Raw genomic sequence first — 106,494 nt, forward strand, 5'->3', positions numbered from 1 at the left:
AACGTTCAGCAGCTTCAGGACTGGCTTCGTCTGTTGTCAGCACCCATGTTGGAGCAAGACCATCCTTAACCATTTTGGCACCTACGGGAAGACGTAACTTGGAATCCACCACAATGCGCACTGGACTAATGCCTTCGACTTGCAAACGGGTAGTAAGTTCCGGATTATCGGCAATCACTGTGTCGACACCAACCATAATTCCCTGGTGACGATGACGAAGGGCATGCACAATCTCACGAGCAGGCTCGTTAGAGATCCACTTGCTGTCTCCGCTGCGAGTAGCAATTTTGCCATCCAAAGTAGTAGCCGTCTTCAGTGTCACAAAAGGTAGACCTGTTGTAATAAATTTAATGAATTTTTCATTCATGCGTCTTCCACGCTCACGCAGTACGCCAACTTCAACTTCAATGCCTTGTTGACGAAGCATGCTTATGCCCCTGCCGGATACTTGCGGATTTGGATCTTCACAACATACCACAACACGTTTCACCTTTTCATGAATCAGGCGTTCACTACAAGGTGGCGTCTTGCCATAATGACTACAAGGCTCAAGTGTAACGTATACCGTACTTCCTTCTGCATCACTGCCTGCCATGTTAAGTGCATGCACCTCTGCATGCCCGGTTCCACGTTTCAGATGGCTCCCCAGGCCTACAATACGACCCTCTTTCACAACTACACATCCAACGACCGGATTGATCCCCGTCTGTCCCTGTGCTCGTTCCGCCATATCCAATGCCAGTGCCATATAAAATTCATCATTGATCATTTCCAAATCCGTTCACCCCGCGGTTTAAAGTCTTGTTTATTAAAAAATCCCCGTCGAACAATCAGTTCGATGGGGATGATGAGAGACAAATGTCACCAGCAGGAGTGAAATGGATACAGCACGCCAACACTTTGCCCAAAACCTCATTTCGGGCAAGTGAAAATAGACACATACCTTAATGAACATCAATTACAGGTAAAGAGCTTTTATAGTGCGGCATATGTATGGAACTGTCCGGCGTAACCGGATCTTCCCTGCACAGTGCAAGACATTACAAATCGTGACTGTGCAGCAATACTCCTGCTGAATGCAAACCTGTTAGGTCTGCACCTCTCCTTCTCCCATCCAGACTATACTGTCGGTTCTGGAATTACACCAGATCAGCCATCTGCCAAGGGCAGACAGGTCACGGACTTTGCATGAAGTGCTGGACATGTGTCCTTACACTTCCTGCATCACCGCCGGTAGGGAATCGCACCCTGCCCTGAAGGATTGCTTTCGTTATTACTTGGATGTTAGCACTTTAATGCCAAAAAATCAATTGTTTTTTGTTCCTTTTTGTCACATACTAACTTTTAATAAGCTAAGAAACAACAAAAAACCGCTTCCTCTCAAGGAGGCACGGTTTTGGCTTGGAGGCCCATTTCATATCAATCGTATCATTCTACATATCAGGAAAACACCAGCTCGCCATATGCTTTAATTCTTTGGCATTATGAAAGGGAATACGGTCAGGTTCTTGCAGGGGCGAAGTCGGAAGCGGGAACTCTCTTGCCACCCTTCTGACCCAACTTGTGGAATCGATCGCAATAGCCGAGCATTTCCAGCGTCCATTCGCTCTAGGTCGAAACGTCCCATGCAAATCTGCTTTTCCCGGCATCTCTGGAAAGACTCCATCCAAATATTCAACGATGACACGCTTGTCTCTGACTTCATGACAATACACCGTCACCCATACACCTTCCCGGACCCGAACAGCATACACATCTCCAGACTGTACCTCCCCGGTACCTGCATCAGGAGATGCCTTTGGTACTTTTCCACGAACACTTCTCTTCTTCTCCAATGCCCCTAAGATCGTGTCCTTTACAGCTGGACTCTCATCAGGCTTATCCGCAAGAGATATATTATTTAGATCAAAATCATGAAATATCTTGTTCAGGTTGTTCTCATTAATTCCGACAGATGAGTCCCACCATGCCAGAGGGGCCTGAACTTCAACCCGAACATTGGGGCGTGCGTCACGTTGCATGTAAGAGGTGAATTCCGTTATCATTCCAGGATGTTCCGGCGTATCCAATATGCCAATCAGAGCTAACGTCTCAAGCAAATCACGGTACGCATATTCCTTCTGTGTAGGCAAAAGACGTTCCTTCTTGAGGGCTACTGCTGCCTTGCTGTAACGAGTTTTGGGAGGTAATTCGCGCAGCACCGTTAACACCGCACGGAATGTCCAGCGGTCGTAATCATTGGCTATTGGAAGTTCCTGCGCGGCAGCCAGCTCTCGAAGTGCCAACACATATCCAAAAGGATCACCATCCAATGGGGTTCCATTGGTCATCCGCCAATACCATTGCAGCGTCGTGTCGGTTGCTTGATCTACACTTAATCCGCAAATCTTGCAAGTGTTCGAAGATGGATATGACGTATGTTCATGGCTTGGCATACTGCTCGCAATAAGCTTGCCCGTAAGCAACGAGCGCCAGATCATGGGTGCGGACCACAAAGAGGATACAAAAGCCTGCGCTGCATCATTGATCGTCCATTGATTTGCAACTTTTTTCAGCTCAGCAATCGTTTCATCATGTTGTGGACGTACAAATCGATTCGGTTCATGCCCGGCTGCCTCAAGCGCTTCTCGATCCTTTACGGATAGACTATCCGGAACGAAATGCCGCGATGCCTGAAGTTCTTCATCCCACAACGTGCGCTCACTATAAATTTGTTTTAACAAAAATAGCTGAGTAACCATATCCAAGGTTTTATTCATCCTTTCTAATCAACGATTTCAAATATGTAAAAAAATAAAAAAAGTGCTTCTATAAAAGAAGCACTTCATGTTTGGATCCAGTTAAGGTGAAGGTATTAAGCTTCTACAACTTCAACAGTTTCCATTTTGTCTTTACCTTCTAAAGCGTCCACGAACTCCATACCTTTAGTTACTTTACCAAATACAGTATGTTGTCCATCCAAATGTGGTTGCGGTTGGTAGCAGATGTAGAACTGGCTTCCACCTGTGTTACGGCCAGCATGTGCCATAGCCAGTGTTCCGCGCTCATGTTTGTTCGGGTTAATTTCACAGTTGATTGTGTAACCTGGGCCACCTGCACCGCTTGGAACCGGACATGTTATACTCTGAAGGTGGTGTATTACCTAGCCTATTGGAGATGGAGTTGGACTGGTTATTAGCCACATAATTAGTGCTTGTATTTGGTTTTGCGAGCGGTATAAGTAGATCAATGGATATCTCATCCTTTTTGAAGGATAGATCACCTATTATAATAGAAAGCATCATTTTTTTCGAGTCAATGTCTTGTTGTTCATATTTCTCAACCCAGTTATCGAAGTCGATAAGAACTTGTTCGTACTGGCTTAACTTTAATTTTTCGTCATTAAGCTCATTTTCGAGAGATGTGATCAAAAGATTCTTTTCGGTGATTTTATTTTCTTGATCAACCAACATAGATTCGACAGTCTCAAAGCTCAATCTGCTTTGTCCAAGCTCTACCTTAACAATCAACCCCTTGATTGCCGATAATTCTTGATAGTCTGTCTGCATGTCCCTTTTAGTTTTTTCTAAGAGTATTGCTCTCTTTTTCACATTTTCTTCTTGAAACTTATTCATTTCTTCAATGAAATCGTCCTTTTTTGCTTCTTCGATAAACTGTTTAACCAAACGCTCAACTTCTGATTCATATTTCTTTGCTCCAAACATGATAGATTCGTGATTAACTTTATCCGCTGATGTCTTTCCTCGTTTACATGTGTATCTCTTAACGACAGATATCGTTTCAGATCCATCATTCTTTTTGTATTTTTTATAAGAGTAATCAGAAGATAGATTTCCTCCGCAATATCCACATTTTGCAACTCCACTTAGTAATAATTGAGACTTAGTAGGAATTTTAGATTCAGCATCGTTTGGCTTTCTATTGTTTCTACTATCTAACATCTTTCGTACTTGATTAAAATCAGACTTGGTGACAATTTCCCATTCTTCTCTATATGGTTGAAGTTTCATTTGATCCCAGTTTGCCGAACCACCTTCAGAATAAACTCCATACCTCTTATAACCAGTTACAATTGGATTACCTAATATTCTAGATATATAGTTGCTTTTCCATTCAGAACCTTTTCTTGTTTTATATCCGTTTTCGTTTAGCCATCCTGCTATTCTAATTGTGCCAAATCCTTTTGTAAGAGCTAAGTTGAAGACAATTTTGACTACGGTTGCTTCTTCTTTGTTGATTCGAACATCCTTAATATTCTTGTCTTTTTTTGGGTGTTTTACACCTGTGTCATATATTTCATATCCATAGGGTGCTGAGCCTCCTGTGTAGCCTCCCTCTTCATTTAACTGTGAAATAGCTTCGGTTACCCTTTGAGAAGTTTTAATACTTTCACCAGACGCTTGCCAAAAGGTTATGTAGTTTGTAAGACTATCAACGTGATTATCAAAAGTTCTTTGACCTTCCATAACTGACCAAACTTCAATACCTTGTTTAACAAACCACTCAACAATGAATGGAGTTTCCTCGTGTTTCCTTCCTAGGCGGTCATACATGAACACCAATACCACATCGAACTCTTTGTTGATTGCTGCTTTGCGCAATGATTCGATAGCGTCTCTGTCTTTAGCTGATTTTTTAAATCCTGAAACACCCATCTCTATCAATTCTCTTTCTAGCACCCAGTCAGATTTTCTACTAACAAACTCTCTACTTGCATTTCGTTGCATAGGAATGTCGTCGCCTGTTCCTTGTCTATCAGTTGATACACGATATAAGCCCCAAACTCTTTTCACTGGTGTATTTCCTCCCCTGTACGTAGAATAAATCATGTCCCTACTAATTATAGAGGACATGACTTATTGTTACAAGTTTCCTTTTACGAAAAAATTCTTTAAAGCTTCATTTGCAATTTCATGATCCCTTTCATCCCCAGAGATTCTAATATTCATCTTAAAACCTCTACTGTTCTTGTCAGTGAACAAGTGTTTAGAGCCATCTTCATTTTCTGTATAGTTATAGACATCACCGCAAAAGATAACTTTTTCAGTAGGACTGCTAGCTTTAGTTATTGCATTTTCCATATGTATTAATTGCCTCCACTATAAAATCTTTTAAGTGATAATGCCATCTTGTACGTGGCTTATATCCTTTAATCTCAATCCCTATTTCTGCACAGATGGCTAGTGAAATACTACTTTTATTTACTTTGTTTCTATATGTATGTTCCTTGATTTGATTCTGAGCTATGTTTTGATACTTCAAAAATTCTTCTATATGTATAAAGTACACCTTGTTCTCTGGTTCACGAAAATTCATAATGAAACCAGATATGACACCTTCATATGCATTTGCTTCAGCCAGTTTATCGATCTGATGTTGTTTGATTATACTTTCATCAAAACTAATGGACTTCAACTTTGTTGATTTAAGTTCTAAAGTAAAAAGATGATTCTCTGCAAACATCATGCAATCATAATCATTTCTCGTTATTCTGACTCTGTTGCGCAAATCTGGTGGTATAAATGTGTCTTTGATTCTGGTAAAGAATATTTTCTCTTTACCTTGTGCAGCAGATTTTTGAAAATCCTCTTCAAATATGCGTCCTTGATTTGTAGCCAATCAATCATTCCTCTCCCGCAATTAATCTCTTAGCTTCTACTGCTTTGAACAAACAATCATATGTATCATGAACACATGTTCCATAAACATCTAAGACTTCTTCGCCAACAATAATATCTTCCCTACAACCGTAACAGGTCGAATACTTCACCTCCTTTTCTTGTGGATTGGGAAAGTGTAAATGGTGATAATCGCTATTAAATCTATCCATTTGTTTTCTCAATTTTCTCATTCAACAATTGACTAAGGACTGTTCCTACAACCTCTGTATATTCATCCTCAGTCAACTTACGTCCAATAATCTTCTCAATTTTTGACTTGCTAAGTTTGTTCTCCATCTTTATTCCTCCTTAGACTTTTACTCTTTCCTGTGTCACTTTGATATTTCCACTTGAATCAATTTTGTTAATAAGCATTGTTGTATGCTTTACTGGAGAGTCTTTATATCTGTATGGTCTGAATTGGGAGCCTCTTCTATATCCATATAAAACAAGTTTATTGCCTCTTCCAAACCAAGTTTTTTCTACTATTTCCTTTGTTCCGTCTGGTTTGGGTTTAGATATTTGTTTGTTGTAGTGAGCAAATGCTCCATCATAATACTTAACAGTGACGACCCCATCTACTGTTAGTAAAGTAACTGTATTTTTATTCTTATCTTTATCAAGAACAGTTCCAGCAATCAAAGACAACTTATACTTAGGTCTTGCTCCATTTCTAAATTGCATCATTTCAGTAACAATCGGATCTTCTGGTAAACTGCTGTAATCAACAATTCCATATCTATCTTTATCAATATCTTTCAATTCATGTTCCGTGTAGTAGAACGATAGTGAATCCATTTCCCACTTGCTAATAGTACCTTCAGCATATGTATTCCATTCTTTTTCATACTGCTTAGTGTTGAATTGCTCTAACACCTCTTGAGTGGATAGCCATTCCTTAATACCTTCCATCTTCTTGTCATATTCTTTTTTAAAGCTTGACTCTCTTATTACTGGGAAGTTTTTGTGGTAATCAACTATACCCTCTCCTGAGAAGTGTTCATAGTAAAATGGAGTTGAAGTTTTATCGAGCGTATATAGTTTGTCTTTACCGTCTTTTTTGTGAATGTGTTTCATAACATACTTTCTAAAGTTGAAAAGTTTTGTGTAATTGCTCATTTCGATTGGTATGATCTTACTTTCAATAACTGCATTTAAATTCTGTAGATTCAATTTCGTTTTGGGTACATACAACTTAGCGATAAATTCAGTCATAATGTTAATTCGATTACCAAATTCTTCGAAGCATCCAGCCTTAATTAACTGCAATACTTGTGACTTCTTGATAATTGATGAATCATGCATTCTAACCAAGAAATCATCGAAATTAGTGTATGGTCGGTTTTTGATTATATTCTGAACCACATCATCACCAATTCCATTGATACCTTTTAATCCGAAAATAATTTGATTGTTTTGAATATCAGGTTCAAAACCGAACCCCGCTTTATTGATACTTGGGAGGCCGATCATTACACCGCGACTCTGCATATTACCTATTGCTGCTGCAATTTTGCCATAGTTAGTTGATTGAGCTTTGTGGTTTTCTTCTTCATCGCTGTCATCATCAATTGAAGCTGAGTTTACAGTCAAGCAAGCCGTTCTCCAATAGATAGGATCATAGTTTATGTTAAGGTTAGCTTCTTGTAGGGCAATAATTGAATACGCAAGTGTATGCAACACAGAGAACGAATATCCAAGCTGCCTTACTATCTGAACATTCCAAACATAATCTAGAATTTCTTGGCGATTGCCTAACTCCAATCCCTTTTGATAGAAGGTGTTTTTAATATCTTCTATTTCGTCCGCTTTCTTCTTCGCAATTACTTTTCTAAGTTTGTTGGCATCCTTGATTGAGAATCCTGCTACCTTTTTGTCCATTGATAGTAACATGATTGATTCCTGTGTATCAGCAACACCGTTCAGTTTAAGTAGATGGTTTTCCATTGTCTCAATTTCGGCTTGATTTAAGCCATTTTCATTAAGTTCCTCGTACCATTCGCCAATATTGTTTTTAAAACGGATAAAACTATCGATTGGTGTTTCTCTCCCATGTCCACCTCCCATAAGTCTCATAAGAGAGTTGGCTGAGGCTAATTCAATTAAATTGGTTGGCTTAGTTCTTTTAACGGTCTGAATTCCTATCTCTGTTGAAAATTGAAATAGGTCAGTAATGCTGTCTTGTCCTATTAGATCATATACTTCAGGACTCTCAATATCGATGTTTGTTGGATGCAGATACTTGTTATAGGTGGATCTCAAGTTTCCTTGCCACTCCATTAAATTATTCTCAAGTAGCTTATCCAATGAAACCCTGATTTTATCTAAACCTTCTATTGTAAGCAGATCGAATTTCATGTTAGAGACAGACTCGCAATCTTCAAGCGATAGCTGGGTAACATGAGTTCCGTTAGGAGCTGTCATCATTGCATTAGTTTTATAGTATTCTTCATTGAATACAATAACACCACTCGCATGGATACTTCTTTTATTAACTAATCCTTCAATCTTCATTGACACGTTAAGCCAATGTTCATGTTTGTTTATCTCGTTAATAAATTCTGTAACAGGCTTTCTTTCTTTTTCTTCATCACCATAAACACAATCATTCAAAGTCCAACTACTTCCACGTTCAAAAGGAATCAATCCTGAAACGTACATTGCTGTATCACTGTCGATTCCTAAGCCTCTAGCGGCAGTCTGAACTGCTGATTTGGATGCCTCAGTACCAAAAGTGCAGACTTGCAATACTCTGTCTTCACCGAAGTATTTTTTAAGTTGTTTAAAGATTTGATTACGTTTTGCTGCTTCTGTATCTATATCGATATCTGGAAATTCTGGTCGTTCCGAGGTCAAATGTCTCCAATGTGGCATCTCAATATCATATTCAAGAGGGTTAATTTGAGTAATCCCCAAAAGGAAGCAAATTAAGTATCCAGCAGCGGAACCACGAGCAGGGCCAACTAGACTATTTCCACATTCATCATCCCAAATAACGTTAACAATTTCTCGAACTGTTATGTAATAGCTTGCTACTGATTGATTAAGACTTTCTGAAATTCTCCAAAGTTCTCCAAGCTCAGTATCGATTCTGTTTGCTACTTCGTGTAACTTAGTTTTACTATATGTATTATATGGCAGGTGTTCATAAAATCCGTCTTCAATAAGTTTAACTATGTATTTATCTTGTGGGTTCGGTGCATGAGCCATTTTATTTATAAATTCGTACTTGTTGTAAATTGATTTAAATAGCCCTCTTAGTTCAAATTCAGGCAAATCAATCTTTGGAATAACTGTTGGTTTAAGTATGGTATATTCTTTGATTTTGTTGCCAATTTCCATTGTGTTATCTAGAGCCTTTTTAACAATATCGTGACTCAAGTAGCTCAAACGTTCATTTATTTCTTCGTGGTTCTGTACAAAGGTGGCTTCGTAAAAGGCATCAACTTCTCGCTCTCCGTCTTTTGAATTAAGGAATGCTTTATGGACGATTCGATCTTCTGGACGTAAGTAGTGGCTATCAGTTGTAACAATGTATTTAAGATCAAATTTTTCAGCTAATTTTAATAATTCTTTATTACAATAAATTTGCTCCTCACTATATGCTGGCTGGAGCTCAAGGTAGAAATCATTTTTTCCAAACACTCCAATACACCAGTCAGTAAACTCACATACTCTTTTATATGCTTCTTTTGCTTTACTTTCCTCTCCCTGCTCCAGATAATGCTTCATCTCTAGAAGACCGATACAGTGTGGGGAGCCCAAACATGCGCTTGAGGCAATTAAATGTCCGGGATCTTCATCTACTATTGATTTCAGAAAATCCTTAACTGTTGGAGTTCTTAACATTGGGCCTGTGAAGTATGACTGATTCCATGCAACAGAGCTCATATGTCGAATTTGTTCATGCCCAGTTTCATCTTTAGCCAACAAAAGAAAATGAGGAAACTTGGTGACTCCACCGGATTTATAGTTGTCTCTTACTTCCTCAAGACTGTCCACTAAATAAATTTCATTGCCTAGAATCAGTTTGAAATCTTTATCAATTTTACCTTCTTCTTTTAACTTTTCTGTGGCTTGGATCGCTTTAACGTGAGCTGAAATTGATTCGTGATCTGTGACAGCAACACCCTTATGTCCCATATCATGGGCTGTTTGTATCAATTCATCTACTCGATTGGTAGTATCTCGAAGCTTTAAATTCGAACCCCTATCGATATGATTGTGGAGTAGCATCGAATTACATTGGTTGCACAATTGGTTAAGCCACCTCCATTTTAATGAAATATTGATTTTATTTATTATTTATTAATGAAAAATTGAATTTAACCACCACCTTTAATGAAGTAATATCTATGTATAAGTAGGCCGAAGCCTACATTGAACCAAACAGCTCATCTAGTTTTTCTTCAAATGATTCCACGCTCTCTGGTTCCCTTGAATCGAGAGGAGTTTCAGTGTTATTAGAGAACTCATCGGAGTGTGAAGGATAAGAACTAATTAAATGTACTTGTTCTTCTCCTCCAAAAAATAATAGACGCAACGCCTTTCTAACAATGTCACTCTTATCTTCATGTGGAGGCAATCTCTTCCAAACTCTGATTAAATCTTCATCTTTGTTAGGTCTAAGTCTTGCTCTTGCTGCTATTTCCATGATTTCTTACCAATCTTCCCATAACCTCTTACTTGCGCAAGTTGATCCATTAGAATCTTATTGGGAAGATTAAGATGTTCGTATACGTATCTTGCTGCACCACCAGCAATTAAATAGATGTCGAATTCTATATTTAGACTTTCAATTTCATTTTTGATCTGTGATCCTAATGATTTAAATGCTCTGTGGATTAAAGGTGTGATATCATGCCCTTGATATTTACCTGTTATTACAAAAGGATCTAATTCATAAATTGCTGGAGTGTGTCCAGTCAGTTTTTGTATGTAACCTTGCAAAAGAATGTATGCTTTTTCTACTCCAACCAAAACGCTTTTGGACTCCTTCATTATGCTAGACTTACTGAACCCCAATAAATTTAAAGTGTAGAAGCCTAAATCAACAGTTAATATTTTTTGTTGAGCTGCTTTTACTTTCGTTATTTTCCCATCATCGTCAAGTAGAAAATCCATTGTGACTCCTAGACCTTGTGGGACAATCTTACATTCTTCTATGACAGGCTGAACTGAAATGTTATTTCCTCTACCTTTGCGAATTGTATATTCCCCTTGATCTGCCAAACCTAGAATTTTCTCTTTGAAAGGTTCTTTTTGTGTAAAGTAAAAGTTTATTGGTAATCCACTAACTAAATGCACTCTGTCTTTCTTAGCCAGATAGCCTAAGGTTGTCTTCATTACAACATCACTTGTTTCTGCTTCTGCTTTTTTATTATTAAGAGAGAAATATTTGATGTCGCTGTATTCCAATGCAACATTGCCTACAAAAAGTTCATCATTATATATAAAATGGTCTGACTTTATGTTCTGCTCAAACATGTCCTTCGCTTCACCTACTATGGTTGGTTGACGATAAAACTTCCCTCCTCTCTCTGCTTTAGTCCACTTAAACCCCAGATCTAAGTTCAATGTATTAAACAAAATGGTACAACCTCCTTAGAGATATGCTACAAATGTCCTAGAATGGCACACTTGAGTACATTCGTGTACATTTGTAGCCTCAAAATCTAAATTGATTATACCACTAAAATAATATAATGTACATATTTTTATTCTTATTTTTATGTCTCAGTAAAATTGATGTTTCATCAGGAATTTGCCTTCAAAAAAGGTTGATATCTCAAGGATAATTCAGTTAACCATTCTTCGTTATTACACTTTTCACTTCGAGTGACCAAAGCAAGATCGATCATCGAGGATAATTGTTCTCCAGTTAATTCAACATCATCAATTTCTACATCACAGTAAAATCTAACAATCTCATGGAACTTGCTTGGATTGGTAACAGCATTCAATTTGTTTTCTATGTATAATTCTAGATTAACTGTAGCTTCTGGATATTCTTTCTTTATCATGTTGACTGCCTCATGGTATGTAAACTTTCTCAGGCCGTCTCCGTCAAATTGAAAGTAGATAATGAAACTATTGAAGTGAAGTCTTCTTAATATATAGTCATACGTTACAGTGTTCTGATCGAAAATGTACTCCATGTTTAAAGTCTTATCTTTAAATGCTGGATAGAATACTCTCAAATGCTTATCAAATAGCTTAAACAAGTCCTTATCATTTAGTTTTATCATATGTATTTACCTTCCTATCAAAATGGATCATTCTCGTTTTGGTAATATTCTAATCCGTAATTAAGCTGCCACTCGGTCAATTTTACTATGTATTTGTCATACTTCTCCTTCTCAATCAAGCCATTTTCAAATCTCATATTTATTATTTTAGTGTAATTATGTATTTGAATAATGTAGCACCTCTGCTCCCTATTTTGAACGTAACTCCAATACCTGTTCTTTTCTAATCTTCAGCTCTTCTAAAATCAGCTCCTCGGGAATTAAATTGCCAAATCCCACAGTGTCTCTTGTAAATGGGCTATCTATACCTACATTGATCTGATTAACATGGCTTGATGGCCTACTATGAATATGTCCGTGAATCGAGTATGCATTAGGTGTCAACCCGATCTCAATCGGATAATGGAATAAGAATAGATGCTGCTTATCAATTTTTCTAACAATCATATTTTCAACTTCTTCAAAGCAATGAGCCATTTTCTTTATTGCATTAGCATTATCGTGATTACCAACTGTAAGATGGATCTTACCTTTTAGTCTAGGGATGATCATCTCCCATTTAGTGATTCCACCAAATACAAAGTCTCCGAGATGATAAACTGTATCATTACTGTTTACTATGTTATTCCATTGCTCAATTAAGTGCTCATCCATTTTTTCAATTGAATTGAACGGCCTGTTTTCATGTTGGATGATATTTTTATGTGAGTAATGAGTGTCTGATGTGTAGTATACTGACAATTTTACTAATCCTCCTTTACTTTTAGAGGTGTGTAACAATCTGAACAAATGATCCATGTGCATGTATCTAAACAATTTGAAAATTGATACCATTTACATGGTGCAAAGTACTCTTTGTTTGATGTATATTGTGGTACAGTGTTACAGTTCTTGCAAAACAGCGAATCGCTATTACTATGTATTCTTGCTGAAGGCTTGTGTCCTAGTATGCCTGAGTGCTTTTTCACCTTTTTCATTCATTGACTCCACATATTTTGCACAGATCGTAAATCAAATGAGCAGTGTAGCGTTTACCACCATCTTTTTCATACCTGCCTTCAAAGTCTAATTGAGCACTATTTAATTTTAAATAATCACACCACGTAGATGAGACACATCCAAATCCATGTGCATCATATTTATACCTTTCATCCTCACGAGTGTATGGGCAGTATCCTTTGTCATCATAACAGTACATTCCTTTGGGAATTACACTTTCGTCCATCTTGATTGCATCTTCCTTCCTTTCCTAGTTAAATGTATCTTTTACAAAGAATCATTCACTTCTTTTAGTTGATCAATCACATCACACATATACCAGTACAAGTCACTTATTTCTTCAGACTTGTAACCGTCAAGAAAGATCCAATAACATTCATTTTCATATGAAACATTAACAGCTCTAACGCTATAAATTTTATGCCATCCAAGATGCTTTTCTTTTAAATCACCAGTTTGTTCTATGTATTGTTTAAAAGCTTTATTAAATTGTTCGTAACAACTAATAACATCGTCAATCGTTTCAAATCCCATATACCCCTCCACTCCAATATGGTATTGATCTTTGTCGGAGTACCAAACCCTATCTTTCCAAACACTAAAATCATCGTTTTGATAATTGAAAACTTCTTTCGCCTGTCCTTTTTCTAGTGCTTCATCAAACTTACCCTGTTTATAAGCTTTATAGTAAAAGGCTTGTCTGATTGACTCCATTTCCTTGGAATAAAATAAATCTTTCAGTTGATGATTGCCCATTCCCATTTCCCCTTTAATATTTCAATTTCAAAACGTCAATTATTTCTTTTACTAGTTCATTCCTTTTATTTTGACTCACTTTTTTACTCTCCATCATCCAATTTCTTTTAACTTGAGAGCTATGATATCTACCTACTACTCTAATCCAATAGTTAAAGACGAGATGGTGTGAGTTAGGTATTTCAGAAAGCACATTGTTGGCAAATTGATTTATGAAGTTTGAATCGACATCTTCATCAAACATTACATAAAGTCGATCAATTTCCTTATGTCCAATACAGCAATACTTGGTTTTTAAATTTGCTCTAAAGTTAAGTAGATCGATTATTTCAAGCATTTCTTTGTCAATATCATTATAGGGTATGCTGTGTTCTGTGAATTTTTCTTCTAAGGTTTTCAAATTATAACCTCACAATTCTATGTAAAATATAAGTTTCATTTAAATCTATGTATTCTATGTATTATGCAAATGCTGGAGTTAATTTCTTCAAAACATTTTTATATTGAAAATGAGTTGTTTGTCTTGTTTGATTAATCTCTTTACCAATATCAGATATACCCATACCATCGAAGAAGTATTTTTGAGCAACCACACGTTCTTTTTCGTTAAGTTTGGTTTCCATAAGTCCAATAAGCTGATCATTAAATTCGTCCTCTTCGATCTGGCTAAACCTTGAAAACTCTTCGTTTGATAAAATATCGGCAATTGTCTTATCGCTTCCATCACCTGATTTTCCAATGGGTGTTTCAATGCTTACTGCTTGAAATGAACCACGACACTTCATGTGTTTATAGCGTTCTGCCTTCACAAACTCCATCCATACAATTCGACCAGCATACGAGACAAACTTAATCTTCTTTGTTAAATCATATGTATCAAACGCAACAATCAAACCGAACAATCCTAAACTTACCAAATCATCTAAGTCGTCCGTGTATCCAGCTTTCTTCCACTTGTTTGCCAGCTTTACTGCGATACGAATATTATTGTTGATTACCTTGTCTTTCAGCTCTTTACTATCTGTTTCTTTTGCAACCTTAATCATTTCTTCATTGTCAAAGTTAGGATCATATTGTTGTAGCATCATTTTAAAATTCATTTTCTCTACCTATTACATATGCAACTCTGGCACATGCCCTTATTTATGTATTTGTGTTGACGATAATTTTTGTTAAATATATAATATAGTTACAATAGACGAAGGTTTAACCGAGAGCAGTCATTACCTTAATTGGTGTGGCTGCTCTTTTTTTGTTGTAAAACAAGTGTTTCATTAAGACTGTTATGCCAGTGACAAACCATCAATCAGACAGTCGTACAGATCTTTCGGTCTTTCTACTTCGTCAAAATTCATTAAGTTAACTGCTCGAACAATCTCTTTCAAGTTCCGCAAGAGGAACTTATAGTCGCTTATATCTAGATTCTCTTCGTTACTTTCCCTCAGCTTACTGTCATCGATTACTGATCTATCTATGTATACCTTGTTGTTAATGTAGTCATGCACAGCTACAAATTCTTCTTCGATCTTTTCAATTGTATGGTTTAATACCTCAATTTGAGTTTGCTTTAGCACCATTACGTCACCTATAGAGAACACATTCCTGCTAAACCCTATCATTCGACTAATCATGTCCATTAACATTAGGGCTCGGCTCTCTTTTTTACTTAGCTCAGTATTTGAGATAGATGCTTTAATCAACGTGTTCTCAGTTAGTTCTGAGATATGTACAATGTTTTGATCCCTGCCCAATGTCTCTAATATTCCGCTTTCTATTTTGTTCCTCGATACAATCACTTTTAATTTGTAATGCTCTGCAATTTTAAATTTCTTCTCATGTTCGACAATTTGATCAAACGATAACCAAAATACTGGCTCAGAGCTAAAGTCGATCTGTTGTCCTTTTCTTTCTTCGATTCTATCCTCATCAATTTCGGGTTCACTTCGTCCACCAGATGATCCTTCACTTCCATACCAAGTAGAAATACCTTCTGCTTCTGGAGCTTTGTTATTAACCTCTTGAGTAAATTCAATCTCTTTATGATTTGATTCAGATTGTTTGGCTGCTTCTGATTTAATAAAAACCTCATATTGATTGACGCTTCTGATTTCTGGATTCTTTCTTTTAGCTAAAGCGATGCTATTAAGATATTTCGAATCATCTTTATTCTCAGTATCGAACACTAGAAATGACATCTCATTTTTCAATTTCCCCTTGTCTACATTCCATGAAATAGCATCGATATGTTTTTCAATGTGTCTCTGTTCCCCCTGTAGGAAACTGTTATTGGCAAGCTCTTTGGTATACCTCGATACTTCCTTTAAGAATTCAAAATACTTATCATCCCTAATGATATCTTTGCGATCTGGAGAGGTAAGATTAAGTGTCTTATCATTGATGTGCAGATCGCCTTTTACATAATAATAGCTATCAAGTTTAGTCACCAATCTACCCTTATAGAACACTTTTAGTTCTTGGCTGAATCCTGAGTTCAATGCAATCCAGCCTTGAATATTATCCGATTCAATCACACTAGAAAACACGCTGCCATCCGTATCTGTCAAATTCTTTTTTGGTTGAAGCTTATCGTCACAATAGATATCTAACTCGTGTATGTATTTACCTAGTAGCTCAATTCGTTCGCAAATTAGAGATGCTGATACTTCTGTAAAGTCAAAGTTATTCAGTATCAATTTGAAACCTTCATATGTATTGTCTGTCTCTGTTACTGCAATGTTTGTTTTGTTATTCTGAATCATCTCACCAACATTAAAGACAATATGTTTATTCCCCGTAAACACTTCGATGTTATCACTCACAGTAATGTTACTGAAAAACCCCATCCCAAACGGTGATTCTGATCTTTGGATATCTTCATCCCACTCTGACTCAGCGATTGAGAATAGAGCTTGTGGATTTAAAAGTGTCTGACCATTGTTTTCGATTGTTACTTTATTGTTGTAATAGTCTATCGTCACTCTAACCTCAGTAGCCTTGGCTCGTTGAGCATTCTGAACATCTTCATCAAGAAATGATAATTTGTCCTTGAAAGTGCTCTGTCGCAGCAGCTTTAATTGGTTAATCACGTTAACCTTTACTTGAACATTACTCAATTAATTGTCCTCCTTTTTGCGAGAAAACATATCAACTGCATCCATAACATCTAGTTCATATTTTTCATTTTTGTAAAGTTGAGCTACACCTTCATTCATTAAAATACTCTTTTTCCACATGAGCAGTTTAGCGTTGTCTTTTTGTAATCCCTTAATCATATTATCGTTGCTAATCATCTTACTCCTAATCGACTCGACAACTAAATCAACACTCTTTTTAGCGTTTCTATTGACCAGATACTTTTCACCCCGATACCCCCTAGGAATATGAAGTTTGTCTGTGTCATCATAGAGATAAAATTCTTCCCTTGTTACTTCTTTGGCATCATCTACCATCATTACAAAACTCATTCGATCCTCAATACCATTTACCAAATACCATTGTTCATTATTATCAAACTCCTTAGTAATGCTGTTACTCCAATAAGTATCGAAAGCCCACATGAGTCCATTCTCACTCATAACCGTATGTACAATTCCATGTCTACAACCTGCGTTGCTATTATCAATCCTATAAATTGCTCTTTCTTGGATCATTTTATCTCTCCTTATTTGACTGTAGGATTTAACACTGTCAACAAATCTTCAACCTTAACATGTGAATATCTGGCGACTTCATTTCTTGCTGCTCTCCAAGTGTCTTCGTCTATTTCTTTGTTTCTAAGCTCTGCAACTATCTTATTCATAAGACGTTTAGCATTTCTATTTATATCTATGTATTCAGCCGTACTTAGCGGTATCGCACTCTGAGTTTTCTCATCGTATCCAGAGCAGACACGTCTATCGTAAACTTCGGTCTGATAGTAATATTCAAGCCATCTGATGAATGCATATTCATATTTGTCTTGGCTTGGCGAAGTGATTATCCCATAATATTCACGATGAAAATCCACGGATTGACCTCCTTTCTGTGTAAAACAGGTAATTCATTTAGATTTTTGCAGTAGGCTATAAACATCCGACTCTATCCATTTATGTATTTTCAGTACTCTTTTAATTGAATAATGTTCGTTGTATTTCGCATACCAATCCTCAAATGTGAAACTATTTTTAGAACTGTTGCAGTTTGTACATGCTGGTACACAATTAGTGATATCGTTAACACCTTCATTTATGAAATGATCTTTACAAAAATCTTTGCGATGTTCTATAAATTGATCCTCCCATGTCTTACCACAGTAGGCGCATCTGAAGTTGAAATACCTACGACATTCCCACCATTCTTCTTCGGATATATCGTGCTTTTTAACTTCTCGGTTTTGATGGTATTGTAAAGACCTGTCTTTGTTTTTCTGATACCATTTTTTTCTCGTTCCTTTCTTCAGCGATCTTCGTTGTTGTTCCCTGTTTAATAATTTGGTCTCAGGTTTATCGACATATTTACTTCTAATTTCTTTTTTTCTTGCTGGATTATCCAATTGCCACTTGTAACTTCTGGCCTTAGTACATTCCTTACATTCTGGATAATGATAAATATAATTCCCCTTAGACACTGACGCTCTGTTTTGCGAATAAAATTCATCCAAGCTCTTTATATTGTTGCATCTGGTGCATTTTTTTGATTCTATTATTAACTCTCCCTTATTTCATCTTTCATGGCTTCCCATAGTGCATCAACTAATTCTTGTCCTTCGTAATGCCCATCAGTAAGAAAAGTACACACATTCCATTTCCCATCTATAATACTTTTGCCAATTGTTACTTCATCCAAATAGTCGATCATCTTACCAATATCCATCTTTCTATGGTGATAATTAGCCCAGTCTTTACGAGACACAATGTCGTTAAAGAAAGAGTAAAATCGTTCTTCTGTTATTTCTTTAGCTTGCTTTGGCGTTATATGATATTTCATCTTTGCCTCCATTTAGTTTCTGTCTCTGTAATCTTGAATACTTACTTCTCCACCAGCATAATTGTAATCTTTAAGGATCTGCTTAATACTGTTTAGAGCGTCATTGCACCCTTTCTCACTGGGATGTTGTGAAACATTATGCAAAATATTCGAAAGTTGATTCATTGTCATCTGTAGGTAGCTCATCTATTTTCTTCTCCCCAATCTTCTTCTGTTACTGCTCTTAAAGCATCTATCAGTATGTATTCTTGTTCTTTGTCAAGTTTCATTTTAACTGAAGTGGGATAGTCTTCTTCAAATTCATCAAATGGTTTATCGTAGAACTCCACACTCTCAATGTTCCACAATTTATCATCTGGAGTTGAATTCGATTTACGACAACTTCGATACACACTTAAATATAAATGATCGCTTAATTTAATCTCCAGTCGTCCACATGCACATCCACCCTCAGTATCAAAATTCAATGTCCTATCTTTAATGCTATTTATAATATTTCTGAAGTAATCTTCTTTAATTCTTAGCATTAGCCTTCCCCCAATTTATTTCTATTTAAAACTAGACTTTCACAGACAAATTGTTTACTTGTTCTTTAAACTCTAGGAGCTCTTCAAGACTCATCAGTTTTAATCTGGAACTTAAACTTTTTAACAATTCTTCTTTTTGTTTTGTTCTTTCTACTGTTAGCCAGTATTGACTTGCACTAAGATACGCCTTATAGAAGAACGGCATTTCTGAAGCAGTCAATGTTTTCCTATTAAGACGCAATAAATATTGTCCTTCTTTCTTCATTACATAGACACTTGTCTTATTGATCTTCTCAATAATGTATTCATCTACTCCGGGTTCTGTCTTATAAAAACTTGAACTATTGATCCACAGTGATTGTCCAGTCTCTAGCTCTGTTCTTGTCTGATTCATTATTTATCCTCCAGCAGTTCAGGATTATCTTTGATGTTTCCGATAACCTCATACTTGATTACAGATGGGTCACTCTCGCTTTTGAGCCAGCTAAGTGCATTCATTCCGCAATCTATCCATGGTTCCAAGTCAAATGCAGGATAGTCTCGCTTTCCTCCGTACTCAATCACTCCAATGTAGAAATCTTTATCTATGTAGTTTGTGTCAAAGGTGATTTTTATAATGCTGCCTTCGCACATTTTTTTACCATCACTGTCGTCAATTCCAATATAACGATTGGTTAAATCAAAAGTTCCACTTACAATCTCATTCAAAACTGTATACAGTGCTGATTGGCCTTCTAAGTCCAATTTATCTCGCTCACTAATAATCCAATTGACCAACTTGTCCGCATCGATCACTTTCATTTTTATATCTCCAGCCCCTTTTTAGATTTTAATTCGATTAAGTTTCTACACAATAGTCTTCATCAATATGTATAACATCACTCAATACATGATACTGTAAGGTTTCATAGTCAATGGTTTCACCATGATTAACCTTTAAATAGTCAATGATCACTTCATCATCTGATGGATTATTCGGTCTTTTAAATGTGACATCTATTTTAATTATTAGACCGACTTCGCGCTCAGTCTTTGTCTTGAAGCACACAAGATACTGATTCATCTATTACTCCTCCTTTAATTAGGCTTTCTTCGGCTTAATCTGATTGCATTATTACTTGGTTTAACAAACTCTCTCATACGCACCCTGCTGCCATCTTTGTCATATTCCCAACCATATTTACCAGTACCTTCGCATTCCGGGCAATCAAATGAGTTCCATGGATCAAAAGGATATCCATACTCCACACGGCGTTTTCCTTCGCACTCTTTGCAATCTGGAAGGTCAAATAAGAGTAGGTTTGGATCTATTTGCTCTATATCAACCACTAACCAATCGGAGTATTTCCGCATATACTTTTTAGTTTTTCGTGAAACTTTAGCTATAGGTTTAAAAGCATAGTTGAAGTGTTTCTGATTAATTCTCATGTTTTTCCTCTTTCTCTTATTTTCGTTTTCTCTTGCTTTGTAAATTATCAATTATTCTAATGGGTAAGCCAATCACTAGGAACGGTAAAATGAAGAAGATAAAGAAATATAAACTTACAAGCGGCATCATCCAAAAGTAGTGATACCATTTCGTATATGCCTTGATTTTAAACATGTCTTTGAATGGATCTATGAACATAGAATTATCACTCCTTACTTAAACTTATAATTGACTCATAACTCTATCCGTTCGTAACCTTCAATTCCACCGTCAACGTCATAATTCAATTTGATAGGATACTCATCATCAATCAGTTCCCGAATTGCACTACGTTCGTCATAAACGATTGCACACCCGATATCATCTGTGTAACAATCTGGCCCATATTCTTCACGAAGAAACTCTGTCTTACCCTCTTCAAAATCACAAGCAATTGCAAAATTATTCATGTTTATTCTCTCCTTTTTGCATAACTGGATTATAGTCATCTCGTCCCACAGCCTCACGCAGTACGTTGTAAATCTGTGAAGCAACAACCATATTTGATGTGTTATGCATCAATTCGTTGAGGTAGTTTGACATTGTGTCTTTGCTACGTTGTGCTTCTTCAAACTCATTGCGGAGTCGAACAATTTCAATTACAAGTTTTTGATTTTCCTCAAACCCTTCTGTGGCCCATGTGTCCAAGTCTTGATTCTGCCTTTCAAGTTGTTCATTTTCTTTAAGTAGCCATCTGATATATTCAGGAGCTTTGGCGATGAAATGTGCATCATTATCATGATTGGGATTATTAAATACTTCTGGAGTATGTGCCTGAGTAATTGCGATTTGTCGATAGTTTCCTTTTAGTACATGACCATCTTTCCACTGGACGAATGTTCCGTCTGTATCCCATTCATGTTCTATACTCGCTGCCGCCAACACTTGCTTAATCTCTTCTTGCTTGCTCATAGCATTTTTCCTCCTTTATTTTTCCGATAAAATTAGATTTTCTTGGACTTATTTTTTAAACTAATTACAGCTTCCCATTCACCCTTACGTTCAGATTCAGTCATTCCACAATTGTTCACTGAAGCAAAGTGTGAACCAATCCATTTCACATTTAACATGTCTGAGGAATAACGTTTACCAGAGTTTGATATCACTGTGAATCCATGTGCACTGTACTGAGCTGCTTGTAGTAAATTCATATTTTCACCTCTAGTAATTTCCTGTAGCTATGGCATAGGCTACACTTCTCTTTAATACTTGAACATCCTTGATTATGTTTTCTTCATGAAGGATCTCGTTTTGTAATTCTTTAATTCTTTTTGCACACATCTCTTTTACATTCTCAGAACGTGTAATGAGTTGTTTGTATTTAAGTGCGGCAATCTCAGCTTCATTTTTAGCTTTGGAATATTTAATCTTCTTACGTTTTGCCAGTTCTGTTCTATGTATTTTTCTGAACTCTTTTTTGTATAACTCTTCAACTCTGTCACGAAACGTAATCTTCTTATGTTCTTTTTCAATATCTCTTTCGATTGGATACACTGTAGTAATTTTCACAGGATCTAATCCAATATGGATAGCAACTGTATGATTGAAAACGTACATGTGCGAATCAACTCCAAATTGATCTGGTACAATTCCAATGTATTCAGAGCTTTTCAGTAGTGATCTGACATAATCAGTAGCCATCTTTTTGTTTTTTGCTGTATTCAGGGAATCTTTCCTGCATTCTTTCGAAGCCGTGAGTAGAGAGTTCAATAGTTTTAGGATATTCCATGTTAATCATCTCCTTTTTGTGTTGGTAGTTCATTGTTATGTGCAGTATATATTTTGATGAAAGACGGCTTTCACTTAAACAATAGCCTTTCCAGCTTTCCAATCATAAGCGTTCTTAACCGATTTCCTAACATCAACGCATTTACTCAAGTTCTTGTACATGTCCACTACAACGTTACCTTTAAGAATGAAACAGTTGTGATAGTACTGAACGTGTCTTTCATTTTCAGTTCTCTTGATCGTTTGACCTAAAGCAATACTTCTTTCGATTTTGTACTCCACTTCACCAAATGATTCGCATTTCATAAAGCTCAGAGGGTAAAGCTCTGAATATTTATCGATAACAACACTTTTGATTTTCATATGTATTTTACCTCTTATTATTTTATTTTTGATACTTTTCATCTATGTATGTGTAACAGTATTCTTGTTCTTCATCATATCTACCTAACTCATAGCACATTTTCTTGTGCGCTTCTCTGATTCCCTCAAACGCTCTACTCCAAAACAGATATTGAATCAATTTGTTGATCATATGTATTTACTATCCTCCCATCGACATCAATAAGATTGTTATGTAGTTATAAATTGAATGACTCACTATTGTTACTAATATATTTTCACTTTTCTTGTAATGCCACGACCATACAAGTCCCAGCCAAATGTACCCTAAAACTAATGAAAAATTAAAGTGAGGAATTGCGAAAACCAATGAGCTAACTAAAGCTGCAACTATGAATCCAAGTTTTTTATCTAACCATCCAAACATAAATTTTCTACATATTAGTTCCTCTATTAAAGGACTAAACAATATGCTGTAGATGTAAACAATTGGCAAACTGATGATTGTTGTAGTGGTATCATTTGAACTTGTTAATGACGTTATAACGTTAAAACCTATAAATGATAATGCTGTAGCATAGAAAATATGCCTCCAAAAATTCAACGTAACAATATCTTTAATCTTCTCATGCGTGACCCAATGTTTGTGATTTCTGATAATTACAACTAGTAACACTGTTGGCAGTAGCAGCAATACTTTCATTTATACTGATCAATTCTCCTCTCATATCCCATCTCCTTAAATAAAAAAAGTACAGGCTCTTTAACCTGTACTTATCTTATCACACATTATTTTATTTGTACATATATCTATTCTTATTATTTCGAATATATTTAACTTTTATTTTGTAACATCTTTCGCCTTCATTAGTTTCAATTAGTCGCTCTTCAGCAACATTCCATTCATTCTCATCATAAGTTGGGAAATATACGTCCCCCTCGAATTCAGATTGAATCTCATTTATGTACATATCTTCAACATGAGAAATAAACTGTTCGTAGACTGAGGAGCCGCCTATAGCGAATGAGTCTACAATGGATTCATTTGCTATCTTAATCACTTCGTCAATATTATTAACAACAATACAATCTTCAGCTTGATAATTCTCTTTGGTGGTCAAAATGATATTTGTCCGTCTAGGAAGCGCCCTACCTATTGATTCATAAGTCTTTCTTCCCATGATTACATTTTTACCAACTGTCATATCTTTGAAGTACTTCAAATCCCAAGGTATAAGCCAAGGTAACTTACCATCATTCCCAATCAGACCATTCTTATCGGTTGCAACAATTATCGAAAGTTTACTCATACTGCAATTGGAGCTTTAATGCCCGGATGATGCTGATAGTTCTCAAATTCGAAATCTTCAAACTTATAATCAAAAATAGAATCCGGCTTACGCTTGATTACCAGCTTAGGTAAAGCATAAGGTTCACGCTCCATCTGAGTTTTAACCTGATCAACATGGTTAGAGTAGATGTGAACATCCCCTCCAGACCAGATGAAATCACCTACCTCAAGATCACATTGCTGGGCGATCATATGAGTCAAGAGCGCATAACTCGCGATGTTAAACGGCAATCCGAGGAACGTATCCACGGAACGCATCGTAAGCATACATGATAATTTACCCTCTGCAACGTAAAACTGAAATGCAAAATGACAAGGTGGAAGCTTCATATTGTTGATCTCAGCCACATTCCATGCGCTGACAAGGTGACGCCGTGAATCCGGATTATTTTTGATCGAATCAATGACTGCGGCGATCTGATCAATTTTCTCTCCATTAGGTACTTCCCATGTGCGCCATTGCGATCCATATACTGGGCCAAGATCACCGTTCTCATCAACCCAATCATCCCAGATCTTCACACCGTTTTCCTTCAGATAAGCGATATTTGTATCACCGCTCAAGAACCACAACAGTTCATGAATAACCGATTTAAGATGAATTCGTTTGGTTGTTACCAGCGGAAATCCTTCGGAGAGATCATAACGGAGTTGTCTGCCAAATACAGATTGTGTTCCTGTTCCTGTGCGGTCTCCTTTATGTACGCCGCTGTTCAGAATATCCTGCAATAAATCGATATAGTTTTTCACTTAAGATGCACACCCTTCGCAAGCAATATAATTGTCACCGACTTTCTTGCTGATTGCGATAACTTTGCCCAACTTGATATCTGACTCATCTGTAAACTCCAGATCTGCAATACGAGCAACGATAAGTTCAGCAGCTTCCTCCTTACTTGTAGCCTCTTGGCTGAACTCTGAACTTGACTTGTCGGACAAAACCTCATATGCAAACGTGTATCTCATCATTGTAAATTCTCCTTATATTTTTTTATGTTGTCTTTTGCTGTTTCTCCTAATGTTCAAATGAAAAGGCAGTGGATTAACCACCGCCCATATGTATTAGTTAAATCGCAGTGTTCCCAAATCAATTTGACGCTTGATTTCTTTCTCAATCTTTGGTTCTGGGGCTTCCCATCCATCAGGCTTAATTACTTTACCAACTGTATTATAGTGTGGCTTTCCATCTGGGAACAGCTTTTGCATGTTGGCACAATGTACAATGTTAAAAATCTCATCAGGAATAACCGATGCTTCTACAAGTCCACCTTCGGCAAAGTATTTGATGTCAATCAGAGCATCAACTTGTCCAATTAGTCGATCTTCGGGAAATGGTTTGGTTAGTTGCTTATCGTATGTATCATAAATTGAACTGATTAGATTATTTGTGAATTCACGAAATTTATCTTTGTCTCCATCAGAAGATGCATAGAGTAACTCAACCACTTCTTCCATGATAAAATTGGCTCTATTTGTAACCAACTTATCATCTAATGCTGTAGGTGTTTCTGGTGCTGGACAGTTAAATGCTTTTTGAAACTCTCGTACTTTCATGAAATCAGTTTTAATATTAATTGAATTTTGCATTATTATGTATCTATCTCCCTTTTACAAATCATCAAATCCGTTATCATCGCCAACCTTACCATAGTTACGAGATTTTGCTTCAAAGAAATCAGTTTTTGTTGAGTTTAAAGCTTCATCTGAAAATGGCTTAATCCATGGCATACAATTCACATCTACACCTTCATATGCTTTTTCCATGCCCATCAAGGTAAGTCTTTTATTTGCTGTGTATTTGATGTAGTCGCTTAGTTCATTTAGATCGATACTTTCAATCTCCTTGAGTGTGTAGTACCCCCAATTAGCCTCAAGTTGAACAGCCTTATCAATTGTTTTATAGATATATTCAATATTGTCTGGTGTGTTAAGCTCAGGAAAGTCGATCAGTAACTGTTTAAACACCTCTGCGAAAAAGTAACAGTGTTGATTTTCATCTCGCATAATATAGGATATCATTTGAGATGTTGCCATCATTTTTTGGTCACGAGCCAGATTATAGAAAAATGCAAACGTTGTATAGAAGAAAATACCTTCAAGAATCAAATCTGCCACCATTGATTTAAAGAACGTTTGTGGATTAGGGTCGTCACGGAACTCCTGATAAATGTCTGAGATGAATTGGTTCCGCTCTAGCAACACAGGATCGTGTTTCCAGTACTCAAAGATTTCTTTCTGTTCTTGATCAGATACAATTGAGGAAAGTACATAGGAATAAGACTGGTTATGTACTACTTCTTGCTGTCCAATGATTGCAGAGATTGCTTCCAACGATGAGTCTGTAAAATACCTTTTAACATCGCCAACAAACATTGTTTGCATCGAGTCCAATACCGCAAGCAGCGAAATGTTAATTTTAAATGTATCCTGTTCCACTTTACTAAGTTGAGCAAACTGTGAAGCGTCTTTAGACATAGGAATTTCATCTGCAATCCAATGATTAAGCAGCAAAACTTTGTAAAGTTTATACATGTGAGGCATTCGGATATCGTTCCAGTTAAGGATACCCGAATTCTCCCCCTCAATAATTCGCGTAGATTTGTTTGGTGCTTCCGTGTTGAAGATTTTCTGAATTTTCAATTACGTATTCTCCTTATATTTAACTAACGCATGACTCGAAGCCTTAAACTGTTAAAGCTCTACTTCTAACATAATAGGTAGTTTTCATACCAGTCCTCCATGCATGAAGATGAAGCTCTAAGAAATCAGTTGCTTTGATATCTGGTCGAACATAAAAGTTGAAGCTTTGCCCCTGATCGACGTGACGTTGACGGGCAGCCGCCATATTAACAGAAGCATGTTGATCCACCGTGAACGCCGTTTGGTAATAAGGGCTTGTTCTTTCGGACAGATCTGGAGCTGGATTTGCGATTTTATATGTGGTCTTTTCTTCATATGAAATTAATTCATATAGTGGATCAATCGATGCGGTTGAGCCAGCAATAATTGATGTAGATCCATTTGGGGCAATGGCAAACAACCAAGCATTGCGGATGCCGTTATGCTGTACTTCAGATTGCAGTTCTTTCCACTGTTCAGTAGTTACATATTGCCCTTCACGATCACCTGACACATAGTCTCGCTTAACAAAGTACTCTCCTGTGTCCCAATCAGAGCCTTTAAATTTTGGATAGCGTCCTTTTTCTTTGGACAGATCCATACTTGCTTTAACAAGTAGATAGTTAATCTTTTCATACAGATTATCGTTATACATTACAGCTTCTTCAGACTCCCAATGAATGCCTTCGAGAGCAAGCAGGTGGTGAAGTCCAAACGTTCCTAATCCAACAGCTCTATACTGTGCATTCGTGTATTGGGCTTGCAGTACATCAATATTGTTAATGTCAATCACATTATCCAACATTCGAGTTTGAATTGGGACAAGTCGCTCAAGAACATTATCTGGTACTGCTGTAGACAAGTTAATGGAGTTGAGATTGCATACTACAAAGTCGCCGGGAATTTTTGAAATAATGATACGAGTTTGACCATCTTTAGTTACTAACTCTTCTTTTTCAACTACAGTAGGAGATTGATTCTGCATAATCTCTGTGCAAAGATTTGAGGAAAATATCATTCCATGTACACCGTTAGTGTTTGCACGATTCACTGTATCACGATAGAACATATACGGTGTTCCAGTCTCTAATTGAGATTTCATCACACGCTTCATAATATCAATTGCCTGAACAGTGATCCGCTGTAGCAGAGGATGATTTACTGCTTCTTCATATTTTTCTCTGAAGGTTCCTTTGCCCATTTCCTCGTCATAGAAGTCTTCCAATCCAAGTGGTCGCCCATCACTATCTTTCCATCCCATAATAGACCTTACTTCGTGTGGACAGAACAAGCTCCATTCTCCTCGACTCTCAACTCTTTCCATGAATAAGTCGGGAAGGCAGATACCATGGAAGATATCGTGCGCTCTCATTCGCTCATCACCATTGTTGAGTTTCAGATCAAGAAAGGCTAGAATATCACGATGGAATACATCTAAATACACCGCAATCGCACCTTTGCGTGTACCGAGTTGATCTACACTAACCGCTGTATTATTCAACTGGCGAATCCAAGGAACTACTCCCGAGCTCGTATTTTTGTGTCCACGAATATCAGAGCCCCTTGCTCTAACTTTGCCAAGATAGACTCCGATTCCTCCACCTGTTTTACTTAGTCGTGCTACATCAGTATTTGAATCAAAAATGCCTTCCAGCGAGTCATCTACAGTGTCAATGAAGCAGCTAGACAATTGACCAGCAACTTTTTTACCAGCATTGGACATTGTTGGTGTAGCAGCAGTCATATACAGGTTACTCATTGCCCAGTAGGATTCTTTGACTAAATCCATACGTTTATCTTCAGGTTCTTGATGCATTAAATACATTGCAATAACCATATATCTTTGTTGTGGTAGCTCCATTAGCTTTCCATCAAAGTCATGAGTAAGATATCGCTCCGTTAGTGTTAGCAATCCAATATAATCGAACAACAGATCATGCTCTGGGTTAATGTACTCTCCCAACTCTTCAATCTGTTCCTTTGTGTAACAGGATAAAAGCTCTTCTCTGAAGATTCCTTTCTCGACCAATGACTGAATCAGAGGATAAAATGAACCGTATGGCTCATCAACATATGACTTATATTTTCGATTGTTTGCGGCCTTTTTATAGAGTTTAGTCAGCAGTCCTCTTGCAGCAACAAACTTCCAGTTAGGCTCCTCTTTTGTAATTAAGTCGAGCGCAGTCATTGAAAATGCTTCACTAATCTCTTCTGCTGTTACCTCGTCACGTCTTAGTTTACTACTAACACCTTTGATCAACTTTACCTTGTCTAATTCAAAACCACTTAAAACTCTATCTGCATATGTATTAATTCTATTTTCATCAAAAGCTAGTTGCCTGTTATTCGGTTTGTTTACTAATCGGGGCATTAAAATCCTCACTTTCGAATGTCTATATCTGTTTAAAAGAATTATTTCATTAAATCATATGTATTATTTATGTGTACATCTCTTCAACTTCTACAACCATAATTCTGTCTCCAATGTTCAAAACATGATTTTGTTTAAAGAATCTAGTCATTGCGTATTCAACTGCAACCTGTTTCATCACATGAGTTGTAACTGGACTATCTCCTGCCATTTCATAACAATCTTCCTCGTCTACATGCACGCAAAATTCTAAATCTTCATACTGCTCTCCAAAGTCGTGTTGCAAATATACATTATACTGCACTATCATCACCTCCTTGAGTTAATCGTCCCAGAACTCAATCAACTCTATAATGAAATTTACCAATAATTAAACTGTATCTACCGAGATAGATATTGACGTACGACTCTCTTTCATTGTCGCCCCATTCATCATTGGTGTTAAAATTCATACCAATAAGAAAGGTTCCTCTGTCGTAGCAATGTTTCTCAAATCGCCATCCATATTTAGAATACATTTTTCACCTTCTATGTATTGTAGTCACTTACTATCTCTGGTGTGGAATACTACTCGACTAAACTCATTCCAAGCATTACTCCACACCTCTTCACCATACTTATCAAACTCATCGAATTGCTTTCTTCCTATTTTCTTTTTCATTGTCTTGCTAACATAAGTATCTTCATGTAATAAGCGTTCATTATCTGTGCCAATGTCATCTTTAAAACATTCGATCAGCACTCTAGACAAACTAAGTGTTGCTTCGTTTAGTTGAATTGCTTCTCCACTCCTTACTATTCTCTTTCATTTTTTGCATTGCCAAGAAAGTCTTTACTTCAAAGAATTCTTTTACTGACTGATCGATGTCATCAGCCTTTTGAGCGAGATGTTGTCGATCAATAGCCATATTCAAAGCCTCCAAACTTTTGTATAACGTATCTAGTGACTTTTGAAGCCGAGTATTTCTATTCATCTTCAACACCTCTTCTTTGTTGTTTGTATTATCAGTTTAATCCAATATACTAATTAAGTCAATATGTATTTTTATTCTTAATTGTAAATCAGTCTCGTGGTGGTAAGTTGAATTTAATAATACCAAACAATGTATCGTTTGCGCTCCCGGTAAAGTTATCCAATACGTGCTCATTCACTTTGTCTGTGTGTTCAATAATTAGTACATTGTACTTCTGATCGTAGTGCATACCGCCCATCCTAAATACGACTGGAATGCTTAAGGAAGAAGCTGCTGTTGTAATCGCCTGAACCAATTCTGATTCATGCTTTTCTCTGATAGTATTGTATGTACCGTTCGGCATAGTAATGGTATAAGGAGTACCGTCCACACTAAATGTAAATGTATTGTTGCTTGCTGTGATAGTAACTGGATTATGGATATCTACAGATCCCCATGCTTGCTGTCCGTATGTAGCTATAATGTTCATCTCCTCGTTTATTGTATATTATTTATTTCTTAATCAAAGGTACAATTTACTAAGAAACTTTTATGTATTTTTGATAATCAAATGAAAGCCAAGAATAAATACAGCCTAATTTATATTCTGAGAAAAATTCTTGCTTTGTGTACCACTCCAACATATCATGCTTCCATTTTCTAGAATTACAACTTGTACACGATGGAACACAATTGCTGAGATCGTTAGCACCGTTATCATCAACATGATCTCTTGAAAAGTCTTTACTAAAATTATGGTGCTGATCTTCAATACTCATACTACAATAAGCACAGCAATACCCGAAATGAATTTTACATGCAGTCCACTCTTCTTCAGAAATAGTATGGTTCTTACGCTCTGCTCTTTCATTGTGGTAACCTTTTAGCGATTCTTTGTGATTATTGCACCATTTTCTGTATTTCCCACTATCACGATATTCCTTGTCTAAGCGATTCTTCGTTTTATTTCCTTTTTCTGAGGCCCGGTATTTCTTAATATGTAGTTTATGTTTATTTAGATTATCATTCCTCCATTTAGTAGTTCTTGATTTAGTACAAGTTTTACACTCTGGATAAAGCCCATTTATCTTGTTTGACTTATTCTCATAAAAATTTTCTCTATTCATTTCAAACCAACAAAAACACTTTGAACATTTTTTATAGGCGACTTGACCTCTATGTTCATGGAAATCTTCATATTTTCTATTAATTTAAGCTTGCTCCTTTCTTGAGTTGTGAGCATTTCAAAGAGTTAATCCACAAGTCCAATACAAACTAAGTATTTGTATTGCAAATCAACAATCAGAGAAATTTCTTCTTTTGAAATATGAGTTATTTCTTTTTTCATGAGCTCCCTCCAAATGAAATGAGCTTCTTCTTCTGTATTGATAGAATGAGGCTGCTCTTCAAGTGCTCTAGGCATATAAATAATATCTCTATCTTTGATGTGTTCAGATACATGTTTCCTATAGGTGCAAGTGTACATGATGCCATCAAGTCCAAAATCAACGTCATGAACTTCGTAAAACCCTTTACTTGCTATTCTATCATCAATAATGATGACAGAATCATGATTGCGTTCAATGATGTCCCATACTTCAGATTCCTCAAATTTTTTCAATTCCAATAAAATCAACCCACTCTCTTTGAAATGTGCATCTCATAGTCTTATCGGTTTCCCCATACATCTAGTACATATCCATTCATATGAAGGTCAATGATTATGTCTTCTCCAAAGTTTCTAAGTATTAATGGAACTGTTTCATACTCAGGATAGTCATTTTGCATTTGCATATAATATCTATGTCCTTTAAGTAATCTCTCACGATCTTTATCTTCTGGATTTGGGCTATATAAATATCCGTTCAATGCCTGAAAAGTATGTATGTCTACAACATATTTACCATCTTTATTCTTGTTGAATGGATTTTTCAAATTATTATTCTCCTATAGTTGATATCGTTTAACTGTTTCTTTAACATGCGTGACTTCAAATGTGTCAAATCCTGCGCGCCTTACTTGTTCCGCAATGATATCTGGAGAAGGTAATTCCTCATGTTGTGTCACGATTGTATCTGCCTCTTCTCCATTCAAAGCAACATCTTCGGCGTTCATCATTTCAAGAAGCAGATATTCGTAAGTTTCTTCGTCAAAGAGTCTCATATAAATTCCTCCTATTCGTTACGAGCTATTCCAGCATTAGCCCAGAATACAGCCTGTTCAAGATTTGTCATTGCCAAGGATTTCTCACGACTATTTGGGACTGATTCTTCTAGCATATATGCCAGTTCCTTTGCTGTCTTGCGAATCTGCTCATACTTTTGAGGCTGGCCCTCTTTTGGTGAATGGTAGGAAAAGTTATTTTCATTTTGTTTATTCATGTATGTATCTCCCTTATAATTAGTGTTATGAGTTTAGACTGCTTCCCCTAAGTCTTCGAGTTCTTTTTTAATCGCATCCAGATCTTCTTCTGTCTCTTCGATTCGACGTTCATATGACCTGATAGTGTCCTCTAGATCATAGTATCGATCCCATAATTCATCAATTTTGATTTCTTCTTCTGTCATATTTACATCCTCCAATATTCTTGATAAAATCTCACTTTTATCAGCCTTCTTTGTTAACTTCAACACTGATAGATAATTGACTTGCAACAATATCAGCCAAATTGTCAGTCAATACTTTAGACACTCGCTGTTTGAACGCATCTCTTGACCAATAATCGCTTCTAAATGAGCCGTAAAGTTCTTGTTTAACAACATCTTCAATCGTTCGTTCAATATAAGCAATCTTGTTTACTTTGCTAATCTCTGTTTGGACAGTTTCTTTTATGATTTGCAGAATATCATCTTTAGTGATTCCTAATTCATTATGCATGTAGTTCTTTACAGCATTGTATTCTGCTCTAAACTCTTTTGGTGGTTTACTGGGAATAGTTTGATTTCTTCTGTTTACTGAGCTTTCATTCACTTTGGCTGCCTCCTACTCTACGGGTTCCAATGAAACGAGCATCCCAATAGTCATTGTTTAGCGTTGACTCCTTCATTCCTTCATTAGTAAAATGAACAAATTTCGAATCAGCATTTGCTATTGCAACTCGTTTCTCTGTTTCGTTCATTTCAAAATATAGCAAATCCCCGGCTTGAATCTCATTTTCTTTAATTGATTCTCCAAATTCCCATAATTGATCAATATCCAAGTCTACGCCTAGAAAACTTCTATACATGCCTTGTACCAATTCATTGTTTGTTTGCTTTCCTTCACGAACAAACTTATCAAATGTTGTTATCATATGTATTCTCCTTTTATGATCAAATATATCTTTCACTTAAAATACTAAAATGTAAGTCATGTAGCCAAAATATGCAGTCCACACAATGGCCTTTAACACGCTGCTAAACGTCACACTTTTACTGCTTTGAAGTTTCGCTTTCTCAATAACAATTTCTGAATCGGTCATATCTTTAACTTTTTTCTTAAGTGATGCTTGAATCCATGTAAAGATGAAGAACAGGATAGCAAGCAGTGTTGGAACCTTAACTGGATCAGATTCAATAGCAACAACCAAATAAATCACTTCAACAATAGTCAACAATAAAGCCATAATTAGCGGCAAGCAGCCATCCTTCATAAAGCCATCAATCGCTTTACTCTTATATTCACTGTCTGCTCTTTTCCCTTCTACTTCTGAAATTTCAAGTAGTTTTAGCTTCTTACCCGTCTCTGAGAACAGTGGGCCTTTAAAGATCATATACAGATTTAAAGCAAAGAATAAAATTGACAGAAAAATCATCATAAATCTAAATCACTCCTAATATTTTTATGGATGAATCCAAGCACAAATCTCATCTTCACGAAGTAGTTCACAAAGTTGATTTAGATTGCACTTATGTTTAACTGCATCCCACATAGAACCCTTATATCCAAACTCTTTCTCGCAAAATTCTACTGCTTCGCCTACTTCAGTAAAAGTCTTCTCTTCGTTCTCCAAATCAATAATCAACATTTTTAAATTCTCCTCTATGTACGTTTGCTAATTTCTAACTGATCGTGAATGATATCTAGTGCTTCTTGTAACCCAAGAATTTCACCTTCGTATGCCACCGGATCTGATTCTTTGTAATAGTTAAGTGAAATATCAATCTCTTCGACGATCTTTTCAATCAATTCATCCATATATGTATCTCCTCTCCGACTAAAACCCTATGTAGACTGTACTGGCTGTACCTCAATAATGTCCCTAGCCTTCAGTTGATCATAATCACACAAGTTATCTTTAATCCAATCTACAAATGTACTGTCTACTTGTTTAAACTCTACAATCCTCAATTCAATATAATCATCTTCGTCAATAACTCTGAGAGTTTCTCCGCTACTACACATTTCCTCATATACTTCTTGAGGATTGTAATTTCGTACGAATTCGATTGCAGCGTAATCGCCACCGCAAACATACAAGTAAACACTCTTTTCGTTCTTATCATTCAAATAATTTGGCATATTATCTCTCCTCTACTTTTTGATAGTGCTATCACATACAAACTTCTCACACGCTTCATCTTGCATCTCAACCCAATAATCATATGTTTTTACCATGCACATTCCTTCGCCTTCTAAATATCCATGTGTTTGATTATCTTTATAGTTGATGCAAAATTCACATTTTGATCCATAATCTCTACACCACTTACACTTGCATTCTTTCAATTCTAAAACCTCCAATATCTCTGTGAAACCACTATTTCACTAAAACAATAATTTGTATTTTGTATTTACTTTTCATCCTCTGTGAAAAATTAATAATTTGTTATTATTAGGTGATCATACATCTTTTTACTTGTCGAATTATGACGGTAATTAATCCGGTATCTATCTACAATTCTATTGTTGAATAATTTCTCTAGATAGTCATTTGATTTTACTACAAGCATCACCTTACAATTCGTGTAATTCATAAAGTAAACTATGTATTTGTAAATATCGTCAAATTTTTGGTCTGCCGTATACATTGCATCACAATCAAGATAAGGGGGGTCTAAAAACACAAATGTTTCTTTGTTGAATTGAACCTTATCAAATATTATCTTAAAATCCTCATTGTAAATCTCTGTTGTTTCAAGAACTTTTTCGCAATCTTCTGCTATGGTTTGAAAGCTATTGTTTTTATACGATCCATATGTGTTATTGAATTTTCCAGAAGAATTAACTCTCCACTTCCCACTAAAACATGTTTTATTAATATAGTAGAAAATAGCAGCTTGCTCAATGTTATTCTTGTAATCGCCATTATTTAATTTGTTTACAATCATACTGTAAAACTCTCTTGTATTTACGTAAGAATTTAATATTTGAAGTAGTTCATGTTTTTTGGTTGCAAGTACATTGTAGAAATTAATCAGGTCTTCATTTATGTCATTTATTATCGCTTTTTCAGGCATGAGATTCCAAAAAAGTGCACCACCCCCTACGAATGGTTCAACATATGTCTCAAATTGTGGAATGTATTTCTCAAAGTATTTTATCTCGGTTCTCTTACCACCAACCCATTTAATAGGACTCTTCAAAAAAACACCCTCTTTTATATATATTCAGAAACAATGAAATTAATCTGATTAAGTTGCTCAAGTATTTGTCTTTTATTAATTCTTGACTTTTTCACTTCAGAAGAAATCTTCAATAATTCTTCACGCATTTCAATAAAAGCTCCTCTACTATCTTCTAGACTGGACTCGTAACTTAATAGGTCACTTTCTAACTTCATTTTGTTGTACTCTGATTTTCCGATTAGCTCACTAATTATTGATGACATGTCGGTTCCCATATGGTCTTTAACCAAGCCAATTAATTCTTCATCATCTTTAATTATCTCAATTTCCCCGGTTGATAAATTGATAATTCTCATTTCTCGCCCTCTATTTACGATTTTGATGAAACAGTTCATTTATAAAGACATTTATTCTACAAGTTAATTGTCCTAATCCGTCTTTTCATTAATCTATCCCTCAAATCATAAAACTTGTTCATCCTATCAAACTCTTTATGTCTCTCAATAAATCTAACTATGTATTCCGGTTTCTCGTAAACTGCTGGCCTACTAAATACGACTCTACCAAAAAGAAACTCTTGTGTTTCATTGTCCATTTTATTCACCTATCTATGTATTAAAAAGTTGTACATCCTTTACGATATCTCTTACCCCGATATTTAAATCGAGCAATAAATGTACGAACTAGAATCAATCCCTCATTCACACGCTCAATCACAATTACACCTTTTTCAGTCATCCATCTAAGCTTTCCTTGAACATTTGGAATGGAGGATATCATCTTAATGAGATATCCCACTCCAACATTACTTTGTTCACAGCGTACTCTCGCATGTTCCGAGATTTTGATTCTTACTTTATTATTGATCATATGTATATTACCGTTTAATAGATTTGCGTTGAGTACGTTGTTTCTTAAATTTAGTCAACACAGATCCTTCCTTCCGACCATTTTCTGCTGGCTTAACATATTGAAAAGTGAGGCCCTTTTTAGTTGCCTGTTGTTTGGCTGCATTAACTGCACCAAGATAATCAGTTGGCAAATTATCGATCACCACGTTTTGATTGTTGCTGTTAGTTGCGATTCCGTAAAATTTCATATGTATATTTCTCCATTCGTATATGTATTATTTTATTGTTTAGTAATTTCTCTGTAATCCTCGATGAACAGTTGACACGTTTTGATGACTTTCTTCCTTGGTCGATACTGAGTCCAGATGTTCATATTCAATGAACCTACAGCTTCAACTTCTGTGAATACTGGCACACTGTTGTAATACTCTTCGTCTGTTTTAAACTTCATCAATTGTAATTTTCCACAATCAATCTTTACTGTGTTATTGGTCTTACCCATCAATTTCTTGTCTGAGATGAACAAGTCTTTGATTAAGAATGTTCCGGGCTTAAAGTTATTGCCTGAGTACCGATAAAACTCTGTAATATAGTTGATTAGATTTTCATTAACGCTATCAGCACTAAATTCTAAATCGTAATAAATAGTGTCATCAGGTACAAAATCTCGAAGTTTGGAGTTGAGTTCAAGTCGAAGCAATTCAAGATGAGTTATTGATACACCCACACCACCTGCGCCATCATGTCCTGCGGCATAAATCACATTCTCACAAGTCTTCAATAATTCCAGCATCGAAAAATCTTCTAATCCCCTGAAGCTTCCCGAATATGTATCTTCGTCATCTCCAAAACCTAACACAATTGCTGGTCTATTATACTTCTTCGAAATCTCTTGTGCCACTAGGCCATTTAATCCTCTTCCAACAGTGGGATCAAAAACTATAATCACCTTGTCGGTCTCACAAAGCCCTGTCTTCATTGCTTCAGTGGCTTCTGATTGAACAAGTTTACGATGTTCATTTAGTTTGATTAGTTCTTTGACGTATCCCTTAGTTTCTGGTACAGCTTTATCACACATCAGAAAGTCTATTCCCAATTTTATATTATCAGCTCTTGTTGCTGCGGTTACTGCTGGACTAGCACCATACAAGAAGTCTGTTGAGGTAAGATTCTTCAAGTCTGAATTCATTGCTTCAAACAATAACTTCATACCTTCATGTCGTAAACCTTTCAGTGACACTTTTGCAAAATATCTATTCTCCATTTCCTTCATGCACATAACATCTGCCATTAAAGCGAATCCCGGCAGATCACTCAACTCAAGCGAGTATCGAGTATCCATATAATCATCTATTACTTGGCACACCTTATATACCAGCAACCCACCCGAAGCATTCTTATTTGGATACTCGCAATCTGGCTGTTGAGGATTCACTAAGATACAATAAGGATTTTCTACATCAACTGAGTGATGGTCAATAACAAGACAATCAATTCCTTTTTCAGTCAGAACTTTTAATGGTTTTACATCGTTACTACTACTGTCTACTGCTATGTATAAGTCTGTATCATCTTCTATCTGGTCAATAATTAGCCCCGAACCGTGTCCTCGACTTCTTTCCACATACTTAATCTCAACGTTATCTGTAAACTTCATTAAGATTTTATATAGTATTACTGTCGAAGAAATTCCATCAAAATCCACGTCTGCATAAATCACAATCTTTTCATCGTTCTCAATTGCTTTAACAATCCGTTCAACTAATTTATCAATATTTTTCAGCAGATATGGACTGTGCACTACATTAGAAAGTGGGTTAAGGAACTCGTCAATGTTCTCAATCCCGTTTATCTTTGCTAACTTTGAATATGTATTGTCGTATGATTCAAACGGAATTTTTGGTTGCTTTTGTTCCCATGCTATGGCAAAATCACACCTTTCAACAATTTATTGAATTACTATTTTGAATTTTTCAGGTAATGTAATATTCTCATTATCATTCATCCAGTTATTCGTTAACCACTTGTCTACCAATCCTGTTTGTTTGTTGATGATTTTGATATATACTTTTCTCAAATCAATCACTCCTCAGAAATTAGTTAATCAGCAGTTCCAAAACCCTTGTGTTTACTGGCTTTTTTGATCTGTATTTCTTGATGAAAGAGCAGTTTCATTTAAACCTTTTATTGATGTACTTGAAAGCAATCATCCATAATAGAAAAGTGGTTGCACCATACATTGCTGATAATTCAAAAGCATGTGAAGGATAAGATTCAAGTACAGGTTTGGCAAGACGATTCATTGCAACCAACCCAACAAAAAGGGCATAACTAGCAATAATATTTTTCAATTAAATTTCTCCTTTAGTAGAGCTTATAGTTTTCTGTTTCATGTCTGTATCCATATTTCTTAAATACATCCGATACAACGTCTGCTGCTTGCAACCTTAGCTCCAGCAACTCTATTCCTGTCCCACACTTTATGTGAGCATCTTTTCTTTTCTTGAATTCTTCTAGTTGTCGCTCGTATTTCTTAATTTTCTTATCGATCCCTTCATTGACCTGTTTCATTCTGAAGGTATAGATAAGTGTATCTTTCGCACATAGGTACAACTTTCTTGAAATACTTTTATCCTTCTTCATGTAAAACTGAATAATCCATTTATATGTAGCTTCTTTAGCTGCCCTCATACCTTCAAGTTTACTATTTACTTCACTTGCTTCATTGTTGAGTCGATTTAAAGTATTATCATAGTCTTCTTGCAACTGCTGAATGCTACGATAACTTCGTTGACCATAAAACTTCTCATATGGATTAAAATGTACAAGTTGAACATCGTCCATCATTACGCAATATAGTGAAGATGATGAGGCAGTTTTTACAGTTACATTCTTGTCGTTTAATTCTTGTTTGAAAAATGAATCCATTAACGTACCTATGTATTCTGTAAAATCATGTGCATCCATCTTTCTCTGTCCATCTTCGTAGACGCTCATGATCTTGAAAAGTGAATCCTTTCTGCTGATAACTTCAGAAGCTTTCTCAAAAAACAACTGAGGATTGTTGGCTGCTTGTTCTAACAATGTTCTTTGTCTTCGAAGTCTCTCTTGTTCAATGTCTATTCGTTCAATAAAATTTTGATGAGTTCTAACCATTATTCATGCCACACAGAATCTACATCTGTCCAAAACTCTTCTCCGTTTTCATCAACATATACTCGTAAGCAATCAGCTTTTACTTCTAACACCTTTGCACTTAACCCTTCATTGTACTCGTTGTCACTTCGACTGATCTCTACATATGTATCTTTTAGATAAGAGTAATCTTTACCCTTGTATTCATAGTTATTCATTCTTATATCTCCCCTTCAAATATTTTAGTAAAATTATATTTTTATCATTTTTTAATGCACATTTGTTTTGTGTTATTGATACCACTTTCTACTTTGGTTATCCACATGCCTCCTTCATCTTCACATTCCTCGCTTACCTTTGTTGCTAAAATTGAGTATGTGAGAATAAGAGTGACAATACCTGCAATTAATGATATGTTAATCAACTTTTTGAGCATGATCTCTCCCCATCTTTGAACGTCCAAATGAAACTCTTCCTTTACAGGAACAGGAGCAACAAGCAAAGTCATATTATTCACTTGTCACTCCCCAACCCTCAATGGTTATTTATCTAATTGACCAAGCATTGCTTGTAGCTCTTCAACGGACTTGTTTTCCAATTCTTGATTTTGTTTAGTGAACAAGATTTCTTGGATCTTCTGTTTTTGTTCTTTTTGAGCTTTTGCCTTTAATTGCGCTTCTTTCTCTGCAAGTTTAGTTGAAACAATATACTTTACTAGTTCAATTTTTACGTCAAGTTCTTTATCCTCTTTAGTTTTAGTGTTTAATAAGCTTTCTTCCTTTACTTGTTTAAGTTGAGAATTAAGTGTTTTGAAAATTGAATCTAGGTTTTCAACACTCAAATCCCACAGATCCTCTGTACTTATCAAACCTTTAAACGCGAATCGAATCTTAGTTTTTGTTGCAATTTCAAAAATGTTTTCTGTTGTCATAGTTAATCTCTCCTTAATATTGGTTATTAAAATTTCACTTTAAGAATTCTCTCAGTTTGTCCCTTTACTTTAACCAGTAGATCATTGCGTCTAGTCGAACTGAATCCAATCCCCGACAACTGATCCTCCACAGATTTAATAGATAACTTACTTCCCAGTGCCTCAAGAACTCTTCTGTGCTGCATCAATTCCTCTACCAAGAATTCATTATAAAATCCAGATGGTGACTCTGTATTAGTGCAGTCCTTTAGGAAAAACATATAATGCTTATGTCCAATTCCTTGTTGTTGATTCCAGTAGTTAGGTGAATATGAGACAACACTTACTGGAACAAATTGATTAGTCTTTACTCCCCATACATCCTTAGATGATGCACTTGAAGGCAATTTTTCCTTAAGAGTAAACCCTGTGTCTCGACTAAAATTAACTTCTGCTACTTCAACTTTCTCACCGTTTCTCAATTCTTGATTGTAGTCGAAGGAATAAATTTGTCCATCAAATTCAATCTCTGCTTTGAAACCTGTCTTCCCTCCGCGATGTGAAAAGTTATGAACTAAGAATTTATATGTTCCTTCTTGCATCCTGTCTTTATTTGTCCAAGTAATATTCTCAACTGCTGGAACACCCCTACGCGGATTGATAATGTCAACATCTAGCTGTCCCGTAGTATATCTATTATTCTTTTCGCCATAATAAAGTAGATTACCATCAGGCTCATAACAATGAGCGTCCAAATCATTTTCGTCATATTGTTCGTCATTCCATTGAATAGAAAATCTGAGTACACCTTCTACATTGCCACCTGCTGATTTTACTCGTTCCTTCAGTGCGCTATCGGTAATATTACCAGAATAGGCCCAACTAAAAGCATTGTCCCATTTAAACATTGACTCTGCGCTGCTGTCTTCGGGACCAATAAGTGATACCATATTTCCAGAATGCTTATTTTCCAGAAACACTTCCATCTCACTAGTTGTGGGAAGGATATGCTCGATAAAACTATCAATGGAAATTTCTTCTACTCGTGAAAAGCTCTTAGGATTAATACCAATATCTTTTGACATCTTATCGAAAACATTGGCAGCGCCCTGAATACGATTCGCTGAGTCTTTGTTAGAGAAAAGGATGTTGTTCACTGTAATATCATCTAAAGTTGCGTGTCTGCGACCCAATGAATTTAAGTATCCAAGCTGTTCAATGGTTTTACGAGCATCATCAAGCATTCTTTGAGTGAAAATCGGCTTGCTCCGCTTGTAGTTTTGAGGTGCTACAATCACTTCATATTTTTTTACAGCCGTGTCCAAATCCAAGCCTTCACTAACATTGATGAGTAGAGTACCAATACTGTGGTTCCTGATGCGCCCGATAGCACCACCAACTTTAACGGATTGTTCCCATGCATAATTATTTTTTTCCTGATTGGAGCTTAGTAAGTCATATACCTTTTTGTGCTTTAGGAATTCAGTTAGTACTCCTTTCCACTCCTCACCCTTATACAAGGAATTCTGAGAAATGAGCTCTAAAACTGTAAGTAAACTGTCTGCACTGATTTCTTCAAGGGATCGTTTAAATACATTGCGTGTATCTCTGTATACTCCTTTAATCTCTGCTTCTGATTTGCTACTACGATCAAAGAATTCTTCTGGCAATTCCATGTATAGGTGATCCCATTCAATGATCTTTGTATTTGTTTTTTCAAAATTCTTATCTGTGCCGATTTTCTTAAACTTGGTTACATATACATCAGAAACATCATGAGACCTAATCAAGGTTGAAAGTGCGTTAAGTACTGGTTGGAACTTTGTTTCGTTGGTCTCAAAATCCCAAATAGTAGTGACCTGATTGTCTTTAATAAACACTGCGTTTCCAATATTTTTGATAAACTGTCTACAGCAACTACAATCGTATTCTCTTCGTTCACGGAAAATTTCATTTGTTCCTTTTGGGAAACTGTCAAGATATAGATTCCAGAGTTCGTCTTTGTCCACATCCACCTCAAACAATTTGGTGGCATCTTGAGACAGCTTGTTGAAATTTTGCTGAAGCAGCACCTTTAACTCTTTAGTTTGCATATATGTAAAACTCCTTTTATAAGTTTTTTAATTTCTATGTAACTATTTGCTTTGTTTATGAAATTCAAATATCATTAAGAATTAAACTTCTGTTTCAACCTCTCATACTCTTCTCTATCTCTCTTTTCTTGCTTATCTCGCCATTCAGCTCTTTTTCTTTCTTCTTCTTCTTTCTTCTGCTTGTTATATTCTTCAATATCAAACCCAGCATATTCAGCAAGACTATTCCGAATGTATCGATTATCCTCTTTTTTGATATATTCCAGCACTATGTGCTCCGGGTAGACTCGAACATTCCCTTCTTCTCCAAACTCATCAATCTCTCTGTCAATCACAATCACTTCGTTGTTGGTAGTGGCAATTGTGATGGCTTTAGCAAACTGCGCTGCGTGTACAAAAGAAACTGTTTTACCTACCAAGTCTTCATAGTGAGTTAAGATTTTCAATTTTCATTCCCCTATTCTTTATGAAATCCAACTTTCACTCAAAGTTTGCGCATAGAACTCGGCGTTCTTCTCGGTTTAAAACAGCAACCTTAGCTTTATTGTTATTAAGCATAGAAATTACACCGACAGCCGCTACAAATTTTGCACTATTATAAACTTTCCCTCGATCTTTTCTTATTTTATAGATATTGTCGTCTACTTTAGAAAACACAACGTCTGCCTCATGCATGGCTTTAATTGGCGAATAGCTTTTCACTTTGTAACCACCTTATTATTTTGTGTGTTTTGCACCTTGTAAAATTCCTTTTTGCAGCAGATCCAAAATGAAAAGTTCTCATTTCCATTATCGTCTAATATGTATATTTCTTCTTCAACTGCTGCGCAATCATCGTACTTCATAGTGTACAGCTTGTACATTCCCCCCATTGTAACTGGCACATTCCTCAGACACGCTAGTATTTTAACATGGGTGGCTTCCTCCTCATTTATAGTGAGTCTAAAATCAGATTCGTCCAACCTCTGCTCATACATTCAACCATCCCTTTCGATCTGATACTTTTATTATATTCTTTTATATCATAATGTCAATATGTATTTTTATTCTTTAAATGTTTTGAATGAAAACTATATTTTATCTGCTTATTGTTCCATTAAAACGTCCATCATCTTATCGATGACTTCATCACTCAGACCATTAACCTCTTTCCAGTCATCATAAAGTACTTTTAAAGGTGGACAACTCAAATCCCACCAAGAAAAATAACTAAGTTCCTCTAATTGTTTTACAGTAAACATTAAACATCTCCTAATTAAACTCTTATTTTGTATTTGTCTTCTTGTATCATTTTCATAAAAAAATCGATCCCATGGTCTATCGGGGCATCTTTCTCCCCCATAACTCCTGTATTTTTTAAAGCAAATAAACAGTATATATTATCTCTCAATACAAACTTCCTAGCTTCAGCTTTTATCTCATCGCTAGTTACATTGTTATCAAATGCTAGTACAATTTCTACCCCCAAACGTTCCAACTTAAGAACTTGAGTTTCACTAAGTTCGTGTCCACCTATACTGACACTGTTTTTAACTCCACAGCTCCACGCCTTCTGGACACTTTTCTCAGCCTCAAATACATAGACACGTCCTGTAGACTTAATGTGCTCATATGTCTTATCTAATCCATATAAGATTAGGCTTTTGGGAGTAGGTACAGGATACCAATACTTTGAGATTTTCAACTTCTCGTAATCAAGAGTTGTCCTTCCCTTTACTCCTACTAGAGAGCCAAGATCGTCCCTAATAGGTATGGTTATACAGTTGTCATTAAGAGAGTAACCTACTTCAAATAGTTTTTGTGCTTCGCATGATATCCCCTCCTCTAAGAACTTCCAATTTGGCATTGATATGTACATATTCAAGACTGATTCGTCAATCTTTCGAAGAGGAACTTTATCTTTAATTTCCGTTTTAGGCTCAATTGAATCAAGAAAGGAGAGAATAGGATTTGTCTCTTCTTTCACATTCTTATAGTCTGAGTAATAGCTGTATCCACATACATCGCAGATATAATACATTGCTTTTGAGAATGAAATATCTTTATAGTGCTGCACAAGAGTTATTATGTCTGCTGACTTTGGTAATGGGTTACTGTAACAATTCACCAACAAGCTATCTCTAAATACTTGCAGACTTGTTGGATTGTCTCCTCCCGGCCTAGTTGAACGTATTTCAGTATGGTCTGACATTCTATCGTTGATATGGCACCCGAGAGAGATTAAAATATCAGCAACTTTATTATCTCGTATTATGTTTTGCTTTAAAGTTTGGGCATCAATTTTATATCACCTCTCGTATTACTCTTTGTTTAATGCCTTACGTAAATTAGCAACTTCTTTTTCAGTCTTAAGCTTCTTATTCTCTTTCTTGAGTTGCTTGAGCTCTTTCTCTCCTTGCGATGGAACTAAGTATCCTTTCTCAATCCATAAATTCTTACCTTTATCTACTTCAAAGCACAAGATATCTTTATCTTTGCCGCCACGGTTCTTATCAATTACCACCATATAATAATTTATGTGCATTTCTAACTGTGTCGTAGACTCTCCAATAAACGGGTCATTTGGATTATATATCACGAACTTATCATACTGGTCTCGTGAAATTGGCTTAGCCATCATAAGTGAGTCTGCAACGTGTTTGATGTGTTTCCCGTTAGCAATGGCTTGGCTCGTAAGCATATCATTAAACAAACTATCATCTGTCAATTGAAAGGTTGACCAAACAGGAATATCCTCAGTGCTTGCTACCTCTTTTAACATATCGGCAGTTCTCACGAAAGTCATCCAATCATGATCTGGTGCTTTCATCGTGTCATAAATAATCAACTGACAATTTCTCAGTTTATGACGTTTGATCTGTCTTTTTAGAGTGTTTTCGTCATACTTATTCAACTCCAAAAAGTATATCTTACTGTTTGCTTCTATGTATTTTGCTGCTTCTTTAACAATTGCCTCTTCATCGGCACTTAAAGTACCTGTTACGATCTTTGTTTCATCGATACCGTCAATCCCTCTACGTTTCATTTGGACATCAAATCCAAACTCAGGATTGTTGAGCACACAACTAATTTGCATCCCCAACCATTCGGCCTCATCTTGTTCATTGACAAGTACTAACACTGGAATCTGTAGCTTGATTCCTAAGTAACAGGCGATCTTGCTTGTAGTTCTACTTTTACCACATCCGCTGTGCATTCCAAAAAGGTTAAACTTCTTCCCTCGAAGCCCCCTAATCAGCCCGTTAATAATCTCGAATGGAACTGGAACGCCTACATCAGGAGTTAGTTTCCATTCCTCAATTTTATCGGTCATATTGTGTCCCAGTATAATACTATCTTCAACTCCACCTATAATAGTGCCAATGGTGTTGATCTGGTATTCCATTCCCTTAATGATATCTTCAGTGCCAATCTTATCAAAGTCTTTTCTTCCCATTAGCTTTTGCACAGGGAAACCTTTTCTTTCTAATTCTCTCAATAGAGAATACTTTTTAAGTTTTTCATAATAAACAGTGAAATCATCTAAATCTACAAGCTTCATAATTCTGTCAATGCATCTATATCCTTTTAGATAGTCATATTTAGCTTTGCGATCTGGATCTGAGTTCATGTAAATATTTATCTTCACTTCATTTATTTCTGTCCCTGCATGTTGACTGTAAAGATCCATAAGCGAGTCATACAGAAACTTATTAGAGGGCTGATTAAAATCATAGCTAGATTTTATTAGCTCACTATAATCTAGTAGCAAATCAGGATTTGAATACATGCTGCCAACTATGAGCATCTCAGTTGCTAAATCCTCAATCTTTGAGACTTCTTCCGAAATAATATCACCGCCTTAATTAATCAAACAATGTAGTAATGTCTAATGTATCTTTACTTTCAATTACTTTTCTATTCTGAGCGCTGTTTATAGCTTTATTTACAACTCTCATGGAATCTACATGATTCATTAATATTTCTGTTTCTGCTTTTTGTTTCGATGATTTGCTTTCGTCTCTCAAACAGTTCTCAATGTTGTTCTTGACGATAGCAAAGCAGTACTTAAGTTCACTCATTAAATTCTTAAATTCTTTGTTTCCCTTTGCCCACTCAATCTTCTCTGAGCAATATGTATATGTATTTTCTATTGTCTGATAGGTTACACCTTGCTTGTAGCGCTTATTGACCCTACCAAACAACACAGAATCATTCCTTAGTTCTTGAATATATGGATAGAAGGTATTCGGTATTGTATTAACAGTCTTTAATTTATGAATTCTCGCTATTGTGTTTGCCAACCGATCCATTTCTAATCTTTCTTTTGCTTTGAATGACTTCTCTTTCAAATACCTCTCATGGCAATACTCTAAGTGATAATATCTCTTATCTTCTTCATATTTCATGTCTTCCTTCTGTCCATACTGAGTGCATATAGGACACTTAACTGGTCTAGCCAGTTTAATCACCTCCTTAAAATACAAAACTCTCGAACTCAGGCAGTCTGAGCAAATTGTTTTTAGTGTATCCCCGGTGTTTAACTACACACTTGATCACAGGATCAATGTAAACCGTATCCTCAGTTTCGCTTTTCCTAAGTTGCTGGAATACTCTATATCCCGCTTTTCTCTCGTTTGTCCCGACAGCTAAGCTCATTACTCCTACTACTCGTTTACCATCAGACAAGAGCCACCCAAATTCATTTTTCTTGTATCCAGCAATGTAGTATTCGCCTACCTCATACGCAATTACCTTCAGCCATTTATCAGAACGTTTATCGATTTCATACCTTGAATTTATATCCTTCAAAACTACCCCTTCAAGTTTTTGCTGCTTGGCGAGGTTGAAGTACTCAATTCCATTTCCTCTTATATAGATCGACTTCGCATAGTATTCATTGTCTATGAAGGCTTTGGACAGTATTTCTTTGCGCTCTATAAGAGGTTTGGAAGTCACACTTTTACCTTCAAAGTTAATGATATCAAACGCACAGAATGTAACTTTGTGTTTACTCTTCTTTGACATGAATCGTTCCATGACAAATTCAAAGTTCGGCTTACCATCTGAGTCAGTTACAATCAACTCACCATCAAGCGTTGTCCCTTTTTGTATTGGTATGCTTTCAACCAACTCAGGAAACTTGGCTGTAACATCGTTGTTGTGTCTTGTATAGATTTTTACCTTATCCCTATAATCGATGATAAGACGTATGCCATCGAGTTTAAGCTCTGTTATATGCAAATCACTATTGAATGGCAAGTTGTTTGGTGCTTGTGCTTTGTATAGCAGCATTGGAGCAGTAAACATATTTATCACCCATTTAAGTATATCAAACGGGATTATGTAGTTTCATCGGTAATATATGTATTGTTTTATATACTACACTTACTCACTTTGCTCCATAACTTCTGAATCCTTTTTTTCTTTATTTTTATTATTATAGTGTTTTAATATATCGTCTACTGTTTTAAACTCTACTTCCACTTACAATCAATCCAATCTTTGTTTATTCATTTTCTTCCCATTCATTAATTTCTACAAATCGCTTTGTTCCATCATCTGTGTACCCAAAAAACATATCTACTGGTCTGGCCCATACTTGATTGTTATCATCCATGTAAACAGTCAAGCCTACTTGCTGTTCAGTGTGTGGCAAAGCATACAAATTGATATGTACCACCTTTGTAATGTTTAAACTTCTGACCTTTAGCAACATCATAAATCACTCACAATCACCTCCTTTATGCTCATCCATGCTCTCGATATCTCCAATTTACTAGGTCAATATCTTGATGAAACTGTACTTTTACCTAGAGCATCTCCCAAAACGTTTTTTCACAGCATCATTCAACTTGCTTGCGCTTCAGTAAGCCTCTACGTTTTAATCTTTTCGCATTATTGCTTGGTTTGACAGACTCTTTCATCATGACCATCTTACGATTTTTATCATATTGCCAACCATATCTTCCAGTGCCATAACAGTCTGGACAATCATATCCCGTATCCCACATACTTGCTCGTTCAATTCCACTACCGTTGCACCATTTGCAATCTGGAAGGATTGAGAGAAGGTAGTCTTCTGAATCCTTAAAAAGTTCCAGTTGTATATCCCAGTACTTCTTCAGTGCTTTTTTAGTTTTACGTGACAACAATCGCATATCAGCATTATTGCGTTCTTGATACTTCCAGTGCCTATCTATGTATTTAATAAGTTTGATAATTACCCCTCCTTAATTTTATAGTATCATACATATTTTTATTCTTCAAGTATTATTTTTGCGTTAATTAACGATCTTCAGATTCAAGTCCAATGCCAACAACAATTTAATCAACGCTTCGATACTTGGAACATTGTCATCCTCTGTTAAATCAATAATGGTTTTCTCGCTAACCTGAGCCTTCATAGCAAGATCAGCATTACTGATCCCTTCCTCTTTTTGTTTGTTCAGTATAGCCACAACCATTTTAGCAGACAAAGAAATCATCCCCTTTTCAACTTCAGAGGCATAGTTAAGCGATTTCTTAATTTCTGTCCATCGTTTAAGATTTTGATTTTTCATGTTTTGTCCTCATTTCTTTATGATATCAACCTTTCACTTACTTTTTATTGAGACTAAGCCTCAATAATTTGAAGTTTTCCCCAAGACATACGGTCTCCTGTGAATTCATGAACATGATAAACATAAATATCTTCGCTTTGATGTTCATTTTCCAGCACGAGACTAAGATCGGGAATCGTTGCTAAATTATATTCTTTTATCTTTTTGAATTTAACTTTTACACTATGATATTTTGATTTAGCTTTTCTTTTGAAATCTACAACATCCATATTTTCACCCCTTCTCTTTCCTGTGAAAGTAAACTTTTACGTAGTCTTGTAGATACTGTCCCGATCAATCTTTAAAACAGTACCATTCACTAATTCCACTGTAATTTTAATTTTGGTAAGATTAATTTCTTCTTCATAGATAAGATCATGATTTTCTAGATATTCATTCAGGTTGTCACTGTATGCTTTTTTAACAATACCTTCCCCAAATAAACTCTTAATATAATAGTCAATCTTTTCATTATCCATTAATCTGACCACCCTATCTTATAGATTGTCTATATCTGGAACTGACCTATCAACTTTAGCTGTTGCCTCTATGTCGCTACATACCCTATTGACTAATTTTCTTGCATCGTCTGCTGTAACTTCAAATAGTTCAGCTAGTTTATTTAAAGTTACATCACCTAGTAAATATAAGCCCATTAGCTCAATTGGATTCAACTTCTTAATGTCTGTGTGATAATAATCGATCATCAAATTATTTGACTCTTTAGATGAGAACATCTTTCACCTCATCCATTGCTTGTTTTAAGTCATATTTTCCTGTCAACAATAGTTCGTTGATACGTCTAATCTGACCGATTGTAAGATGCTTACACAATTCATGTACTCTGCTAAATTCATCTGACAATATCTTTGACAACCTCACGATAGACTCTTCCCTTTTCATCTTGATAGCAGTATTAGCGTTGGAGGGCATCACTGTCAAGTGCTCGGGTATACTTTCAGGAATCTGCATCTAATTATTCCCCCATTTCTATGTAAAAGAAAGATTTCATTTCAATTCTTCATATATCATATTCTTTGTATATGTAATCAATCAGCATTCGATCTTTATAGTTTGGATCAATATAGGAATCGCTGTATGCTGTGAATTCTTCTTGCCCCCTATAGTCACTAAATATCAATCCTTCATCAACTATCCTGAATACATCATCTTTTCTCAATTCCTCAGGAGGAGTTTTAATCCATTCACTTAAAACTTTACGCTCTATAATTTTGGCTACACTTGTCAGTTTAATCTCAGCGTTCACATAAGACACTTCATTGTCGATGAGTGTTATTGAGTCGATGTATCTTCGTTTATAGTGTAAGATTTCTAAAAGAGAACTTTCAAATTTCTGAATCTTCTTTTTTGAGGTTACTCTTTCATAAGCATATCTAAATGCTGTGGGTTTCTCTATGGTCAACAACTCTCCGTTTATGTTACATAAATCATAAAGTGTCCTAGTAAAATGTTGTACTTTATATATCTCTCGATTATTTATATCTGAATAGTACAATCCGACTTTAATGTAATTCACCCATTTCTAAGTTAAAAAATTCAATCAGCCCATGGCTACAATTGTTTCCTTGATTACTATCGTTCTGAACTCATTTGAGAAACTCTTATCTATTTTAATCTCACTTGGAGACACGCTAATTCTCAGTCTCTTTGAAATTCTCTCTGAGGCTTCTTTGATACTGTCATATTCAAAAATATTTGTATTTGTCAGTTGTCCACCTTCAATATTAAAACTTTCCGACACTGTCTTAACCTGTTTACCTTTTTTGTTCCTAACAATTCGCGAGTCTCCCATATAGCCTCCATTTCTTTATAAAAGGAAAATTTCATATTGATTCTTACTGTTTTTTGTCTTTTGGTAGCGCCAATACAATCAAAATACCAACCACAAATGTCAATGCCATCACTTTCAGCATTTGTGATTCAAATGTGTCAGAAGGGTACACAGATCCCATATATATTTCTTGCTCCAACTCTTCTAAGAAGCGCTCATTCAATCGAAACAAGTCTGCACCAAATATGTAAAGTAAACCCTCAATAGTGATCAATCCAGCTAAAACAATGAGCCCTACCGACTTTGCTTTACTCATCTTGCACCTCACTCTCCAAGAAATGTACTTTCATCAGATGTTATTCAGAAACGCCATCGTCCAACTTAACATAGTAGTCTAGCCAATTTTCTCGTTCCTCATTATAGATTTCTTCAGCCTCTTCCTCACCTACCTCTTCTTCCTCTGTAATATCTTCGATGCTTCGCAATCCATTTGATCCAGCATAACTCTCATAATGTTCACATGCTTTACTCCATGCGAACTTCTCAGCCTCCCCTTCATTGTTGAATTGTTCAGTGCATTCATAATTTGCGCCACCGAAACCACCACCAAGGCCAGCGTAAATTTTAAAACTTTGCATGTACATTCTCCTGTTCTATGTAAAATATTTGTTTGATTAAATCTTAATAATATCTGTATACAACAACCTCTGCTTATTTGGTAATTCAAAGTCATGATGAAAATGACCAAAATACCATTGCTTATACTCTACCTTTTGTTCAATACCATAAAAGTATGGATGCATCTCGTCCCGTTCCATACGGATAGTGCAACGCTGCTCGATATACTCCAATGCTGTTGTTGAACACGTATGCGTAAGTATGTAGTCAACTTTCCAGTCATGTTTCTCTAAGTTCTTTAATCCTTCTTCGTATTCTTCTTGAGATGGCATCTCACGACTCCACCATGACTTTCCTTCCTTGCGATACTCTTTGTCGTGTGAAGCAGCTCCACCAAACGTAAAGAACTTTTTACCCTCAATCTCAAACACTTGACCACGCATCAAGTGAATAACGCTGTCGTTAATTCTATGTACCTTGCCGCCATTCCAAATCTCCACCGGATACTCTTCAAGTAAATCGAAGTTCTCATGATTACCATCAATAAACAACGTTGTGAAGGGTTTAGTCTTGTCTAACCACTTGAGCCAGTACTGATCCTCTCTGCTTCCATCCCATATCAGTCCAAAGTCACCAGCAATGACGACATAGTCATTCTTGGTTAGTTGTTTCTGTTGGGAGAAATTCTTTGTATTAAGTCGTTTGTTCGCGCTGATGGTTCCATGTATGTCTCCAGTAATAAAGATCACCTATTTTGTTCACTCCTTCTACAAATACCTTACTGAATTGATGTTCTTTTCTTGCCTTCGACTGCCATCTTTCTAATGATCTCCCACATTTCGTACTCCGTAAGCTCTTCAAAAGCTTCATATACGTCTTCTGGAATTGTTTCGTATGCTTCTGCTAATTCCATGATTCTATCATGAAACGACTTCTTTTCATTAAAGTTTGTATTATCAAATAAGAAGTTTTTAACTACTGTAGTCGCCTTCAAAATTCTCAATCCCTTTCTCTAAGAAAGTCATATTTCGTTTAGTCTTGAAACAGATATTGTTCAAAATTTTTATGATCTTGCCAGATGTCTACTGCTCTTTTCCCTCTTTCTCCAAATAAGCTCAAGTCAAATCTAACATTCTTTCTTGCAATCTCATCATAATCATAATGAAGATCAGAGCCATGATTTTCGTTGTAGTATGTAAAATCGGCATATTTCAATAGAATATACTCAGGGCCTCTATTTTTTAATATGAATGTAGTATCCCCAACATCCACAATAGCCGCACTGACAACCTGTAGCATCCTCTTGGATGGAAGCGAATTTTTCAATTCTGTAATCAGTTCAAGATTGTGATTCATTTTCTTTTCCCCTTTCTTAGTCAAACTCACATTTTATCAAGAAATTTATTGATAACCTCTGCATCAGAATTTAACTTCTCATATTTATTTATTTCCTGTTTAGTATTAAAACCTGAACGTTCTGCTAATTTCTTTGCATTATCAGCTTTAAACTCTTTGACTTGCCATGGTTTAGCTTTTCTTGTTTCAGGATATGATTTCGAGACCATCTCTTCAGCATCTACTTTTAGCACTGGAGCAATGTCCCATCTGATCCCAACTTCACTCATACTATAGTTTTTGACTCTATAGATATCTTCCTCAACACCAGAAACTTCAAATTGTTGATCTATCTTATTGGCATACCAATATGAATCACTGCTAGATTTCTTGATTTTAATATGCACAACGATCATCCTTTCAGAAACTGAGTAAAAGATTCGTTTTACTGTCTTTCGAATACATCTTTCTGTCCTTCAGCAAATGCTCTCTCTGCAATAAGCGCAGCATTAAATGCATCATCTTCAGAAGTAAAGGGGGAAGAGAATCCATCTACTTCAACACCATCTTTATTGTAAAGGTTAACATAGAATTTACCGTTCTCATCTGACACTCCATAAAAAAGACCATCGTTCCTCATAACTTTTTTCATAATACTCACTCCTCATATATTGTTATTGAAACTACTCTTTCATTTCATTTATTAAAATAGTCTTCTAAACAATCCTTTGCTTTACCCTTAGAGAATACTTCCCCATTTTCATTTGCCTCATAAATGAATCCATCAATGACTTCATTGTCAATGTTGAGTGGAAGTAGCTCAATCAGGTTTTTAATGATTTCAGTTAAATGAAAATGATTCGGATGATTTTCGTCTAAATAAATCATCCTACCTAGTTCATGAGGCACACTCATAGTTTTTTTATTCCTTTCTCTGTGAAAGACTAATTTTACTGGCTCTCAAGATATTCACGTCCAAGGTCTGTTATGTAAACTATAGCCATTCCTGTAGCCTTTTGATCTAGCTCAATATAGCCTACTCTTTCCAACTCTCTAAACTCATTCATTCTTTCGGATCTCACAGCTCTCAATACACCTTCATTCTCTTGGGTGAATAGAAGTGCTTGCTGAAGATTTGGCTCTAAATATGACACAAAATCATCTCCCGGTGTGAATTTTTTATAGTATTATTATTCGACAGATTGCATTATTTACCTTCAAACAATCACTCTTTATTATACTGTTAATATTATTATATTTACTCTTAAAAGTCAAGCACAACGATCTACTCATGTCTTAGTTAAATCTATTCTCATGTAGTCCGCTAACATCACTAATACATCTGTTCTAACCCTACTCATCAGTGGGTTCATCTTATGTTGATATCCGCGAATTGAGTAAGAAATAAACAAATTGTCTTCAGTTCTTTTTTGTTCGATAATTTTAATGTCATGCTCTCTTAATGCCTTCTTCAGATCGTATATGTCAGCGGTCACCCTGTCTTGTAGTGCACTTAAATAAAAACTCAACTCTCTTTTTAATATGACGTTGCTCTCACTTATTCTTTTCTTGTCTTCCTCTATTACGTCTAACAGTAATGGCATCTCAGCATATTTTTTCACTAATTCCAACTCTTCAGCACTTTGTTTCATTACTCTAATCCCCCTCCCGATAATCGCACTGCAACTAAGCTTTTTATATCAATCCATTCGTGTCCATTTTCCCATTCGATTCTAACCTTCTTCCCTAACTCATTAACCTTCGAAACAATTCCGCTCACAACTCGTTTTGAATTTAATTCAAAAATCTCAAAATTCGCTTCTTCAGTATATTTGTATGATATTCCTATGTTCTGATAAATAACTTCCCATTCGTCCTCGTGAAGAAGAGGTCTAATCTGATCATTGTCTCGTGAGCGATGTTCAATGATTCTTTCTTTATGTTGTGGCAACATCATACGACTTGATTCCCACAATCCATTTGCCTCCAGTTTTTTTCTCATTTATAGTGACCTCCAATTTTATTTGATCTGTCTATGGCCTGACCAGCAGATGTGATTGAGCTTGCACGAAGTATGGCAATATCTCCATAGCGATCCTTAATGTCATCCATCACCTTGTCAATCGCACGTTTTTGTTCCTGATCATCAAATAATGATAATTGATACGTCTCAGCATTGGAAAGATTGGATAATGATATCCCAACTCGTCTCACAGGCTGACCGTCCCAATGTTGCCGAAAGATCTGTTTAGCTATCTTACAAACATCTACTGTGATATTAGTGGGATCTGGCAATTTGACCTGTCTGCTGAATCCAGTTGGATGATCAAAGTCTGCCCCAGATAAGCTCATAGTTACTACGCTACCCATTAATCCTTTTTTACGAGCACGTCTGCACACTTCAGTACAAATATCTTGTATTACAACGTCAATTTCCCACTGTTCTGTATAGTCTCTAGGGAGCGTCATGCCATTGCCTATATCCTTTTGCACACTATGGGTATTTATGGTTACAGGAGAGTCATCAAGTCCATTTGCCACTCTCCAAATAACCTCACCATTAACACCCCACTTACTTCTCAATTTGGACAGAGGTGTATTCGCAAGCTGTCTTATTGTTCGAATCCCCATTTTCCACAAGTGTTTTTCCATTCTTGATCCAATACCCCACATATCACGAATTGGCTTATCACCTATATGATCATGCAGTTCATCTTTTCTAAGAAAGAATATTCCACCATCAATTTTCTTTGCGATCATATCACAACAAAGTTTACTCATCACCTTATTGGTGGATATACCTGCTCTCGCATAGACCCCAGTTTCATTCAATATTTTGTCTTGGATCTGTTTTGCCAAGTCAATCGGGTCATTACCAAATAGGTGTAGAGAGCCTGTCACATCACAAAATAGCTCATCTATGCTATAGGGCTCCACTAAGTCAGTAAATTCCTCAATTATACTCATAATTTGAGTCGAAACCTCTATATATTCTTGCATATGTGGTCTCACAATGATCAACTCAGGACACTTTTGAAGTGACTGCCATAATGGTTCAGCGGTTGACACGCCTTTTGCTTTAGCTAGAGGACATGTAGCAAGTATAATTCCTGAACGTCTTGCTGGATCTCCTGCAACTGCCAATGGTTTGTTTTTGTATTGAGGCATTTTAGCCTTTTCCACACTGGCGTAAAACGACTGCATGTCAATTAGCATAATTGTCCGTTCTTTCTTCGTCATTATTATCACTCCCATAATCAAATAAGAACGTTTGTTTGTATATGTATTATACACCGAACAGACGTTCTTTATGCAACAGGAAATTTTTGTAGTTCATATAGATATTTAAGTTGTATACTACAATAAGCAATCTATTTCACATAACAGAGGAGAATTACAATGAAGGACAAGTTAAAGGGTTTGGTCATTGGTATTCTGATCGGATCAACAATTACAGGGGCAACAGCATTTGCAGCCACTACCACACCGATTAAAGCAGTAATCCAGAAAGTCAGTCTCTATGTAGATGGAACTAAGAAGTCCACAACTGATGCAATAACGTACAAAAACACTACATATGTACCAGTTAGAAGTATGAGTAATGCCATTGGCGAGAAGGTTTCGTTAAAGGGGGACAATCTTTATATTGGCAAGCAGCCAAAGGAGAAAGTGAGCTTGGACGATGCTTTTGATCTAGTGTACAAAAAAATTAAGAAAGATGTGGATAAATACAGTTTAAGTATGATGGAAGATGGAGAAAGCGAGGGTAAATATGTAATTCGTGTATTTGAAGACTTTCCAGATCATATAGCGACATACGGATGGTATTACGTTGATATGAATACTGGAGCAGTTTATTGGTATGACCTTGCTTACGATAGAATGGTAAAACTATAGGGTGGATTTCTCCACCCTTTTTCTTGTTAAAACTTGTCCTTTATAGGATTATTTATCCAAAACTCCTTTGATAAATCCTCCATAAGTTGTAATTGTCTCTAGTGATACTTCAATATCATAAGTTTTGTTTTTAACTATATTAAACGAATCAGATGGATCTAGAATCCAACCATATTTATACCCATCTAAGTTTTTAAATATCATAATGTCTCCCTTTTGTGTGCTGACTGTTTCTATGTATGTCTGATTGAAAACTGTCTTCCTGTCCTTCTCACAACCTGTAAGCATCACCATTGATATAACTAATAGTAAAACACAAATTCTACTCTTCATTTTGCAACTCCTTTATCCATTAACTCCATATGCAATATCTAATTCAAAGTCATACTGTGGTTTTAGGTTGTATAATGTCTTGCCTACTTTTCTTATATACCTACAGCAATTACCTGTACCACCTTTTGTGCCATCCCATGTTGATACAATGATTCTACTTTTATCTACCATGTACTCGTTACGTTTCTGCATCTTTGCTACATGATAGTCACCAATAGGTACACCTTCGATTTTATATTCTGGCAACTCATCTACATAAACAACTTCATCAGCAATATCAATCATCTTTTTGTACCAGTGTTGAGTTTCGCGATCAGTCCATTTAATTGCTTGATTTTTGAATGGTACAGCCACTATGTTGCGAATATCTGGATAATTTATTTTCTTCAATCCCCGAACAGTCCAGAATGCTATTTGATCAAATCCAATTGCACCACCAGAGACAAAATTTTCAATTCCTTCGTTCTCAATCAGTTGGATTAGCACTGGTTCAAGCTTACTCTTTATGTATTTGGATTGGCTATCTGTGAGGCTGTAGCAATTTCCCAGTTTATTGGGACGATGCCCTGTGAATGAAACTGTTTTAAGCTCAAACTCTTCCTGTTCTCTTCGCTCCTCACGTCTTCTGTTCATCTCTTCTTTTCCTTCAGGAGAGTTGAGATATGCGAAGTCGACCATATTTACTTAACCTCCTTCCTATATAATATCGAAGCGTTGCAGCACTGAAACCAAAATAAATGTGCTCAATACAACATAATAGTATGCTTTATGTGAGAATCTTGTTTTATTCATGAAACTAATTAGACGAATCGGTAAGTACAGCAGAGCCATTGAGCCCGCCATACCACCCGCAATGTTCAAATAGTTATGTACAATTTCTATAATATTCATTCAATCCTTTTTTGTTTTATTTCGTCTCTTTAATGTCTCGTCTTGTCATATAAAACAATATTGCATTAATAAGTGTGAAAATTGATGTTCGGACAATCATTTCTTGATCTGAAGCAAACACATATCCAATGATAAGAGTAATTCCCCAAAGTGCTGTTGCTCCTGTTCCTAAATTAATAAATCTAAGCATAAGATTTCTATCCATATCCTCACCTCCTTTCCTATGAATTGTTCATTTCATTAACATATTCAGCATGTTGAGTGCAATTTGTTCATCGGGTATTGTATCCAACTCTTTAACAATGGGATCAAATAAAACCGATGACCCATTTTTTACAATAATACTCCCGACACAGTTGGGACTTTCATAGTCATCCCCAATATTAATTAGAATATTTAAAGTTGGAAAATTATGCGCAAGTGTTGCTGTTTCACTTAAAAGATCTTCGACTTCACAATTACGTTCATATACATTGCCAATTCTCTTAATAGAGCCATCGTTGCTAATCCATTCACCTAATCCACACATTCCGTCACTAAACTGCAAATAGAATATATCATCTTGACTTGCAAGACTCTCGTAAGTACTTCTATTGACTTTAAGGTATTTCCTCATTTTCTGTGCTTCCTCAATTGACACATCACCTTTAATCTCAATCGTTCTCCAGTTTCCCATCGTCATTCTCCTTTTCTAAGTAAAGTATGTATTTCATTCAATTACCGATATCTTAATTTCTTTTCCTTTTAGTCGATCTAGAATCACTCCAATTGAAGTGCCTCCAATAATGTGGTCTGTAACAATGCCTCTTGATGGTGTGACTTTCCCCGTATACTGAGTGCACCCCGAGAAATCTTCTTCTAAAGTAACATTTGTTTCACTATTATGTTTATCAATCTCAATTGCAATTTTCTGTAATTCATCAGCTATTTCACGTAACTTTTCACTGTTCCATACAGTACCTCTATTGCTGCCCAAATTTAAGCCGCTGTGTAGTAAGTATGGATGCCCATCTGGATCTTTACTGGTTGAATTACTTTTAATTGTTCCCGATACATAATTTCCTTTGACGATAACTTCATTGCTAAACATTCGCAATTTCCTCCTCTTTTACCCATTCTAATTTGTTTGTTTCGTGTCTATCCTTTTTATGCTTGAATCCCAGTTTACCCAGAACATAATCATAAAAAAGCTTATAGTTATAGTTGTCTGTTCTAATATCTTTAGTTGAGTATGAAGTCATATCTGATGGATGTTTATAGTAATGAACCCTTAAATAATATCTTTCTCCATAAATATCTCCACCCAGTACTCTGACGCACAATTCAGCGTATTTATTTTCTGCTTGAGGAATCCAAACATAGTGATGTGAATGGAAGCTTCCGTCTGGATCATTTCTCATTTTCTCAAATTGATAAAGACATCCATCTCTAACTTCATATGTATACCGCTCATTGTCTGGAGCATAGCTGAAACTCTTTGGGATTTCGTATTGAATACCCTGAATATATACTGTTTTAAGTTTACTGTTTAATCTTCGCTCTTCCTCTTCAATCTTATGCTTTAACTTGTACATTTCTTCGCTAATACCTTTTTTTGCTGTTTTGCTATTTACATTCCCGTAATCCATTTTTGCTTGGTTATACTCGTTTTTCATTTCTACTAGTTGCATTTTTAACCTCCTTATTGTCATCGCAGTAATACCTATTCTTTTTCAAATCCACTACACCTAGTTATCTCATCTTCCTCATAAAACATTTCACGATTGTCAACGCTATTTGATTTGCACCATTCCATACACTGACAGTCATCTCCAACCATGACATAGCACTCATGCCAAAAATGTTTACATTCTAAACAAATACTTTCTGTATTAACCTTCATCCAAGACCAAACTCCTTATTACTCTTATTTTCTCCCATTTACTACATTATTCGTTAACACATTTCTTTATGAAACACGCATTTTACTTAATCTTTAAAAGATCTGGATTCTCAAATATATTGCCCAACACTTCATATTCATCTCCAACTTGCATCATAGTCCACGACTCAAAATTATCTCTTTGAACATAAAATCCTATGTCCATACCAAGACACTCTGAATCGTTACCTCCTACATAAGTAACTACATTTCGCTGTGGTACAATATCTTTCTCATAAATGTCGTTTCCTTGTTTATCCTTTAATTCAGTGCTCCACATGTAAATGAAATCAGAGTATCTTCCGTCTCCACTTAGATCGTGAAATCCATTTTCTTCAAACCAGTACATATCTTCAATGTAAAACATTTCTCTATATTTCTTATCCCATACTCTAAGTTTCCTCATAGTTTTCTCCATTTCTGTATTTGTAAAATAGACCTTTCATGTGCATTTAAATCTTATCTGGACGATTACCCACAAAGCAATCTCTCACACTTTTATGTATTTTGTTTTCTAGATTCGTACCAAACTGCTCATCCCACTGATTTAAGTAAATACACTTCCAACCAAGGAAATACTTTCTTTTCTCCCAAATCTTTATCTTTTGTATGACTTTATAGTAGGTCGTGCCAGATACTCTACTTGTATCAACTCTTGCTTCATGAACTTTCATCATGTAGCGATTACCATCTTCATTCCAGTACTTTTTATACATTTATATTTTCACGGCTCCCATCTATAAAGTTCATAATCATTATCAACTAACCTATAAAAATTAAAGCTTTCATTCCCTGATAATTTATCGTTCAGCGAGTCTACAATAGATCTGCCGTAATACTCACTTACATTGCTACACACCAATCTGTCACTCACTGACTCCCTATCAAAGTTGTCTGTACAGATAATTTTCATTCTAATATCCCTCACAATCTGTATAATGTTACTTCATAATCACTGAACACTTCCTCGATAATCCCATAGACAACTTTCCAATCCCCATTAGCCAATCCGCAACCAATGTTGTAGGGTAAGGCCACTGAATGACCAAACTTTTTTGCGCGTATTTTCAATGTCTTTAGGGCTGTTTTTAAGGCATGGTAATCCGTGTATACAACACTATTGTTTCTTCCATATGTAGTTTGACCAAATAAATTAGCTATAACTCTATTTTCATTTACTTTGGTTGTCCAGCAGCATCCTAGCAATTTATCGCCGTATTCGTGACATGCCAACTGGTAAAGTGGATAAGCCTCTGGATGCTTTTGCTTGATTGATTTTGCTATTCCCGATCCCCAGACACCTTTGGTATTTGTTTGATGACCAATAATACTCTCCGTAGCATTAAGTAAATTTCCATTGACTACTTTTATCAATCTAACTCCTCCAATGCATCATCTAGATTCTCGATTTCTCCCCATCCACTCTTACTATGGAAGTGATTTTTATAATCCATGCTGTTTATTTCTAGTTCATAGTAATCTTCGCCTTCTGAGTTGCACCCATTAGACCAGTACAGATCAACTTCAACATCTGTTGTTTGCTGCTCTACGATTAACTTTGTTTCTAAAGGTAGTCTATCTACTTGGATAATCATCTTCGAACCACTCCCTACGACATTTTAATAGAACTTTAACAACAAATGCTGCAACCGTCATACTAAAACTAAATACCAACATGATTTTCCATGGATGAAAGGGAAGTTTAACGTCTGGATTTACCGCTTCGACCAATGAAAAGAACATTATTACAGACAAGCCAATTAAATTGGCCTGAACCCATTTCTTTAACACTCCACCACTCCTTATGAAACGTGCCTTTTACTTGCTTAGAAGAACCAAGGATCAAAAAACAGTTGCTTCTTATCTGAGACATATATAAAGTCTTTAATGCTACAATCTCGATGTCCGTAAAGATCGGCATAAAAGACATGTAACTCAATTACGACTTGCGAAAGATCTTTATGTTGATTGAAAATAACGTCATCAATATATTTTTTAAAATCACCCAGATTAAGACTATTTTCAACAGTGTCGCAAGCTTTTAAGTTACCATTCTCAATAAACAGATCGAGCATTATCTTTTGTCCAAAGAAGCTTTCCTGAATTGGAATAGTTATTTTTGTATCCTTGGGAATGTCATTCGAATAATAATACTCGATAAAATCAAGGTATTTCTTCATGGTTGAATCCTCCTTCTTATAGAACTTCTATGTAAAACAGATCTTTTACATACTATTACTTTAATTTGTTTAATGAATCCAGTGCGATTCTCAATCTTTCTACTGTTTCTCCAAGTACCTGATCTGCCCAGTATTCTAATGAATAATGGCCTACAAAATCTATGTCCTCTTTTAACATTTCAGAAAAGGTAGAGTTTTCAACAATTACTTTTGATAAAGGCTCACCTAATTGGGTCGCATCTGTTATGTACTGAATTAGCATGCTTTGCATTCTCTCGCCTAAGTTGTTCAATGTACCTCATCTCTTTTCTCAATGTCGTCTATGTCGCTCTTTAATTCTGGGAATATTGCCATAAGTAAACTTACCGCATCCATCTTTTTACGCTTTCCATTTTCGGTCAAGTAAATACCGGGGCTGCTACTGTTTTTAGTCACTTTGATTCCTAATTCTTTAGCAAGCTTATTCATCTTTTCAATATCAATTAAGCCACTGTCTTTCAAATATGTATCTCCTCTCTATAAAAAAATGATGCTACAACAACTTGTTAAAGTCATTATACCACCATATAATTATATTGTACATATTTTTATTCTTATTTTAACTGATTCTAATGTGTTTTTTATCTGTTACGAGAATCGCACCTTCCACTTTCAATCCATTTTTAACATCCTTGAGCAAAGCCTTGCTATCGATCTTAGGATCTTGAGCCGTCTTGTATTTATCAGGAACCTTCTTGGGATCAACAATATTGATTGAAGGCGGGTTAGTCTGTAGTTTTACTTTAAATGTACCAGCATTAACCTTATCGATATTGCTAACCTCAAGTGTTGTCTGCATGTAATTCTTCAGCCCATCGAATTTGTTCTGTAGGTATTTACGTTTCTTCTCAAGTCGTTTTTCTTCATTCTTGAAAGCCTCAATATCGCCCTCAATATTCTTCATAAACTTAACAATGTTCTCAACCTTTACGCTAACTTCATCTTCAATTGCTTCAAGTGTTTCAATATACATTTGCAAATCATCCTCAGTCAAATCCTCATCGTCCCAAGCTACGTCCACAAAATCATTGAAACGTCTGTACTTTTCACCAAGCTCATAAAGTTTACTCATTAATCATTCTCCTTGTTTATGTATTATTCTTGATCAAATCTATGTTTCATCAAATCTCGTTTTCTAGCTTATCCAATTCGGACACAGCCCGTTTAATCTGTTTATTTAAACTTTCAATCCGCTCATTTAATTCTACTTTTTCTTTTGCGATGACTCTTTCAAATGCTTCTGTACTGTATGCTTGATCGTTATATATGACCCAATCATTACCTAGCTCCGAACCAGACATAACACAACTTCCTTCTTCAAACTGTAGCTTATAGAATTTTAGTTGGTCTTCAATCGATTTAATATCCATCTCTTTTGCCTTGATTATAATAGCATTCACCACCCTTCCTCAAATTGAAGCTGTTCCTGAACAGTTTGATAATCTTTGTACAACTGAGGATCTTCTTGAGCTGCCATACTGTAAATCACAGTGTAATTGTATTCACAGTCTCTGAACACTCGACCATCCCCATCCCATTTGTCGTACATGTATGAAGAAATATCGTTGTATATTTTATTGTCCAGATCTGATTCGGTAACAAAATTACTCAATCCGGAATCCGCATAACTATAGCCATCCGTCCAATCATTTCGGTTCGCTTCCAGACAATGAGCTAGCCTTAAATATTTATTCTTGTCTAAAATTGCTTCATTGAGTTCATTCCATGAATCTGTGAGTTCAAGATCGTATTTTGCTAATAGTAATGCTAATTTTTTGTTATATTCCTTTTCTTTTTCTTCCTTTTCCTTTTTCACTTTTGCTTGCTTCATTTTATAGATTTCATCATTCCAAATCTTTTTGACTTGGTCAATCAAAGATTTCTTAAGTTCATCTAGTTTGTTTTCTGAGTATTGAGTGGGAATTTGTTTTCGAATCTCAGAAGGAAATGAATGAGACATCTTGGTGGATTTACTGGAACGGCTAGTCTTATAACCATAATAGCTGCTGCTAATGCCAACATGATCTAAAATATCAAATATTTTCGCTTCTGTTGTTTTGTTGCTCGCTACTCGTTTCACATTCTCTAAATGGTTCTCTTTGTCTAGTTCCGCAAAGGTATTAATAAAACTAATCATACTGCTTAAAGAAGTTGAGTCACTCTCACTAAAAAATATGTAAACATAGTGATATCTATCTTGAAACCTTACTCCTTGTCCAATTTGGTTGCTATTGCGGATTATTTCATCAATGTCATAGCTATTCCATTCAACTCTGAGAATGTTTTTATTGTTAGACCACCCATCTCTATGTTCTGATTTCCTCACTGTAAACTCTGACAGTTTGAGTGGTTTAAGTTGTTGAATTTTTGTAAGTTCTGTTGATTGCTCTAATTTCTTAAACTTGTTTGATGTTATCTCTTTCATCTTGTTAATCTCTTCAATAATTGAGTTAAAGTTATTCTCAATACTTGATGATTCCCAAACTCCCATTCGCATTTCTCCTCTTTTCAGTAAAATTTACATTTCATCTCGTCTTCGTCTTGCTGCTATCCAAAGCACAATTAATCCTAGAAGAGCCACTAGATATCCCAATGGATAAAATAAAATCGTTGTTAACCTTTCTCCACGACTAAGATTTTTAAGTTTAAATTTGAATAATACGATTTCTTTGCAGTACTCAAACATTTCTTTCGGTTGAAATATCATTTTCTCTGACCTTTCACAAACCTATGTATTTCAATCAATTCTTTAAAATTTCGTCCCAGCATCATCTCGTCAACTTCATCAACAATCTGATACATTGCAAATTGATGATCACTACGCATAGCCGATGGACAATCTAAAGTATTGGGAATAGCCGCATCATAGCCCTCATTGCTTTCATGGCAACACTGATCAAAGGCATTCCACAGGCAATGTTTATTGTTGCAGTTCATCTGTTTCTCCTTCTGACGCTGACATGTCTAACAATTCATCAGACAATTTGAGATATTTTCCAGCGTATAGTCTAGCAAACTCTTTCCTTTTTTCATCGTCATATGTATGCCACTCTAAAGCAATGCTGTTCAATACATCTTTTGTCATCATTTAACTTTACTCCCCTTTTCTAAGTAAATGTCCTCTTTTATTATAATGAACCTTCTTTTAATATATGTTTTTAACCTACATTACTGTATGTATAAAGTTTTTCTGTGTCTTTCTTTCTACTGTTCTTATCTAACGTAGTTGTGAGAGTTTTCTCGAAAATCGCACTAAACTCACTTGGTGCTTTGTACTCGCTCACTAACACGATGTTATCTTCAGACATCTCTCTAACCCATCTCCAAAACTTATCATAGTCAAAGTCTTTACTTGTACCATACTGCGTGGTTCCTTGATATGGTGGATCGCAATAGATGAGGCTATTTTTAAATCCTGAGAAATATGTATAATCAACATTCATAAAATTAACATCTTTAAGATTGTTCATCTGCTTTGCTATATTTCTGATTGACTCGTCATAATAATTTCTATATGTATTTTCTTTAGTCTTAACAATACCAGCAAAGCCACCAAACCACTTAGCATTGTATGTGGCACAGAAACCTGCTACTGAAACTAGCTCTTTGCTATACTTATCTTTATTGTCTCGGATATCTTCATATTCTTCTTTGGTTAATGATTCTGGTGGAACCCATCCTTGCTGCATTGCTTTCCACATTGCAATAAGATATTCATTATTATCTGAACCAAGCTTTGTTTCGCATTTAATGTGTTCAATCATGTTGGCCCCGCCAACAAATGGCTCTATGTATGTACTAATGTAATTGCTAGAAATCAGTTCATTAATCTTCGGCGCTAGATCCTTAACTAGTCTAGCTTTGCTACCCATGTACTTAATATGTATCATCCATTCTATTATTATTTTATTGTTTATAAAATTTCTATTTCATTTTGAATTTTTTCTTAAGTGTTTCAAGCTCTTTGTTGTATTTCATTGTATTAACTATTTCATTGTCTTCCATTTTCTCGAACTCTTTTAACTCTCGCTCTAATTGGATAACCCTATTTCTATATTTACTCAGATATTCTTTTGATGATTGCTCCTTCTTAGCCGTTTCGCAATTGCAGTACCTAACTATACACTCTTCCCACCTATGATTGTGAGATGAGCCAACATCCTCTTCTTTTGCTTTCTCTCCGCAATACGAGCAATAGAATATCTCACGGTTCACTGTAAACCCGCATTCCTCTGCTTTCTCGCCCAATGTAAACGTTCGCGTTTCTCTCATTTTTATAATTTTCCTTTCTAAGTAAAATTGCGATTGTATGTAGTCTTTTAAAAGACTGGACTTCGGAAGCCCTTTTTGCATCTATTCAGAACTAAAGAATTATGATAATCTTGCTTCACCGAACTGAAAGAGGTGCAGAGATGACAGTAGCTAAACCGCTAAGAGAAATCAAATTACAAACAGCTTTAGAAGATAAGCAAAGTACGTATCTTATTAATCCTGAATTAGAAAAAGCAATCAAAGTCCCATCCACTGTGCTAAAAGTATTAGACAAAATCAATGCTTCTATGTTTATGTCAGATGTCTTGGCTCATGCACTTCTACTTAGAGCCACCTCTACCAAAGATGAGGTTAGAATAAGAAACTGGATGGAGTATCCTGACGCTCTTTTCCCACAAACCCAAGCAAATATGTTATTCGTAAAATTTCTCAGAACTGTTCTTAGCGAAAATCAGACAGAGAGTTATATTCCCGAAAATGAGCTAAAAGTGGTGTCTCATTTCTTTGCAAAATGTCCTCATGGATATAAAATTCCTACTGATTTAATTTTGTCACACTATGAAATTAAAGCTTCGATAACTTAAATCTCAGCGGCCTTTAGGGGTCGCTTTTTCTTCATGATCCAAATCGATCCAATTTGTTATTCTCTAAGATCTCAATTTCCTTTTCAGTAAATCCGACGCTATTCAATCTCAACAATACCTTACTCATTTCTTTTTGCGTGATCGTCATTCCACGCTGAATGAATCTTGGTACACGTACAATAGTCCCAACAATGTCTCGTGCTCTCTGTTCGTTATAAACTAGTGCATTGCCCTTCAAATACGACCAGTCACTCAACGTGTACACTTTCTTACTCTTCCAATAGAACATGTTGTGCCTGAAATCAAAATCCCCAATCACCTCCTGTGGTTCTCCAACCCATTGAGTAATGATCTGATACTTACCAATAGAGATTGCATTGTTTGTGATAATCAAAGGCAAGTCATTGTATGTTCCACCACTTATATCACTACCATGGTATCCAGCATGATCAATAAAGTATTCTCTGAGTTCATCAACGAGCGAATCATTCTCCAAGAAGAAATCGTAATCCTTTGGCTGCTTGTCGTGATACAGACTATAGATACATCCACCTGAGATATATGCTTCACTCTCAAACCGCTGTTGCACCTGAGTTGGTAGCAATTTAATCAATTCATCCTTAACTTCTCTTAAGTGTTTACTAATGTCGCTCAGTTTTTGCTTATGTATCTCTTCGCCACTCTTATGTATTGTCTTTCTAAAGAAATTACTCTTCAACAACAACCGCTTAAGTACGTTCAATAACTCATCTCCATTTCTAAATGATATTCTCATTTCATAATCATTCTATTTAAGTTCGCTTAAATGATTCTGTGCATCTCTGATGGATGCTTCGAGAGCTTCGATTTCTTGTTTCTTTTTCATTTCTTCAACATATGTATTTTTATTATCTTGATTCTCGTTAAACTTTTTCTCATATTCCCAATAATCACGCTCTACTCCATTCCATTCTCCACCACCCAATGAAATAGACTTGCTGATGTGAAAACTAGGAGCTGTCCAATCGCAACCATTACCACAACACTTGCGCTTCTCGTCATACCCATTGTGTGTGGGTTCACAACTACAATATCCCCAATATCGCTCATCAAAACCAAATTCAATACAGTAGCAGTAGTTAAAGTAAGCATCATGCATCATTTCACTTCCACGTTCTTCTTCTGGCTTTTCAATTAATACTCTAATTTTACCGTTCGTGTAACCTTCACTATCGTCAAAATCATATCCGTTAATATGGTAACCATACTTAGTAATGTCTTGAATAAACTCTGTGCAATTTTCTAACTGTTGATCCACAACTGACACCATATAAGCGATATCTAAAGGTTTCCGGTTTGCACATCCAGAGCTTTCCTCATTAAGTTCATCGATCAGATCTCTAATGAATTGATCTTTTACAGTCATTTAATCACTCCAAGCATTATTTTATTGTTTAACAATACGATCCAACTTTACGTCTAACCGTAAATCCTTGTGTATCCAAATAATCATTTAATTCGTGCGCGCTAATGTTTCCATTATATTTACTCTCTATATCTTTAATTAAAATATCTACTGCCTTATCTGGCTTCTTAAATGGTTCTGTTGGTTCTGAAATCAATATGTATTTAATAACTCCACCATCTAATTCTTCACTATGTATTTTATATCCACGCACATACAATTCCTGAATACGTGCATTGTATCGTAAGGCAATCTTGTTTAGTTCAATATTTGTTACACCAGATTCACCAGCTCGTCTCAATGTCGCTACAATCTTATCTCTCTGTGTCTCTGTACGTTCTTTGGTCTCCTTATTCATTTACTCTCCTTTCTTTGATCTTGCTTCTTTTAGACGTTCAGCAGCAGCTTGTTTTTGTTCTTCTGTCCATACACGACCGCTACTCTTAGCCCTAAATGAAACTTGCCCATAGTCGCCTTTAAAATAGTGTCCTCCATGTTCATCCACCTTTAACAACTCCAAACCAGCCTTTTTGATCTTTGTGATTGTTTTAGGCGAACAACTGTACACTTCCCACTCATTTGTTTCATCGTTACAGACACAAACAGTCTCACGCTCAATGGCAGTAAAACTCATTCAACATCAACCCCCTCATTAAACTTCCTCTTTAAGAAAAAGTCCTATGTTATTTTTCTGTTTATAGTATTCCTCAGCAGGTACTTCCTTTTCAGTTGCTCTTCTACATCTCAAACATCTACTTAAAGATTCGGATTCATAAATTTCGCCATCACACTTAACACATTTGTCAATAATATTGCGACCACCTTTCCTGATCAAAGTTTCATTTCATCAAATATCTGTACAACCATAGCCACCAAAGCATGATAGTTAAGGGATAAGCCATCCAATTAGGAACCCACCCATTCCCTACATCCCAATTCCACCCTTCAGAAGCTATAGCCCATAATAAATATGTCAATCCACAGGCTACATAAACTACTACGCAAACAGTTAAGAATTGCAATATATCACTCCCTCACTGCCAAGTCTTTGATTCGAGAAGTTACATCGTCCAAGTATGTATTCAAATAAAGTTCTTGGCGAATGTCCTCTGCGTATTTGTAGGGTACATCATTTTCAATGAAATCAGACAGTTCTTTATATCCTTTAATAATATTCACAAGCTCATTCGCTAAATCTTGATTCATATTCTATCTCCCTTTCTTCACCAAATGCTGATATCATGCAAATATTATCGCTCCCAAGACTCTTTAACCCGTTCAATTTGAAGATTTTCTTCATCTTTAATGTCAAAGTCTAGCTTTGCACATTTTTCAACCTCAACGTATTCCTGTTTAAACTCATATCTCCCATCACAACAAGGGCAGCGCAACCAAACTTTCTGCCCATCATTATCGGAATCAAATAGATTCAACACTCCATTTTCAAGAATCTTATATTGAGTAGTCATTGTTTCTTCTACATGTAAAATCAATTCAATATCTTCCCACTCATTATCATAAAGCTCAATACATTCTGGGTCAGTACATCTAAGCTTTTCCAATTTAAACATCTACCTCATTTCTATTTAAAAGATCGATTTCACAAACACTTGATTAACTCATCTAAAGTTATGGTTTCACAGAAGTCTTTTCCGTCAGAATTCTCACCGCACAGGTCTACCTCTTCTTCAAAAATGTGGTCAATCATGCAGTAACGATAGTCTTTATAGTTAATTTCTGCACCACACAGATCTATAACAACCTCTTCAATACTTTCGGTAATGTCATCTTGCTTCTTATATAACTCCTTAAGATTCGTTGCTAGGTGATATCCCACAGTTTGTGTCATTCTCATTTCCCCTTTTCTATTCTTAGTCTTGATGGTCATATATGTATTCAAGTTCAAACTCCACATCTAACGCCTCTAATAAATTTCTTACAACATCTCTGTCAACATCTGTATATGTACCAACCAACTTTTCATTAACAATTAACTCGGTTCCCCATTCACCACAACAACCATCTGAGCAGCTATAGTAATATTCTCGAATCAAAATTTTGTTCATTTGATTATTGCAACTATTAGTGCTGCGAACGACAGTGCAATAGATATGTATAAAAGCAAGTAGATCTCAACGACACTTTTAAGATATTCTTTTTTCCATAGATACTCTTTGAATTTCTTAAACGTAGCTGCCCCTCCTTTCTATGTGAAATATCAATTTTACTTAGATCTTTTTAGTTTTCTTAATCTATTTACAATACCTTCGTTACTGATTGTATAGCTGCCTCCCATAATGAACATATAGCTATAGATGATAACATGAGCCAAAATGATAGGGAAAATTAACAGTAATACAAACCACACCCACATACCTTGAAAACTAATTTTAAGGACACTCTCTTGCAAAAACGATGATGCTACTACGGCAATGATTACCAAAATATAGTTAATATAATTATTTTTAAGATGTGATTTCATTTTATACTCCCCTTTTCTAAAAGAATTCTTTATTTTATCAGCTACCCATATGTATTAATTGCTTTATCAATGTCATTTAATATCTTTTTTATTTCTTCAGCATTTTTACCATAAATTGAACCTCCGCTTGATTTAATCTCAAACTTGAAGTTGTCCTTGTTTGCCTCTGGTTCAACTGGAACTGTATTGTATATCAACGTTCCTTTTGGAAAGGTCTTTTTAGTGTAGCTGTCACAATAATCTTCTTTAAGTTCGGTTAGACCTTTACATCCTCTAATTTGTTTAACACTTTTCTTTGATCTGATCCAGCAATGACCGAGTGAATTATACTTATGAACTTCTAAAAGTAAGCCTTCTCTAACTCTCCATATATCTTTAATTGCGTGTGATTGTATTTTTTCCATACGTATCAATCCGTTTCTGAAGTTTCTGTTTGATTCGCGTGCTTTTCGTTTTGTTTTGGATTTTACGTAATTGTTTGATTTTCTGCTCATTCAAAATAACTTCAATCATTTTCGGAATATACATAGAATCAATAATTAATTGATTAACTTTATACTTCAGTCCTTCAATGTCTACTTCATCAGCAACAGTTACGCTCATTTTTAAATCGCTCGCTTTAACGTTACCTTGTGCGTCAATCTTGAATTTTTCACCTTCAAACACTTTTTCTGTCGATGGTTTAACTGGCGTACTAAATTTGCTTGCTACCTTTTTAATGAATTCTTTAAATTTACTCATTCGATCTCTCCTTGTTATATGAATTTATATTTCCGATGAAATACAGCTTTTACAGTGATTCAAGTCCTTCAATTAACTCCTGCACTTTAAGTCCATATTCTGTTCTACTTGCTTTTGCTGATTCTATAACTTTGCTAATATCACTCTGTTTAGAGATGATCTGCTTGACCATCTCATTCACAGAAGTTTCACTTATGTATTTTACTGTTTTAAGTTTGTTCATTTAACATTTAGACTCAACCTTGATGATGCTTCGAATAATTTTCACTGCTTTACCAAAGTCATAGTTGATAACCTGATAATCATAGCGCTTTTTCTTAAATTTGAGTCCATCTGTATTAACCCGCGAAAGAATTCTAATTGCATCATCTCCACGCTTCTGCATGCGTTCCATGCGCGTTTCCTTGTCTACCTTCAAATAAATTACTACAAACTCAATGTCTTTCATACGTTTTTTTAAATCTTCAATTCCTACAGGATCAACTACATATATATCTGATTTCAATAGTTGCTTTTTAGTGGCAAAGTAATGGTATCCTTCAATTTGTGAATAAGCCGCAATCTCATCTTTAGATTTGAAATTCTCATAATCTTCATCTTTACAAAAAGTGTGACCCCATTCATTCTTATGTCGTTGTGGTCTTGTTGTGTATGACTGAAGTACACTATATCCATCCTTCTCCAACTCTTTCACAACCTCGGTCTTTCCAGCACCTGAGTAAGCCATAATGCAAAAGACTTTTTTCTTCATATATGTATTCATCCTCTACTAATCAATAATTCTTACTCTTACATGTTTCCTTTTACCGAAATCGAAAGCATCTTTTTCACGCTCAAAGTAGACATCTATTTTATTCTTTTTAATTGCTCCACCTACATCTTGTACAATACGCTCACCAACGCCTTCAATGTATACCTTTGTACCTTTAGGCAACACCTTCCAATCAGCAGCAATTGTAACTCCTTCTTTGGTCATTGCTCCACTTGCTGTCTTCCCGTAATCAGGATGTCCTTTGCTTTTACCTGTACTATTTTCGTGATTGGTATAGGCGGTGAGTGTGAAATACATCCATTCATAATCATCATTACTCTTCTTGTTAGTGGCTACTTTTACTTGCTTAATTTCCTTTTGTGCAGCTTTCTTAGACTCAACCGACTTGTCAACTTTAACACTCTCAATCTTAGTCGTGTTTTTCGCTTCTCGTGCTTGATTGGCACTTTCTAATCCTGCCTGACCAATGGACAGTGCCAACAATAGAGATAGGAGTACTTCCAACGTATCACCTTCCTGATATTTGATTATAGTAAAGCCCCACTATTTCGAGTGAGGCCGTATGTTTGACTACATGAATGCTAAAGAATATTAATGCTTCTTAATTGTTCGATAACTTTGAGAAGTTTTTGTGTGTCTTTTTGGGATAGAATTACTTCTGGCTTACCAATTGCAATTGACCTTTCAAGGTTTGGCTGCTTACAATTCTCAGGCTTATAAATTTTCTCATAATGATAGCAATTCAATTCGTCTTCCAATTTCTTAGTTAGTGTCCTGCTAAACTTGATTGATTCTTGAAGTTCTTCGGACATATAGTCAATAAATGAGCTATAGTCAGTAACATATTTCCACTCATCATTCTCATCTTTATAATAAAGTTTTGTGATATGTTTACTGATATCTGGATTGCTGTTTACTTGCTTGATGTACTCAATCATTCTATCTTTTAAACTACTTTCAACTATAGTTTTTGAATCAACTTCCACTACTGAATAACTAGTGCCTAGGACTTCGTAAAACACATTTGGATTATCTTTCGAATAAACAATATCGCCTTTTTTAAGAAGCATTGGGAGTGGGGTCCAGTTAACTTTAATCTCTGACAAAATACGTCCTCCTATTTATCTATATGTAGATCAGCATATTTTCTTATAATCTACATATAGATATTTATTCTTTATGATATCTGTCTTTCGTGAACTCTATGTATTAACCCTCAAGCTTATCTACTTCATCTTTAAGTTCATCCAATACAACTGCCATGACTTCTACTTGAGACTTCACAAAGTCAGTAACTTTTTTGTCCTTACCAAGATTGTTTTCAATGATTTCATTAACAATCGAACCTTTGTCATTTGCATGAAGCTTCTTACCATACTCGATGATTTTTGCTTTAAGTTTATCGAACTCCAACTCTTCACCAGTCAAAGTTTCTTTTTGCTCATCGTATGTAACAGCAGTAATACCCTCAATTTCTTCTTGTTTCTCAATCGCTCTAACAATAGCCTCTTCCAGTGCTTCTGCTGTAAACTCCTGAAGCCCAGTCTGAATATAGTCAAAACGGCTACGTGCAAAGAACTTGTCTGTTTCTGCCATGAATGCTGATGACTTAATAACCTGATTCTTTTCATCCGTACCGTTGGAGCGGACATACACCACGATATCGCTATTATCAATCACTGGAGACAAAGCGCGCTTATCACCTTTAGGCCAGATCTTGCCCTCTTTGTCTTCGGTTTGGTGAGCAATAAATACCACTGTGAACCCTGCACCAATAAGCTTATCGATTTCTTCCCAATATGCAGTTTCGTATTCTTTCCATAGACCAAATCCATCTCGACCAGAAGCAATTGTATCTGCCTCATACTTATCACAAATGAACTTAGAGCAATATCGAGCAGACGCCTCTACCTCATCGAAAATAATAGTTTGATAATATTCTCTTGCTTTAGCAACAGTAGATTTATGTGTAAGTTGCTTATTTACTTTTTTAAAATCACTCCAATTGTTGATTGCTGCAAAAGGAACTCCAGCAATCGCATTCAACCCTTTTTCAAATCCAAGGTAATAGGGCTTTTTAAGTCGTGTCGCTTGCTTTGTTTTACCCAAGTTGTTGCTACCATAGATAGTAATGATTTTTCCATCAAGACCTCTTGCTACTTTGGAAACTGGTGGATTAAAAATATCGAGTGTTGACATATGTATAAAATCTCTCCCTATTATTTTATTATTTTCTTGATTATTGGGGCGGCTTGATAAACAAACCGCCATTATTTATTTTTGTATTAATTAAAACGGCAGATCATCATCGGAAATATCAATCGGCTTACCATCATCAGAGAACGGATCATCGTTTTTAGGTTTTGCTTTAGTACTCTCTTGACCGAAAGGATCTTTATTGTCAAAATTGTTGCCGAATCCACTGGAGGATTGCGATGAATTATTTCCCTTTTTCTTCTTCTCTTCCTTCTTAACTTCAATTGCTGCATCGCGTTTTTTTAGTGCTTCTCGAACAAGGCTAGTATCAAAAGCATTCTTATCTTCATCATCATAAGGTGGAGTTCCTCCGACAATCACATATTCACGAACATCTTTCCGGTCAATTTGTTCCTGCGGTTCTCCAAATCCAACTTCAATCAATTTTTTGGTGATGATCGTTTGATTAACAATGTTACCGAAAACTTTAACTGTCTGCCCTTTTTCATATGTATTTTGTACATAATTTACTGAGGTTGGATTATCTACGATAAAATCAAAAGGAACAATTTTCTTATAGTCATCTTTTTGTTCTTGATAGTTTACAATATAACCCTTAAGAATCAATCTTCCAGTCTCTTCACCATTGCGTGTTTCATCTTTAAGTGCTGCAATAACAATCTCAAGGGTGAACTTCGCTTGGGGCTCAAACACGTCACTTGGAGTGACACGATTAACAAACTTGGCATTCAATTGTGGATAAGACTTCCATTCTCCGTCTTGTCCTACATACTCATTTTTCGCAACCTTACCATTATCAAAATTTTTGGTTGTCTCAATACGAACTTTATCGGCATTTTCGATTCCATCTTTTTCAATTGTTTTATATTCATCCCTAATTGTGCAGATAGCTTTATATAGTCCACTCACCTTGTTTTCCTTTGTCATCTTAAAGGAGAATACGTTGACGGTGTGTGTAGATTCCGCTGTCTCTTGGATATCGATCTCTCCGGTAATAGCATCTTTTCCATTAATCACAGTTTCCTCAATACGAATTTCTTTCACGATACCCTCGATGTGAATGTTGTTAATTCCTTCTTGAAGTTGTTGTTTTTCGTTAGTCATTTAAATTATCTCTCCTAATATGTATTATTTTATTGTTTAATATAATCAATCATTCCACCGTGAGTATGATTAGTTTGGTGGGCTGCGCATGGATAAAATATCTATGCTCTCACATCCTTTCAAAAGCCCCATTCATTAACTTTTTCGTCTTGCTTCTCTTCTTCAAAAGGACTTCCTATAATTCTATTGTCTTCGAGATCTTCGTTTGAGTATCTGCTTTGAACTATTGAATTCGTACTTCCACCTGTTATAACTAATTCTTTAACTGCTGAACCTGTGACGACTTCATAACCTTCAACAGTCTCTGTTGGGACATAATGTCTAATCGCTCCATGTACCCTAAGAGTTGAGTTAGGTTGAATATTCTCTTTAAAATATTTCAAGAGCTCATCATCTTTAGTCGTGAATTCATAGGGAACGATCTCAATGTCACCATGTTTCCTGTAAATCAATTTTGTCTGGATACTATCATTGTTGCTGCTCAAGTATACAATCTCTTGGTTAAAATATGCTTCCTCATTGCCATGGGTATCATCTGAAGATTTGCAATCATATAGTTCTTTAATTACAAACTTCTCTTGTATCTTATCTTTATACTCATCTATCTGAAGAGATCCTTTGACTAAAACAACCGTTCCTTCACTCAGGTTCTCATGGATACTTTTAATTGAATCATATGGCAATAATGACGCTTCTCTATTCTCATCAATGTTTAATCTAATATTGAATGAATTCCTATACGAGCTATACTTCTCAATGTATCTGTCAGACCAAGGGACTGTAATTGAATCATCCTTGTCCACTCTCTTCCCAATCTTCTTATACATCTTAACTCTATCTTGCTTAGAGCCCATCAGCTCAACATACACTATGGAGTTGCTGCTAACTTTGACACCGAATTGGATTCTATTCCAAGTACCGTTATCACCTTCTGTATAAGCCTTATCGCTCATCATGCCAACTACTTGACCTCTAAGTTGAAAGTATCCATATGTAGGCTCTAAGGTCATTCATAACTCATCTCATTCTTTGCTGGTGATGCTCTATTTCTCATAGTCACGCCTCCTGAATGATGTACTTATATAATCACGCAAAGCGTGTTATTTTAATCTCCGTCATTCTTTCATATGCTCTCGTATGCTTCATTATTCAAATCTAATTTCTTGATGGAACTATTATTTGATTAACTTGTTTGGCTTACTTACTCAGTATAATACAAGATGTTTAAATTGTAAATATGTATTTTTATTCTTTATTTGTTGCCGGGAAATCCGGCTACATGAAATATCCTGTAAAATGGTTGAATGGCACAGTAGGATCTTGAACATGAAGTTCATAGATAGTTTCTGGTTTTTTACATCTCAATGTCTCCAGTTTAGTCCTGTTAATTTTTTCTTGGAACAACCTCTCCAATGCAGAAGTTTCATCGTCTCTATATGTATTAACAAACTCGTTGCATGAATCAAATCGTGTTTCAGAGATCATTGAGACTCTGTAACTATCCAGATATTCATTGATTTGATATCCATTCATACCACTACACTTACTGACAAAGTCTTCGTTGTTCAGACAGTCTGGGAAAAAGAATTCAGCTATGGTTAAAAGTCCGATAGACTTGCTGCTAATATCAACACTATTTTTCATATATCCATTTCCTCTCATGTTATTACATTGTAGTTGATTTCCTTAACTCATATTTTAATCCATCTTTTAGCACTTGACAAACACTTTAACCCCCCTACTAAAAATGCTTGACAAGTAGATAATAATGGAAAGTATGGCATCATAATGTCGATGTGTGTCGAATGATCTAAATCAGAACTTATGTTCTCATTTTATTATACAATATAAAAGTCTTTCGTCAAAGCATTAATATACTGTTAAAACATTATTTAATAACTATATATTTATATATTTTTATTCTTTTTATATTTTTTTAAGGCTTTCCAAAAAGCTTCTTAAAATACTCCTTAACAATGCTCTTTCTTGATTCACCAATGATTTCTATGTAATCATTTGATTCTACATCAAAAAACATCTTACCCTTCTCATAATCTATATGCTCTGCATGATGAAGATTGCCCATTCTGCCGCGATCCACGACTACTAAGCCATTATGTCTATGAAGCAATCGCATGATTGCATCATTACTTGTGCAATAGACATACTCATCTCCTTTAAAAGTTTGATAAACTGTTTTATATTCTTTTTTTCCTCCAATTTGTTCTTTAATAGAAGATTTTATGTCAACTAATAATAACCATTCTGCTTCTTCATTTATTTTTTTACCCTCTTTCCTCTGGACAATAATATGATTCATTTAGTTACACCTCATTTTGTTAAATCTGCCCCCTAGTTATAGCCAACAAGGGGGCACTGTTGTTATTTCATTTCTTCTGGCACTGGCTCACTGTGAATCAGCGTCCAACTAGCTGTGTTTACACCAGCAATAGTAATTGCAGTCAACATAAAACCAAATGCTGTCATTGCAAGTTTCATAAAATTCATTTTAATCATTTTTCTCACCCCCCTTCAGGCGAATTAAAAGGAGGCTTTGTGCTAACATGGAACAACTAACTATCGGACTCTGAAATAACGATCCAACAATCACTGTCAGAATTGATATGTACTTTAAGTACTTAAAATACTTTTTTAAAATCTTAGTTTGATTCTCAATATTTGATGGTGCAAATATCGTAACTAAAATTAAAGCTATACCAGAAATTATCCATTCAAAACCCTCAAAGTTATTACCAAATGAAGCTATAGAAATTATAATTATTGTTGAATAAACTAAGCATAATTCTGGATATTTACTGTGATATCCCCCTGAAGTCATTCTGAGTAATGAGAATGACAGAATACTCATTAAAACATTATTATAGTTGTTTAACATAAAACCGACAAGTAACAATAACATGATAGGTAAGATATTGGTGATTATAAACTTAATTCCGTATCTTGTTATTCCATATGGTGGTAACTCTTTAGGATATTTGGAAACTAGTGTTTGGGAAAGGTTGTTTACATATCTATCGATCATATTGATTCACTCTTTTCTTTAACGACATCTATAAAGATAATATTTATTAGGCAAACCATCCAAAATAATAGACCAAGGTAGACATTTTCAATTTGCTTCACATTGTAAAGTAAGATAATTGCTAATAACCCAATAGTGATACTAATAACATTTGTTTTGTTTATTTTAATTTTAAAAGTGTAATCATATGGCATTGTAGTATACCAAATCCTTCTTCTTTGTAAGACTAAAGTAAGCACCATCAACATTGAATCTCCAATGAGTTGAATATAAAATCCGAAACTACTTAGTGTGACTGAATAACTTAACCCAGAAGCAAACATCATTAGTATTGCTACAGATATCTGTGATATGAATTGAGCTCCAAATCCATAGATTGCTAATTTAATGCTACTCCCCGGTCTAATCCTAAAATAAAATGTCAACAGTGCTGCTAATAATATGAAACATATTAATGGGATGGCTCCTGAAATTGCATCGTTAGATCTCATCAAGAATGTACCTACTGAAATTATCACATTACTCACTAAAATTTCTTTCCAATAATCCTTGAAACTTACTTTAAAGCAACCGAAGGCAAACATAAAAATTGTTATTCCATCTAACAATGACATCAGGGCATACATTAGATCGCTTTTCATTTTCCTAATCTCTCCGCTCTTTAAGAATGAATATATGTATTTGATAAATTAAATATACCACGAGATTCAATCTTCGTCAATCATTTTATTAAAAAAAGAAGAATAAAGATATCCTTTATTCTTCTCCATAAATTGATTCTATATTTTCAATATTTAGAAAGTCTGCTTTTAGTCTGCCATATACATAATCGCCATTCTTTGTACGTCCTACGTTGTATCTTTCACATACTAAAGCATACTCTTCTTTCTCCAATTTGTTTCGCTCTTCGAGTAAATTATGAGCCATATAGAGCATACCACTATTTCGTATGTTAGTTGGAGTAAGAGTTGGAACTTGATATAGTTCAGCGATCTTCTTAATTCTTCTATTTATTAAAGCTGGAGCTGCTGGAGTATTCCCCTGCGCTCTGGTGCGCGCATCTTCAGCAGCACGAACCACATAATCTGTTTTAGTCAAATAATTCTTGTTGTTTCTCATTCCATCAAATGTTAATCCATTGTTTTTATAATTGACCTCTTCTGTATTCGCAATCCTCATTATATTATATAGATCATTTGAGATAGGAATTGTTCTTATTTCATTACCATCTAATGTTTCATTTACTAGATCTACTTCATATTCCGGGAGATTTTCGCTTATTTCTTTAACTCTGCTCATCTTAAGTGTTAACAGTTCACTATATTGTCTTCCATAGATTCCTTCATATATCGCCAAGATAGCTAGCTTATCTTGATAATTCACGCAATTTTTGACCCATTTCAATATTTCTTTGTGATGAAAAATGTTTGGCTCACTAGTGTCTAAAAATTGCTTATAATACTCGCCTGAAGCAACAGCGTCTAAAGGATTAATATTATCCACCCGTAGATCTTGAGCTATCGCCCATCTAATATAATTTTGAATTATGTTTCCAGAATGCATAACAGTACTAAGTTTTGTAGCTTTCAAAATATATAGTAATTGGCCTATTTCATTTAAATTAAAATCATAAAGGTCTTTCCCTAGTTTGTTTTCAATTTTTGAGGCTCTAAGCAATATTCTTTTATATGCTCTCTTGGTTGACTCTGTCTGATCTTTTAAATACCTTTCTTTCTGTAGCGGATTGAAAAATTCATCATCATATATTTTATTCATTTTATTTTACACCTCTAAATAAAGATTCAAAATATTCGATTATGTTATTGCGCACTCTAGAGTTTCCAGCTATACCCTTTTCATTGAGTAATGTCTTTAAATTTTCATCTTCAAAATCAATTTTATTAATCATTTCTTTAATTTCGCTCAAGGCAACTTTATTATCTTGCATATACTTCGCAATCACAGTGTATCCAATAAACATTAAAGGATGGTTTATTAATGTGCTTGTACTTTCTTTGGCTCTTTGAGAGAATTCTAAAGAATATATCCCAAGAAGATAAACAAAGAAGTTGTCTAAATAATCTGTTGTTTGAAGCACATCAAATTGTTTCTCTATTTTAAACAATTTATCTATCGCATAAGAAAGTATATCAAAAGTTGTTAAATCTCCATTTAATTCATTTATTTTAGTTGAGGATACAATTCTTTTACCAAATTCAGATTTACGTTGTAAGTTTGATACAACTTTATCTGACATTCTAACTTGAGACAGCTCATTCCTTCTGACTTTATTCAGAACATTAATTGTGTTTAATTGACCAAAAAACTTTTGCGCTGTTGGCTGATCATAAGATCTAATTGATAATATTAGATCTAACTCTAAATTTGGATTTAAGTGAAGAGCTGCAACTGCTCCTTGTAATCGATGAAATCCATCAACTATTGATATAATAGATCCATTGTTGATAATCAAGGTTTTCTGTTCTTCATTAAAAGTTAAGGGCTCAATTTCCGTTGAATAAACGTTAAATGTTATCATATCTTCAAAATAATCATTAGTAGACATCTTACCTGCAATTCGCTTAACACTAGCCTTATTCAAGACTGGGGTTTTAACAATGCCGCCTGACTTATTCACCTTATAGTTTGCTCCACGCTGCGCTTCGTAATCGTATATTATAAGTTGGCTTTCGAACATTTTGACTAATTGCTTAACTGAAATTTTCGTAACGTAACTATCATCTTTAATTTTTATAACATCACTAAAAGGCAATGGCAGATATATTTTCTCACTAAGTGTACTATTTAGAATATCTAAAGCATCTCTTTTTTCTCTCTCTCCGAACAAGGACTCTGTATGTAAGTCATTATCTTTAGTTAAATCATAAAGTGCAATAGATATTCCGATTAATACTGGTAACTCTAATTCAGTTATAACATGAGCATTTGAGTTTATAGATTCGATAATTCCAAATGGTACATTATACTCAGATAATATAATATTTAATTCATTTAAAGATTTTCTTGAATTCTTGATTCCATTTAAAGAGACTATAATCCTTTTTTCAATTTCAATTCTTTCTATTTTCATGAATATGTACACTCTCCTTTAGAATTAGTATAGCATAAAAGAATAAATATAATACATCATCTAAAGGTGATTTAGTTATTTTTTAAAGTTTCTTAACAATTTATTAATACATTTAAAATGAGTACGATAAATAAATGATGTTTTTTTCTTCTTAATTTCTAATTTACTACAAAATAATAGCTAATGCAAAACGTTTATTGAACACAAAAAAGCCTCATTCCTGAGACTTAGCGTTATCTTTTAGCCATTGAGTTAAATCTAATTTTGTTTGAGTAACTACATTATCTTTGTTATCGTATATTCTATAACCATTAAACAAAAAGTTGCTTAATTCATGCGGTTTGTCCGCTCCTAATTTTAAACACTTCCAAGTCTCGATCTTAGATGTGCTATCATACTCAATTAATTTCATTAACCAATATCTCTTCATATATACTCCTCTTGTTGCGCGACTAAATAAAATGATAGAATGAAGAATGATATGACTTCCTGATTTTAGGGAGTTTTTTGTCATGTGCTTTGTGTGGAACGATATTCGTTCCACTAACTATTTCTATTATAAAAGGAGACTATTTACATGTCAAGTATGCGTACAAATTGGTGGTTCGAAATAAAATTGCAATCTATTTTAGATTCTAGAGATATATCGAATAGAGAATTCTCTCGACTTACTGGAATTAGGCACTCTACAATTAATGATCTATGTAATAACGATGTTAAACAAATACCTTTGAAAAATTTAGCTATTATTTGTGAAGTATTAGAAATTGAAGATTTAAATGAGCTCATAGTATTACATAAATAGAACACAGTGTTTAAAGCATCTGAAGGGAAACTGCTAAGGCACTTTTAATTGGAGCCTGAAATTTCTCAGACAAACTTGCAATTTTAAATTCTAATTGATCTTTGGAAATAGTCATGATTTGTTCTAATAAAATGATACTGTCATCATATAGTCCTGCCTCTTCTGCTCCCACTTTTACATGTGTAGGTAAATGTTTCTTTACTTTGCTTGTTACTGGTGCAACAATTACAACTGGACTAAATTTGTTGCCCCTATCATTCCCCAATACAACGACTGGTCTCTCTCCGCTTTGGACACTTCCTTTGTTTCTTCCTAGATTAGCATTCCACATATCAAGTCTTTTAACTTCTTTATTTAGTAATTGATCCATAGCAACTGCCATGTTATCACGCTCCGTATAATTATTATTTATTATATTTATTCTTTTTTTATTTTATTGTCTATCTGTATATTCATTATTATAATCGCTATCACTTCATATAACAATAGGGAACGTTTGTTCTATCAGGCATAAGTCAAGTATAATTAGTAAGGGGGTAAAATATTACCAAAAGAAGGTATAAACTATTGACAAAAAGGATATATATGTAATTAAAAGGCAAGATGAGGTGAGCTTATGGTAAGAAAAGACAACTGGACTTTCGAAGATGATCAACTACTGGCTACAACTATATTAACCAATATTGCTAAAGGGAAAACACAATTAAGTGCTTTTACTGAAGTTGGTTTGAAACTTAAGCGTACACACGCGGCTTGTGGCTTCAGATGGAATAGCACAGTTCGACATAGATACAAAAGCGAAATTTCAGAAGCGAAACTGAAAAAGATAAAAAACAAAATATCTCCCCCTTCTCTCTTAAAAGATAAACCTCAAACAATTGAGGATATCATTAGATATTTACAAGCTATGTATGATGACCTACAGATCACTGAGTCACAAATAAAGATATATCAAGCAAAGATACAAGATGTATCACTAGAAATCGCCTCAAGGCGTTCTGAGAGGTCTCTGGACGCTTCTCAGAATAAAGAAGCACTTGCGCTACTACTTACAAAAGCTGCTGAATTGGGGCTATTTGAACAAAACAAAAAACCCGCCATTTAATTGGTGGGTTTCTCTATGTGAAATCTACATTTCACTCGAATTCCTCTTTAGACTCCTTATAAGACAGTAACTTTAAGTTTTAAAAGTTATTATTTGTTTACTGCTCATTCTTATCATCGAGTTGTTCCTTGGCTATAATTTCTACATGCTGCATATATAGATCAAAATTGTCTTGCAACTCTTTCCTAATAACTTTTTTTGTTAGATTAGGATATTTCTTTTCATCAATTTCAATAGTAGCCATCAATTTAACTTTCAAAGAAGATTTTCCTCCTCTTTTTGATCAAACTTGCATATCATTCCCAATTAAAATCATCTTTTTGTTTCTCGGAATTTCCAAGACCAACTAAAATCCAATTACCATATGCTCCTTGTCCACAATTGGGACAGTCCATTTTCGAAACTCTATCAATCAGTTCTAAACTAATGTTTTCTACAAAAAGATGGTGTTCGCATTTTCTACATTCAAAAACCACTTCATTGTTATCCATACTAACACTCCTCTCTATGTAAAACATGCCTTTTACCATGTTATGTCTTGCTAATTTCTTCTTCTGTATGGTGAGAAACAAACCCGTCATTAACGCCGACACCGAACGGAATCCAAACGCGATACGAAATTCCTGATTTGCTAATCTCAATATGAGTTATCGAACCATGTTTGCCAGCATGTAGCCCTTTCTCAATTTTCACTTCATTATCAAGATCAAATTTCATTTCATAAACTGCCAATTTAAATTCCTCCTGTCACTCAATCATTTACCTGAATACCTATTCACCGTTATCGGATAATGATATATCTCGATATCCTCTGCAATGAATCCTCTCCGCTGAGCAGCTAACAGAGTCTCGTACATGTTCTGTCTCCCAACTGGGTTATCGGTGTGTATGTATATCTTATCTGCCCTTAATCCATGTTCGCAGAAATACTTAACCAAGTCATATCCATTGTGTAACTCTACACCGTCTACGTCTTCACCCAGATCATGGTCTAATGTAAGAATTGCTACTTCTCTACTCTCAAGGATATGTATTGCTTCGTAGTATGTACGAGCGACCACAAAGCCTTCTGGACAGTCTCTGAGGTCGTCTACGTAAAGGTTAATCTTATCTGTCATGGTCGATATCTTTCCCAGTGAAACACATCTTTTACTTGAACTTAGAACCTTAAATCATTTAATATATCTTCAGAGTTATGATTAAGGATTGGCTCTTGTGGATCTTGTCTTTCAGCCTCTCTCAGGACTCTCTTTAATTGAAGTAGATTCAATGCCTTTAAAGCATCGTTCAACAATTCCCTGTCCAATGATTCAAGCTTACTTAAAACCTCTTCTTTAGTTAATTTGACTTCACTTCCCCTTTTATTTACCCCTGAATGGATCTGCCATCTGCCTCTTAATTTTGAATAAATCGAAGGACTTTTATTGACCAATATGTGACTTACTCTTTGTTTGGTGAGTCCAACTTCTTCAGCAATAGATACATTAGTTCCGCCCTCTAGAAATAAAGTCAAAATTAATCTTTCTTTTTCTGTTAAAATATCTTCGTATGACAATCCATGTTGTTTAAATTTTTCCACCATTCCCAGTAAGTTTTCTTGTTGATTGGATAACGTTTTTCTTTCTCTCATTTCATCACCTTCATATCATGTTGAAATAGCCATTTGATTAATACTCAGCAGCAAGCAGTCCCGCTACACGATCCAATTCTTCTTGACTGTGTACTGTGCCACCACTATTCATTTGTAGATACCATTCAAGAACCTCTTTGCGTGTCTTCAGATTGTTTACATGAAAACTCAAGCGAATCATCATGGGTATCTTATCTTCAAAATCCTTGTAAAAGTGTCCGAATGCCTTAATCTGATTTCTAAGGAACCCAAGACATGTTGTAAGGCGTTGCAATCCATCAACACACACGAACCAACCATCACCTTTTCCTTCTGTTCCTTGCCATTTAGTATGGTTAAAGTAGATGTCTAAACCAGACACCCCTTCGCGCAACAGGTGCTCCATATACAGCTCCTGTTGGCGCTCATTCCAAACGTGTCCACGTTGAAAGTCTGGATTTAATTCCAGTCCCATCTCCTCAGTATAATCTTCAATAGTGCTCTCCAGAAATCTCAAAGAGACATCAATAGAGTAATTATTGCATTGTATGTATGGCTTGATATCTTTGAATTTCATCCTTATTCCTCCTTAAAGTTGTTGTTATTGAGTATGTATTGTTTGTGGTCCTGTACTATCCATTTTACGATTTTTCTATACCTTTTCTCATCGAAATGATCATAATTACGATACCATTCCTCAAAATCAAATGTCCATTTCGATGAGTTACATTTTCTACAAGCTGGAATGCAATTGTCTAGAAAGTTAGATCCACTATCTTCAAAATGATCTTTGCAAAAATCATAAATCTTTTCTAATCCACGATACATAACCAGATGATGTTCAGATTTAAGCCCACAGTACGCACATTCATAGTTAAAGTAGTTTTTACAATTAACCCATTCCTCTTTGGAAATTGAATGCTTTTTAACTTCATTCCTCTGCTTTCCAAATTGACTCATGTACTTCTTACCAAAGTCCGACTCTCGCCACTCTTTTTGCTTCTTTTTTGACTCAGGTCTTTTTGCATGTAGTCTTTTTTCTGCTATTCTTTTGGGTGTCCTATCTCTTCTGTTGTTATTTTCTCTTTGTCTATCTGGGTTATTGCTTCTCCAAGTCTTCGTTCTAAGTTTAGTACAATCTTTGCATTCAGGATGATAGTAAGACTGATTGTGTTTATTTAACTTTTTATTGTGGTAAAACGACTCAATATCTTTTGTTTTACCACAATCTTTGCATTGTTTATCCAATTACTAAAAACATTCCTTTCTTATAAAATAGTTATTTGATTAGCTTGGTCTTTTCAATTAATTCTTCAATAGTATTTTTGTCTATAGAATCTAGTTTAACCGCATGTTTTGATTGCTCTTCTTTGGCTAATTCAAAATTATCAGGCAAAACTGTAATTACTGTGTTTGTGAGTTGAATGGATACAGATCTTGGATTCTTTTCTTTCAACACCTTGAGTCTGAAATGAAAGTTGCCTTCGTGGTTCACACTTAATACAACATATTTTGCTCCATCATTAGCTAAGTAAACATCTCCAACTTCAAATACCATAATACATCTCCTCCTGAAATCCCTATGAAATAAACCTTTCACAGTCATTATGTATGTCATAATTATATAGTAGTAAACTTTAACAGTACACTATTGCTTGATCCAATACATTGTTACTTAATAATGAAATTATATCACATCATATTATACATATCAATACTTATTTTTACACTTAAAAGGAGCGATACATAGTCGCTCCTCATTAGTTTACTTTGTATTATATTTCTCTGCTGCCTCTTTTAACTTAATCCAATTCCCACTATGACTCAGCACTCTCAATGTACCATCTGAAAATAGTTTACCATGTTTAAACATTATAGTAATGCTCCTTTCCAGTTTCCTTTACAATAACGTTAATGTGCTCTTTCAATTGAGATGTAAGGGCATATACACGATCCATTAAAACGTAAGCCATTGTGTTCTGGCAGCGGCCTTGTTCTTCAATAGATTCAATAACGGTTCCGTTAGCAATCAAGTTGTATGTATTCATTTATAATTTCCTCTTTTCGTATTTTTATTGTTTAAAATTATCATTGAAAGACTTATTTCATCAGCCTATTCATAATTTCTTTTGATTTCTCTATCGCAGCATTCATTTTATCTGTTTGTTCTTTGGTGGGAACACAGTTACCTTTTCCACACCAAGGGGTTTTAATTGAAGGATTACACTGGCACATTGATAAAATGCAACTCCTTTTGAAATACTTCTTTTATTCCGACTTCATGCCTTTTGACAAAACATTATGAATTATTATTATTTTATCTTTTAAAAAAGTATCAAGAGCCTCTAATACTTGCAAGAAGCCCCCATCGTTTACGAATTCCTCTTCGAGCAGCGCCACACCCCATCTATCAAACGTCTCTGGAAAGTCAGCTCTTAAACAATACTGAAAGTCTGTCCTGTGATATGGCTCAATTAGTTGAATATATAAATCACTACTCTTCAAAACGGTAACACCTTGTCTTGTCCACTTTTCTGTCATATTGTACTTTGATGATAAGATCTTAAGGTAGTCCATTGCTTCCCTCCCCCATTAAGATGAAAGAATCCTTTTATCTTGTTTTCAATCAATCCTCGGTATTAAATACGCTATAAGATCCGTCTTCATGAATAAGTAATATATTGTTTTGGTTGTCAATTATGTAGCCCCAGTCAATTTCGTCTAGTCTCCTACTGCTGTAAAGGTCGTAGGGGTAATATCTAGTTTGTCGTAGATATTTCTCTCCTTCAAACTCAATTACAACGACATTCGATTTATTCCATGCGTCACATTCTGGTGAACTTGATACATATTTGCTTCCACAATAGTCATTAATAATGTGTGCAAAGCCTTCGTTATTCTTCATCACAACATTTTCCATTAAACTCTTCATCTCCTTATGAAATAATTTTTTTATAAAGTGTCTTCTGATAGTAAGGTAGACAATGCAGATGAGATGCGTCTTTTTGCATCCTGAATATCTTTTAAGTGCAGTTCATTTGCAATTATCTCTTTTTCTAATTCTTGAATTTGGTTTTGGAGCTTGTCTTTCTTTGCTTTACCTCTACATTTGAATTGCTCAAGTCTCAAGTTAGCAATCTCAACAGAAGCAATCAAGCGAAATTCCGTAAACTCTTTTAACACCTTCTTTTCATGTCGATCATGTTTTTTAAATTCACTATTGTATAGTTTTATTAGTTTGTCTTGCAGCGGTATCTTATTGACATCACTAAATACATGTTGTGGTTTCACCGCCTCACTTGTTTCCTGTTTGTCGTATACTATGTATGATTTTTCATCGATCTTCATGAGGGTTTTTATCTCACGAAAATCAAGAGTTAGATAAATTGCAACCTTATTCGGCGCAACAAACATATGGGCCCGATTTCCTCTTTCGCAGGTAGTTTCCCCTATATAGCGTGAATGACCCAAAAGACTCCTACAGTAGCTTAAAGCATCATCTCTATCTTTACGCTTGAAGCGTTCTCTTGCACGTAGAACTGCATGCTCATCTATCTCAAGCTTCTTAAAATCAATTTTTGGTCTCTTAATATTCTCTAATTGTAAAGTACTCATTCATTATTCCTCCTCATATTTAAGTAAAATATTCATTTTATAGTATTGTTTCTTTTCTATATCTGATTGTTGTATATTCAATATCCTTTGCTTCATACTCATTGTCAAAATCATTGTTCCAAGCTTCGTCAAACCATCCGTCAGTGATCATTTCATTGTAGTGTTCCTCTGCTTTTTGCTCACTAAGATATGAATAAACCTCATATTCTACTTTTGTTATTTTTGTTGAACTCCGAATTTTTTTCATTTTATTTATCTCCTCTTATAGCGATTCAATTCATTTATATCTCTCAATCGAAATCACTTCTTCAGATATGCCTTGAACCTCATAGTCATTGATGCAATCGAAGTCCTTATACTTCTCTATTGCTTCTTCTTCGCTGCTTGCTTCCACTTCCATTATATGTTCACATTCTTTATAATACTTTACTTTATAAACAGCCATGCAAGTGTCTCCCCTTCTGAATCATAATGGATACTTCCGATACAACATATTTCTAAATTCATTATTCTCGATTAAATAGAACTCATCAATAACTTCATTATCACCGTTCCAGACTCTAAATTTCCAATCATTTTGAATTTCAATAGTCATATCGTTGTACTTAGTTAAAGACTTTAAAAGAAATTCCACTTCATTGTATTGAGTACCCTCTTCATTAATATCTATCCAGTTCGACTTCAAGACCTTGATGCCGAAAAGCTCCATTAGATTTCCCCCATTTCTAGTTTATGTAAAAGGATCATTACACGATAATTCTATTTTGTACACATCTTTGATCCAGTCTTTGATTGTGTCAGACCATTGGCTGTAACCTAAATTCCATGTGACCAAATTATCAAATACTTCTCCTTCAGGAAGTTCATTGGTTTGCTCAATTGTCATCCCTAGTCTCGCGCTCATTGCTTTATATACATACTCTGGATACTTTTTCATGTCACATCTCCTTATGAAATTATAGTTTTACTTACACTGCAACCAAGTCTCTTTGAAAAACAAATACATCATCGTCCTCGCACAATTCCATAAACATGTCACGCTGTTCTTCAGTTGGAAATCCATATGTATTCTCTGTAACTATACCAAGAATCTTCTCAATGACAACCACCTGATACATAGTGATCACCTCTTCTATTTGATAATCTTATATTATCATAATACTTAATGTTTGTATACATATTTTTATTCTTAAAATCAAAAAAGATGCACATAGGCATCTCTGTTTTTATAACTTTTTATTATTGCTACTCATAAATTCAATATAGTCTTTCTTACATCTGCCTCTCATAAAAACTCTTGCTCTACAACTTTTTACTGTGCAGACATCATAGTCAAAACTTGCTATTTCCTCTTTAGTCTTAAACGTTGTAGCTCTTTTATTTTTCTTAGCTGCAATCTTTTCTAGATCATTTAGTCTACGCTCTTCACACACCATACACATACCGGACTCATTACTGCTACTTCTGTAGTTGTTACAATTTTCCTTCGAACATTTAATAATACTCATATGTCCACCATCCAGTCAGTTCTAAGATGCTATACGTGCATATATTTTAACATCGTTACCTATCTGGGTAAAATTAATCTTTCTTAGAAAATAAAAAGCAGCCCGAAGGCTACTCTTTGATGATTTTGTTCCAAGCGTCTTCAATTGCTTCATCTGCTTCATTGCATTTTTCAGATTTAGACCTTTTGCGAGTTTCGAAGTCCTCCAGATAGCAGGTGAATCCACCAATCGAATGTAAATGGACAATATATGTACGACCGTCCAACTCCATTATAGAAGTTTCAACTTTAGCGTTGTTAAACGTAGTTCGCGTTACCATCAGCATGTATTTCACCTCCTTTATATCGCAACACTATCTTATCACCTTGGACGAGAACATTAAATGATATCAGACTTTCACCTAATCTTTAATTTTATCATTTGAGCCCAATTTAACAGTTATATCATGATTCTGCTTGCCTTCCTCAAAGTTTCTATTAAATAGCTCTAGTAACTCTTCACGGCTCATCTCTGTTAGTTCCTTCAGTAATCCCATCGCGATCGTCTCCCTCATCTAAGATCTCATTGCATATCTCTATACTTTCATCACAGATACTTGCCTGTTTTGATGCTACCATTTTTACCACTTCTGATTGACTCTTGCCGCAAAAAGAACAATGCATTTCAAGTTTTCTCTCTGGAAAGGCAATTAACTCATCATATTTCTTAGCTTTGTCCATTAAGATCATGGCTTCTTGCATTAATTGTGGGTTCATATGTATATCTCCTTTCTATTTAAAATTCAACTTTCATTTGCTTTCTTGAATTCCTTCATCAATTTACGCATCTTGTCCATTCCCACACTCTTAGTCTTACTTGAACTTACTGCGTACTCTACAAAGTCCTTGTATTCCATTTCATTAGTGAATATTGCTTTGGTTGGACGTATTGGTTTATCGTTCATTTTTTACGTTTCTCCGTTCTTCTTTAGAATCATTAACTCTAAACAAACTTTTCAATATAATTTCGATCTTGAGTGAAAATCGGGATATCCATATCCACATCCCACTTTGTCCTTGTTGCTACTCCATTTTCTGTTTCTAGGTTGAACTGTTCTTTAGTAATGCAAACACCTCGTTTTTGCCATGTGGGAATGTCGTTCCAGTTAATGTTTCTTTCTTGAAACAGCTTTTCTTGTAGTTGACTGCCATTTAGTCCTTGCAGGGATCTATGAGGAAAGTTGGACTGAGCAACCATAGATACACTGTTTTTGGATGCGTCTTGTTGTCTCCAAATAAAGTAGTTAACTACCTCCTCTTTAGGCAACACAAAAGCTCTACAATCAAACAGTGCGGGTTTGTCTATCACTCCACGAGTTAAATCATTGAACTTATATGTAAATAAGGATGCTGCAACAGAGACCATCTTTTGTAGATTATTATCGAACCAAGACTCGGTAGTTACCTTGTGATAGTTAGTTAATAGAAATGAAACTTCATCACTTTGATGATAAGCAACTTTAACTCCCATCATTTCTTTTGCAACATACTTTGTAGTTTCCCAAAAACAATCTGCTAGGTAAGTGCTGAATGGTCTTTCTAATCCCTTAGTGTATGTATGAAACGCTTTACCATCGATCCGTAAGATTATAGGTGTTCTCTTCATTAAATAGATTCTAGATACGTCCTCGTATCCTTTCATGCGATCTCCTAAATTGTCTTTTTTCATTAGCAATTTCCCCTTATTGATTTATGTAAAATAACTGTTTCATCATCTAATTACCTTCAATATCTTATGTCATAGCGATCTTCCGGTTCAGATTCATAGTTTCTGGAGTCTTCTGTAAAGTCCTCATAATGCTTTTTGATTTCAACTTCGGTATGCACCAGCACCCCATTTTCCCAAATTTGAAGTTCGTGCGTGGCTCCCCCATAGTTGACATATTCGTCACCTTCAACCTGTTGCATCGTGATATTTCTAGCATAATTTTCTTCTTCACCAACATAAAGAATTCTAGATTGGTCATAATCCTGATAAAGTTTAACATATGTTTTCATATTTTCTCCTCCAAGTATTAGAATAAAATCCTGCTTTGATTGAAAGCTTATTCTAATCTCTAGCTTTATCCACTTCACCGAAATCAACCTTAATTTTACGGCGTTTCAGAGCCTCTTCCATCATTTGAGTAGTGACAAGAACCATTTTTTCATCCGATGGAAATGCAGGCCGTACATGTAAAGACAAATTAGAAAAGAGTTCAATCAGAAACTCTACTTGCTCTGCTGGAGTCCAGCCACTGTTATAGTGTTCACGAAAAAAATCTGAGATAGCCCCATCCATTTTCATTTATTCTGACATGAGTGTTCCTCCAAGTAGATAGTATGTTTCCCTAATACGTTCATAACATTATTAATCCTGCCTTACAATTTCCATTCCTTCTTCAAAGTTTATCAATCTGCTCATTCTCCATTTGTCTCCTTTACAAAATCCTTTAAATAAAACTCCATATGTTTCACTTAATCTTATGCATCATTACAGTACGTTGTTTCTCATCTCAATACACTGTTACCTAATTCCTGATGTAATCATAACATTATATAACTATTTAATCAATCCATATTTTCATTCATAATATAGATTTATTTCGTTTAACACTGAAAGCCCTTGATAAAAGTATAATACTGAAATAAAATATTCCTATTGCATGAACTAGTACTTTAGGAGGAGCAGTACACTATGTTTACTGATGCTTTATGAGTAAGAGTACTTTGTTTTGGGTAGTTGGAAATTGTCTTGCTTTACTAGGATACATATTATACATAACTACCTCTAAGATTGAATACGTGTATGTAGTACTTACTTTAGCTTCAATATTGCTTATAGTTTCTATGTATTTTGTCATCAAAAAGAAATAAAAAAGGAGCTGATTAAATATGCAGACTCCTCTTCTTTATGTAAAAGTCTTGTTTTACTGAAATCAAAAACAGCCCATTAAAGGCTGCTTATGAAAGACTGGTTTTATTGGGTCTCTATGACACCATTTTTGATCACATACTTCTTTGTGTCTTGAATTTCTGTATGAGTATTATCAACCACTTTGCTACTTTGAACGATTTGAGAAATGAATTTCAACTTATGTTCCAGATCAGACTTTTCCTTCTTAAGTTTGCTATTCAACTTTGATTTGTTGGTCAACTGCGCATCTTTCCCTTCAAGAAGTACATCTTTGAGCTTAATCTGATTTTTCAATTCATTTACCTCTAACCTCAACTCATTAATTTGTGACAGAAAATTAGCATCCTCTCGTAAACCACTCACAACGCTTTCTAATTGGCACTTTATCGCATGGACAATATCAGATTGCCCATTGGATTCATGAGGGCTCTCAGTCGATATATTAATGTCTTCAGGTGTATTTAAGTAGACCACATTCTTCTCCACTAAGTAGCTTTGAAGAGATCCGAATTTCTTTTTTATCTGGTAGTATTTTTGTTGAACATTATTGGCATTTCTATTTAGTTTCTTAGCTGCTTTGCGAAGTGCGCTCATTTTCGTATTTCCTTTGGCAGTTTCCTCGTTAATTGTTTGTTCAATCAATAAAATATCATTACTCGACCAATTTCCCAGTATAGTGTCCCTAATTTCTGTTGATGCTGATTTTTCTACGATTAGCAGATAATCTCTTACCTTTTTTGCTATGTCGCTTTCTTTTAAAAGCATACCTACACGGAGCATTGCTTTTCTTGTAAACAGTGTAACGTTAGCTTTGGCTGATAGCGTGACACCTTGTAACGCTATGCTTTGCTTGTAGTCTTTGAATGCTATACCCGCAATGGTTGTTACGCCATCTTCATCAAACTCATCCTTGTGGCGATTTTTCACTTGTCTGATTGTAGATAGGTCTACATTATAATATGCAGCTACTTCTTTCGACTCGATAAATTTTTTATCTGGCAACATAACGATTTCTTTTACTTTTTCAAGTACTTCAGTTTTACTTATGTATTCCTCTCTAAAATTTTTATCCTCGATAAATGTTTGTGGCTGTAATTTTAATGTAGCTCCCATATTGATTCACTCCTATTATGTATTTGTTTTATATCCTTCAATGAACATTTCAAGCTTTTCAATCTCAGGTTTTTGTAGTGGTTGCTTTCCATTTATGAACAGTGAAAACAATGCGTTGCTGATTCCTAGTTTCTTTGCGATAAATGACTTCTTGATTCCAAATTCATCAATTATAGTCTGTGTTCTTTCTTTCAATGTCATGGTGTTCACCCCCTTAAAATATATTTTAATTGTTAAGCAAAAAAATTTAGTCAAATAAGCATTTCATTAAGATTGGTTATTAGTAAGCTTTTTCTTTAATTCGATATATTCTTTAGACTTCTTAAAACCTCCATCTTTGTATTTTCCATGATAATCACAGAAGTCATTTACTTCTTCATTACAACAACATATTTTTAAAATGCCATAGTCAGCATTCTTATTTGTGTATGCTCCATCATAAGTAGACATAGGGCGCTACTCCTCCTTTAATATTATTCATGATTATACGTATTATTGAATAAAATTATCATTAATCACGAGTATTACACTTTTCGGTCTGTATATTCATGCATTATTAAGCTAAGCTTTAATCCATTTCTGATCCACTTCATCCCAAACATAGCCAATCTCATGAGCATGTTTCCAAATAACTTCAGTTTGGTTTACGACTTCGAAACCCTCTTGCTCAAGTACAGTCAACATTTGATTATCATTCATGCTATTTCACTCCCTCAATATGATCATATGGCGAATACATATTCCATCGACTCTTGAAGTCAACTTTATTGCTAATGTTGTCAACAACTCTATACTTTCTGTTTGCATTTGGCTCCCATTTTGAAACTCCATTCGTTAAGTACTCTAATCCTGTTGGAGAAGTGATTAATGCACCCTCCCAATACTCTGTTTGAATCCAATTTTCGAATGTGTATCTCATTCTAATCACTCCTATGTATTTATGTTTTTATAGTCACTATCCAACCACTTAACAATTCGTTTATACCTCAATTCTGAATAAATCGGATTTTCAATCGCATACCATTCTTCCAAACCAAATTTCCATTTTTGGCTATTGCAGCTTACACAAGCTGGTATACAATTTGAAAGATCGTTTGCGCCATTATCATCAACGTGTTCTCGGTGCAAGTCTGATTTAATCTCTTTCCCATTTCTTTTAATAAGATGTTTTTTGATATCTAAGCCACAATAAGCACAAGAATTATCGAAGTAAAGTTTACATGATTTCCATTCTTCTACGCTTATGTTATGGGTCTTTGTAAATTTTATCTGTCTATATATTTTAGTCTTATCTTTGTTTTCATCTAGCCATTCCTTATGGCTCCCATTCAGCCTTCTAATTTTGGAAAACATTCTTTTTGCAATTTTCACTCTCGGTTGTGAATCATATTTATTTTGGTTTTTTAAGAAACGGTCATAGTTTTTATTTCTCCATGTTTCAGCAGATTCAATTGCACAATCGATACAATAGGGATACACACGATCAATTGAATTTGCTTTGTTATAATAATAGAACTCTAAAGTTGCGGGTTTATAAGTATCACATCTATTGCAAACTTTATGATCTACTCCATTAACTTCTTTATGCGTTTTATTCCATTTAACTAATCTTCTTTCTTCTTTACGTCTCTGTTTTTCTTCTACTGATAATCCTATTAGTAATCCCTCTTTCTATGATTTGATGAAATCACTCATTTATCAAGAATATTTAATCAATTCCAATGTTTCTTTACTTATGTTTACTTTTGTTAGTGACTGCAATATATTGTAACCACAAGATTCACAATCAAAGTATTTTTCATTTAAATCATTATCCGTTTTGATATTCATTTTTATTTTGCAATTAGGACATTGCATATTAGCAATTTCCCCTCTTATATTTGAGTACCGATTTCTTTCCTAGATCAAATGTATCGAAGTTGCCAATAAAATTCTTCTCTCCAGTACCCCAGTTTATCGAATAAGCCTGAAAAGATGATCCATCTTCATATACTTGACCAACTACGACATCTTTCTTTTTGATAAGCATTATTATTCCTCCAATATCCTTATGAAATGAGTATTTGACTTAGTTCCAGTACACTGTTTCTCATTACAATACAATGTTACTATGTATATCTTTATCTTTTATTTCATATAAGCAGGCACTTGCTTGCCTTGATGCTCACACTCTTCACGGAAGCGCTGCTTCCACTTCTCGCTACTTTTTTTGCGCATTGCTTCTAGCCGAGTAGTTTCTTTTGCTGCGAACTCTGCACAGAGACGTTCATGATTAGCACGTTCTTCCGCGAGTCGAACATTAATTGCCTCGATTCGAGCCGCCTCTTTTACTGCCTTAGCTTCTTTGATGCCTTTGAATATTTTAAACATATGTAATCATCTCCTCTTGTTTAACTTGTTAATGTAATTATAAATGATAACACCTTAATAGTCAATACATATATTCATTCTTAAATTACACTATTTCTTGTCTTCCCCAGTTTAACCTTGTGTATCCGTCTTGATCCTTTTCTTTCGTCATTAGCATGTTTACAATATCAAAATCTACACCAAATCGACTGTACAATTCATCATCACTTATTTCATCGTCTTTCATAAATAAATTAAGTTTCTCCTTACTCAATATTAATTTAAGCAAATTACTTTCTATACTATTTTCATATGTTACATAGTGAATCTCTTTATCATCTGATTCAGAATCGAAACGTACAAATCTAGCTGTGAACTGATGCAAGCTCGCTCCATTCCACGCTAATTCTGGAACAATTATTTTATTAACATAGTTAATACTGATACTGCTAGACAATGATTGTTGAGTACAAACCATAATAGGGTTGAAACATTTTTTCATTTCAATTATCATTTCTTTCCTCTGCTTCAGACTCATATCCTCACCAGTGACAATAAATAGTTTTCGTTCTGGGAATATCTCTTTAATATGTCTCGCATAACTATATACTGTCTTTTTAAATCTACATCCGATTACAACTGGTTCATTGTTCCATTGCTCAAGTTTGTTAAATACATTCTTAAACTTAGAGGAGTATCCACTACCTCTATACTCCTTAAAAAGGTGCGGAGCGCTGCAACTTCTGATAAGCATATTTAACTGTTGTAATATTTCTAACATTCTATCTTTTCTGCTGTTGCCTGTCCTATTGACGCTTCTCGCCATTTCATAAAACTCTTCTACAATCTTTTTATATAAATCATATTCGTGATTGTTGAAACTGCATGTATCTTGAAAAATGTTAGCAATTGATCTTCCTGTAATTTCTTCAAATGTTCGAGTAATAATCGTTGAATCAATTAAAGCTTTTAGTACATCCGAATTATATATGTGCTGCGTAGCCTGTGATACTCCAAACACAGTTATTTTTTCGGGTATATGACTTTCTTTAAATAACTTCTGCCCCTTGTGATACTGAGGATAGGGTTTCAGATAATGTACATTTAATTCTGTTTTTAGTTCCTTAGTCTTCTTGTCTTCTACATATATTTCTTCACATCGATTCAAAAAATTAACCGAGGAATTATAAAGCAACTGAAATTGTGGAAAAGCCTCACCTATTGAATTTCTGACACTTGTACCAGTTGTTAATAGTTTGTATTTTGCATTTTTAAATACGTTCAAAGTGGCCTTCGTTCTTTTACTTGTCATGGTGGCTATGCTGTCACTTTCATCAAGCACTAGACCTATTTTACGCCCACTTAAGCGGATAAACTTCTTAATCTGTCTCTGATACTTAGTAACCATATTAAACGTTACTAGTACTATGTCAGATGGTTTAATAGATGAGATACTTTGCAAAGAGTCTACTTTAACAAATGGAATACCATAACTTGTAAGTATAGTTTCAAAAGTGCCCGTTATTGCAATAGCTGGAGCAACTATAAACATATTTCTCACATTGTTGTGCTGTAAGTGATACTGAGAATAGGCAACGGCTGCAAGAGATTTACCGCCTCCGCAATCCCACTGTAACAGCCCATATCGCTTTTGTAGCATCCTTCCCATATCATCACATTGTATATTATTAAACTTGATTACACGGTCATTTAGAGAGTCGTTTAGTTCATATTCATTTAGCCATTTAGAGATATATTTATCTTGCGACATTGTTTTAAATGGCTCTGCTTGTTTCTTGTAAGCATTAATTTTTCTTTGTTGTAGTTTCTTAAATTTCCGTTCTTCAAAAGGGTAGTCCTCATTGAAAATCATATCTACAAACGATGCTTCTTTTACTTTCTCCATTTTAGATAGTTGCAATTTCGTTTTGTGAGAATAGGCTTTATATTTTAATCCTGACGCTGTTTTAACAAGTTTAATTTCATCCATCTCTTTTATATGTTGATTCTTAATTATACGTTTTAGATATGACAATACTTTGTTTGGAGTTAGTCTCACTTTTGCCCATTCATCGTACTTCATTGATTCAGGTTGTCTTTGTGTCGCTAACTGATTAACTTTTTCTAAGCACTTAGTATATTTGTTACTGATTTTGGGATTACGCTTAATATCAAATAATAGTTTTTTCACCTCATCCTGATAATTACTATCATCGCTTCCGCTTCTTAATGATTCTAACAAAACCTTTTGCTTAATCTTCTCCTTCTCTTTCACAATTGGTTCTATGTATGACTTATAAATGTAATCACTAGTAGTTTCGCTTATGTTTAGAATTGATGAAATAGTACTTTCATATGGTCTATCATCCACGATATACTGACTCTTCTTTTGAAAAAACATAATCTTAGTACGAAAATTACTTACCCCAACATTCTCAAAGCAATCGGAAGACAATTCGGCTTGATAAATGAAATTGAACATATCGTTTATAGTTTTGATCATTCCACCATCTGCAAAATCATCAGATAAAAATGATACAGGGACAATTAAAGCAAGTATTCCTGAAGGTTTAAGAAGTTTAAACGACTTCAAGCAATAATATAATTGACTTAGATATTCTTCGTTATTGTAAGCCCATTTCAAGTTGAAAGGAGGATTTCCCAAAACAACGTCACACTTGATATGTGGTTCATAATTTCGAATATCATCATGCGACATATTGACATCAGGATACAGATACTTAGCAACCTTAAATGCTCTTATATCAAGCTCATTTCCGTATACATTATGATGATTAGGCAACCAATTAAAAAAGTTCCCCATTCCACAAGTCATATCCGCAATTAGATCGTCTTTAGAGGGCTTAAGACAGTCAACAAGGAATTTAGATATAGAGTGAGGCGTAAAGAACTGCCCCACCTCTATATCCCTCTTGGCTTCAGTGTACGTGTGGAAATTATCATAATCAGAAAAGTTTAATCCATGAAGGCCGCCATTACCCGTATATGTATCGTATATGTTTTGTTGATTGATCCCATACTTTTCATTCAAATTGTTATCAAGTATGTGTATTATTTTATTGTTTATGTTCTCTCTCTTTTCCTGTGGAACAGTCATATGGTTAATGTGATAAGTCATGTTTAGCAAACCCCTTTGATCCGCTTTTATACGGCTACTTTTTTATATCCACAATATTCAGACGCGAATCGCGCCGCTTCTTGATTGCTGATGAATTCGATATCCAATTTACCATTTTTTAAAAATTTGATTGATTTTACTTTTTTCAGTGTTTGTGTAGTATAACGTTCATAATTCTCTAACTTTCTCGAATTATTATATCCACAATATTTATTTTCCAACTCTTCATTATGCGTGATCGATCCACTATCAAACAACTGTAAAGATTGAAAAATATGCTCTACTTTATTTTCATTTAATCTATATTCTTTCCAGATTGAGTCATGATAAGCAAAATATCCATCAAGTATAAGTTTGCTGCTTTTAATTGATATTTTATCGCCGTATTTAAACATCTCTTTAGTTTTATCTTTGATCTCTTTTTCTGCTTTCTCTGTAAATGAATAACCGTCCAACTGAATAAAAATATTGTCTATAATGTCTTGAGAAGTGACACTAAAAGTAAAAGTCTTCTGTAGCTTGTCTATGTCAATTGTTACACTGTATTTATTTTTGAAGTAAGAACAAACATGAGCTATAAAACTGTTTTTTATCGCGGTTATATTTTTATCATAGTCATACTTGCTCATCGCACTATAAAATGCACTATATTGCACTATAAAATACCCATTCTTTTCTTCTCCGAATTTTTTTCCATGTTTATTATCTAATTCCGATATCTTATCTAGTTCATTTTTTAAATTATAATAAGCATTTATTGTTGACCTATATATTTCTTCCTGTTCTTGACAAAACTCATAGTCTACTGGTGAAACTCTTTGATCATTGGTTATCTCTATATCATCAAATTTTGAAAATATATCTTCAAATGTTTCAATGTCGTTTACAGTTTCTTCGTTACTCATGATTTTCTCCTCCTGTGTAAAAACGTCATCTTTTATATTAATGTCTTCAGTGTTATTTTCCTTTATATGAGTATCCTCAAATTCATCTTCTTGTGATACACCTTGTGCTTCGTCCTTGTCCATTTTAAGCGACTCAGCATATGCAATTGTTTCTGGTGTCTGTTTTGCCCACCATTTTCCTCCACTAAAACGCGACCAACGAAAGCCATTCAATTTTAATTCTTCAATAACATCCGAGTCCGGTTTCTGGATAAAAGAAATCTCGATACCATTCTTTTCTTCATTCAATGTTACAGTAACAAAGCTTGACTCCTCTGTCTTATTTTCGTTAACTTCCTCATTACTTTCATTCTTTTGAGTTGTTTCAATTGTTGGAACATCGGATACAGTTTGTTTACGTGTCGTCTTTTTATAGACTGTTTTCTCTACGTATTCAGTAACTTCAACAAACTCAATGACGGCAATATGTCCTTTGCTTAACATCTCATTAATTCTTTGAATGGATGGGCTCCACATTTTGTCAAAACTTTTAGATGGTTTATTGTTTTTGCCTAGTTTAGAAAATACACCTTCTTCAACAAATGAATACATGTTTCCTTTGTTTGCCCCACGTGTGTAACCAACCTTCATTACAAATGTGAATCCTTCTTTGATATCTGCCTCAGTAACTTCAGAAATGGATTTTTCAACTGCTTGAATAGTTTTAACTGGGACTTTAACAATTTCGGGCTTAAGAGCATCAGCATCTGTCAGCGCTTTTTCAATACGTTTAATCAAAGACATAACTTTCTCTTCTTTTTGTTGGGTTGCAGTTTTCTCTTTGTTTTCCCAATCATATGTATTAGTAGCATATACGCCGTTACCTTTTGCAATAATTTGACCATCTTTCTCAATGTGCCAGCTTGCTCCCTTAGGATTAGCAAATGCAAATGTTGGATATGTTTCAATGACAGTATAAGTTGGTTCAACGTTAGCTTTTTCCTTTTCTTTTTCGATGAGTACCGCACAAGATGCCTTTTCGTTCTCTGTAGATGCTGCATCGTTCATCGTCGCTGTTAATTTCTCTATACGAGAGTTTGCAGCATATGATTGCTTATTGTAGTCATATTTACGAACTTCACGACCAGAGTCAGAAAGATTATATTTGCATACATCAACCAACAAAACATATCCATTTTTAGTTGCGACACCAGACCAAGAAGCTGGAGAGTAGTAGTCAACCATTGAATCCGACTCATCTTGTTTGTATCCGAAAACCTTCCAACCTGCGTCCACCAGTCTGTACATGATGTTAACTTTTGCTTCTTGTTTATCTAAGTAATGCATCCGAATCACCTCTTGTATTTGATACCTTAATTATAATCTATTTAACCTTATATTGCAATACATATTTTTATTCTTATAAACGAAAAAGAGACTCCTTTTTAGGAATCCCATTACAATATCTATTTCAATTTAACACCCCAAATCTCTACTTCTTCATCCGAGTCAACTGGTTCAGTGTATGTGACTACTACCTGTTTGCCTTGATACTGCTTACAGAGCGCTTGGGTAAAAGACTTGTCCTCTTTCTTTGTTGCTATATCAGTCACTTGTAACACCCAGAAATGTCCTCCCAGATCCTTTGTTGTATGAGCAACATAGTAGCCACTACCCTTCATGTAATACACCTTTTCAATCTTCATTGATGCCTGCTTTGTAACTGGTTCTACTCCATTAGCTAAAGCTGCACTAGCCACCATCAAACTTAATACAAGCACCATTACCACCATTGTAATCTTCTTCATTCAAACACACATCCATTTCTATTGTTATTTTTATTGTTTAATTAATGATTCAACAAGTTCAAGGTGTTGACTGAAGGACAACCCTACTGACGAACGTTTAGTTTGGTTTTGTGAATTCACTCTTTGCTCTGGATGCTTAAACGCTGCGTATGGATTAGTTTTATGTACTGGATGTATGTAATAGATTCTTAGCATGTAATTGTCTCCTTTTTGCTGTTGATAGTAACCAGCGGATTCTGATTTAATTTAGACCTGATATCCACCATAAACTGAGGATCAAAACTTGAGTATCTAGATTGCTTAACAGTTACATGTAGACTAGAAGTGATTGTAGTTTGAGAAATTGCATCGATATCAAAATCAATCCAACCGTCATAAACTGCAACCTCTTGATAAGGTAAGATAATTTCAACCCAATTAGACCGTTTACGTTTAGGTTTGTGAGTTATGTATAATGCATTATCATACTGCGCGTAGCGATCAACCTTAACAAACTGAACAACCGTATGAATAAGCTGTGGAAATCCGAAGTCAGAGAATTTAACAATACTTACTTTGCGCCCTTCTTCGAGTTTATTAATAGTTTCTTGCTGAGTTTCTGTTATCTCAACAGTGTTTAATTGCTTATAATCAATCAACATATCAGCCATAGGAGAGTTAGAGAATTCAATTTTAACAGCTTCAATCAATTCATCAGTAACAGCAATATTGTTGTCAGCCAAATCAAGATGAAATCCCAATTTTACTGAACCTTTCTCAGCATCAGACAAGTTGCTATATCTGTCATCAAACTTACGAATTTGTTCAGCCAACAATTCAGAAAGATAATCCACTTTGTAATCCATGTTCATTTGGTTAAAGTTTGTCATTATTCTCAATCCCCTTTAGTTTATAATTATTATTTTTACTCTTATACTATTTTAAAAGTAGGCTGCCCATTACAGTCAGACTCTTGAGTTGTTGTTTACGCGTCCATTGGGACTTCATGATAGCAAGTTTAGTTTGACTCATTTGAATCACCTCGTAATTTATTTGTTCCCTTAACCTTATATACTTATTATAAAGGAAAACCAATTAAATTACAATACATATTTTCACTCTTAATGACAAATAGACTAACTTTTTTAGAGTTAGTCAAAGGTAAGAATAATATAAATGACAGACACAACGTAAGTTGTGGATGAAGGTGAAGCGACAGCCATGGAGTGAAACGGAATGGATCTCGCCACCTATTATTATTGATTCAATACAACTATGTATAATTATAAATTTTTATTGTATATTAATTCATTTATAATTTTGTATTTTTAGTCTTATATATTAATTAATAATAACATTTTTTTCTCCGAGAGACGAGTCTCAAAACCGTTGGTACATAAGGACTTTTTTTCAATCTTGGGAACTAAAACTTCCCAACCTATGTTTCTAACCACTCTTTGAGTAGGTTTCTCATGCGTTTAGAAGGTAAATAAATATACACTTTTTTATTATCTCGTATTGAGCTTCTCCAAATCCACTGTATAAGTTCTGAAGTTGACCAGAGTTCATGATTTAATTTTACTCCTCTTTCAATAAAGAAACCTTCTATAATCGGATTCATAAATCTATTGACTGTATAAGCCAGATACTTTGTTTGTCTATGGTCGTTGGTTGCTCTTAGATTGACAGCAATATAAGAACGTTGAAAACCTTTACCGCTAACTTTAGGTTGAAAGTCTTTATATGTTGTCCAGATGATGTCTTTAGACTTGGCTTTCATTTTATGTTTAAAGTAATTGGACACATTGTTTTTCAACTTGGTAACAGCTTGATTTCTATTTTCATACCAAGACATTGAAAGAGAATATTTATCATTACCTATATCATTGAGAATACCATCATATATTTCGATCAGATCACTGTATTGTTCTTTGATGTTAGGAGACTTATTCTTACCCTTCTGTAAATTGTACTTACCATTCGAATTTTCAATGTGGAAGTATTCATAATCCACTTTGTTTAAGTCATAGTAATACTTCTGAATCTGACCATCGAATAAATACGTTAGGATGTATACTTCTTTAAATGCTTCAAAAATAGAAATCGGAAAAGTCCAGATTAGAATTGATCCTTTATAAAATAAAAGGTTCCTGTTATTTGCCATGTGTTTAATATCGTTAAATTTACCATCATAGTTGCGCGTTTTCTCATCTTTGTTATTCCAAGTTATATAACCTTCATCATCAACGTTGAGAAAATTATTTTCAAATAATAAATCTCTATCTGAATTTTTAATTGTAAGATGATCGACTACATCCATAACCTCATCCAGTATTAGCACATAGTTCCCTGCTTGGATAAGTTCTTTAGTTTCTTCATTAGACTGTTTAAACAGTGAGTGAGTTGTCGCAATATTATGTCCCGCAGCTAATAGATTATGAAGAGAATCCTGCTTTTTTTGAAAGTGTCCTTCATTATCATAATTCTTCGGGTCAACAAACCTTTTATTTGGACATAGATGCTTTACTCGTGTTATCTCATCTAAGAATGGAGTAATATAAATATACTTTCTCTCAGTGTCATTGTTCATTTTTTCAATAGCAAATGTTGATTTTCCGCTACCCATTATTGAGTCCACTACTTTAATTGTGATGCTAGTTCATCCTTTCAGTTTGAAATGATAGTTATATATGTAAAACTCTAATAATAGAGTGAAAGTGTGAATATAAATAATATTAAACTAATGTACATATTTATTCCTAAAGGAGAAACGATAATCATTTCTCTTTGATAATATTGATTAGTTTAACCGTATACTCTTCTAAGAATAGTTTAATCTGTTCCTGTGCAACCTCTTCACTGGTAATTGATCCATGTTTATATGCTTCCATAACACCCATTAAATCATCAATAGAATAGTCTACTGCTTTAGTGTATGCATCCTGTTTATCTGGTGCTACTACACTACTAATCAATGACTCTTTGAATTGTTTATCTTTGTTGTGTGCATCGTTAAAGCTACTCATATATGTTACCTCCTCATTTAATGTGTTGGCTAGTGAGTTGCCATATGTAATCATATTGTATTATACCCCAATCGTATGTGATTTAAATAGGTGAATCAGTAGTCACAGTTAGAACACCGTGACTACCTTGATATATGTATTGCTTATGATAAGACTAACTACTGCATGTCTCCTATTGTAACCTTGTACCTTATACTTGTATCTCTTCCTCCCTTCATCCCATTCAGATGTAATTGTCTTAGGATGTCGTAGTATGAATAGTAACCTTTCAAAAGTGAAATTCCTATCAGGCTGATTAAGTCTGAGTTCAGCGTGTGATGATAACTTGATGTGTCCTTGTGTCGCTAAATGTGGTATGAGTGTAAGTAATGTATCATCAGATAGTGGCTCTGGTATGGACATGTTGTTCACCCCCTGTATCAACCTTGTAAGATAATTATATCATATTTCTATGTATTTGTACATATTTTAATTCTTAAATACGATAATGAGATTCCATATTGACTATCAAGTTTATGAAAATTGGAAAGGTAAATCTGAAAGGAAAATTAAATATTGAAATTAAATTTAGGGTTCAAAACTTTTGAGTTGAAAATTGAAATAAGAATAATGTAGAGTGTGGTAGTGTAATGGTGTAGTGTATGTGATAATATGCGAAAGTCAGAGGTGAGATAGATAGCATAAATGTGAGCATGTGGAGCGAATTGATAAGTTGAGAGTGATGAATGTGTAGATAGATGATGATATATATAATGAACAAC

Annotated in this window: 178 protein-coding genes, 1 pseudogene and 1 riboswitch (1 of these 180 cut by a window edge); of the genes and pseudogenes, 4 read left to right on the forward strand and 175 right to left on the reverse strand. The window is 35.0% G+C overall.

All coding sequences use genetic code 11. The features are described from left to right. The 91 genes and pseudogenes from ribD to ACETMN_RS21395 all read right to left on the reverse strand — a co-directional run. Window positions 1-775, reverse strand: the 5' portion of a protein-coding gene (gene ribD / locus ACETMN_RS20945; RefSeq protein ID WP_167483687.1) for a bifunctional diaminohydroxyphosphoribosylaminopyrimidine deaminase/5-amino-6-(5-phosphoribosylamino)uracil reductase RibD. It extends 329 nt beyond the left edge of the window; the window shows 775 of its 1,104 coding nt (coding positions 1-775); the start codon lies at window positions 773-775; its stop codon lies off the left edge, out of view. Window positions 776-1,098: 323 nt separating this feature from the next. Further along, a riboswitch (FMN riboswitch) is annotated at window positions 1,099-1,265 on the reverse strand. A 168-nt stretch (window positions 1,266-1,433) separates the two neighbouring features. Next, window positions 1,434-2,741 carry a hypothetical protein gene (locus ACETMN_RS20950; RefSeq protein WP_411736430.1) on the reverse strand — a complete coding sequence of 436 codons (1,308 nt, stop codon included), beginning with the start codon at window positions 2,739-2,741 and terminating at the stop codon, window positions 1,434-1,436. A gap of 113 nt (window positions 2,742-2,854) precedes the next feature. Then, window positions 2,855-3,115: pseudogene (locus ACETMN_RS20955) on the reverse strand (peptidylprolyl isomerase); the annotation flags it as partial. Next, window positions 3,066-4,853 (reverse strand): recombinase family protein, encoded by a 1,788-nt coding sequence (locus ACETMN_RS20960; RefSeq protein ID WP_411735058.1) that lies wholly within the window; start codon window positions 4,851-4,853, stop codon window positions 3,066-3,068. The pseudogene ACETMN_RS20955 and the gene ACETMN_RS20960, both read right to left, overlap by 50 nt. Before the next feature lie 9 nt (window positions 4,854-4,862). After that, window positions 4,863-5,081, reverse strand: coding sequence for a hypothetical protein (locus ACETMN_RS20965; RefSeq protein WP_411735059.1), 219 nt, complete (start codon window positions 5,079-5,081; stop codon window positions 4,863-4,865). Continuing rightward, on the reverse strand, window positions 5,062-5,619 hold the full coding sequence (locus ACETMN_RS20970; RefSeq protein ID WP_411735060.1) for a Holliday junction resolvase RecU: 558 nt from the start codon (window positions 5,617-5,619) through the stop codon (window positions 5,062-5,064). Before ACETMN_RS20970 ends, ACETMN_RS20965 begins: the two co-directional genes overlap by 20 nt. Window positions 5,620-5,822: 203 nt before the next feature. Beyond that, window positions 5,823-5,957 (reverse strand): hypothetical protein, encoded by a 135-nt coding sequence (locus ACETMN_RS20975; protein ID WP_411735061.1) that lies wholly within the window; start codon window positions 5,955-5,957, stop codon window positions 5,823-5,825. A 12-nt stretch (window positions 5,958-5,969) separates the two neighbouring features. Beyond that, entirely contained in the window at window positions 5,970-9,896 is a 3,927-nt protein-coding gene (locus ACETMN_RS20980) for a PHP domain-containing protein (RefSeq protein WP_411735062.1), read from the reverse strand. 139 nt (window positions 9,897-10,035) lie between these two features. Then, window positions 10,036-10,314: a hypothetical protein gene (locus tag ACETMN_RS20985; RefSeq protein ID WP_091017648.1), complete on the reverse strand. Its 279-nt coding sequence runs from the start codon at window positions 10,312-10,314 to the stop codon at window positions 10,036-10,038. After that, entirely contained in the window at window positions 10,305-11,249 is a 945-nt protein-coding gene (locus ACETMN_RS20990) for a ParM/StbA family protein (protein WP_091017650.1), read from the reverse strand. Before ACETMN_RS20990 ends, ACETMN_RS20985 begins: the two co-directional genes overlap by 10 nt. Before the next feature lie 167 nt (window positions 11,250-11,416). Next, window positions 11,417-11,683 (reverse strand): hypothetical protein, encoded by a 267-nt coding sequence (locus ACETMN_RS20995; protein WP_411735063.1) that lies wholly within the window; start codon window positions 11,681-11,683, stop codon window positions 11,417-11,419. Between the two features lie 414 nt (window positions 11,684-12,097). Next, entirely contained in the window at window positions 12,098-12,649 is a 552-nt protein-coding gene (locus ACETMN_RS21000; RefSeq protein WP_411735064.1) for a hypothetical protein, read from the reverse strand. A gap of 232 nt (window positions 12,650-12,881) precedes the next feature. After that, window positions 12,882-13,133 (reverse strand): hypothetical protein, encoded by a 252-nt coding sequence (locus tag ACETMN_RS21005; protein ID WP_411735065.1) that lies wholly within the window; start codon window positions 13,131-13,133, stop codon window positions 12,882-12,884. Between the two features lie 41 nt (window positions 13,134-13,174). Next, window positions 13,175-13,663, reverse strand: a complete 489-nt coding sequence (locus tag ACETMN_RS21010) for a hypothetical protein (RefSeq protein WP_411735066.1) — start codon at window positions 13,661-13,663, stop codon at window positions 13,175-13,177. A 13-nt stretch (window positions 13,664-13,676) separates the two neighbouring features. Further along, window positions 13,677-14,063 carry a hypothetical protein gene (locus ACETMN_RS21015; RefSeq protein WP_411735067.1) on the reverse strand — a complete coding sequence of 129 codons (387 nt, stop codon included), beginning with the start codon at window positions 14,061-14,063 and terminating at the stop codon, window positions 13,677-13,679. A 61-nt stretch (window positions 14,064-14,124) separates the two neighbouring features. Further along, window positions 14,125-14,763 carry a sigma-70 family RNA polymerase sigma factor gene (locus tag ACETMN_RS21020; protein ID WP_091017659.1) on the reverse strand — a complete coding sequence of 213 codons (639 nt, stop codon included), beginning with the start codon at window positions 14,761-14,763 and terminating at the stop codon, window positions 14,125-14,127. Window positions 14,764-14,946: 183 nt separating this feature from the next. Further along, window positions 14,947-16,776, reverse strand: coding sequence for a hypothetical protein (locus ACETMN_RS21025; RefSeq protein ID WP_091017661.1), 1,830 nt, complete (start codon window positions 16,774-16,776; stop codon window positions 14,947-14,949). Then, the gene (locus ACETMN_RS21030) at window positions 16,777-17,313 is read right to left on the reverse strand and encodes a hypothetical protein (RefSeq protein WP_091017662.1); all 537 of its coding nucleotides are present in this window, start codon (window positions 17,311-17,313) and stop codon (window positions 16,777-16,779) included. An 11-nt stretch (window positions 17,314-17,324) separates the two neighbouring features. Further along, complete coding sequence (locus tag ACETMN_RS21035; protein WP_091017664.1) at window positions 17,325-17,669, reverse strand: hypothetical protein; 345 nt, start codon at window positions 17,667-17,669, stop codon at window positions 17,325-17,327. Between the two features lie 33 nt (window positions 17,670-17,702). Beyond that, window positions 17,703-18,302, reverse strand: coding sequence for an HNH endonuclease (locus ACETMN_RS21040; RefSeq protein WP_411735068.1), 600 nt, complete (start codon window positions 18,300-18,302; stop codon window positions 17,703-17,705). A 44-nt stretch (window positions 18,303-18,346) separates the two neighbouring features. Beyond that, entirely contained in the window at window positions 18,347-18,628 is a 282-nt protein-coding gene (locus tag ACETMN_RS21045; RefSeq protein WP_091017782.1) for a hypothetical protein, read from the reverse strand. 182 nt (window positions 18,629-18,810) lie between these two features. Continuing rightward, window positions 18,811-19,155: a hypothetical protein gene (locus ACETMN_RS21050; protein ID WP_091017667.1), complete on the reverse strand. Its 345-nt coding sequence runs from the start codon at window positions 19,153-19,155 to the stop codon at window positions 18,811-18,813. A 31-nt stretch (window positions 19,156-19,186) separates the two neighbouring features. Continuing rightward, window positions 19,187-19,549 carry a hypothetical protein gene (locus ACETMN_RS21055; protein WP_091017669.1) on the reverse strand — a complete coding sequence of 121 codons (363 nt, stop codon included), beginning with the start codon at window positions 19,547-19,549 and terminating at the stop codon, window positions 19,187-19,189. After that, entirely contained in the window at window positions 19,549-19,956 is a 408-nt protein-coding gene (locus ACETMN_RS21060) for a YopX family protein (protein WP_091017671.1), read from the reverse strand. The genes ACETMN_RS21055 and ACETMN_RS21060 overlap by 1 nt, the downstream gene beginning before the upstream one ends. A gap of 37 nt (window positions 19,957-19,993) precedes the next feature. Beyond that, the gene (locus tag ACETMN_RS21065; RefSeq protein ID WP_091017672.1) at window positions 19,994-20,218 is read right to left on the reverse strand and encodes a hypothetical protein; all 225 of its coding nucleotides are present in this window, start codon (window positions 20,216-20,218) and stop codon (window positions 19,994-19,996) included. A 14-nt stretch (window positions 20,219-20,232) separates the two neighbouring features. Next, complete coding sequence (locus ACETMN_RS21070) at window positions 20,233-20,583, reverse strand: hypothetical protein (RefSeq protein WP_179198562.1); 351 nt, start codon at window positions 20,581-20,583, stop codon at window positions 20,233-20,235. A gap of 234 nt (window positions 20,584-20,817) precedes the next feature. Further along, complete coding sequence (locus ACETMN_RS21075) at window positions 20,818-21,033, reverse strand: hypothetical protein (RefSeq protein WP_091017675.1); 216 nt, start codon at window positions 21,031-21,033, stop codon at window positions 20,818-20,820. Beyond that, on the reverse strand, window positions 21,026-21,535 hold the full coding sequence (locus tag ACETMN_RS21080; protein ID WP_091017677.1) for a hypothetical protein: 510 nt from the start codon (window positions 21,533-21,535) through the stop codon (window positions 21,026-21,028). The genes ACETMN_RS21075 and ACETMN_RS21080 overlap by 8 nt, the downstream gene beginning before the upstream one ends. Window positions 21,536-21,784: 249 nt before the next feature. After that, a complete protein-coding gene (locus tag ACETMN_RS21085) occupies window positions 21,785-22,264 on the reverse strand; it encodes a hypothetical protein (RefSeq protein ID WP_091017680.1) in 480 nt (159 codons plus the stop codon). A 162-nt stretch (window positions 22,265-22,426) separates the two neighbouring features. Continuing rightward, window positions 22,427-22,756, reverse strand: a complete 330-nt coding sequence (locus tag ACETMN_RS21090; RefSeq protein ID WP_411735069.1) for a hypothetical protein — start codon at window positions 22,754-22,756, stop codon at window positions 22,427-22,429. Window positions 22,757-22,895: 139 nt separating this feature from the next. Next, window positions 22,896-23,396: a lysostaphin resistance A-like protein gene (locus ACETMN_RS21095; RefSeq protein ID WP_411735070.1), complete on the reverse strand. Its 501-nt coding sequence runs from the start codon at window positions 23,394-23,396 to the stop codon at window positions 22,896-22,898. 91 nt (window positions 23,397-23,487) lie between these two features. Further along, entirely contained in the window at window positions 23,488-24,003 is a 516-nt protein-coding gene (locus tag ACETMN_RS21100) for a dihydrofolate reductase (protein ID WP_411735071.1), read from the reverse strand. Continuing rightward, a complete protein-coding gene (thyA, locus tag ACETMN_RS21105) occupies window positions 24,000-24,794 on the reverse strand; it encodes a thymidylate synthase (RefSeq protein ID WP_411735072.1) in 795 nt (264 codons plus the stop codon). Before thyA ends, ACETMN_RS21100 begins: the two co-directional genes overlap by 4 nt. After that, on the reverse strand, window positions 24,795-25,013 hold the full coding sequence (locus ACETMN_RS21110; RefSeq protein ID WP_411735073.1) for a hypothetical protein: 219 nt from the start codon (window positions 25,011-25,013) through the stop codon (window positions 24,795-24,797). Between the two features lie 93 nt (window positions 25,014-25,106). After that, a complete protein-coding gene (locus ACETMN_RS21115; protein WP_411735074.1) occupies window positions 25,107-25,631 on the reverse strand; it encodes an HAD family hydrolase in 525 nt (174 codons plus the stop codon). Window positions 25,632-25,652: 21 nt separating this feature from the next. Then, window positions 25,653-26,684, reverse strand: a complete 1,032-nt coding sequence (locus tag ACETMN_RS21120) for a ribonucleotide-diphosphate reductase subunit beta (RefSeq protein WP_411735075.1) — start codon at window positions 26,682-26,684, stop codon at window positions 25,653-25,655. 43 nt (window positions 26,685-26,727) lie between these two features. Beyond that, window positions 26,728-29,034 (reverse strand): ribonucleoside-diphosphate reductase subunit alpha, encoded by a 2,307-nt coding sequence (locus ACETMN_RS21125; RefSeq protein WP_411735076.1) that lies wholly within the window; start codon window positions 29,032-29,034, stop codon window positions 26,728-26,730. 67 nt (window positions 29,035-29,101) lie between these two features. Next, window positions 29,102-29,338, reverse strand: a complete 237-nt coding sequence (locus tag ACETMN_RS21130; RefSeq protein WP_091011804.1) for a hypothetical protein — start codon at window positions 29,336-29,338, stop codon at window positions 29,102-29,104. A 237-nt stretch (window positions 29,339-29,575) separates the two neighbouring features. Beyond that, window positions 29,576-29,785 carry a hypothetical protein gene (locus ACETMN_RS21135; RefSeq protein ID WP_091011801.1) on the reverse strand — a complete coding sequence of 70 codons (210 nt, stop codon included), beginning with the start codon at window positions 29,783-29,785 and terminating at the stop codon, window positions 29,576-29,578. Window position 29,786: 1 nt separating this feature from the next. Next, window positions 29,787-29,942 carry a hypothetical protein gene (locus ACETMN_RS21140; protein WP_179198359.1) on the reverse strand — a complete coding sequence of 52 codons (156 nt, stop codon included), beginning with the start codon at window positions 29,940-29,942 and terminating at the stop codon, window positions 29,787-29,789. 154 nt (window positions 29,943-30,096) lie between these two features. Further along, window positions 30,097-30,477: a hypothetical protein gene (locus ACETMN_RS21145; protein WP_091011797.1), complete on the reverse strand. Its 381-nt coding sequence runs from the start codon at window positions 30,475-30,477 to the stop codon at window positions 30,097-30,099. Window positions 30,478-30,526: 49 nt separating this feature from the next. Beyond that, window positions 30,527-31,114: an HNH endonuclease gene (locus tag ACETMN_RS21150; protein WP_091011795.1), complete on the reverse strand. Its 588-nt coding sequence runs from the start codon at window positions 31,112-31,114 to the stop codon at window positions 30,527-30,529. A gap of 125 nt (window positions 31,115-31,239) precedes the next feature. Then, window positions 31,240-31,614, reverse strand: coding sequence for a hypothetical protein (locus tag ACETMN_RS21155; RefSeq protein WP_411735077.1), 375 nt, complete (start codon window positions 31,612-31,614; stop codon window positions 31,240-31,242). A 41-nt stretch (window positions 31,615-31,655) separates the two neighbouring features. Then, entirely contained in the window at window positions 31,656-31,922 is a 267-nt protein-coding gene (locus ACETMN_RS21160) for a hypothetical protein (protein WP_091011791.1), read from the reverse strand. Between the two features lie 12 nt (window positions 31,923-31,934). After that, window positions 31,935-32,150 carry a hypothetical protein gene (locus ACETMN_RS21165; protein ID WP_091011789.1) on the reverse strand — a complete coding sequence of 72 codons (216 nt, stop codon included), beginning with the start codon at window positions 32,148-32,150 and terminating at the stop codon, window positions 31,935-31,937. Between the two features lie 11 nt (window positions 32,151-32,161). Continuing rightward, a complete protein-coding gene (locus ACETMN_RS21170; protein ID WP_091011787.1) occupies window positions 32,162-32,368 on the reverse strand; it encodes a hypothetical protein in 207 nt (68 codons plus the stop codon). 33 nt (window positions 32,369-32,401) lie between these two features. Beyond that, window positions 32,402-32,554, reverse strand: a complete 153-nt coding sequence (locus ACETMN_RS21175) for a hypothetical protein (protein WP_179198358.1) — start codon at window positions 32,552-32,554, stop codon at window positions 32,402-32,404. Between the two features lie 40 nt (window positions 32,555-32,594). After that, complete coding sequence (locus ACETMN_RS21180) at window positions 32,595-32,957, reverse strand: hypothetical protein (RefSeq protein ID WP_411735078.1); 363 nt, start codon at window positions 32,955-32,957, stop codon at window positions 32,595-32,597. After that, window positions 32,950-33,279 carry a C40 family peptidase gene (locus tag ACETMN_RS21185; RefSeq protein WP_411735079.1) on the reverse strand — a complete coding sequence of 110 codons (330 nt, stop codon included), beginning with the start codon at window positions 33,277-33,279 and terminating at the stop codon, window positions 32,950-32,952. Before ACETMN_RS21185 ends, ACETMN_RS21180 begins: the two co-directional genes overlap by 8 nt. A 36-nt stretch (window positions 33,280-33,315) precedes the next feature. Further along, a complete protein-coding gene (locus ACETMN_RS21190; RefSeq protein WP_411735080.1) occupies window positions 33,316-33,783 on the reverse strand; it encodes a hypothetical protein in 468 nt (155 codons plus the stop codon). A 24-nt stretch (window positions 33,784-33,807) separates the two neighbouring features. Then, entirely contained in the window at window positions 33,808-33,993 is a 186-nt protein-coding gene (locus ACETMN_RS21195; protein ID WP_411735081.1) for a hypothetical protein, read from the reverse strand. A 14-nt stretch (window positions 33,994-34,007) separates the two neighbouring features. Next, a complete protein-coding gene (locus tag ACETMN_RS21200) occupies window positions 34,008-34,163 on the reverse strand; it encodes a hypothetical protein (RefSeq protein ID WP_411735082.1) in 156 nt (51 codons plus the stop codon). Between the two features lie 27 nt (window positions 34,164-34,190). Then, window positions 34,191-34,487 (reverse strand): hypothetical protein, encoded by a 297-nt coding sequence (locus ACETMN_RS21205; protein WP_411735083.1) that lies wholly within the window; start codon window positions 34,485-34,487, stop codon window positions 34,191-34,193. A 296-nt stretch (window positions 34,488-34,783) separates the two neighbouring features. Continuing rightward, complete coding sequence (locus ACETMN_RS21210) at window positions 34,784-35,551, reverse strand: DNA adenine methylase (protein ID WP_179198686.1); 768 nt, start codon at window positions 35,549-35,551, stop codon at window positions 34,784-34,786. A gap of 14 nt (window positions 35,552-35,565) precedes the next feature. Further along, window positions 35,566-35,889 carry a hypothetical protein gene (locus tag ACETMN_RS21215; RefSeq protein WP_091020676.1) on the reverse strand — a complete coding sequence of 108 codons (324 nt, stop codon included), beginning with the start codon at window positions 35,887-35,889 and terminating at the stop codon, window positions 35,566-35,568. A 521-nt stretch (window positions 35,890-36,410) separates the two neighbouring features. Beyond that, window positions 36,411-36,632 carry a hypothetical protein gene (locus ACETMN_RS21220; protein WP_091020671.1) on the reverse strand — a complete coding sequence of 74 codons (222 nt, stop codon included), beginning with the start codon at window positions 36,630-36,632 and terminating at the stop codon, window positions 36,411-36,413. A gap of 32 nt (window positions 36,633-36,664) precedes the next feature. Further along, window positions 36,665-38,185: a DHH family phosphoesterase gene (locus ACETMN_RS21225; RefSeq protein WP_411735084.1), complete on the reverse strand. Its 1,521-nt coding sequence runs from the start codon at window positions 38,183-38,185 to the stop codon at window positions 36,665-36,667. A gap of 370 nt (window positions 38,186-38,555) precedes the next feature. Continuing rightward, a complete protein-coding gene (locus ACETMN_RS21230; RefSeq protein ID WP_411735085.1) occupies window positions 38,556-38,735 on the reverse strand; it encodes a hypothetical protein in 180 nt (59 codons plus the stop codon). Between the two features lie 13 nt (window positions 38,736-38,748). After that, entirely contained in the window at window positions 38,749-39,540 is a 792-nt protein-coding gene (locus tag ACETMN_RS21235) for a hypothetical protein (RefSeq protein WP_411735086.1), read from the reverse strand. Further along, window positions 39,540-39,737, reverse strand: coding sequence for a hypothetical protein (locus ACETMN_RS21240; protein ID WP_091020664.1), 198 nt, complete (start codon window positions 39,735-39,737; stop codon window positions 39,540-39,542). The genes ACETMN_RS21235 and ACETMN_RS21240 overlap by 1 nt, the downstream gene beginning before the upstream one ends. Window positions 39,738-39,781: 44 nt before the next feature. Beyond that, complete coding sequence (locus ACETMN_RS21245; protein ID WP_411735087.1) at window positions 39,782-40,036, reverse strand: hypothetical protein; 255 nt, start codon at window positions 40,034-40,036, stop codon at window positions 39,782-39,784. Between the two features lie 24 nt (window positions 40,037-40,060). Next, window positions 40,061-40,450, reverse strand: coding sequence for a hypothetical protein (locus ACETMN_RS21250; protein ID WP_411735088.1), 390 nt, complete (start codon window positions 40,448-40,450; stop codon window positions 40,061-40,063). Window positions 40,451-40,476: 26 nt separating this feature from the next. Further along, on the reverse strand, window positions 40,477-42,522 hold the full coding sequence (locus ACETMN_RS21255) for a hypothetical protein (protein WP_411735089.1): 2,046 nt from the start codon (window positions 42,520-42,522) through the stop codon (window positions 40,477-40,479). 74 nt (window positions 42,523-42,596) lie between these two features. Then, the gene (locus tag ACETMN_RS21260) at window positions 42,597-42,968 is read right to left on the reverse strand and encodes a hypothetical protein (RefSeq protein ID WP_091020658.1); all 372 of its coding nucleotides are present in this window, start codon (window positions 42,966-42,968) and stop codon (window positions 42,597-42,599) included. 34 nt (window positions 42,969-43,002) lie between these two features. After that, window positions 43,003-43,224, reverse strand: a complete 222-nt coding sequence (locus ACETMN_RS21265; protein ID WP_091020657.1) for a hypothetical protein — start codon at window positions 43,222-43,224, stop codon at window positions 43,003-43,005. Further along, window positions 43,221-43,484, reverse strand: a complete 264-nt coding sequence (locus ACETMN_RS21270) for a hypothetical protein (RefSeq protein ID WP_143786593.1) — start codon at window positions 43,482-43,484, stop codon at window positions 43,221-43,223. The genes ACETMN_RS21265 and ACETMN_RS21270 overlap by 4 nt, the downstream gene beginning before the upstream one ends. A gap of 123 nt (window positions 43,485-43,607) precedes the next feature. After that, window positions 43,608-43,763, reverse strand: a complete 156-nt coding sequence (locus tag ACETMN_RS21275) for a hypothetical protein (RefSeq protein ID WP_179198684.1) — start codon at window positions 43,761-43,763, stop codon at window positions 43,608-43,610. Between the two features lie 14 nt (window positions 43,764-43,777). Beyond that, entirely contained in the window at window positions 43,778-44,488 is a 711-nt protein-coding gene (locus tag ACETMN_RS21280; protein ID WP_411735090.1) for a hypothetical protein, read from the reverse strand. Between the two features lie 333 nt (window positions 44,489-44,821). Further along, window positions 44,822-46,309, reverse strand: coding sequence for a DnaB-like helicase C-terminal domain-containing protein (locus ACETMN_RS21285; RefSeq protein ID WP_091020652.1), 1,488 nt, complete (start codon window positions 46,307-46,309; stop codon window positions 44,822-44,824). Between the two features lie 58 nt (window positions 46,310-46,367). Next, window positions 46,368-46,910, reverse strand: coding sequence for a hypothetical protein (locus ACETMN_RS21290; RefSeq protein ID WP_143786591.1), 543 nt, complete (start codon window positions 46,908-46,910; stop codon window positions 46,368-46,370). Window positions 46,911-46,977: 67 nt separating this feature from the next. Then, the gene (locus ACETMN_RS21295) at window positions 46,978-47,811 is read right to left on the reverse strand and encodes an RNA ligase family protein (protein WP_091020648.1); all 834 of its coding nucleotides are present in this window, start codon (window positions 47,809-47,811) and stop codon (window positions 46,978-46,980) included. A 199-nt stretch (window positions 47,812-48,010) separates the two neighbouring features. Next, the gene (locus tag ACETMN_RS21300; protein WP_091020646.1) at window positions 48,011-48,223 is read right to left on the reverse strand and encodes a DUF1653 domain-containing protein; all 213 of its coding nucleotides are present in this window, start codon (window positions 48,221-48,223) and stop codon (window positions 48,011-48,013) included. 124 nt (window positions 48,224-48,347) lie between these two features. Next, the gene (locus ACETMN_RS21305) at window positions 48,348-48,662 is read right to left on the reverse strand and encodes a hypothetical protein (protein ID WP_091020644.1); all 315 of its coding nucleotides are present in this window, start codon (window positions 48,660-48,662) and stop codon (window positions 48,348-48,350) included. Between the two features lie 123 nt (window positions 48,663-48,785). Beyond that, window positions 48,786-49,064 (reverse strand): helix-turn-helix domain-containing protein, encoded by a 279-nt coding sequence (locus ACETMN_RS21310; protein ID WP_091020642.1) that lies wholly within the window; start codon window positions 49,062-49,064, stop codon window positions 48,786-48,788. 53 nt (window positions 49,065-49,117) lie between these two features. Beyond that, complete coding sequence (locus ACETMN_RS21315; protein WP_091020640.1) at window positions 49,118-49,333, reverse strand: hypothetical protein; 216 nt, start codon at window positions 49,331-49,333, stop codon at window positions 49,118-49,120. 36 nt (window positions 49,334-49,369) lie between these two features. Further along, window positions 49,370-49,582 carry a hypothetical protein gene (locus ACETMN_RS21320; RefSeq protein ID WP_091020638.1) on the reverse strand — a complete coding sequence of 71 codons (213 nt, stop codon included), beginning with the start codon at window positions 49,580-49,582 and terminating at the stop codon, window positions 49,370-49,372. An 18-nt stretch (window positions 49,583-49,600) separates the two neighbouring features. After that, window positions 49,601-49,810 (reverse strand): hypothetical protein, encoded by a 210-nt coding sequence (locus ACETMN_RS21325; protein ID WP_411735091.1) that lies wholly within the window; start codon window positions 49,808-49,810, stop codon window positions 49,601-49,603. Between the two features lie 16 nt (window positions 49,811-49,826). Next, entirely contained in the window at window positions 49,827-50,075 is a 249-nt protein-coding gene (locus tag ACETMN_RS21330; protein WP_091020635.1) for a hypothetical protein, read from the reverse strand. 49 nt (window positions 50,076-50,124) lie between these two features. Then, window positions 50,125-50,640 (reverse strand): hypothetical protein, encoded by a 516-nt coding sequence (locus ACETMN_RS21335; protein WP_411735092.1) that lies wholly within the window; start codon window positions 50,638-50,640, stop codon window positions 50,125-50,127. A gap of 319 nt (window positions 50,641-50,959) precedes the next feature. Further along, window positions 50,960-51,211: a hypothetical protein gene (locus tag ACETMN_RS21340; protein ID WP_091020630.1), complete on the reverse strand. Its 252-nt coding sequence runs from the start codon at window positions 51,209-51,211 to the stop codon at window positions 50,960-50,962. Between the two features lie 40 nt (window positions 51,212-51,251). Continuing rightward, complete coding sequence (locus ACETMN_RS21345; protein WP_091020628.1) at window positions 51,252-51,533, reverse strand: hypothetical protein; 282 nt, start codon at window positions 51,531-51,533, stop codon at window positions 51,252-51,254. 36 nt (window positions 51,534-51,569) lie between these two features. Further along, on the reverse strand, window positions 51,570-52,262 hold the full coding sequence (locus ACETMN_RS21350; RefSeq protein WP_091020626.1) for a metallophosphoesterase: 693 nt from the start codon (window positions 52,260-52,262) through the stop codon (window positions 51,570-51,572). 29 nt (window positions 52,263-52,291) lie between these two features. After that, a complete protein-coding gene (locus ACETMN_RS21355; RefSeq protein ID WP_256975400.1) occupies window positions 52,292-52,507 on the reverse strand; it encodes a hypothetical protein in 216 nt (71 codons plus the stop codon). A 38-nt stretch (window positions 52,508-52,545) separates the two neighbouring features. Further along, window positions 52,546-52,869: a hypothetical protein gene (locus tag ACETMN_RS21360; protein ID WP_091020624.1), complete on the reverse strand. Its 324-nt coding sequence runs from the start codon at window positions 52,867-52,869 to the stop codon at window positions 52,546-52,548. A 26-nt stretch (window positions 52,870-52,895) separates the two neighbouring features. Continuing rightward, window positions 52,896-53,255, reverse strand: coding sequence for a hypothetical protein (locus tag ACETMN_RS21365; RefSeq protein WP_091020623.1), 360 nt, complete (start codon window positions 53,253-53,255; stop codon window positions 52,896-52,898). Window positions 53,256-53,293: 38 nt separating this feature from the next. Beyond that, on the reverse strand, window positions 53,294-53,500 hold the full coding sequence (locus ACETMN_RS21370) for a hypothetical protein (RefSeq protein ID WP_091020621.1): 207 nt from the start codon (window positions 53,498-53,500) through the stop codon (window positions 53,294-53,296). A gap of 44 nt (window positions 53,501-53,544) precedes the next feature. Beyond that, window positions 53,545-53,763 carry a hypothetical protein gene (locus ACETMN_RS21375; RefSeq protein ID WP_091020619.1) on the reverse strand — a complete coding sequence of 73 codons (219 nt, stop codon included), beginning with the start codon at window positions 53,761-53,763 and terminating at the stop codon, window positions 53,545-53,547. A gap of 35 nt (window positions 53,764-53,798) precedes the next feature. Then, a complete protein-coding gene (locus ACETMN_RS21380; protein WP_411735093.1) occupies window positions 53,799-54,002 on the reverse strand; it encodes a hypothetical protein in 204 nt (67 codons plus the stop codon). Window positions 54,003-54,137: 135 nt separating this feature from the next. Beyond that, window positions 54,138-54,500, reverse strand: a complete 363-nt coding sequence (locus ACETMN_RS21385; protein WP_411735094.1) for a hypothetical protein — start codon at window positions 54,498-54,500, stop codon at window positions 54,138-54,140. Further along, window positions 54,500-54,850 carry a YolD-like family protein gene (locus ACETMN_RS21390; protein ID WP_411735095.1) on the reverse strand — a complete coding sequence of 117 codons (351 nt, stop codon included), beginning with the start codon at window positions 54,848-54,850 and terminating at the stop codon, window positions 54,500-54,502. Before ACETMN_RS21390 ends, ACETMN_RS21385 begins: the two co-directional genes overlap by 1 nt. Next, on the reverse strand, window positions 54,847-56,088 hold the full coding sequence (locus ACETMN_RS21395; protein WP_411735096.1) for a DNA polymerase IV: 1,242 nt from the start codon (window positions 56,086-56,088) through the stop codon (window positions 54,847-54,849). The genes ACETMN_RS21390 and ACETMN_RS21395 overlap by 4 nt, the downstream gene beginning before the upstream one ends. Window positions 56,089-56,247: 159 nt before the next feature. Here ACETMN_RS21395 and ACETMN_RS21400 point away from each other — a divergent pair, with 159 nt between their 5' ends. Then, window positions 56,248-56,745, forward strand: a complete 498-nt coding sequence (locus tag ACETMN_RS21400) for a hypothetical protein (protein ID WP_411735097.1) — start codon at window positions 56,248-56,250, stop codon at window positions 56,743-56,745. 48 nt (window positions 56,746-56,793) lie between these two features. Here the strand turns inward: ACETMN_RS21400 and ACETMN_RS21405 are convergent, their stop codons facing one another. The 22 genes from ACETMN_RS21405 to ACETMN_RS21510 form a co-directional block, all read right to left on the reverse strand. Beyond that, window positions 56,794-57,078 carry a hypothetical protein gene (locus ACETMN_RS21405; protein ID WP_411735098.1) on the reverse strand — a complete coding sequence of 95 codons (285 nt, stop codon included), beginning with the start codon at window positions 57,076-57,078 and terminating at the stop codon, window positions 56,794-56,796. A gap of 12 nt (window positions 57,079-57,090) precedes the next feature. Then, window positions 57,091-57,756: an SLOG family protein gene (locus ACETMN_RS21410; RefSeq protein WP_411735099.1), complete on the reverse strand. Its 666-nt coding sequence runs from the start codon at window positions 57,754-57,756 to the stop codon at window positions 57,091-57,093. 229 nt (window positions 57,757-57,985) lie between these two features. Continuing rightward, entirely contained in the window at window positions 57,986-58,174 is a 189-nt protein-coding gene (locus tag ACETMN_RS21415) for a hypothetical protein (RefSeq protein ID WP_411735100.1), read from the reverse strand. A gap of 27 nt (window positions 58,175-58,201) precedes the next feature. Further along, window positions 58,202-58,645, reverse strand: a complete 444-nt coding sequence (locus ACETMN_RS21420) for a hypothetical protein (RefSeq protein ID WP_091014470.1) — start codon at window positions 58,643-58,645, stop codon at window positions 58,202-58,204. Between the two features lie 33 nt (window positions 58,646-58,678). Then, on the reverse strand, window positions 58,679-59,059 hold the full coding sequence (locus tag ACETMN_RS21425; protein WP_091014468.1) for a hypothetical protein: 381 nt from the start codon (window positions 59,057-59,059) through the stop codon (window positions 58,679-58,681). After that, a complete protein-coding gene (locus ACETMN_RS21430) occupies window positions 59,052-59,639 on the reverse strand; it encodes a hypothetical protein (RefSeq protein WP_091014467.1) in 588 nt (195 codons plus the stop codon). Before ACETMN_RS21430 ends, ACETMN_RS21425 begins: the two co-directional genes overlap by 8 nt. Before the next feature lie 32 nt (window positions 59,640-59,671). Further along, complete coding sequence (locus ACETMN_RS21435; RefSeq protein ID WP_091014465.1) at window positions 59,672-59,851, reverse strand: hypothetical protein; 180 nt, start codon at window positions 59,849-59,851, stop codon at window positions 59,672-59,674. Window positions 59,852-59,933: 82 nt separating this feature from the next. Further along, window positions 59,934-60,308 (reverse strand): YopX family protein, encoded by a 375-nt coding sequence (locus tag ACETMN_RS21440; RefSeq protein WP_411735101.1) that lies wholly within the window; start codon window positions 60,306-60,308, stop codon window positions 59,934-59,936. A gap of 34 nt (window positions 60,309-60,342) precedes the next feature. After that, window positions 60,343-60,606 carry a hypothetical protein gene (locus ACETMN_RS21445; RefSeq protein ID WP_091014461.1) on the reverse strand — a complete coding sequence of 88 codons (264 nt, stop codon included), beginning with the start codon at window positions 60,604-60,606 and terminating at the stop codon, window positions 60,343-60,345. 208 nt (window positions 60,607-60,814) lie between these two features. Next, entirely contained in the window at window positions 60,815-61,264 is a 450-nt protein-coding gene (locus ACETMN_RS21450) for a macro domain-containing protein (protein ID WP_091014459.1), read from the reverse strand. Next, complete coding sequence (locus tag ACETMN_RS21455) at window positions 61,261-61,485, reverse strand: hypothetical protein (RefSeq protein ID WP_091014457.1); 225 nt, start codon at window positions 61,483-61,485, stop codon at window positions 61,261-61,263. Before ACETMN_RS21455 ends, ACETMN_RS21450 begins: the two co-directional genes overlap by 4 nt. Beyond that, complete coding sequence (locus tag ACETMN_RS21460) at window positions 61,466-61,681, reverse strand: hypothetical protein (protein ID WP_091014455.1); 216 nt, start codon at window positions 61,679-61,681, stop codon at window positions 61,466-61,468. Before ACETMN_RS21460 ends, ACETMN_RS21455 begins: the two co-directional genes overlap by 20 nt. Window positions 61,682-61,716: 35 nt before the next feature. Continuing rightward, on the reverse strand, window positions 61,717-62,070 hold the full coding sequence (locus tag ACETMN_RS21465; protein ID WP_091014453.1) for a hypothetical protein: 354 nt from the start codon (window positions 62,068-62,070) through the stop codon (window positions 61,717-61,719). A gap of 55 nt (window positions 62,071-62,125) precedes the next feature. Next, window positions 62,126-62,341, reverse strand: a complete 216-nt coding sequence (locus ACETMN_RS21470) for a hypothetical protein (protein ID WP_411735102.1) — start codon at window positions 62,339-62,341, stop codon at window positions 62,126-62,128. Window positions 62,342-62,358: 17 nt separating this feature from the next. After that, window positions 62,359-62,571 carry a hypothetical protein gene (locus ACETMN_RS21475; protein WP_091014449.1) on the reverse strand — a complete coding sequence of 71 codons (213 nt, stop codon included), beginning with the start codon at window positions 62,569-62,571 and terminating at the stop codon, window positions 62,359-62,361. 97 nt (window positions 62,572-62,668) lie between these two features. Continuing rightward, on the reverse strand, window positions 62,669-63,181 hold the full coding sequence (locus tag ACETMN_RS21480; RefSeq protein ID WP_091014447.1) for a siphovirus Gp157 family protein: 513 nt from the start codon (window positions 63,179-63,181) through the stop codon (window positions 62,669-62,671). A 49-nt stretch (window positions 63,182-63,230) separates the two neighbouring features. After that, window positions 63,231-63,479 (reverse strand): hypothetical protein, encoded by a 249-nt coding sequence (locus tag ACETMN_RS21485; protein WP_143786478.1) that lies wholly within the window; start codon window positions 63,477-63,479, stop codon window positions 63,231-63,233. Window positions 63,480-63,505: 26 nt separating this feature from the next. Beyond that, window positions 63,506-64,600, reverse strand: a complete 1,095-nt coding sequence (locus ACETMN_RS21490) for a hypothetical protein (protein WP_091014443.1) — start codon at window positions 64,598-64,600, stop codon at window positions 63,506-63,508. A gap of 212 nt (window positions 64,601-64,812) precedes the next feature. Then, entirely contained in the window at window positions 64,813-65,046 is a 234-nt protein-coding gene (locus ACETMN_RS21495; RefSeq protein ID WP_411735103.1) for a hypothetical protein, read from the reverse strand. Further along, a complete protein-coding gene (locus ACETMN_RS21500) occupies window positions 65,030-65,197 on the reverse strand; it encodes a hypothetical protein (RefSeq protein WP_411735104.1) in 168 nt (55 codons plus the stop codon). The genes ACETMN_RS21495 and ACETMN_RS21500 overlap by 17 nt, the downstream gene beginning before the upstream one ends. 70 nt (window positions 65,198-65,267) lie before the next feature. Further along, window positions 65,268-65,999 carry a DNA adenine methylase gene (locus ACETMN_RS21505; protein ID WP_091014440.1) on the reverse strand — a complete coding sequence of 244 codons (732 nt, stop codon included), beginning with the start codon at window positions 65,997-65,999 and terminating at the stop codon, window positions 65,268-65,270. 34 nt (window positions 66,000-66,033) lie between these two features. After that, window positions 66,034-66,462, reverse strand: coding sequence for a hypothetical protein (locus ACETMN_RS21510; RefSeq protein ID WP_411735105.1), 429 nt, complete (start codon window positions 66,460-66,462; stop codon window positions 66,034-66,036). Between the two features lie 59 nt (window positions 66,463-66,521). Here ACETMN_RS21510 and ACETMN_RS21515 point away from each other — a divergent pair, with 59 nt between their 5' ends. Then, window positions 66,522-66,965, forward strand: a complete 444-nt coding sequence (locus ACETMN_RS21515; RefSeq protein ID WP_091014437.1) for a hypothetical protein — start codon at window positions 66,522-66,524, stop codon at window positions 66,963-66,965. Window positions 66,966-66,996: 31 nt separating this feature from the next. On the opposite strand, the gene ACETMN_RS21520 is transcribed toward ACETMN_RS21515, so the two are convergent. The 25 genes from ACETMN_RS21520 to ACETMN_RS21640 form a co-directional block, all read right to left on the reverse strand. Then, entirely contained in the window at window positions 66,997-67,707 is a 711-nt protein-coding gene (locus ACETMN_RS21520) for a hypothetical protein (RefSeq protein WP_256975009.1), read from the reverse strand. Window positions 67,708-67,752: 45 nt separating this feature from the next. Next, window positions 67,753-68,370 (reverse strand): hypothetical protein, encoded by a 618-nt coding sequence (locus ACETMN_RS21525; protein WP_091014435.1) that lies wholly within the window; start codon window positions 68,368-68,370, stop codon window positions 67,753-67,755. 28 nt (window positions 68,371-68,398) lie between these two features. Next, window positions 68,399-68,767 (reverse strand): hypothetical protein, encoded by a 369-nt coding sequence (locus ACETMN_RS21530; protein WP_091014433.1) that lies wholly within the window; start codon window positions 68,765-68,767, stop codon window positions 68,399-68,401. Beyond that, entirely contained in the window at window positions 68,768-69,043 is a 276-nt protein-coding gene (locus tag ACETMN_RS21535; protein ID WP_091014431.1) for a hypothetical protein, read from the reverse strand. A 392-nt stretch (window positions 69,044-69,435) separates the two neighbouring features. Then, a complete protein-coding gene (locus ACETMN_RS21540; RefSeq protein WP_091014429.1) occupies window positions 69,436-69,615 on the reverse strand; it encodes a hypothetical protein in 180 nt (59 codons plus the stop codon). Between the two features lie 44 nt (window positions 69,616-69,659). Further along, window positions 69,660-69,971 (reverse strand): hypothetical protein, encoded by a 312-nt coding sequence (locus ACETMN_RS21545; protein ID WP_411735106.1) that lies wholly within the window; start codon window positions 69,969-69,971, stop codon window positions 69,660-69,662. A 38-nt stretch (window positions 69,972-70,009) separates the two neighbouring features. After that, on the reverse strand, window positions 70,010-70,258 hold the full coding sequence (locus ACETMN_RS21550; protein ID WP_411735107.1) for a hypothetical protein: 249 nt from the start codon (window positions 70,256-70,258) through the stop codon (window positions 70,010-70,012). 22 nt (window positions 70,259-70,280) lie between these two features. Then, on the reverse strand, window positions 70,281-70,475 hold the full coding sequence (locus ACETMN_RS21555; protein ID WP_411735108.1) for a hypothetical protein: 195 nt from the start codon (window positions 70,473-70,475) through the stop codon (window positions 70,281-70,283). 457 nt (window positions 70,476-70,932) lie between these two features. Continuing rightward, window positions 70,933-71,295 (reverse strand): hypothetical protein, encoded by a 363-nt coding sequence (locus tag ACETMN_RS21560; protein WP_091014421.1) that lies wholly within the window; start codon window positions 71,293-71,295, stop codon window positions 70,933-70,935. Beyond that, window positions 71,267-71,632, reverse strand: a complete 366-nt coding sequence (locus tag ACETMN_RS21565) for a hypothetical protein (protein ID WP_091014419.1) — start codon at window positions 71,630-71,632, stop codon at window positions 71,267-71,269. The genes ACETMN_RS21560 and ACETMN_RS21565 overlap by 29 nt, the downstream gene beginning before the upstream one ends. A 49-nt stretch (window positions 71,633-71,681) precedes the next feature. Beyond that, complete coding sequence (locus tag ACETMN_RS21570; RefSeq protein ID WP_411735109.1) at window positions 71,682-71,855, reverse strand: hypothetical protein; 174 nt, start codon at window positions 71,853-71,855, stop codon at window positions 71,682-71,684. Beyond that, window positions 71,856-72,383: an AAA family ATPase gene (locus ACETMN_RS21575; protein WP_411735110.1), complete on the reverse strand. Its 528-nt coding sequence runs from the start codon at window positions 72,381-72,383 to the stop codon at window positions 71,856-71,858. 18 nt (window positions 72,384-72,401) lie between these two features. Further along, window positions 72,402-72,884 (reverse strand): 3D domain-containing protein, encoded by a 483-nt coding sequence (locus ACETMN_RS21580; RefSeq protein WP_411735111.1) that lies wholly within the window; start codon window positions 72,882-72,884, stop codon window positions 72,402-72,404. A 101-nt stretch (window positions 72,885-72,985) separates the two neighbouring features. Beyond that, window positions 72,986-73,510: a hypothetical protein gene (locus ACETMN_RS21585; RefSeq protein WP_411735112.1), complete on the reverse strand. Its 525-nt coding sequence runs from the start codon at window positions 73,508-73,510 to the stop codon at window positions 72,986-72,988. Window positions 73,511-73,613: 103 nt separating this feature from the next. Further along, entirely contained in the window at window positions 73,614-74,603 is a 990-nt protein-coding gene (locus ACETMN_RS21590) for an ATP-binding protein (RefSeq protein ID WP_411735113.1), read from the reverse strand. A 90-nt stretch (window positions 74,604-74,693) separates the two neighbouring features. After that, a complete protein-coding gene (locus tag ACETMN_RS21595; protein WP_411735114.1) occupies window positions 74,694-75,725 on the reverse strand; it encodes a hypothetical protein in 1,032 nt (343 codons plus the stop codon). 119 nt (window positions 75,726-75,844) lie between these two features. Further along, window positions 75,845-76,735, reverse strand: coding sequence for a hypothetical protein (locus tag ACETMN_RS21600; RefSeq protein ID WP_411735115.1), 891 nt, complete (start codon window positions 76,733-76,735; stop codon window positions 75,845-75,847). A 265-nt stretch (window positions 76,736-77,000) separates the two neighbouring features. Beyond that, window positions 77,001-77,369, reverse strand: coding sequence for a hypothetical protein (locus tag ACETMN_RS21605; protein WP_091014411.1), 369 nt, complete (start codon window positions 77,367-77,369; stop codon window positions 77,001-77,003). A gap of 292 nt (window positions 77,370-77,661) precedes the next feature. Beyond that, window positions 77,662-78,045 (reverse strand): hypothetical protein, encoded by a 384-nt coding sequence (locus tag ACETMN_RS21610; RefSeq protein ID WP_143786460.1) that lies wholly within the window; start codon window positions 78,043-78,045, stop codon window positions 77,662-77,664. Between the two features lie 62 nt (window positions 78,046-78,107). Continuing rightward, entirely contained in the window at window positions 78,108-78,242 is a 135-nt protein-coding gene (locus ACETMN_RS21615; RefSeq protein ID WP_091013405.1) for a cyclic lactone autoinducer peptide, read from the reverse strand. Continuing rightward, a complete protein-coding gene (locus ACETMN_RS21620; protein ID WP_091013407.1) occupies window positions 78,235-78,768 on the reverse strand; it encodes an accessory gene regulator B family protein in 534 nt (177 codons plus the stop codon). The genes ACETMN_RS21615 and ACETMN_RS21620 overlap by 8 nt, the downstream gene beginning before the upstream one ends. After that, window positions 78,765-79,409 (reverse strand): hypothetical protein, encoded by a 645-nt coding sequence (locus tag ACETMN_RS21625; RefSeq protein ID WP_091013409.1) that lies wholly within the window; start codon window positions 79,407-79,409, stop codon window positions 78,765-78,767. The genes ACETMN_RS21620 and ACETMN_RS21625 overlap by 4 nt, the downstream gene beginning before the upstream one ends. 115 nt (window positions 79,410-79,524) lie before the next feature. Then, the gene (locus tag ACETMN_RS21630) at window positions 79,525-80,544 is read right to left on the reverse strand and encodes a hypothetical protein (protein ID WP_091013411.1); all 1,020 of its coding nucleotides are present in this window, start codon (window positions 80,542-80,544) and stop codon (window positions 79,525-79,527) included. Between the two features lies 1 nt (window position 80,545). Beyond that, window positions 80,546-81,859, reverse strand: a complete 1,314-nt coding sequence (locus ACETMN_RS21635) for a DNA sulfur modification protein DndB (protein WP_411735116.1) — start codon at window positions 81,857-81,859, stop codon at window positions 80,546-80,548. Between the two features lie 214 nt (window positions 81,860-82,073). Then, window positions 82,074-82,271, reverse strand: a complete 198-nt coding sequence (locus ACETMN_RS21640) for a hypothetical protein (RefSeq protein ID WP_143786578.1) — start codon at window positions 82,269-82,271, stop codon at window positions 82,074-82,076. A 174-nt stretch (window positions 82,272-82,445) separates the two neighbouring features. Here ACETMN_RS21640 and ACETMN_RS21645 point away from each other — a divergent pair, with 174 nt between their 5' ends. Beyond that, window positions 82,446-82,664: a helix-turn-helix domain-containing protein gene (locus tag ACETMN_RS21645; RefSeq protein ID WP_091019936.1), complete on the forward strand. Its 219-nt coding sequence runs from the start codon at window positions 82,446-82,448 to the stop codon at window positions 82,662-82,664. Between the two features lie 10 nt (window positions 82,665-82,674). Here ACETMN_RS21645 and ACETMN_RS21650 read toward each other — a convergent pair whose 3' ends face one another. Then, complete coding sequence (locus tag ACETMN_RS21650) at window positions 82,675-83,046, reverse strand: type II toxin-antitoxin system PemK/MazF family toxin (protein WP_256975341.1); 372 nt, start codon at window positions 83,044-83,046, stop codon at window positions 82,675-82,677. A 234-nt stretch (window positions 83,047-83,280) separates the two neighbouring features. On the opposite strand from ACETMN_RS21650, the gene ACETMN_RS21655 reads away from it, so the two are divergent. Next, window positions 83,281-83,769: an RsfA family transcriptional regulator gene (locus ACETMN_RS21655; protein WP_411735117.1), complete on the forward strand. Its 489-nt coding sequence runs from the start codon at window positions 83,281-83,283 to the stop codon at window positions 83,767-83,769. 97 nt (window positions 83,770-83,866) lie between these two features. Here ACETMN_RS21655 and ACETMN_RS21660 read toward each other — a convergent pair whose 3' ends face one another. The 36 genes from ACETMN_RS21660 to ACETMN_RS21835 form a co-directional block, all read right to left on the reverse strand. Then, entirely contained in the window at window positions 83,867-84,028 is a 162-nt protein-coding gene (locus ACETMN_RS21660) for a hypothetical protein (RefSeq protein ID WP_179198654.1), read from the reverse strand. 37 nt (window positions 84,029-84,065) lie between these two features. Next, window positions 84,066-84,260 (reverse strand): hypothetical protein, encoded by a 195-nt coding sequence (locus tag ACETMN_RS21665; protein ID WP_091019929.1) that lies wholly within the window; start codon window positions 84,258-84,260, stop codon window positions 84,066-84,068. A gap of 40 nt (window positions 84,261-84,300) precedes the next feature. After that, window positions 84,301-84,501: a hypothetical protein gene (locus ACETMN_RS21670; protein WP_411735118.1), complete on the reverse strand. Its 201-nt coding sequence runs from the start codon at window positions 84,499-84,501 to the stop codon at window positions 84,301-84,303. A 23-nt stretch (window positions 84,502-84,524) separates the two neighbouring features. Further along, window positions 84,525-84,887, reverse strand: coding sequence for a cyclic-phosphate processing receiver domain-containing protein (locus ACETMN_RS21675; protein WP_411735119.1), 363 nt, complete (start codon window positions 84,885-84,887; stop codon window positions 84,525-84,527). 41 nt (window positions 84,888-84,928) lie between these two features. After that, on the reverse strand, window positions 84,929-85,399 hold the full coding sequence (locus ACETMN_RS21680; RefSeq protein ID WP_411735120.1) for a hypothetical protein: 471 nt from the start codon (window positions 85,397-85,399) through the stop codon (window positions 84,929-84,931). Window positions 85,400-85,436: 37 nt separating this feature from the next. Next, window positions 85,437-85,955 (reverse strand): DUF262 domain-containing protein, encoded by a 519-nt coding sequence (locus tag ACETMN_RS21685; protein ID WP_411735121.1) that lies wholly within the window; start codon window positions 85,953-85,955, stop codon window positions 85,437-85,439. A 2-nt stretch (window positions 85,956-85,957) separates the two neighbouring features. Next, window positions 85,958-86,626: a hypothetical protein gene (locus ACETMN_RS21690; RefSeq protein ID WP_091019922.1), complete on the reverse strand. Its 669-nt coding sequence runs from the start codon at window positions 86,624-86,626 to the stop codon at window positions 85,958-85,960. Between the two features lie 31 nt (window positions 86,627-86,657). After that, complete coding sequence (locus tag ACETMN_RS21695) at window positions 86,658-86,936, reverse strand: hypothetical protein (protein WP_091019920.1); 279 nt, start codon at window positions 86,934-86,936, stop codon at window positions 86,658-86,660. A 307-nt stretch (window positions 86,937-87,243) separates the two neighbouring features. Continuing rightward, entirely contained in the window at window positions 87,244-87,426 is a 183-nt protein-coding gene (locus tag ACETMN_RS21700; protein WP_091019917.1) for a hypothetical protein, read from the reverse strand. Between the two features lie 220 nt (window positions 87,427-87,646). Further along, on the reverse strand, window positions 87,647-87,955 hold the full coding sequence (locus ACETMN_RS21705) for a hypothetical protein (RefSeq protein WP_411735122.1): 309 nt from the start codon (window positions 87,953-87,955) through the stop codon (window positions 87,647-87,649). A gap of 49 nt (window positions 87,956-88,004) precedes the next feature. Next, window positions 88,005-88,298 (reverse strand): hypothetical protein, encoded by a 294-nt coding sequence (locus ACETMN_RS21710; protein ID WP_091019912.1) that lies wholly within the window; start codon window positions 88,296-88,298, stop codon window positions 88,005-88,007. 32 nt (window positions 88,299-88,330) lie between these two features. Next, complete coding sequence (locus ACETMN_RS21715; protein WP_091019911.1) at window positions 88,331-88,993, reverse strand: hypothetical protein; 663 nt, start codon at window positions 88,991-88,993, stop codon at window positions 88,331-88,333. 37 nt (window positions 88,994-89,030) lie between these two features. Next, entirely contained in the window at window positions 89,031-89,240 is a 210-nt protein-coding gene (locus tag ACETMN_RS21720; RefSeq protein ID WP_091019909.1) for a hypothetical protein, read from the reverse strand. A 30-nt stretch (window positions 89,241-89,270) separates the two neighbouring features. Beyond that, window positions 89,271-89,438: a hypothetical protein gene (locus ACETMN_RS21725; RefSeq protein WP_179198653.1), complete on the reverse strand. Its 168-nt coding sequence runs from the start codon at window positions 89,436-89,438 to the stop codon at window positions 89,271-89,273. Window positions 89,439-89,459: 21 nt separating this feature from the next. After that, window positions 89,460-89,702, reverse strand: a complete 243-nt coding sequence (locus tag ACETMN_RS21730) for a hypothetical protein (RefSeq protein WP_091019907.1) — start codon at window positions 89,700-89,702, stop codon at window positions 89,460-89,462. 21 nt (window positions 89,703-89,723) lie between these two features. Then, window positions 89,724-89,930 carry a hypothetical protein gene (locus ACETMN_RS21735; RefSeq protein ID WP_091019906.1) on the reverse strand — a complete coding sequence of 69 codons (207 nt, stop codon included), beginning with the start codon at window positions 89,928-89,930 and terminating at the stop codon, window positions 89,724-89,726. A 31-nt stretch (window positions 89,931-89,961) separates the two neighbouring features. Next, complete coding sequence (locus tag ACETMN_RS21740) at window positions 89,962-90,111, reverse strand: hypothetical protein (protein WP_179198652.1); 150 nt, start codon at window positions 90,109-90,111, stop codon at window positions 89,962-89,964. Between the two features lie 108 nt (window positions 90,112-90,219). After that, complete coding sequence (locus ACETMN_RS21745) at window positions 90,220-90,501, reverse strand: hypothetical protein (protein WP_091019904.1); 282 nt, start codon at window positions 90,499-90,501, stop codon at window positions 90,220-90,222. A 109-nt stretch (window positions 90,502-90,610) separates the two neighbouring features. Continuing rightward, entirely contained in the window at window positions 90,611-90,826 is a 216-nt protein-coding gene (locus tag ACETMN_RS21750) for a hypothetical protein (protein ID WP_091019902.1), read from the reverse strand. Window positions 90,827-90,998: 172 nt separating this feature from the next. Next, window positions 90,999-91,256, reverse strand: a complete 258-nt coding sequence (locus ACETMN_RS21755; RefSeq protein WP_091019900.1) for a ClpX C4-type zinc finger protein — start codon at window positions 91,254-91,256, stop codon at window positions 90,999-91,001. A 226-nt stretch (window positions 91,257-91,482) separates the two neighbouring features. Then, a complete protein-coding gene (locus ACETMN_RS21760; protein ID WP_091019899.1) occupies window positions 91,483-92,208 on the reverse strand; it encodes a tRNA(His) guanylyltransferase Thg1 family protein in 726 nt (241 codons plus the stop codon). A 56-nt stretch (window positions 92,209-92,264) separates the two neighbouring features. After that, entirely contained in the window at window positions 92,265-92,537 is a 273-nt protein-coding gene (locus ACETMN_RS21765; RefSeq protein ID WP_091019897.1) for a hypothetical protein, read from the reverse strand. Between the two features lie 52 nt (window positions 92,538-92,589). Continuing rightward, the gene (locus ACETMN_RS21770; protein WP_411735123.1) at window positions 92,590-92,820 is read right to left on the reverse strand and encodes a hypothetical protein; all 231 of its coding nucleotides are present in this window, start codon (window positions 92,818-92,820) and stop codon (window positions 92,590-92,592) included. 678 nt (window positions 92,821-93,498) lie between these two features. Then, window positions 93,499-94,548 carry a hypothetical protein gene (locus tag ACETMN_RS21775; protein WP_411735124.1) on the reverse strand — a complete coding sequence of 350 codons (1,050 nt, stop codon included), beginning with the start codon at window positions 94,546-94,548 and terminating at the stop codon, window positions 93,499-93,501. A gap of 15 nt (window positions 94,549-94,563) precedes the next feature. Next, window positions 94,564-94,749: a hypothetical protein gene (locus ACETMN_RS21780; protein WP_411735125.1), complete on the reverse strand. Its 186-nt coding sequence runs from the start codon at window positions 94,747-94,749 to the stop codon at window positions 94,564-94,566. A 66-nt stretch (window positions 94,750-94,815) separates the two neighbouring features. Continuing rightward, window positions 94,816-94,998: a hypothetical protein gene (locus ACETMN_RS21785; RefSeq protein WP_091019891.1), complete on the reverse strand. Its 183-nt coding sequence runs from the start codon at window positions 94,996-94,998 to the stop codon at window positions 94,816-94,818. 111 nt (window positions 94,999-95,109) lie between these two features. Further along, window positions 95,110-95,247 carry a hypothetical protein gene (locus ACETMN_RS21790; protein ID WP_179198650.1) on the reverse strand — a complete coding sequence of 46 codons (138 nt, stop codon included), beginning with the start codon at window positions 95,245-95,247 and terminating at the stop codon, window positions 95,110-95,112. Between the two features lie 231 nt (window positions 95,248-95,478). Further along, complete coding sequence (locus ACETMN_RS21795) at window positions 95,479-95,919, reverse strand: HNH endonuclease (protein ID WP_143786577.1); 441 nt, start codon at window positions 95,917-95,919, stop codon at window positions 95,479-95,481. A gap of 487 nt (window positions 95,920-96,406) precedes the next feature. Continuing rightward, a complete protein-coding gene (locus ACETMN_RS21800) occupies window positions 96,407-96,577 on the reverse strand; it encodes a hypothetical protein (RefSeq protein WP_167433606.1) in 171 nt (56 codons plus the stop codon). Between the two features lie 98 nt (window positions 96,578-96,675). Next, window positions 96,676-96,918, reverse strand: a complete 243-nt coding sequence (locus tag ACETMN_RS21805) for a hypothetical protein (RefSeq protein WP_091019882.1) — start codon at window positions 96,916-96,918, stop codon at window positions 96,676-96,678. An 85-nt stretch (window positions 96,919-97,003) separates the two neighbouring features. After that, complete coding sequence (locus ACETMN_RS21810; RefSeq protein WP_091019880.1) at window positions 97,004-100,036, reverse strand: N-6 DNA methylase; 3,033 nt, start codon at window positions 100,034-100,036, stop codon at window positions 97,004-97,006. Between the two features lie 26 nt (window positions 100,037-100,062). Continuing rightward, the gene (locus ACETMN_RS21815; RefSeq protein ID WP_091019879.1) at window positions 100,063-102,267 is read right to left on the reverse strand and encodes a hypothetical protein; all 2,205 of its coding nucleotides are present in this window, start codon (window positions 102,265-102,267) and stop codon (window positions 100,063-100,065) included. Between the two features lie 119 nt (window positions 102,268-102,386). After that, window positions 102,387-102,728, reverse strand: coding sequence for a hypothetical protein (locus tag ACETMN_RS21820; RefSeq protein WP_091019877.1), 342 nt, complete (start codon window positions 102,726-102,728; stop codon window positions 102,387-102,389). Between the two features lie 188 nt (window positions 102,729-102,916). Beyond that, the gene (locus tag ACETMN_RS21825; protein ID WP_411735126.1) at window positions 102,917-103,573 is read right to left on the reverse strand and encodes a hypothetical protein; all 657 of its coding nucleotides are present in this window, start codon (window positions 103,571-103,573) and stop codon (window positions 102,917-102,919) included. Between the two features lie 572 nt (window positions 103,574-104,145). Next, entirely contained in the window at window positions 104,146-105,333 is a 1,188-nt protein-coding gene (locus ACETMN_RS21830; protein ID WP_411735127.1) for a hypothetical protein, read from the reverse strand. A 151-nt stretch (window positions 105,334-105,484) separates the two neighbouring features. Then, window positions 105,485-105,733 carry a hypothetical protein gene (locus ACETMN_RS21835; RefSeq protein ID WP_411735128.1) on the reverse strand — a complete coding sequence of 83 codons (249 nt, stop codon included), beginning with the start codon at window positions 105,731-105,733 and terminating at the stop codon, window positions 105,485-105,487. Between the last annotated feature and the right edge of the window lie 761 nt (window positions 105,734-106,494).

The organism is Paenibacillus sp. M2, assembly GCF_046713495.1.
GTDB classification, from domain to species: Bacteria; Bacillota; Bacilli; order Paenibacillales; family Paenibacillaceae; genus Paenibacillus; species Paenibacillus amylolyticus_B.

What these genes read in the sequence shown, in the direction of transcription:
- ACETMN_RS21030 (WP_091017662.1), bottom strand. Translation starts at nt 17,313, where the DNA reads ATGATCCAAGAAAGAGCAATTTATAGGATTGATAATAGCAACGCAGGT.
- ACETMN_RS21290 (WP_143786591.1), bottom strand. Translation starts at nt 46,910, where the DNA reads ATGAAATATGAAGAAGATAAGAGATATTATCACTTAGAGTATTGCCAT.
- ACETMN_RS21835 (WP_411735128.1), bottom strand. Translation starts at nt 105,733, where the DNA reads ATGAGTAGCTTTAACGATGCACACAACAAAGATAAACAATTCAAAGAG.
- ACETMN_RS21465 (WP_091014453.1), bottom strand. Translation starts at nt 62,070, where the DNA reads ATGAAGAAATACCTTGATTTTATCGAGTATTATTATTCGAATGACATT.
- ACETMN_RS21110 (WP_411735073.1), bottom strand. Translation starts at nt 25,013, where the DNA reads ATGATGAGATACACGTTTGCATATGAGGTTTTGTCCGACAAGTCAAGT.
- ACETMN_RS21165 (WP_091011789.1), bottom strand. Translation starts at nt 32,150, where the DNA reads ATGAGACTCTTTGACGAAGAAACTTACGAATATCTGCTTCTTGAAATG.
- ACETMN_RS21345 (WP_091020628.1), bottom strand. Translation starts at nt 51,533, where the DNA reads ATGCAAAGTTTTAAAATTTACGCTGGCCTTGGTGGTGGTTTCGGTGGC.
- ACETMN_RS21680 (WP_411735120.1), bottom strand. Translation starts at nt 85,399, where the DNA reads ATGAGAGAAAGAAAAACGTTATCCAATCAACAAGAAAACTTACTGGGA.
- ACETMN_RS21780 (WP_411735125.1), bottom strand. Translation starts at nt 94,749, where the DNA reads ATGACATTGAAAGAAAGAACACAGACTATAATTGATGAATTTGGAATC.
- ACETMN_RS21310 (WP_091020642.1), bottom strand. Translation starts at nt 49,064, where the DNA reads ATGAAAAATCAAAATCTTAAACGATGGACAGAAATTAAGAAATCGCTT.
- ACETMN_RS20960 (WP_411735058.1), bottom strand. Translation starts at nt 4,853, where the DNA reads ATGTCCTCTATAATTAGTAGGGACATGATTTATTCTACGTACAGGGGA.
- ACETMN_RS20950 (WP_411736430.1), bottom strand. Translation starts at nt 2,741, where the DNA reads ATGGTTACTCAGCTATTTTTGTTAAAACAAATTTATAGTGAGCGCACG.
- ACETMN_RS21080 (WP_091017677.1), bottom strand. Translation starts at nt 21,535, where the DNA reads ATGAGCAAGCAAGAAGAGATTAAGCAAGTGTTGGCGGCAGCGAGTATA.
- ACETMN_RS21715 (WP_091019911.1), bottom strand. Translation starts at nt 88,993, where the DNA reads ATGAGTACTTTACAATTAGAGAATATTAAGAGACCAAAAATTGATTTT.
- ACETMN_RS21815 (WP_091019879.1), bottom strand. Translation starts at nt 102,267, where the DNA reads ATGCATTACTTAGATAAACAAGAAGCAAAAGTTAACATCATGTACAGA.
- ACETMN_RS21645 (WP_091019936.1), top strand. Translation starts at nt 82,446, where the DNA reads ATGCGTACAAATTGGTGGTTCGAAATAAAATTGCAATCTATTTTAGAT.
- ACETMN_RS21675 (WP_411735119.1), bottom strand. Translation starts at nt 84,887, where the DNA reads ATGACAGATAAGATTAACCTTTACGTAGACGACCTCAGAGACTGTCCA.
- ACETMN_RS21800 (WP_167433606.1), bottom strand. Translation starts at nt 96,577, where the DNA reads ATGCTTATCAAAAAGAAAGATGTCGTAGTTGGTCAAGTATATGAAGAT.
- ACETMN_RS21195 (WP_411735081.1), bottom strand. Translation starts at nt 33,993, where the DNA reads ATGTTGATTATTGATTTGGAGAACGAAGAGAAGACTTTTACTGAAGTA.
- ACETMN_RS21600 (WP_411735115.1), bottom strand. Translation starts at nt 76,735, where the DNA reads ATGACCTTAGAGCCTACATATGGATACTTTCAACTTAGAGGTCAAGTA.
- ACETMN_RS21145 (WP_091011797.1), bottom strand. Translation starts at nt 30,477, where the DNA reads ATGAACATTATAGCTACATACGGACAGCAAGCATGGGGATCTGTAGAT.
- ACETMN_RS21515 (WP_091014437.1), top strand. Translation starts at nt 66,522, where the DNA reads ATGACAGTAGCTAAACCGCTAAGAGAAATCAAATTACAAACAGCTTTA.
- ACETMN_RS21295 (WP_091020648.1), bottom strand. Translation starts at nt 47,811, where the DNA reads ATGTTTACTGCTCCAATGCTGCTATACAAAGCACAAGCACCAAACAAC.
- ACETMN_RS21215 (WP_091020676.1), bottom strand. Translation starts at nt 35,889, where the DNA reads ATGAGAATTATCAATTTATCAACCGGGGAAATTGAGATAATTAAAGAT.
- ACETMN_RS21615 (WP_091013405.1), bottom strand. Translation starts at nt 78,242, where the DNA reads ATGATTAAAATGAATTTTATGAAACTTGCAATGACAGCATTTGGTTTT.
- ACETMN_RS21605 (WP_091014411.1), bottom strand. Translation starts at nt 77,369, where the DNA reads ATGAAAAATAGTGTTGATATTAGCAGCAAGTCTATCGGACTTTTAACC.
- ACETMN_RS21590 (WP_411735113.1), bottom strand. Translation starts at nt 74,603, where the DNA reads ATGTCAACACTCGATATTTTTAATCCACCAGTTTCCAAAGTAGCAAGA.
- ACETMN_RS21300 (WP_091020646.1), bottom strand. Translation starts at nt 48,223, where the DNA reads ATGATGTTGCTAAAGGTCAGAAGTTTAAACATTACAAAGGTGGTACAT.
- ACETMN_RS21420 (WP_091014470.1), bottom strand. Translation starts at nt 58,645, where the DNA reads ATGGGAAACTGGAGAACGATTGAGATTAAAGGTGATGTGTCAATTGAG.
- ACETMN_RS21045 (WP_091017782.1), bottom strand. Translation starts at nt 18,628, where the DNA reads ATGAAATATCATATAACGCCAAAGCAAGCTAAAGAAATAACAGAAGAA.
- ACETMN_RS21480 (WP_091014447.1), bottom strand. Translation starts at nt 63,181, where the DNA reads ATGAGTAAACTTTATGAGCTTGGTGAAAAGTACAGACGTTTCAATGAT.
- ACETMN_RS21430 (WP_091014467.1), bottom strand. Translation starts at nt 59,639, where the DNA reads ATGCAACTAGTAGAAATGAAAAACGAGTATAACCAAGCAAAAATGGAT.
- ACETMN_RS21805 (WP_091019882.1), bottom strand. Translation starts at nt 96,918, where the DNA reads ATGTTTAAAATATTCAAAGGCATCAAAGAAGCTAAGGCAGTAAAAGAG.
- ACETMN_RS21065 (WP_091017672.1), bottom strand. Translation starts at nt 20,218, where the DNA reads ATGAATCAGTATCTTGTGTGCTTCAAGACAAAGACTGAGCGCGAAGTC.
- ACETMN_RS21685 (WP_411735121.1), bottom strand. Translation starts at nt 85,955, where the DNA reads ATGAAATTCAAAGATATCAAGCCATACATACAATGCAATAATTACTCT.
- ACETMN_RS21315 (WP_091020640.1), bottom strand. Translation starts at nt 49,333, where the DNA reads ATGGATGTTGTAGATTTCAAAAGAAAAGCTAAATCAAAATATCATAGT.
- ACETMN_RS21570 (WP_411735109.1), bottom strand. Translation starts at nt 71,855, where the DNA reads ATGAACAAACTTAAAACAGTAAAATACATAAGTGAAACTTCTGTGAAT.
- ACETMN_RS21640 (WP_143786578.1), bottom strand. Translation starts at nt 82,271, where the DNA reads ATGAAATTAATTGAGTATGATAGCACATCTAAGATCGAGACTTGGAAG.
- ACETMN_RS21440 (WP_411735101.1), bottom strand. Translation starts at nt 60,308, where the DNA reads ATGGAGAAAACTATGAGGAAACTTAGAGTATGGGATAAGAAATATAGA.
- ACETMN_RS21625 (WP_091013409.1), bottom strand. Translation starts at nt 79,409, where the DNA reads ATGAAAAGCGATCTAATGTATGCCCTGATGTCATTGTTAGATGGAATA.
- ACETMN_RS21125 (WP_411735076.1), bottom strand. Translation starts at nt 29,034, where the DNA reads ATGCCCCGATTAGTAAACAAACCGAATAACAGGCAACTAGCTTTTGAT.
- ACETMN_RS21205 (WP_411735083.1), bottom strand. Translation starts at nt 34,487, where the DNA reads ATGCCAAATTATTTGAATGATAAGAACGAAAAGAGTGTTTACTTGTAT.
- ACETMN_RS21095 (WP_411735070.1), bottom strand. Translation starts at nt 23,396, where the DNA reads ATGAAAGTATTGCTGCTACTGCCAACAGTGTTACTAGTTGTAATTATC.
- ACETMN_RS21770 (WP_411735123.1), bottom strand. Translation starts at nt 92,820, where the DNA reads ATGGATGGGGCTATCTCAGATTTTTTTCGTGAACACTATAACAGTGGC.
- ACETMN_RS20985 (WP_091017648.1), bottom strand. Translation starts at nt 10,314, where the DNA reads ATGGAAATAGCAGCAAGAGCAAGACTTAGACCTAACAAAGATGAAGAT.
- ACETMN_RS21565 (WP_091014419.1), bottom strand. Translation starts at nt 71,632, where the DNA reads ATGAGTAAATTTAAAGAATTCATTAAAAAGGTAGCAAGCAAATTTAGT.
- ACETMN_RS21370 (WP_091020621.1), bottom strand. Translation starts at nt 53,500, where the DNA reads ATGAAAAAAGTTATGAGGAACGATGGTCTTTTTTATGGAGTGTCAGAT.
- ACETMN_RS20995 (WP_411735063.1), bottom strand. Translation starts at nt 11,683, where the DNA reads ATGATAAAGAAAGAATATCCAGAAGCTACAGTTAATCTAGAATTATAC.
- ACETMN_RS21150 (WP_091011795.1), bottom strand. Translation starts at nt 31,114, where the DNA reads ATGAATAGAGAAAATTTTTATGAGAATAAGTCAAACAAGATAAATGGG.
- ACETMN_RS21500 (WP_411735104.1), bottom strand. Translation starts at nt 65,197, where the DNA reads ATGATGACAAAAGATGTATTGAACAGCATTGCTTTAGAGTGGCATACA.
- ACETMN_RS21665 (WP_091019929.1), bottom strand. Translation starts at nt 84,260, where the DNA reads ATGGATAACAATGAAGTGGTTTTTGAATGTAGAAAATGCGAACACCAT.
- ACETMN_RS21275 (WP_179198684.1), bottom strand. Translation starts at nt 43,763, where the DNA reads ATGTTTACTGTAAAACAATTAGAGGAACTTAGTTATTTTTCTTGGTGG.
- ACETMN_RS21810 (WP_091019880.1), bottom strand. Translation starts at nt 100,036, where the DNA reads ATGACTTATCACATTAACCATATGACTGTTCCACAGGAAAAGAGAGAG.
- ACETMN_RS20980 (WP_411735062.1), bottom strand. Translation starts at nt 9,896, where the DNA reads ATGCTACTCCACAATCATATCGATAGGGGTTCGAATTTAAAGCTTCGA.
- ACETMN_RS21555 (WP_411735108.1), bottom strand. Translation starts at nt 70,475, where the DNA reads ATGAACAAAATTTTGATTCGAGAATATTACTATAGCTGCTCAGATGGT.
- ACETMN_RS21750 (WP_091019902.1), bottom strand. Translation starts at nt 90,826, where the DNA reads ATGCTGATGGTAACGCGAACTACGTTTAACAACGCTAAAGTTGAAACT.
- ACETMN_RS21725 (WP_179198653.1), bottom strand. Translation starts at nt 89,438, where the DNA reads ATGGCTGTTTATAAAGTAAAGTATTATAAAGAATGTGAACATATAATG.
- ACETMN_RS21505 (WP_091014440.1), bottom strand. Translation starts at nt 65,999, where the DNA reads ATGATACATATTAAGTACATGGGTAGCAAAGCTAGACTAGTTAAGGAT.
- ACETMN_RS21700 (WP_091019917.1), bottom strand. Translation starts at nt 87,426, where the DNA reads ATGAATACATACAACTTGATTGCTAACGGAACCGTTATTGAATCTATT.
- ACETMN_RS21340 (WP_091020630.1), bottom strand. Translation starts at nt 51,211, where the DNA reads ATGAGTAAAGCAAAGTCGGTAGGGCTCATTGTTTTAGCTGGATTGATC.
- ACETMN_RS21785 (WP_091019891.1), bottom strand. Translation starts at nt 94,998, where the DNA reads ATGTCTACTTATGATGGAGCATACACAAATAAGAATGCTGACTATGGC.
- ACETMN_RS21510 (WP_411735105.1), bottom strand. Translation starts at nt 66,462, where the DNA reads ATGCAAAAAGGGCTTCCGAAGTCCAGTCTTTTAAAAGACTACATACAA.
- ACETMN_RS21720 (WP_091019909.1), bottom strand. Translation starts at nt 89,240, where the DNA reads ATGAAAAAAATTCGGAGTTCAACAAAAATAACAAAAGTAGAATATGAG.
- ACETMN_RS21730 (WP_091019907.1), bottom strand. Translation starts at nt 89,702, where the DNA reads ATGGAGCTTTTCGGCATCAAGGTCTTGAAGTCGAACTGGATAGATATT.
- ACETMN_RS21760 (WP_091019899.1), bottom strand. Translation starts at nt 92,208, where the DNA reads ATGAAAAAAGACAATTTAGGAGATCGCATGAAAGGATACGAGGACGTA.
- ACETMN_RS21050 (WP_091017667.1), bottom strand. Translation starts at nt 19,155, where the DNA reads ATGCTAAGAATTAAAGAAGATTACTTCAGAAATATTATAAATAGCATT.
- ACETMN_RS21085 (WP_091017680.1), bottom strand. Translation starts at nt 22,264, where the DNA reads ATGGCTACTGATTATGTCAGATCACTACTGAAAAGCTCTGAATACATT.
- ACETMN_RS21455 (WP_091014457.1), bottom strand. Translation starts at nt 61,485, where the DNA reads ATGATTATCCAAGTAGATAGACTACCTTTAGAAACAAAGTTAATCGTA.
- ACETMN_RS21630 (WP_091013411.1), bottom strand. Translation starts at nt 80,544, where the DNA reads ATGAATAAAATATATGATGATGAATTTTTCAATCCGCTACAGAAAGAA.
- ACETMN_RS21010 (WP_411735066.1), bottom strand. Translation starts at nt 13,663, where the DNA reads ATGGGCAATCATCAACTGAAAGATTTATTTTATTCCAAGGAAATGGAG.
- ACETMN_RS21285 (WP_091020652.1), bottom strand. Translation starts at nt 46,309, where the DNA reads ATGCTCATAGTTGGCAGCATGTATTCAAATCCTGATTTGCTACTAGAT.
- ACETMN_RS21610 (WP_143786460.1), bottom strand. Translation starts at nt 78,045, where the DNA reads ATGAATCATATTATTGTCCAGAGGAAAGAGGGTAAAAAAATAAATGAA.
- ACETMN_RS21255 (WP_411735089.1), bottom strand. Translation starts at nt 42,522, where the DNA reads ATGCAAACTAAAGAGTTAAAGGTGCTGCTTCAGCAAAATTTCAACAAG.
- ACETMN_RS21820 (WP_091019877.1), bottom strand. Translation starts at nt 102,728, where the DNA reads ATGAAGAAGATTACAATGGTGGTAATGGTGCTTGTATTAAGTTTGATG.
- ACETMN_RS21485 (WP_143786478.1), bottom strand. Translation starts at nt 63,479, where the DNA reads ATGGATATTAAATCGATTGAAGACCAACTAAAATTCTATAAGCTACAG.
- ACETMN_RS21410 (WP_411735099.1), bottom strand. Translation starts at nt 57,756, where the DNA reads ATGGTCGACTTCGCATATCTCAACTCTCCTGAAGGAAAAGAAGAGATG.
- ACETMN_RS21330 (WP_091020635.1), bottom strand. Translation starts at nt 50,075, where the DNA reads ATGCAGATTCCTGAAAGTATACCCGAGCACTTGACAGTGATGCCCTCC.
- ACETMN_RS21765 (WP_091019897.1), bottom strand. Translation starts at nt 92,537, where the DNA reads ATGAAAACATATGTTAAACTTTATCAGGATTATGACCAATCTAGAATT.
- ACETMN_RS20975 (WP_411735061.1), bottom strand. Translation starts at nt 5,957, where the DNA reads ATGGAGAACAAACTTAGCAAGTCAAAAATTGAGAAGATTATTGGACGT.
- ACETMN_RS21445 (WP_091014461.1), bottom strand. Translation starts at nt 60,606, where the DNA reads ATGTATAAAAAGTACTGGAATGAAGATGGTAATCGCTACATGATGAAA.
- ACETMN_RS21535 (WP_091014431.1), bottom strand. Translation starts at nt 69,043, where the DNA reads ATGAGTTTTACTGCCATTGAGCGTGAGACTGTTTGTGTCTGTAACGAT.
- ACETMN_RS21190 (WP_411735080.1), bottom strand. Translation starts at nt 33,783, where the DNA reads ATGATGATTTTTCTGTCAATTTTATTCTTTGCTTTAAATCTGTATATG.
- ACETMN_RS21755 (WP_091019900.1), bottom strand. Translation starts at nt 91,256, where the DNA reads ATGAACCCACAATTAATGCAAGAAGCCATGATCTTAATGGACAAAGCT.
- ACETMN_RS21620 (WP_091013407.1), bottom strand. Translation starts at nt 78,768, where the DNA reads ATGATCGATAGATATGTAAACAACCTTTCCCAAACACTAGTTTCCAAA.
- ACETMN_RS21525 (WP_091014435.1), bottom strand. Translation starts at nt 68,370, where the DNA reads ATGACTGTAAAAGATCAATTCATTAGAGATCTGATCGATGAACTTAAT.
- ACETMN_RS21575 (WP_411735110.1), bottom strand. Translation starts at nt 72,383, where the DNA reads ATGAAGAAAAAAGTCTTTTGCATTATGGCTTACTCAGGTGCTGGAAAG.
- ACETMN_RS21435 (WP_091014465.1), bottom strand. Translation starts at nt 59,851, where the DNA reads ATGAAGGTTAATACAGAAAGTATTTGTTTAGAATGTAAACATTTTTGG.
- ACETMN_RS21325 (WP_411735091.1), bottom strand. Translation starts at nt 49,810, where the DNA reads ATGATCGATTATTATCACACAGACATTAAGAAGTTGAATCCAATTGAG.
- ACETMN_RS21695 (WP_091019920.1), bottom strand. Translation starts at nt 86,936, where the DNA reads ATGGTATTTGAAGTTGGAGATGTTTACTTAGCTAATGATGGAGCAAAA.
- ACETMN_RS21425 (WP_091014468.1), bottom strand. Translation starts at nt 59,059, where the DNA reads ATGTTTAGCAATGAAGTTATCGTCAAAGGAAATTATGTATCGGGAACA.
- ACETMN_RS21200 (WP_411735082.1), bottom strand. Translation starts at nt 34,163, where the DNA reads ATGGATGAATTGATTGAAAAGATCGTCGAAGAGATTGATATTTCACTT.
- ACETMN_RS21405 (WP_411735098.1), bottom strand. Translation starts at nt 57,078, where the DNA reads ATGAAGAGTAGAATTTGTGTTTTACTATTAGTTATATCAATGGTGATG.
- ACETMN_RS21385 (WP_411735094.1), bottom strand. Translation starts at nt 54,500, where the DNA reads ATGAAACAAAGTGCTGAAGAGTTGGAATTAGTGAAAAAATATGCTGAG.
- ACETMN_RS21495 (WP_411735103.1), bottom strand. Translation starts at nt 65,046, where the DNA reads ATGAACTGCAACAATAAACATTGCCTGTGGAATGCCTTTGATCAGTGT.
- ACETMN_RS21470 (WP_411735102.1), bottom strand. Translation starts at nt 62,341, where the DNA reads ATGCAAAGCATGCTAATTCAGTACATAACAGATGCGACCCAATTAGGT.
- ACETMN_RS21735 (WP_091019906.1), bottom strand. Translation starts at nt 89,930, where the DNA reads ATGAAAAAGTATCCAGAGTATGTATATAAAGCAATGAGCGCGAGACTA.
- ACETMN_RS21790 (WP_179198650.1), bottom strand. Translation starts at nt 95,247, where the DNA reads ATGAATGATAATCAAATGTTGACTGTACTTGAGCAAGAGGGTTTCGAA.
- ACETMN_RS21320 (WP_091020638.1), bottom strand. Translation starts at nt 49,582, where the DNA reads ATGGATAATGAAAAGATTGACTATTATATTAAGAGTTTATTTGGGGAA.
- ACETMN_RS21595 (WP_411735114.1), bottom strand. Translation starts at nt 75,725, where the DNA reads ATGACTAACGAAAAACAACAACTTCAAGAAGGAATTAACAACATTCAC.
- ACETMN_RS21375 (WP_091020619.1), bottom strand. Translation starts at nt 53,763, where the DNA reads ATGAGTGTGCCTCATGAACTAGGTAGGATGATTTATTTAGACGAAAAT.
- ACETMN_RS21400 (WP_411735097.1), top strand. Translation starts at nt 56,248, where the DNA reads ATGAAGGACAAGTTAAAGGGTTTGGTCATTGGTATTCTGATCGGATCA.
- ACETMN_RS21090 (WP_411735069.1), bottom strand. Translation starts at nt 22,756, where the DNA reads ATGAAAAGTATCAAAAATAAAATAATAAGAGGTAAAATACATATGAAA.
- ACETMN_RS21305 (WP_091020644.1), bottom strand. Translation starts at nt 48,662, where the DNA reads ATGCGATTGTTGTCACGTAAAACTAAAAAAGCACTGAAGAAGTACTGG.
- ACETMN_RS21100 (WP_411735071.1), bottom strand. Translation starts at nt 24,003, where the DNA reads ATGAGTAAACTTTCGATAATTGTTGCAACCGATAAGAATGGTCTGATT.
- ACETMN_RS21775 (WP_411735124.1), bottom strand. Translation starts at nt 94,548, where the DNA reads ATGGGAGCTACATTAAAATTACAGCCACAAACATTTATCGAGGATAAA.
- ACETMN_RS21140 (WP_179198359.1), bottom strand. Translation starts at nt 29,942, where the DNA reads ATGGCTATTGATCGACAACATCTCGCTCAAAAGGCTGATGACATCGAT.
- ACETMN_RS21540 (WP_091014429.1), bottom strand. Translation starts at nt 69,615, where the DNA reads ATGAATCAAGATTTAGCGAATGAGCTTGTGAATATTATTAAAGGATAT.
- ACETMN_RS21550 (WP_411735107.1), bottom strand. Translation starts at nt 70,258, where the DNA reads ATGACACAAACTGTGGGATATCACCTAGCAACGAATCTTAAGGAGTTA.
- ACETMN_RS21115 (WP_411735074.1), bottom strand. Translation starts at nt 25,631, where the DNA reads ATGCAAAATTCAATTAATATTAAAACTGATTTCATGAAAGTACGAGAG.
- ACETMN_RS21175 (WP_179198358.1), bottom strand. Translation starts at nt 32,554, where the DNA reads ATGACAGAAGAAGAAATCAAAATTGATGAATTATGGGATCGATACTAT.
- ACETMN_RS21530 (WP_091014433.1), bottom strand. Translation starts at nt 68,767, where the DNA reads ATGAATAAGGAGACCAAAGAACGTACAGAGACACAGAGAGATAAGATT.
- ACETMN_RS21075 (WP_091017675.1), bottom strand. Translation starts at nt 21,033, where the DNA reads ATGAATAATTTTGCAATTGCTTGTGATTTTGAAGAGGGTAAGACAGAG.
- ACETMN_RS21490 (WP_091014443.1), bottom strand. Translation starts at nt 64,600, where the DNA reads ATGGGAGTTTGGGAATCATCAAGTATTGAGAATAACTTTAACTCAATT.
- ACETMN_RS21650 (WP_256975341.1), bottom strand. Translation starts at nt 83,046, where the DNA reads ATGGCAGTTGCTATGGATCAATTACTAAATAAAGAAGTTAAAAGACTT.
- ACETMN_RS21415 (WP_411735100.1), bottom strand. Translation starts at nt 58,174, where the DNA reads ATGGATAGAAATCTTATGCTTAGATTTATTAATTTAGGAACAGGAGCA.
- ACETMN_RS21070 (WP_179198562.1), bottom strand. Translation starts at nt 20,583, where the DNA reads ATGAGAATTAATCAGAAACACTTCAACTATGCTTTTAAACCTATAGCT.
- ACETMN_RS21560 (WP_091014421.1), bottom strand. Translation starts at nt 71,295, where the DNA reads ATGGAAAAAATACAATCACACGCAATTAAAGATATATGGAGAGTTAGA.
- ACETMN_RS21390 (WP_411735095.1), bottom strand. Translation starts at nt 54,850, where the DNA reads ATGAGAAAAAAACTGGAGGCAAATGGATTGTGGGAATCAAGTCGTATG.
- ACETMN_RS20965 (WP_411735059.1), bottom strand. Translation starts at nt 5,081, where the DNA reads ATGGAAAATGCAATAACTAAAGCTAGCAGTCCTACTGAAAAAGTTATC.
- ACETMN_RS21360 (WP_091020624.1), bottom strand. Translation starts at nt 52,869, where the DNA reads ATGAATCACAATCTTGAACTGATTACAGAATTGAAAAATTCGCTTCCA.
- ACETMN_RS21240 (WP_091020664.1), bottom strand. Translation starts at nt 39,737, where the DNA reads ATGAATAACTATGAATACAAGGGTAAAGATTACTCTTATCTAAAAGAT.
- ACETMN_RS21185 (WP_411735079.1), bottom strand. Translation starts at nt 33,279, where the DNA reads ATGATAACAACATTTGATAAGTTTGTTCGTGAAGGAAAGCAAACAAAC.
- ACETMN_RS21705 (WP_411735122.1), bottom strand. Translation starts at nt 87,955, where the DNA reads ATGGACTACCTTAAGATCTTATCATCAAAGTACAATATGACAGAAAAG.
- ACETMN_RS21020 (WP_091017659.1), bottom strand. Translation starts at nt 14,763, where the DNA reads ATGAATTTTAAAATGATGCTACAACAATATGATCCTAACTTTGACAAT.
- ACETMN_RS21170 (WP_091011787.1), bottom strand. Translation starts at nt 32,368, where the DNA reads ATGAATAAACAAAATGAAAATAACTTTTCCTACCATTCACCAAAAGAG.
- ACETMN_RS21710 (WP_091019912.1), bottom strand. Translation starts at nt 88,298, where the DNA reads ATGGAAAATGTTGTGATGAAGAATAACGAAGGCTTTGCACACATTATT.
- ACETMN_RS21235 (WP_411735086.1), bottom strand. Translation starts at nt 39,540, where the DNA reads ATGGTTAGAACTCATCAAAATTTTATTGAACGAATAGACATTGAACAA.
- ACETMN_RS21395 (WP_411735096.1), bottom strand. Translation starts at nt 56,088, where the DNA reads ATGACGAAGAAAGAACGGACAATTATGCTAATTGACATGCAGTCGTTT.
- ACETMN_RS21740 (WP_179198652.1), bottom strand. Translation starts at nt 90,111, where the DNA reads ATGTATCAGGTGGTTGTCATTGAGAAGATTCTTGGTATAGTTACAGAG.
- ACETMN_RS21220 (WP_091020671.1), bottom strand. Translation starts at nt 36,632, where the DNA reads ATGAAATTTTACGGAATCGCAACTAACAGCAACAATCAAAACGTGGTG.
- ACETMN_RS21005 (WP_411735065.1), bottom strand. Translation starts at nt 13,133, where the DNA reads ATGGACGAAAGTGTAATTCCCAAAGGAATGTACTGTTATGATGACAAA.
- ACETMN_RS21055 (WP_091017669.1), bottom strand. Translation starts at nt 19,549, where the DNA reads ATGAATCAGACAAGAACAGAGCTAGAGACTGGACAATCACTGTGGATC.
- ACETMN_RS21830 (WP_411735127.1), bottom strand. Translation starts at nt 105,333, where the DNA reads ATGGGTAGCGGAAAATCAACATTTGCTATTGAAAAAATGAACAATGAC.
- ACETMN_RS21250 (WP_411735088.1), bottom strand. Translation starts at nt 40,450, where the DNA reads ATGACAACAGAAAACATTTTTGAAATTGCAACAAAAACTAAGATTCGA.
- ACETMN_RS21635 (WP_411735116.1), bottom strand. Translation starts at nt 81,859, where the DNA reads ATGAAAATAGAAAGAATTGAAATTGAAAAAAGGATTATAGTCTCTTTA.
- ACETMN_RS21655 (WP_411735117.1), top strand. Translation starts at nt 83,281, where the DNA reads ATGGTAAGAAAAGACAACTGGACTTTCGAAGATGATCAACTACTGGCT.
- ACETMN_RS21745 (WP_091019904.1), bottom strand. Translation starts at nt 90,501, where the DNA reads ATGAGTATTATTAAATGTTCGAAGGAAAATTGTAACAACTACAGAAGT.
- ACETMN_RS21060 (WP_091017671.1), bottom strand. Translation starts at nt 19,956, where the DNA reads ATGAAAGTGATCGATGCGGACAAGTTGGTCAATTGGATTATTAGTGAG.
- ACETMN_RS21825 (WP_411735126.1), bottom strand. Translation starts at nt 103,573, where the DNA reads ATGGATTACAAAGTGGATTATCTTTCTGAATTGTTGGCTGAACAAATT.